This is a genomic window from Roseomonas populi, from assembly GCF_024594815.1.
In the GTDB taxonomy this organism is placed as follows: domain Bacteria; phylum Pseudomonadota; class Alphaproteobacteria; order Acetobacterales; family Acetobacteraceae; genus Roseomonas; species Roseomonas populi.
In genome coordinates this window covers 166871-277480 of record NZ_JANJOU010000002.1, presented here as the reverse complement: position 1 = coordinate 277480, position 110610 = coordinate 166871, and the positions used below count along the sequence as shown (strand labels likewise).

Genomic DNA, 110610 nt, shown 5'->3' with positions numbered 1-110610 from the left:
CGAGCCCTTCGACGCCCGCGCGCGGGATTTCGGCCTCGCCCTCGCCCTATCCGCCGCCCTGCCAGCGCGGCCGCGGCTGCTAGACCTTGGTGCGGGCACGGGCAGCCTGTTCCGCTGGCTCGCACCCGTCCTGAACCGGCCGCAGGCCTGGACGCTGGTGGACGCGGACGTCTCCCTCATCGAATTCGCCTTCGACACCATCGCCATGCGCGCCGTGGATGTCGGCTTCGAGGTCTCGGCGCCGAACAAGCGCACGCTGCTTGTTCATACGCCCTCCGGCGCGTGGCGGGTGGACGGTCTGGTGAGAGACCTGGCCGACGCGCCGGAAGGCCTGCCGCTTGGGAAGGCCGATGGCGTGGTCTGCTCCGCGCTTTGCGACCTCGTCTCCCGCCGGTGGGTGGAGCGGATGGCCGAAGGGCTGCGCCTGCCCTTCTACGCGGCGCTGAACGTGGCCGGCGACGCCCGCTTCCTGCCGCCGCACCCGGCGGACGGCATCGTGGCGCGCGGCTTCCGGCGCGACCAGAGGCGGGAGAAGGGATTCGACGGACCCGCGCTCGGGAACGAGGCCGTGCGCGCCATGGCGGCCGCTTTCCGCGCGCAGGGCTTCGATGTGGCGACCGCGCCCTCCCCCTGGCGGATCGGGCCGGCGGAGACACGCATGCTGAGCGCGCTTGCCAAGGGCCACACGGAGGCCGCGCGGCGCTGGACCCCGCGCGGCGGAGCGGCGATCGGCGCCTGGTCGGCCGCACGTGCGGCGCAGGCCCGGCGCGGCGCGCTTCGCGCCCTCGTCGGGCACACGGACCTGCTCGCCTTGCCGCCTGGCCGTTGATCCGCACAAAAAAAGGGGGCGCCGAAGCGCCCCCTTCCTCGTGAAGGCGACCTGATCAGGTCTCGTCGCCGGTGTTCATCGCCTCGTTCTCGGCCGCCGGGGTTTCGGCAGGGGCGGAGGCGGCCTCGGCCTTCTTGCGGGCGCGGGTGGCGGCGCCCTTCTTCGCGGCCTCGCTGCGCGAGCTGGTCGCGGCGCTCTTGCGGGCGCCCGTGCTGCGGCTGGCGGCGGCACGGGTGGCCGTGGTGCGGGACGCCGGGGCCTTGCGGGCCGTCGTCTTCGCAGCCGGCTTGGCGGCGGCGGTGCGCTTCGGCGCGGCCTTGCGGGTGGTCGTGGAGGCGGCGGCGGTGGTGCGCTTCGCGGCCGGGCGGCGCGCGGTGGCGGACTTGGCGGCGGTGCGGGCCGTGGTGGCGCGCTTCGCCGGGGTCGCGCGGCTGGTGGCGGTCTTGCGGGCCGGGGCGGCCTTCTTCGCGGCCGTGCTACGCGTGCTCGCGGTCTTGCGCGCGGTCGTCGTCTTGCTCGCCGCGGTCTTGCGGGCGGGCGCGGCCTTCTTCGCGGCCGTGCTGCGCGTGCTCGTGGTCTTGCGCGCGGTCGTCGTCTTGGCCGCCGCGGTCTTGCGGGCGGGCGCGGCCTTCTTGGCGGCCGGAGCCTTCTTCGCCGCCGGCTTCTTGGCGGCGGTGGTCTTGGTGGCCTTTGTGGCCTTGGTCGTGGACTTCGCGGCCGGCTTGGCGCGGCCGGCGGTGCTTGCCTTACGCGTGCCGGTGCTGCGGCGGGTCGTGCTCATCGCCATGGCGGCGGCGCGGGGGGTCTTCTCTTCGCTCACGTGCTGGATCTCCTGATCGTTCGTGCCTGGTGGGTTCGCGTCATGGATCGTTCTGGACCCGCGGACGCACCCACCGTTCGGGGGGAAGGCATCACAGGGCCTGGTTCCGCCGCGCGAGGTGATGGAGCGGCCGCGCCGTGCCGTCTCCGGCCTCGCGTTCCCAGGCAGCTCGGCCGGCGTCTCCGTCGCCGCCTCCGCCGCCGTTTCTCTCATCCGGCTTGAGACTTCCCGTTTGCGGAAATCCAAGAACCGTCCTTTCGCGTTGCGTCGCGCCGATCACCGTCCCGTTGTCTGCCGCGCCGCTGTCCCGCCGGGTGCATCGTGGCTGCACATGGTGCTTGACAGCATCGCGCGCGAATCGCGTGAGACGGTTCTTGCGCGTCTCACGCTATCTGCACCGTACTCCGGCTTGTCAACGAAAAGACTTCTCGCGCGCTCAGATTTTCGCGTGCATCCGACTCGCATCATCGCACGTTGCCCCGCGCCGCGTTCGGAGATGCTGGCGGCGCGCGCGTCGCGCCGCCAGCAGCGCTGTCGTCAGCTGTGTGCGGACGCCGCGGCGGAGCCGCGCGCGGACATGGCGAGAACCGCCCGCTGCGCCGCGCCGGTATAGTGCGAGAGAGGGCGGATGAGGCGGTTGTCCGCCGCCTGCTCGATCACGTGCGCCGCCCAGCCGGTGATGCGGGAGGCAACGAAGATCGGCGTGAAGAGCGGGATGTCGAAGCCCATCAGGTGGTAGGCGGGGCCGGCCGGGAAATCGAGGTTCGGGTGGATGTTCTTCTTCGCCAGCATCTCCCCGGCCAGCAGGCGGGACATCTCCATCCAGCGCCGGTCGCCGACGACCTCCGCCATCTTCTCGGCGTATTTGGTCATGGTGGGCACGCGGCTGTCGCCGTTCTTGTAGACGCGGTGGCCGAAGCCCATCACCAGCGCCTTGTGGTCGAAGCGGGACTGGAGCCACTCCACCGCCTTCGTGGGGTCGCCGATCTCGCTGAGCATGTGCATCACGGCCTCGTTGGCGCCGCCGTGCAGCGGGCCCTTCAGCGCGGCGATGCCGCCCGTGACCGCCCCGTGCAGGTCGCCGCCGGTGGAGGTGATCAGGCGGGCGGTGAAGGTGGAGGCGTTGAACCCGTGCTCCGCATAGAGGATGAGTGAGACGTCAAAGGCCTTCACCACCTCTGGCTGGGGAACTTTCCCGAATACGACGTGGAAGAAGTTCTCGGCGAAGGTCAGGGAAGGATCGGGCGCTACCGGGTCCAGCCCCTTGGAGGCGCGGTGTGCGGCCGCGATGGCGGTGGGGATCTTCGCCAGCAGCCGCATCGCCTTGCGGCGCGTGGCGGGCTCGGACACGTCAGCCGTGTCAGGGTCCTCCATGCCGAGGAAGGAGACGGCGGTGCGGATGGCGTCCATCGGGTGGGCTTCGCGCGGGAAGGCGCGGATCACCTCCAGCAGCGCCGGGGTCAGAGCGCGCTGCGAGGCTTCTTCCCGCCGGAAGTCGGCGAGTTGGGCCGCGTTCGGCAGCTCGCCGTTCCAGAGGAGGTAGGCGACCTCCTCGAAGGAACATTCCTCCGCCAGGTCCTGCACGGGGTAGCCGCGATAGGTGAGGCTGTTCGTCTCCGGCATCACCTTGGAGACGGCCGAGACGTCGGCGACGACGCCGACGAGGCCCTTGCGGATATCGGGCTGGGTTTCGCTCATGGTTCGTCCTCCTGCTAGTGGGGCTGTGCTGCCGCGCCGCCGGAAGGGCCGGCAGCGCGGACAGTGCTAAGAAGACTGGGCTCAGAAGATGCCGGGCTTGCCGACGGCGAGCTTGCCATCGGGCAGGCGCACGCTGAGCTGGTCCAGCTCCCCGGCCTTAAGGTTCGGCAGGTTCTCCGCCGCGGCGATGAAGCGGTCCGCCTCCGCGGCGTCGATCATCCCTTCCGTCAGGATGCGGAACTTGCGGATGTAGTCGGCGCGGCCGAAGGGCTTAGCCCCCAGCGGGTGGGCGTTCGCCACCGCCAGCTCGTCCGTCAGCACCGTGCCGTCTTTCAGGGTGATCTCCACCCGGCCGCCGAAGGCCAGCTCGTTCGGGTCGCGGGAGTGGTAGCGGCGCGTCCACTCCGGGTCCTCCCGCGTCTCCATCTTGTGCCAGAGGCGGACGGTATCGGGCCGGGCGGCGCGCTCGGGCGCGTAGCTGTCCACGTGGTGCCAGCGCCCGTCCTGCAGGGCGACGGTGAAGATGTACATAATGGAGTGGTCCAGCGTCTCGCGGCTGGCCGTGGGGTCCATCTTCTGCGGGTCGTTGGCCCCGGTGCCGATCACGTAGTGGGTGTGGTGGGAGGTGTGGAGGAGGATCTTCTCCACCTGCTCCAGGTCCTTGATCCTCTCCCGCATGCGGAAGGCGAGGTCGATCAGCGCCTGGGACTGGTACTCGGCCGAGTGCTCCTTCGTGTAGCTGTCGAGGATGGCGCGCTTCGCCTCGCCCGGGCCTGGCAGGGGCACGTTGTAGTACACCGGCTCGTAAACGTCGCCCTGGTAGCGGTGGGTGCGGCCGGAGAGGACCCAGGCAACCACGCTGTCCTCGCCCTCGTAGATCGGGCTCGGCGCCCCCTCCCCGCGCATGGCGCGGTCCACCGCTTCCACCGCCAGCTTGCCGGCATGGGCGGGAGCGAAGGCCTTCCAGGAGCTGATTTCGCCCTTGCGGCTCTGGCGGAAGGTTACCGAGACGTGCAGCGCCTGCTGTACGGCCTGGAAGATCGTCGCCTGGTCCAGCCCCAGCAGCGTGCCCAGGCCAGCGGCCTGTGCCGGGCAGAGATGGGCGATGTGGTCCACCTTGTGCTCATGCAGGCAGATGGCGCGCACCAGGTCGATGTGGATCTCGTAGCCGGTGGCGAGGCCGCGCAGCAGCTCGGCGCCGCTCTTCCCGGTGGTCTGGGCCACGGCGAGGATCGGCGGGATGTTGTCGCCGGGGTGGGAGTAGTCGGCGGCCAGGAAGGTGTCGTGCATGTCCAGCTCGCGCACCGCCGTGCCGTTCGCCCAGGCCGCCCATTCCGGCGAGACGCGCACCGTGGGATCGGCGCCGAACACCGTCGCGCCGCCCGGACGCGGGTGGCCGAGTGCCATCTGCCGCGCGGAGGTGGGGGCGGAGCGGTTGATCGCGGCGATGGCGACGGAGGCGTTGTCGATCACGCGATTGATGATCATGGCCGCCGTGTCTTCCGGCACCGCGACGGGATCGGCGGCCACCGCCGCGATCTTCCAGGCGAGCTGGTCCTCGCGCTTCAGCAGCGCCTTGGATGGGTAGACCTTCACGGGATGCATCTGCACCGGGCGTTCCTTCCTCTCCTTGGAACCGCGGTTCTGCACCCGCCGCAGATCATCGTCCAATCCGATTGACGGCGCCGCGCGATAGCGTTTCCGTATCGCGCATGGATTTCCGCCTCGTGCGACGCCTGGGCCATTTCCTCGCCGTCGCGGAGGAAGGGCATTTCGGCCGCGCCGCCGCCCGCCTCGGCCTCTCGCAGCCGCCGCTGACCGCGCAGATCCAGGCGCTGGAGAAGGAGCTGGGCGTGCGCCTGCTGGAACGCACCGGCCGAGGCACGCGCCCGACGCGCGCCGGGGAGGCGCTGCTGCCGCTGGCGCGCCGGCTGGCCGAGGATGCCGGCGCGCTGGAGGCGCTGGCGCGGGAGTTGCGCGCGGGGCGGCACGCGCCGGTCGCCATCGCTTGCGTCACCTCCGCCCTGTTCGACGAGCTTCCGCCGCTGGTGCGGGCCCTCTCCGCCGCGCGGCCGGAGGCGGCTGTCTCCGTGCGGGAGATGGACACGGCGGACGCGCTGGAGGCCCTGCGGCGCGGCGAGGTGGACATCGCCCTGCTGCGCGACGACCGCGCCCGCCCGCCCATTCGCATCCGCCCTCTGGGGGAGGACCACCTCCTCGTCGCGCTGCCGGAAGGCCACGCGCTGCTCCTGGCGCCGGACCCTCTGCCACTCGCCCTGCTGGCGGACGAGCCGATGCTGTTGCTGCCCCGGGCCATCTCCCCGGCCTATGCGGATGCGATGGTCGCCGCTTGCCGCGATGCCGGCTTCGCCCCGCGCGCGATGCGGGAGGTGGGATCGGCCATGGCGCAGCTCGGCTTCGTTGCGGCCGGGCTCGGCGTCGCCCTCGTCTCCTCTGGCATGGCGCGGCTGCGGCCGCCGGGTGTCGCCTTCCGGACGCTGGCCGGCCCGATCCGGGCCGTGGGCGTCGCCCTGGCCTGGAACGCGGAGCGGGAGAGCGAGGCGGCATGCCTCGCCCTCTCCCTCGCGGACGCGTTTTTCCCTGTACCGGGTGGGTTACGCGCTCCGGCCGATCTGCCTTAACCTTCGCTGCCCCGCAGCAAGTCCGGACACCGCATGAGCCAGCCCTATGACCGCGTGATCCTCGGTGACCTCGTCCTGCCGGACCGGGTGATGAAGGGCGGCTACGTCGCCGTGCGCGGGGAGACGATCGCGGCCATCGGCCAGGGCGAGCCGCCGCCGGCCGCCGAGACGGAGGACCAGTCCGGACGCCTGGTCTTCCCGGGCCTGGTGGATGGGCACATGCACACCGCCAGCTCCATTGGCTGGCCGGGGATCGAGGGCGCCACCCTCTCCGCCGCCGCCGGCGGGGTCACGACCTGCGTGGACATGCCCTACGATATCCCCCTGCCCGTGACGAGTGCGGCCATCCTGCGCGACAAGGTGGAGTGGCTGCATCGGCTGGCCCATGTGGACGTCGCCCTGTATGGCACCATCAAGAAGGATGGCGGCGTCGAGGAGATCGCGGGGCTGGCCGAGGCCGGCGCCTGCTCCTTCAAGTTCTCCACCTACGAGTACGACGCGGTGCGCTTCCCCCGGATCGAGCCGGGGCTGATGCGGGAGGCCTTCGCGGAGATCGCGAAGACCAACCTGATGGTCGCGGTCCACAACGAGGACCAGGAGCTGGTGATGAGGCTGACCGCCGAGGCGAAGGCGGCCGGCCACACCGACCCGATCTGGCATTGCCGCACCCGCCCGCCCCTGGCGGAGAACCTGGCGAACCTCGCCATCTTCGAGATCGGGCTGGAGACGGGCGCCCACGTCCACATCGCCCACTCCTCCCTCGCCCGCGGCTTCGAGATCGCGGAGGACTTCCGGTCCCACGGAGCCCGCTCTTCCGGCGAGGGTTGCCTGCACTACTTCTGCATGACGGAGGAGGACATCGTCCGGCTGGAGGGCTTCGGGAAGTGCAACCCGCCCTTCCGCACGAAGGACGAGGTGGAGCGCATGTGGGCCGCGCTGCTGGCTGGCAAGTGCGCCTATATTTCCACGGACCACGCGCCCTGGCAGCGGGACCGCAAGATCTACCAGGGCGACATCTTCGCCCTCGGCGCCGGGCTGACGGGGATGCAGTCCTTCGCCCCCGTCATGTTCACCCTGCTTGAGGAGCGCGGGCTGCCGCCCACCTTGATGGCGAAGTACTGCGCGGCGGAACCTGCGCGCTATCACGGGCTGGATCCCAAGAAGGGCTCCATCGCGGTGGGCAGCGATGCCGACCTCTGCGTGATCGAGCGCGGCGACTTCACCTTCGATCAGGCGAAGATCCTGGACCGGCCGGAGTTCCAGCACTCCGCCTATCACGGCCGCCCCCTGAAGGGCCGCGTGGCCGCCACATACCTGCGCGGCCGCCGCATCTGGGACGGGGAGGCGGTGCTGGCGAAGCCCGGCGAGGGCCGTTTCGTGCCGCGCCAGCACGGCCGGCCCGTGACCCTGCCATGAGGTATCCGCCACCGCCCGAGACTCCGGGCCTGCTGATCGCGATGGTCGCGCTGCTCGGCTTCGGCCTGTTCGTCGCGTTCGGGCTCGGCTTCGGCGGCTTCGGGATGGCGCATTTTCTCGGCGGCCTGATCATTGCCGTGGTCGTTGGCGCGATCGGGCTGCTGAAGGGGCGGAGATGACGCGTTCGCTGGGGATCGCGATCGTCGGGGCGCTGCTTGGCTTCGGCGGCTGGGTCTGGCTCACAGGGCCGGGCACCTCCGTGCCGAATGCTTTGATCGCGCTTGTCTGCGGCATCGCATGCGGGCGGGCAGCCTGGTGGATCGCGGCCCGCATCTTGCCTGAGGCGGAGCCGCCGCCGCCCGAGCCGCCGCCGCCGCCCGTGGGCCGCCGCGCCCCGCCGCCGGTGGACGCGGAGCCCTGGCGCAAGCCGGAAGGGCGGCACTAGGGCGCCTCACCTATTTAGATGTGCGGCGCGCATAACAGAGGAGTTGAACCATGACCCGCCGCCTTACCGTCGCCGCCGCGCAGCTCGGCCCCATTCAGAAGGCGGAGGGGCGCGACGTGTCCGTGGGCCGCATGGTCCGGCTGATGGAGCGCGCTCATCAGCGCGGCGTCGAGGTCGTGGTTTTTCCCGAGCTGGCGCTGACGACCTTCTTCCCGCGCTGGTACGAGGAGGACATCGCCGCCGCGGACGACTGGTACGAGACGGCCCTGCCCTCCAACCAGACAGCCCCGCTGTTCGAGGCGGCGCGCAAGTTCAACATCGCCTTCCACCTCGGCTATGCTGAGAAGACCCCGGACGGCCGCCGCTTCAACACGGCCGCCTTCTTCCATCCATCCGGCGAGATGGTGCTGAAGTACCGCAAGGTTCACCTGCCCGGGCACAAGGAATACGACCCGATCCGCACCGTGCAGCACCTGGAGAAGCGCTACTTCGAGGTAGGCGACCTCGGCTTCCCCGTGGCGCGCGCGCCCGTGGGCGGGGCCGGGCCGGTGAATGTCGGCATGCTGATCTGCAACGACCGCCGCTGGCCGGAAGCTTGGCGGGTGCTGGGGCTGCAGAGCGTGGAGCTGGTCATGCTCGGCTACAACACGCCGAGTCTGAACCAGGACAACCGCGGCTTTGAGGCGCACCACCTGCGCGTGCTGCACTCCCACCTCTCCATCCAGGCGGGCTGCTACCAGAACGCCACCTTTGCCGTCGCCACCGCCAAGGCGGGCGTGGAGGACGGGCACGAGCTGTTCGGCCACTCCATCATCGTCAACCCGCAGGGAGAGATCATGGCCCAGGCCACCTCCTGGGACGACGAGCTGATCACGGCGGACCTCGACCTCGGCATGTGCGAGTTGGGGCGGACGACGATCTTCAACTTCGCGGCCCATCGCCGCGTGGAAGCCTATGGTCGCATCACCGCGCAGACGGGCGCCGAGGCGCCGCAGGAATGGGCGCCAGCTGCCGGCTGAGACCCGCGGGCCGGATGCGCGGGCTTTCTTCTCCCGCTTCCGGCCCATGTTTCCCGGCCCGAACCTTTCGCCGCCGCCCCGCGTTGAAGGGGCGGAGGTATCCCATGCACCGCTCCCTGATCGCCCTCGCCGTCCTCTCCATGCCCCTCGCCGCCGGGCCTGCCCTCGCTGCGAGCCCTGCCCAGGCGGAAGCCCGGCGGCAGGTGGAGCAGGACCAGCGCCAGGACCGCGTGGCCGAGGTTGCCCGCGATCTGGAGCGCGGCGGCGCCGGCGCGCCCGGCCTCGTCGATGACATGAACCGCACGCGCCCCACGCTGGCGCCCGGCCGCATCGAAACCCGCAACGCCTCGCCCGAGCAGCCGGCCGGCACGAACCTGCCGCTGCTGAGCGACAACCCGCAGCGCTGACGCCCCGAAGCGGCCATGCCGACGCCGCAACGGGGACACCGGGCGGGCGTTCAATCCTCGCACGGTCCCGTTAAGGGCCGCACCATGGAGGATGCCATGCGCCGTCGCGCCCTGCTGACAGTCCCCCTCGCCCTCTCCGCCCTTGCTGCCGCACCTGCGGGTGCGCAGGACATCAACGGTCTCGTGGATCAGGCCCTGCGCCAGTTCGGCGGCAACCGGGACGATGCCGCCCGCCGTGCCGAGGACGAGGAGCGCCGCCGCCGCGACGAGGGCCGGCGCGACCGCGACGAGGATCGCCGCTGGGCCGGCGAGCGGGACCGCCGCCGCGCCGAGGACGAGCGGATGGACTTCGAGCGTCGCCGCGAGGCTTGGGAGCGGGACCGCGAGCGGCGCGAGAGCCGCGGCGAGCGCATCTCGCCCGAGGAGCGCGCGCGCTTCGATCGCGAGCGCCAGGCCTTCGAGCGCGACCGGCAATTCTCGGAGCGGCAGCGCCAGCTGAACGACCAGCAGCGCCGCCTCGACGAGGAGCGCCGCCGCATCTCGGAAGATCGCCGCCGCTGAGGAGCAACTCGCGCCGCCTCGGGCGCGTTTCGCCGGCAGGAGACCAACCTATGTCAAACCGTGCTCTTGCCGTCATCGCCCTAGCCGGCCTCGCATCCTTTGCCGCCCCTCAAGCGCGGGCGGAGGACAGCTTGTTCGGCAACCTCTTCGGTCGCCTGGGCGCCTCCGAGGAGGTAAAGGCGCAGGCCAGCCCAGAACTGCGCGACCGGGAGCGCGAGACCCGCAACCTGCGCCGGGAGTACTGGGAGCGCGAGCGGGCGCGGCTGGCCCAGAACGCCGGCGCGCCTCGTGGGTCGCTCGCGACCGAGGCGTCGAATCGCAGCTTGGCCGCCCGCTGAGCGGACGGCCACGTCCTCAGACCACGGCCAGGAGCGCCTGTGCGGCCACGGCCGCGCAGGGCTCGATCACAGGCACGCCCAGTTCCCCCTCCAGGTAGTCGCGATGTCCGGCCATGCCGGTGCATCCCAGGACGACGGCCTCGCTTCCCGCCGCGACGAGCTTCCGCCCGGCGGCCAGCAGCGCCGCACGCGGCGCCGCGGGATCCGTCAGCGCCGACATGGGGAGGTTCAGCGCCTCCGAAGCCGCGAGGCGCGCCTCTACGCCCAGTGAGAGAAGGACCCGTCGCTGCCTTTGCTTGCTGGCATCGACGAAGGCGATGACGCCGAACCGGTCCGCCCGCGCGAGAGCGGCGAGGATCGAGGCGCGGAACGGGCCGAGGACCGGCCTGTCCGTCACCTCCCGCACCGCCTCCACGCCGGGATCGGAGACGCAGGCGATGACGTAGGCGTCGGCCGGCTCCGCCCGCACCGCGTCGCAGAGGGGTAGGGCAACCCCGAACCAGTCCCGCCAGGAGGTAATGGCTGCGGGCCCATCCTTCAGGCAAATAGTGTCGAAGCGGGCATGGCCGGGCCGGGCATAAGGCGCGACTGCCTCGGCGATGCCGACGGTGCACGCCGCGTCGCTATTGGGATTGATGACGAGGATACGGCGTTCCATCCCGCAAGGGTGATCGGCCGGTCGGGCAACTGCAACCCTGTGAATCCTTGTGCCCCGGCGGGCCTCGCTCCATATTGCAATGCAACAAAGATCGGTGGGGTACGTTCGAAGCCCTGCCTGCTGGAGGACCGCGTCCATGCCAAGCCCGCAAGCCCCACCAGAGCCGACCACCGTCAGCTGGCGCCCAGCCCCGGTCCAGCCGGAGGCGGCGGAGCGCGGGACGACGATGCTCGGCGCGATCCGGCGCGGCATCGTCAACCGCTGCCCGAATTGCGGGGAAGGGCCGGTGTTCCAGGGCTTCCTCCGGGTGGCGCCGGAGTGCCGGGTCTGCCACGCGCCGCTCGGGAGCCTCCGGGCCGATGATGCGCCGCCCTACATCGTCATTTTCCTGGCCGGGCATCTCCTCATCCCGCCGATCTTCTGGATCGAGAAGGCCTATGAGCCTCCCATGTGGCTGCACATGGTGGTGTGGCTGCCCCTGTTCGCCGTGATCTGCACGCTGCTGCTGCGCCCGGTGAAGGGTGGGGTGGTAGGCTGGATGTGGAAGCTGGGCTTCGCCGATCCCGGCAGCCCGCACGGGGAATCCGCCCCAGGGCCGGGATCCTCGCGCGATGTCTGAGGCGTCGGTGACGGCGGAGACGACCGTGCGGGACATCGTGCGCATCGAGCTGGGCGACCACTCCCCTCTTCCCTCCCCATTTGTGGAGGCAGACCGGCAGCAGGCCGTGGCGGACCTGCTGGCAGGCAACCGCTTCCTGCCGGCGGGCCTGCCGCCCGGCCCCTACGCGCTGCATCTCTGCCTGCGCGACGGGCGGCTTGTGCTGGACGTGCGCGACCAGGCGGACCTGCCGCTGCACGCCTATGCCCTCGCCCTCGGCCCCTTCCGGCGGCTGATCAAGGACTACCACATGGTCATCGAGGGCCATGAGCAGGCGGTGATCGAGGGCGCTGCGGACGCCCGCATCCAGGCGATCGACATGGGCCGGCGCGGACTCCACAACGAGGCCGCCCAGCTGTTGCGCGAGCGGCTGGAGGGCCGGGTGGAGCTTGACTTCGAGACGGCGCGCCGCCTTTTCACCCTCGTCTGCGCCCTGCATCAACGGATCTGAAGCCTTGAAGATCAACGGCACGCCCTACCGCAGCGTCTGGCTGGATGCGGACGGCCACTCCATCCGCATCTTCGATCAGACGAAGCTGCCCTGGGCGGTCGAGGAGCTGGTGCTCTCGGACGAGGAGGCGGTCGCGCACGCCATCCGCTCCATGCAGGTGCGCGGCGCGCCGCTGATCGGCGCCGTGGGCGCCTACGGCCTGGCCATGGCGCTGCGGCGCGATCCCTCCATCGAGAACCTGGAGAGGATGGCGGCGATGCTGAACGAGACCCGCCCTACCGCCGTGAACCTGAAATGGGCGCTGGACCGCATCTGCGCCGCCGTTCGCAACCACCCGCCGGAGCGCCGCGCCGATGCCGCCTATGCCGAGGCGTCGGCGATCTGCGACGACGACGTGGAGACGAACCGGAAGATCGGCGAGCACGGGCTGGAACTGCTCAAGGAGATCGCCGCCCGCAAGAAGGCGGAGGGCCGGGAGGGCGAGCCCGTGCGGGTGCTGACGCACTGCAACGCCGGCTGGATCGCGACCGTGGACTACGGCACCGCCCTCTCGCCCATCTACCAGGCCCATGACGCGGGAATGGACGTCCATGTATGGGTGGACGAGACCCGCCCGCGGAACCAGGGCGCGCTGACGGCCTGGGAACTCGGCTCGCACGGGGTGCCGCACACCTTCGTCACGGACAATGCCGGCGGGCACCTGATGCAGCACGGGCTGGTGGACATCGTCATCGTCGGCACCGATCGCGTGACCCGGAACGGCGACGTCGCGAACAAGATCGGGACCTACCTGAAGGCGCTCGCGGCGAAGGACAACGACATTCCCTTCTGGGTCGCCCTGCCCCATTCCACCCTGGACATGTCGGTGCGCGACGGGCTTGCCGAGATCCCGATCGAGGAGCGCTCGGCCGCCGAGGTGACGGCGACCACGGGCCTGCTTCCTGAGGGAGGGGTGGGCGCCATCCGTGTGGCGCCCGAGTCGTCGCGGGCCGCCAACCCGGCCTTCGACGTGACGCCCGCGCGGCTGGTGACCGGGCTGATTACCGAGCGCGGGCGCTGCGAGGCGAGCGAGGAGGGTCTCGCCGCGCTCTACCCCGAGAGGGTCTAGTTCAGGCGGTCCGGGCGAAGGCCCGGCGCTCCAGCATCGCCAGCCCGACGACGATCCCGGTGCCGGAGAGCGCGGCACCGACCGCGGCATAGGCCGAGATCTCCATCGTCGCCCCGCCGAGCATGGCGCCGACGATACCGAGGATGAGCACGAGGCCCGAGGTGATCAGGGCGAGGGCAATGCGGTCCATAGTGCGGCCTCCCTGCCCGCCTGGGGGATTCGGCGGGCGACAGGTGAATCAAGCTCCTGCCGCGCGGCGAAGGCAGGTCCGGATCATGGCCAAAACGTGGCGAAGATCGGCACAGGCGCTGAGCCCCCATGCAGGATTCACAACGCCGGCTTCACGCATGTGAAGGAAACGCGGCCGATCCGGCCACCGACTCGGGGGCACGATGCGCTTGGCCTGTCGGGCAGATGTCCAGCAAGACGCACCGGCCACATGCCGGGCTGCGGAAATGGCAGACGCGCTGGCCGTGCAGCATCAGCACCTCGTGGTCGTCATACACCTGCTGCGCGTCCCATTCTGGGGGCAGCATCGCTTCCAGCACACGGTGAGAGGGGCCGACGGAGAGACTGGCGGGGATAAGCCCCAGGCGCTGCGCCACCCGGTGATGGTGGCTGTCCACCGGCAAGGCGCGCCGACGCAGGGACGAAAAGGAGAGGACGGCGGCGCTCGTCTTCGGCCCGATGCCCGGGAGGGATTCCAGCCACTCGCGCGCTTCCGGCACCGGCGTGTCCGCGAGGTGGTCGAGGTTAAGCGATCCCCGGCGCCCGGTGATGATTTGCAGGATGCGCTGGAGGGCGGGTGCCTTCGCCTCGGGCCAGGTGCAGGGGGCCAAGGCCTCCTGCACATCCCGGACCGGCGCGTCCCGAACCGCCTCCCAGTCCGCGAAGCGCTCCTGCAGGTTGCGGAAGGCGCGGGCGCTGTCGGCGTTGCGTGTGCGGTGGGAGAGCAGGGAGGAAACCAGCTCGTCCATCGGCCCGTGCTCGTGGAAATAGGCGATCGGGCAGCCATAGGCCTTGCAGAGCCGGGCGTGGACCTCGACGAGCTTTTCCCGCGGGCCGGAACCGACGGTGGCTGGCGCGGGCATGCATTCCTCCTCACCGACCTTGGCCGGAATACATTCGGAACGCCGCAGCCCTGCGCGGGTTCGCGGGAATGTGCTATGGCAGATTCGGCGGACTTGCTTGACCCCTTGGGGCCGCTCGCCCAGCCTCACGACGGAAACGGTGCGCCAACGCGCCCAGGAAAGGACTGGATTGCCCATGTTTGGCCCGATGCGTCGCGCCCTGATGGGGGCAGCCTGCGCGCTCGCCCTCGCTCCCCTGCCCTCCCTCGCTCAGGACAACTACCCGAACCGGCCCATCCGCATGCTCGTGCCCTTCGCGGCCGGCGGCACCACGGACCTGATCGGGCGGCTGGTGGGGGCCGAGATGTCCAAGCGGCTTGGCCAGCCGATCGTGGTGGACAACCGCGCGGGCGCGGGCGGCAACATCGGCGCGGAAGCCTGCGCCAAGGCCGCACCGGACGGCTACACGATCTGCATGGGCACGATCAGCAGCCACGCGATCAACGCCTCGATCTACCCGCGCATCCCCTTCGACAACCTGCGGGATTTCGCGCCGGTGGCGCTTCTGGGCAGCCAGCCGAATATGCTGGTGGTGGCCAACAACATCCCCGCCCGCACGGTGCCGGAACTGATCGCGCTGATGAAGCAGCGCCCCGGCCAGATCAACTACGGCTCCTCCGGTGTCGGCACCTCCATCCATCTGGCGGGCGAGCTCTTCACCCAGTTGACCGGGACCGAGGCGGTGCACGTGCCTTATCGCGGCAGCGGGCAGATCATGACGGACATGCTGGCCGGCACTCTGCCCATGGCCTTCGACAACTTCTCCTCGGGCTGGCCGCACGCGAGGGAGGGGCGCATCCGGGCCATCGGCGTGGGCAGCCTGCAGCGCCTCCCGCAGGCGCCGGACGTGCCGACGATCGCCGAGAGCCTGCCCGGCTTCGAGAGCCTGTCGTGGCACGGCATCTTCGCGCCGGCCGCCACGCCGCCCGCGATCGTTGCCCGCCTGAACCGCGAGGCCCTGGCCGCCCTGGCCAGCCCGGAGGTAAAGGCGCGCTACGAGGAGCTGGGGATCACTGCCGGTACCCTCTCGCCGGAGGCCTTCCGCGAGTTCGTGGCGGCTGAGACGAAGCGCTGGGGCGACGTGGCCCGGAAGGCTGACATCCGCGTCGAGTGAGGCACGCGCCAGGGCGGGGCAGGTCCTCCTGCCCCGCCCTGGCGGTTTACTGGATCAGCGCTGCCGCCAGGGCAGTTCGCTGGCTTTCCACCCCGCGACTCTGCCGCGGTGGCCTTCCTCGTCCACCGGCCCCTCGAAGCCGTCGGCGACATTATAGGCGTTCGGGAAGCCGGAGGCCTGGGCCGCCTGCGCCGCGGCGAGGGAGCGGGCGCCGGAGCGGCAGAGGAAATGCAGCTTCGTCAGCGGCGTGGCGCCGGCGCGGCGAAGCTGCTCCACGAAGGCACCATTCACCTGCATGGACGGGTAGAGCTGCCAGGGGATGAGAACAGGCTGCTTGCCGGTGGCCGAGAGGTCGGGGATCCCGACGAAGTTCCACTCGGCATCGGTACGAACATCCACGAGCATGGCGTCCGGGTCCGTCCGCAGCGCCTCGTAGCTGTCCTCAGGGGAGATATCCTCGACGGGCATGACGCATCCTCGGGTTGTACGGTCGGGGCAGATAGGCCTCGCGGCGGGCTCACGCCAGGGTTCCCGGCCCACCGTCCTGGCGCGAAGCTTGCATTGCACCTCTCACGATGCCGGGAATGGACGGCGGACAGGCCCCGCGAGGGGCCGGCTGGGAGAGTGCTACTGGGATGAGCGGGTTCGAAAGGCCCTTCGTGGAGATCGACGACGTCTCCATGCGCTATGGCGGCGCGGAAGGCACACTTGCCCTGCGGCACACCTCCATGCGGATCGCCAAGGGCGAGTTCGTCGCCGTGGTCGGGCCCTCGGGCTGCGGGAAATCCACGCTGATGCGGCTGGTCACCGGGCTCTGGCCCTGCTCGGCCGGCAGCGTGATCGTCGCGGGGAAGGAGGTGGCGGGGCCGCTCTCCATCGCGGGCATGGCCTTCCAGGCCCCCACCATGCTGCCCTGGCGCACGATCCTGCAGAACGTGATGCTTCCCCTGGAGGTGGTGGAGCCGCACCGGCGCCGCCTGCGGGGCGAGCGGTCCATGTACGAGGAGAAGGCGCGCAAGCTCCTCGCCCTCGTCGGGCTCGCGGGGTTCGAGGACAAGACGCCGCACCAGCTCTCCGGCGGGATGCAGCAGCGCGCCAGCCTGTGCCGCGCCCTGATCCACGATCCGCAGCTGCTGATGCTGGACGAGCCCTTTGGCGCGCTGGACGTCTTCACGCGCGAGGAGCTGTGGGAGCAGCTGGCCGAGGTCTGCCGGATCCTGAAGCCCACCGTCATCCTCGTCACCCACGACCTGAAGGAGGCGGTGTTCCTGGCGGACCGCGTGCTGATCATGTCCGCGCGCCCCGGCCGGATTATCGCGGAGCGGAAGGTGCCCTTCGAGCGCCCGCGCAACCTCGATATCACCTACACCCAGCCCTTCCAGGAGCTGGTCCACGAGCTGCGCGAGCACATCAGCGCCGCGCGGCGCGGCGAGGAGGTTCCCGCCTCCCCCGCGCAGGAGGCCCCCCATGCCGCTTGATTCCCCCGCCACGAAGCCGGCCGCCACGGCCGCCCAGCTCCGGGTAGAGGCCATGGCCGCCGCCGCCCGCCGCCGGCGCCGGCTCCAGGCCGCCCTGCCCTGGATCATCATCGTCGGCACCTTCGTGGTGTGGGAGGTGGTCTGCCAGGCCTTCCAGATCCCGCAGTTCATCCTGCCCGCGCCCTCCGCCATCGCGGCAAGCATGTGGAAGTGGTGGCTGCCGCTGCTGGACAATTCCTGGCAGACGCTGATGACAACGCTGATCGGCTTCGCGCTGGCCATCGTGTTCGGCCTGCTGCTGGGGGTCGCGATCGGCTCCTCCACCCTGCTCTACCACGGGCTCTACCCGCTGCTGATCGCCTTCAATTCCGTGCCGAAGGTGGCCGTGGTGCCCATCCTCGTCATCTGGTTCGGCATCGGCACCGTGCCGGCGGTCATCACCGCCTTCCTCATCTCCTTCTTCCCCATCGTCGTGAACGTGGCGACGGGAATCGCCACCGTGGAGCCGGAGCTGCGGGACGTGCTGCGGGCGCTGGGCGCCAAGCCGACCGACATCATTCGCAAGGTGGGCCTGCCCCGGGCCATGCCCTACTTCTTCGCCTCGCTGAAGATCGCCATCACGGTGGCCTTCGTCGGCTCCATCATCGCGGAGACGGTGGCGGCGAATAAGGGCATCGGGCACCTCATGATGCTGGCCTCCTCCCGGTTTGACGTGCCGCTGGTCTTCGCCGGCCTCATCATCACCGGCGTGATGGGCGTGATCATGTACGTCGTGGCCGTCGCGATCGAGAACCGCACCACCGGCTGGGCGATGCGCGGGCAGGATTCCGGGCAGGTCGCCGTGGCGGGGGTCTGACGGCCCTCCTCTCCTCGCGTCTTTTCCTCCTGGGGAACGCCGTGCTAGGCCTTCGAGCCGGCGTTCCCCCCAAGCGGACCTCTGGCGCGGGGAAGGCCGGGGAGAAAGACGGCCGGATGTTCATCGCGCTACGCGGAATGGCGGTGCATGTGCGGGTCGAAGGCCCGCCGGGTGCCCCGCCCCTTCTCATGCTCCACAGCCTCGGCACGAGCCTGCATGTCTGGGATCTCCAGGCGGAAGCCATGGCCAGGACCCATCGCGTCATCCGCGTCGATCTGCGCGGACATGGTTTGACATCCAACGATCTCGGACAGGCCTCCGCAACGGGCAGCATGGCCGCCCTCGCGGAGGACGCTTTCGCGGTGCTGGACGCGCTCAGCGTCGAAGCGGCCCATGTGGCGGGCATCTCCATCGGCGGCCGCATCGCGATGGAGATGGCGGCGGCGCGGCCGGACCGCGTGCTCTCCCTTTTCCTGCTGGATACGTCGCTGGAGTTTGCCCCGGCCTCCAACTGGGAAGCCCGCATCGAGGCGGTACGCGCGGGCGGCGTGGCCTCGGTCGCGGATGGGGTGATCGCGCGCTGGGTGGTGGACCCCGCCCTGCCCTCCTCCCGCGCGCTTCTCTCCATGCTGCTGGCAACGCCGGCCGAGGGCTACATCGCCGGCGCGGAGGCGCTGCGGGACGCCCGCGCGGAACCCCTGCTCGGCAGGCTGCGCGGCCCGGCGACGGTCGTGGTGGGGGAGCTGGACCAGGCTTCTCCCGTCTCCGCCGCGGAGGCGATCCGGGACGCCATCCCCGGCAGCACGCTGACCGTGCTGCCCGGCCTCGCCCATATCCCGACCTTCGAGGCGGCGGAGGCGGTGACGGCGGCCCTGCAGGCGCACCTCGCCCCTGTTCCCGCCGATGATCCCCTGGCCGCCGGCTTCGCCGTGCGCAAGGCGGTGCTGGGCGAGGCCCATGTCGCCCGCGCGCAGTCCGCCGTGACCGCGCTGGACGCGCCCTTCCAGGACTACATCACCCGCAATGTCTGGGGGCAGATCTGGACGCGACCGGGCCTGCCGCGCCACACGCGCTCCCTCCTCACCCTCGCCGTCACTGCCGCCCTGGCGCGGGAGGGCGAGTTCGGCCTGCATGTGCGGGCCACGAAGAACACCGGCGTGACGCCGGAGGAGATCGCGGAGGTCCTGCTGCAGGTCGGCGCCTATGCCGGCGTGCCCGTGGCCAACCACGCGTTGAAGATCGCCAAGACCATCCTGGCGGAAATGGAGAAGACGTCATGAGCGAGGTCGTCCACGGCTATCGCCGCCCGAACGCGGCCCATCAGCCACCGCTGAACTCCCCGGCCTACGGCAGCACGCGCGCGCGCCACCCGCAGCAGCCGCTGCTGGAGCTGCCGCACACGCTGACGGAGACGAGCAGCCCGATCTTCACCCCTGCCCGCTACCCGGAGGTGGCGGACCTGACGGTGCTGGAGAACGGCGCGGGCCACGCCATGGGCGAGCGCATCATCGTCGCCGGCCGGCTGACGGACGAGGATGGCCGCCCCGTGCGCCACGCCATGGTAGAGGTGTGGCAGGCCAATGCTGCCGGGCGCTACAACCACGAGGGCGACACCCACGATGCTCCCCTCGACCCGAACTTCCGGGGCATGGGCCGCGTCTTCACGGACGAGGACGGCTGGTACCGCTATGTCACCATCCGCCCCGGTGCCTATCCCTGGCGCAACCACCAGAATGCCTGGCGGCCGAACCACATCCACTACTCCCTGTTCGGCCGGGGCTTCGCGCAGCGCATGATCACCCAGATGTATTTTCCGGGCGACCCGCTGCTGCCGCTGGACCCGATCTTCAACACCGTGCCGGACGAGGCGGCGCGCAACCGCCTGGTCTCCACCTTCGACCTGGACATCACCCAGCCCGAGCACGCCCTGGGCTACCGCTTCGACATCGTGCTGCGCGGGCGCGACGCGACGCCGATGGAGGAGAACCACCATGACTGACGCCGTGACCCCGGAGCTGGCGCCGTCCGAGGCGACGATCGCCTCCGCCCACCAGACTGCCGGTCCCTACTGGCATCTGGTGGACTTCCCGGAATGGGCGGACACGACGCGCCACTTCGCCGACGCCCTGCCCGAGGGCGCGGAGCGCATCACCGTCACCGGCACGGTGAGGGACGGCACCGGCGCGCTGGTGACGGACGCGATGGTGGAGATCTGGCACGCCGATCCCGCCGGCCGCTACCCCGAGCAGAACGGCGACCCGATGGCCTTCCAGGGCTATGGCCGCTGCGCGACGGACAAGCAGGGGCGCTTCCGCTTCGTCACCCTCAAGCCCGGCCCCGTCCCGGTAGGGCCGCATGCCGGCGGCAACCTGATGCAGGCGCCGCACATCGCGCTGGCGGTCTTCGCGCGCGGGCTGCTGCAGCACGTCTCGACCCGCTTGTATTTCGAGGGGGAGGCGCTGAACGCCACCGACCCCGTGCTGAAGGCGGTGCCGGAGGCGCGGCGGGGCACGATCATCGCCAAGCCTGCCGGCGAGGGCGAGTGGACGCTGGACCTCCGCCTGCAAGGCGAGGGCGAGACCGTTTGGATGGCCGTCTAGCATGAGCGTCAATCCCGCGGACGCCACGGTCTGGGGCGTCCTCTACGGCACGGACGCCATGCGCAGCGCGGTGGGAGAGATGGCGCTCCTCCAGCGCATGCTGGACGTGGAGGCGGCGCTGGCCCGCGCCGAGGCCGGACTCGGCATCGTGCCGGCGGAGGCCGCGCGGGCCATCACGGAGGCCGCGCGGGCCGATCGGCTGGACCTGCCGAAGCTGGCGGCGGCCACGCGCAACACCGGCTATCCCGTGGTGGGCCTGGTGAAGCAGCTCGGCGCCCTGGCGGGCGAGGAGGCGGCACGCTGGACCCATTGGGGAGCCACCACGCAGGACATCCTGGACACGGCGCTGGTGCTGGCCCTGCGCGACGCCTTCGCCCTGATCCGCCGGGATCTGGATGCCACCATCGCGGCGCTTGCCGCGCGCGCGCGGGAGCACCGGGACACGGTGATGGCCGGGCGCACCCACTTGCAGCACGCGCTGCCCGTGACCTTCGGGTACAAGTGCGCGGTCTGGCTGGCCCCGCTGCTCAACGCACGGGAGACGCTGGACGCGCTGCTTCCGCGCCTGCTGCGCGTGCAGTTCGGCGGCGCCGTGGGCACGCTGGCCTCGCTCGGCGAACAGGGCCCGGCGGTGGCGGAGGCCCTGGCGAAGGAGCTGGAACTCGCCGTGCCGGAAATCCCCTGGCACGTCGCCCGGGACACGGTGACGGAGGCCGTGTGCTGGTGCGGCATCCTCTGCGGCGCGCTGTCCAAGATGGCGACGGACGTGATGCTGCTGATGCAGACCGAGGTGGCCGAGGTGTTCGAGCCGCACGAGGCGGGGCGCGGCGGTTCCTCCACCATGCCGCAGAAGCGCAACCCGATTGCCTGCGAATACGTGCTGGCCCAGGCGCGCGGGGTGCACGCGCTGGTGCCGCAGGTGATGTCCGCCATGGCGCTGGACCATGAGCGCGGCACCGGCCCCTGGCAGGCGGAGCCGCTGGCGATCCCGCAGGCGATGCTCCTCACCCACGGGGCGCTGGACCAGGCGCGGCAGATCGCGCAGGGCATGACGGTGGACGCCGCCCGGATGCGCCGCAACCTGGATGCCACCGGCGGCGCCATCATGGCGGAGGCCGTCATGATGGGGCTGGCCCCGAAGCTCGGCCGCGGCGCGGCGCACGATGCCGTGCACCACGCCTGCGATGTCGCGCTGGAGGAGCGGATCCCCCTCGCCGAGGCCCTTTCCCGCGACGGACGGGTCACGGGGGAGATGCCGGCTGGGGAGATCGCGCGGATCACTGATCCTTCCAGCTACCTCGGCAGTGCCGGCCTCTTCGTGGACCGGGTGCTGGCGCGGGCGGGAGTCTAGAAGATCCGCGCCACCGGTAGGCCGAGGGCCATTGCCCCGGCGTACCGGGCCTGGGGCAAGGGCTGGAGCGGATGGAAGCGGGCGCCCTGCACGTCTCGGAACAGCCGCTCGATCCCGGCCTTGCGCTGGAAGGCGGCACCACCCGCCAGCTCCATCGCCAGCTCCACAGTCCGGATCGCCGCCTCGGCGAGAAGGGCCCGACCGGTCATCACATCGTTCACGCTCTCCTCGCCGGGCGCGTTCCGCTCGGCCGCGCGCAGCATCCAGTCATGGGCCAGCCTCGCTGCCCGCAGCGAGTTTTCCATGCGCCCCGCGAGCAGCAGCGCGTCCTCCCCCGGCCGGCGCGCCTTCGCGGCGGCAATCGCCATATCCCGCGCCCGCTCCGCCACGCCGAGATACACCGCGTAGATCAGCGGGAAGGCGATGGTCGCGATGATCTGGAACACCGGGTGCCACTCGCCGGCCCGGCGCTTGAAGGAGACCTGCGCGTCGGCGACGAAAAGACCGTCGATCAACACGTCGTTCGATCCCGTGCCGCGCATCCCCAGGGCCCGCCATGTGTCCAGCACGCGCACCTCGGGCGCCTTCATCGGCGCGGCGAAGTGGATGACGGAATCGCCCTCCTCCTCCCGCAGCACCGCACCGGTCATCAGCAGGTCGCCGGCGGGGGAGCCGGAGGAGAAGGTCTTGGTCCCGTAGATGCGGTAGCCTCCCTCCACACGGCGGGCCTCGCCGGAGCCGGCGATCCAGTCGGCCCCGCCACTGGAGAGCAGGATGATCCGCTCCGCCGCCACGCGGCGCAGCAGCTGCTCCACGGGCTTCGCGCCCTGGTGCTCCCATCGCCAGGCCGGGACCGCCACCTGGTGCGTGTGCATGGAGAAGGCGAGCGCGGTGGAGCTGCACCCATGGGCGAGGATGCGGAGCATCTCGGCCAGTTCCCGGATCCCGGCCCCGCCGCCGCCAAGCCCGCGCGGAACGCCGGCCTCGACGAGCCCGGCCCCTTTCAGCAGGTCGTAGTTCTCCCCGACGAAGCTGTCCGCCTCGTCATGGCCGGAGGCCTGTGCCGAGAGCAGGGGCAGGAGTTCCCGGGCCCGCGCGGCAGGGGTTTCGGCCGTCCTCGGCAGGCTTTCGCTGGCCGGGGCCGGGGTGATCGTAGCACTCATGGACGTCCTCCTCCGTACTGGGTTGTCCGGAATGATTGCTCCGATATCGAAATTACCTCCAGTTCACGAACTGTACTGCGCTGGCCGCCGAAGGGCGCTAGGATCGGGGCAGGAACCCGCACCGGGAGGGCCCCATGCACGCCTCCGTGGATGATGTCGGTAGCTACGGCCAGTTCTGCCCGATCTCGATGGCGGCCGAGGTCCTGTGCCAGCGATGGACCGTCCTCATCGTGCGGGAGCTGCTCTGCGGCTCCACCCGGTTCAACGACCTGCGCCGCGGGCTGCCGCGCATGTCCCCCGCCCTGCTCTCCAAGCGCCTCAAGGAACTGGAGCGGGCCGGGGTGATCGAGCCGCGGCCGGGGCCCCGGGGCGTGGCGGAATACCACCTCTCCCGGGCCGGAGAGGACCTGCGCCCGATTGTGCTGGGGCTGGGCGCCTGGGGGCAGCGCTGGGTGGACTCACAGCTCTCCCTGCGCAAGCTCGATCCCTCCCTGCTGATGTGGGACATGCGCCGGAACCTGAGGCCGGATCCCCTGCCTCCCCGGCGCTGCACGATTCATTTCCAGTACCCCGAACTTCCGGAGAGCCGGCGGAACTGGTGGCTGGTCATCGACCGGGGCGAGGTGGACCTCTGCAAGGACGACCCGGGCTTCGACGTGGACCTGCTCGTTACCACGCCCCTGCGGAGCATGACGGCGATCTGGATGGGCATTACCACCGTGCAGCGGGAGATGGAGTCCGGCCAGCTGGAGCTGGAGGGCGACACGCGGATCCGGCGGAGTATGCAGCAATGGCTCGGCCTCAGCCCCTTCGCGGCCGAGGTCCGGCAGGTGTCCTGAGCCGCCAAATCGGCCGGCCGCGACTACCCCGTTCCCCACATCTCCCCGATACTGGAGGAAAGCAGCTTCGCACGACCGGAGGATAACGGCATGGCCGACGGCACCCCCATCCAACCCGCGGCCCCCGTCCCTCCCCCGGCCCAGAGCGTCTATCGGACAGTCTCGAAGAACACGCCGCGCGTGCTGCGGCCGATCCTGGCGCTGGACGACTTCGAGGAGGCGGCCCGGCGGCGCCTGCCGCGGCCGCTCTTCGGCTATATCGCCGGCGCGGTGGAGACCAATGCCTCCCGCACGGACAACCGGACCGTCTTCGGGGAATGGGCCTTCAAGCCCCGCTACCTGATCGACGTCTCCCGCCGCAGCATGAAGACCAGCCTCTTCGGCGAGGAGTTTGGCGCGCCCTTCGGCATCGCGCCGATGGGGATCAGCGCGATGATGGCCTATCGGGGCGACCTCGTCCTCGCGCGCGCGGCGCGGGAGGCGGGGATCCCGATGATCATGAGCGGATCCTCCCTCATCCGGATGGAAGAGGTGGCGAAGGAGTATCCCCGCGCCTGGTTCCAGGCCTATCTGCCCGGCGAGCCCGCCCGGATCGAGGCGCTGGTGGACCGGGTGCAGAAGGCGGGCTTCGGGACGCTGCTGCTGACGGTGGACACCACCACGCTCGGTAACCGGGAGAACAACGTCCGCACCGGCTTCTCCACGCCGCTCAAGCCGAACCTGCGCCTGGCCTGGGACGGGATCACCCACCCGCACTGGCTTCTCAACACCCTGCTCCGCACCTTGCGGCACCACGGCATGCCGCATTTCGAGAACTCATACGCCACGCGCGGCGCGCCCATCATCGCCAAGCACGTGGAGCGCGACTTCGGCGCGCGGGATCACCTGAACTGGACGCACCTCGCCCAGATCCGGCGCCAGTGGAAGGGCCGGCTGGTCGTGAAGGGCATCCTGACCGGGGAGGACGCCCGCCGCGCCGCCGAGGAGGGCGCGGACGGCGTCATCGTCTCCAACCATGGCGGGCGGCAGCTGGACGGCGCGATCTCCGCCTTCCGCGCCCTGCCGGAGGTGAAGGCGGCGGCCGGCGGGATGACCGTGATGATGGATGGCGGCGTTCGACGGGGGACGGACGTGCTGAAGGCGCTCGCCATGGGCGCGGACTTCGTCTTCGTCGGCCGCCCCTTCCTTTACGCCGCCGCGGTGGGCGGGGAGGCCGGGGTGCGGCACGGAATCGAGCTGCTCTCCTCGGAGGTGAACCGCAACGTTGCCTTCCTCGGCCTGCAATCGCCGGGGGAGATCGGGGTGGAGAACCTGATCCGCGTCGCGGGGGTGCCGACGAAGGCCGAGTTGGCGGCCGCGCTGAAGGACTGATCCTCCCCGGCCCTTTTCCTTGCAGTCCGGCGCGGCGGGATGACACGCTCCTCCCACAAGGTGCGGCAAGCACCGATGAGGGAGGAGAAACCATGCGCATCCGGCGCCGTGGCATCCTGGGCATCGCGGCCGGGCTGGCTGCGCCCCGCATCGTCCGCGCACAAGGGGCCTGGCCCAGGCAGCCCATCCGGCTGATCTGCCCCTTCGCCGCCGGTGGGCCCACGGACGTGGCCGCCCGCCTGATCGCGGACGGGCTCTCCAACGCCTTGCCGGAGCGCGTGGTGGTGGAGAACCGCACGGGTTCCGGCGTCGTGGTGGGCACGGAGATGGTGGCGAAGGCGCCGAAGGACGGTGCCACCTTCCTCTACAGCACCGTGGCGCACTCCGTGCTGCGGGTCCTCTTCAACAATCTCTCCTTCGACCCGGTGCGGGATTTCCAGCCGGTGGCGCTGCTGGGAACCATCCCCATGCTGCTGCAGGTCAACAACAAGGTTCCGGCGGATGACCTGCGGGCGCTGATCGCGATGGTCCGGGACAAGCCGGGGCGGATGGACTACGGCAGTTCCGGCGCCGGCGGGGCGGTGCACCTGGCAACCGAGCTTTTCCTGCACGCGGCGGGCGGGCTGAAGATGAACCACGTCCCCTACCGCGGCTCGGCCCCCGCCATGCCGGACCTGCTGAACGGGAACCTGACCATGATCCTCAACGTCGCCTCCGACGGGGTGGAGAGCGTGAGGCGCGGGCAGACGCGGGGGCTGGCCATCAGCTCGGCGAAGCGGGTGCCGCAGCTGCCCGATGTGCCGACCTTCTCCGAGGCCGGGCTGCCGGGCTACGAGGCCTATACCTGGCACATGCTCTTCGCCCCCGCCGGCACGCCGGACGACATCGTGCGGAAGCTGAACGAGGCGGCGAACGCCGTGGTGCGGGACGCGCGCGTGCAGCAGCGCTTCACGGAGATGACGATCCAGCCGCGCTCGGACACGACTCCCGAGACGGCCGCCGCCTGGCTCGGCGCGGAGATCGAGAAGTGGGAGCCGGTGGTGAAGGCGATCGGAATGACGCCCGCCTGAGACGGGCCGGGGGAGGATCACCCTCCCCCGCCCCGCAATCTCAGGCCGGCATGCCGCTGCCCGTGTAGTCCGCCACGATGTGCAGCATGGCGCGAAGCCCGGTGATCAGCCCGGCCTCGTCCACCCGGAAGCGCGGCGAGTGGTTGGGCGCGGCGCCCTGGGTGCCCGGCGCGTCGATGCCGACCATGAAGAACATGCCGGGCGAGACCTGGGCGAAGTAGGAGAAATCCTCCCCGGCCGAGCTGCGCTCGCCCTCCCTCGCCTTCTCCCCGGCCACACGGGCGAGGCTCGGCGCCATGCGCTCCACCAGCGCCGTATCGGCCTGGACGGGCGGGTAGCCGTTGGCCTCCCAGATCACCTCGGCCTTCGCGCCCATGCTGGCGGCCATGCCCTCCGCCATCTCCTTCAGGCGCCCCATGATGCGCTGGCGCGTCGCCTCGTCGAAGGTGCGGAGCGTGCCGGACATCTCCACCTTCTCGGGGATGATGTTGTAGCGCGTGCCGGCGTGGAACGTGCCCACACTGAGCACGGCGGCCTGGCGGGTGATGTCGGTCTCGCGGCTCACCAAGGTCTGCATCGCCGTCACGATCTGCGCGCCAGAAACCACCGGGTCCACCCCGGCCCAGGGCATGGCGCCGTGGGTCTGCTTGCCCGTGATCGTCATGCGGAAGCCGTCGGAGCTGGCCGTCACGGCGCCGGCGCGGTAGCGCAACTCCCCCACGGGCAGGCCGGCCACGACGTGCAGGCCGAAGACGGCGTCCGGCTTCGGGTCCGCCATGACGCCCTGCTGCACCATCAGCCGCGCGCCGCCGATCTCGCCCAGCGGCAGCTTCTCCTCGGCGGGTTGGAAGATCAGCTTCACCGTGCCGCGGATCTCGTTCCGGTGCGCGGCCAGCACCTCGGCCACGGCCATCTGGATGGCGACGTGGCAGTCATGCCCGCAGGCATGCATCACGCCCACCTCCTCCCCACCCCACTGCGTGCGGGCCCTGGAGGCAAAGGGAAGGTCTACCTGCTCGGCCACGGGCAGCGCGTCCATGTCCGCGCGCAGGGCCACCACCGGGCCATCCCCTGCGCCACCGCGCAGCACGCCCACCACGCCGGTCACGGCCACGCCCTCCCGCACCTCGTAGCCGAGACCGCGGAGATGGGCGGCCACAAGGGCCGCGGTGCGGCGCTCCTGGTTTCCCAGTTCCGGGTTCTGGTGGATGTCCCGGCGCCAGGCGATCATCCGCTCCTCGATCGCCTTCGCGGCCGCGTCCAGCTTCGCGTGGATCGGGCGCGCGGCGCCCGCCGTCACGGCAGGTGCCGCGGCCGCCAGGCGCGGCAGGGCGCAGCAGACGCAGGCGAGTGCCAGGAGGCCGCGCCGGGTGGGGCTGACGGCCTCGGCCCGGAGCGGCTGGGCGGGGCTCTTGCGGCTGAACATGGCGGGCACTCCCTGGGGCGATCCTCGGCCCCGTTCTAGACCCGCGCAGGGCGGAAGTCAGTCGGCCGCAGGCGCCAGCAGCCCGCCGGAGGAGGAGATGACGGGGGAGTCGCTCAGCTCCACCGCCTCGATCGCCACGCCCCGGCGCGCGATCTTGCCCGTGGTGATCTCGATCTGCTGCACATCCACCTGCATGTCCGCGAAGTGCTTCCGCAGCTTCGTCACGCGGTCGTCCAGCCGGCCCACATCCTTTACCAGCTCCGCGACCTGGGCCTTGATCTGCCCGGCCTCCGCCCGTATCCGCACGTCCTGCATCAGGGCGCGCATGGTGCCCAGCACGGCCCACATGGTGCTGGGCGAGACGATGTAGACGCCCATCCGCGCCGCCCGGTCCACCACCGGCGCGTGGGCCGCGTGCAGGTCGGCGTAGATCGCCTCGCTGGGCACGAAGATCAGCGCGCCCTCGGCTGTCTCGCCGGGGCAGATGTACTTGCCGGCCACGTCGTCCACGTGGCGGGTCACGTCGGCGGCGAAGCGCTTGGTCGCGGCGATGCGGGCGGCATCATCGGCCGCGTCGCGGGCGGCCAGCCAGGCCTCCAGCGGGAACTTGCTGTCCACGGCGATCGGGCCGGGCGGGTTGGGCAGGCGAATCAGCACGTCGCAGCGCGTGCGGTTCGCCAGGGTGTGCTGCCAGGAGAAGCCGTCCGGCGGCAGGCGGTCCTCCACGATCTGGCGCAGCTGCACCTCGCCGAAGGCGCCGCGGGACTGCTTGTTGCCGAGGATCTGGGCCAGGCTCCCCACCTGCGCGCCCAGCGCCTCCATGTTGGCGCGGGCCGCGTCGATCACCGCCAGCCGCTCGTGGATCTTGCCGGCCGTCTCCTCGGCTTTCAGGGCGTTCTCGTTCAGCACCCGCCCCAGGCGCTCGTTCTGGGCAGCCACAGCGGCGCCGAGCGCCTCCTGGGACGCGGCCAGCCGGTCCGCGAGCGTCTTCTCCTGCGCCGCCAGCCTCTCGTTCTGGGCGGAGAGGGCATTGGCCAGCGTCTCCGTCAGCGCGAGGGAGGAGGCGGCGAGGCGCTCGTTCTGGGCGGCGCTGGAATTTGCCACTGCCAGACCCTGGGCCGCGAGGGCATCAGCCATGGCGCGCGTGGCCTCCGAGAGGCGGTCGGCCAGGGCCTGCTCAGTGGCGCCCAGCCGCTCACGCTGGGCGGCCAGGGCCGCCTCGGTCGCAAGCCGCGATTCGGCCAGCCGGTCGGCCAGCACGCGCTCCGCGGCGGCGGCGCGCTCGGCCGCGGTGGCCGCCCCCCGTTCCTGCGCTGCCCCCAGCGCGTCCAGCTTGGCGGAGAGCACGGCGAGCGCCTCCCCGCTCCCGCCGCCCCGGCGCAGCAGAAGCGCCGCCACCCCGAGGAGCGCCAGGCCGGCCAGGATGATGGGCAGGATCGGGCTCAGTTCGGCCATCCGAAAAGCTTTCGACTCATTGGTTTGCGGGGCGGCTCTCGCGCTCCGTCAAATCCATGCCATATACCGGGGGCCCATGGGAACATTGCCGGAACCCTTCGCGGGATGGTTCGCCGCGCGCGGATGGACCCCACGCCCCCACCAGCTGGCCCTCTGGAAGGCCGCGCGAGCGGGGGAGAGCGCCCTGCTCATCGCCCCGACGGGCGGCGGCAAGACCCTGGCGGGCTTCCTGCCAAGCCTGCTGGAGTTGCACGAGGCGCCGCGGGAAGGGCTGCACACGCTCTATGTCTCGCCGCTGAAGGCGCTGGCGGTGGACATCGCGCGGAACCTGATGGACCCCGTGAGCGAGATGGGCCTGCCCATCCGCATCGAGACCCGGACAGGCGATACCCCCCAGAACCGCCGTGCCCGGCAGCGCGAGACCCCGCCGCACATCCTGCTGACCACGCCGGAGAGCCTCGCCGTCCTCCTGGCCAATCCCGAGGCGCCGGAGCTCTTCGCGGGGCTGCGGAGCGTGGTGGTGGACGAGGCCCACGCCATGGCCGGCACCAAGCGGGGTGACCAGCTCTCCCTCTGCATGGCCCGGCTGGACGTGCTGGCGCCGGGGCTGCGCCGGGTCGGCCTCTCCGCCACCGTGGCGCATCCCGAGGCGCTGCGCGCCTGGCTCTCTCCCACGGCCCGGGCGGAGGATGTGCGGCTGGTGGTCGGCCGGGGCGGGGCGGAGCCTGACATGAGCCTCATGCTGCCGGAAGGGCACCTGCCCTGGGGCGGGCACATGGGCATCGCCTCCGCCCCGGGCGTGCTGGCCCGCATCCGGGAGGCGGGGGTGACGATCGTATTCGTGAACACCCGCGCCCAGGCGGAGCTGATCTTCGCCGCCCTCTGGAAGATCAACGACGAGAACCTGCCCATCGCCCTCCATCACGGTTCGCTGGAAATCTCGCAGCGCCGGAAGGTGGAGGCGGCCATGGCGGCGGGGAAGCTGCGCGCCGTGGTGGCCACCGCCTCGCTGGACCTGGGCATCGACTGGGGCGCGGTGGACCAGATGATCCATGTCGGCGCGCCGAAGGGCGTTTCCCGCCTGCTCCAGCGCATCGGCCGCGCCAACCACCGGATGGACGAGCCATCCAAGGCCGTGCTGGTACCGGCGAACCGCTTCGAGGTGATCGAGTGTGTGGCCGCCACCGAGGCGGTGCGCGCCCACGAGCTGGACGGCGATCCGCCCCGGCCGGGTGGGCTGGACGTGCTGGCGCAGCACATCCTGGCCATGGCCTGCCAGGCACCCTTCCACCCGGACGACCTCTACGCCGAGGTGTCGCGGGCCGGGGCCTATTCCACCCTCTCCCGCCGCGACTTCGACGACGTGCTGCGCTTCGTGGAGGATGGCGGCTACGCCCTGCGCGCCTATGAGCGCTTCCGCCGCCTGTTCACGGATTCCGAGGGGCTGGTGCATGTGCGCGACCTGCGCGTGGCGCGGCAGGCCCGAATGAACCTCGGCACCATCGTCGATACGCCGATGATCAAGGTGCGCCTGCGCGGCGGGCCCGTACTGGGCGAGGTGGAGGAATGGTTCGCCTCCACGCTGGAACCGGGCAACAGCTTCATCTTCGCCGGGCAGACCCTGCGCTATGAGGGGATCGACGCCCTCACTATGGTCGTCTCCCGCGGGGGAGAGGGTGATCCGCGCGTGCCCGCCTATGCCGGGGCACGACTGCCGCTCTCCACCAACCTCTCCTTCCGCGTGCGCTCCATCCTGGCGGAGCCGCGCCGCTGGCGTGCCCTGCCGGATCCCGTGCGGGACTGGCTGCGCCTGCAGCAGCGCCGGTCCGAGATGCCGCAGCGGGACGGGATGCTGATCGAGGTTTTCCCCAAGGGCGGACGCTGGTTCATGGTCGCCTACTGCTTCGAGGGGCGGCTGGCGCACCAGACGCTCGGGATGCTCGTCACCAAGCGGATGGAACGGCTGGGCTTCGCGCCGATGGGCTACCTCGGCACGGATTACGTGCTGGCCACCTGGTCCGCCTTCGAGCCGACGGACCCGGAGCGGCTGTTCGAGGAGGATATCCTCGGCGAGGAGCTGGAGGAGTGGATCGCGGAGAGCTCCATGCTCCGCCGCACCTTCCGCAACATCGCGACGATCGCCGGGCTGATCGAGAAGAATCACCCCGGGCAGGAGAAGTCCGGCCGCCAGATGACCATGAATTCGGACCTGATCTACGACGTGCTGCGCAAACACGAGCCCGACCACATCCTCCTCCGCGCGACGAGGGCCGAGGCGGCCCACGGCCTGACCGACGTCTCCCGCATCGCCACCCTGCTGGCCCGCGTGCAGGGCGCCGTCCGCGTACGCCGGCTGGACCGCGTCTCCCCCCTCGCCGTCCCAGCCCTGATCGAGGAGGGGCGCGAATGGGTGGCGGGCGGCGCGGAGGACGCGCTGCTGGCCGAGGCCGCTGCCCTGGTGGAGCAGGCGACGGACGGCGCCGAGCACTTCGCGGACGTGCTGGCGGAGGTGACGGAGGGCGTCCGCGTGCGTTCAGGCGTGGTGGATCGCCCCCGACGACAGGACCGGAAGCGCCGCCCGCCGCCGCGCCGCTTCATCCGCAGCGCCAAGGGCCTGGCCTCTTGACCCCCGCCCCCCTTCATCTGGCGGGCGAGCGGCTGATGCTCGACCCCGCGGGCGTCGTGTCCTGGCCGGCGCGGCGCACGCTGATCGTTTCGGACCTTCACTTGGAGAAGGGCAGCCACTTCGCCGTGCGCGGGCGTTTCGTGCCGCCCTACGACACGCGGGAGACGCTCTCGAAACTCGCCCTGGCGGTCCGCCGCTACGGGCCGGCCCGGCTGGTGCTGCTGGGCGACAGCTTCCACGACCCCATGGGATGCGACCGCATGGCGCCGGCCGACTGCGCCACCCTGCAGCGCATCCTCGCCTCGGTGGAGGAGGTGGTCTGGGTGCTCGGCAACCATGATCCCGTGGCGCCGCGCGGCCTGCCCGGCACGGCGGTGGAGACGCTGGAGGACGGCCCCCTTACCTTTCGGCACGAGGCCGATCCGCGCGCGCAGGGCGAGATGAGCGGCCATTTCCACCCCAAGGCCACGCTGATGACGCGGGCCGGCGGGATATCCCGCCCGTGCTTCGCCACCGATGCCCGCCGGGTGATCCTGCCGGCCTTCGGCGCCTATACCGGCGGGCTGGACGTGCGGGACCCGGCTTTGGGCGGCCTGTTCCCTCGCGGCGGGCGGGTGTTCCTCCTCGGGCCAGACCGGCTTTTCAGCGTGCCGATGGCCCCGATGCGCCGGCGCCCGGAGCCCGTGGCATGACCGGCCCCGGGTGGACCGCGCGCGCCGCCCGCCCCCCTGCCACGGGGGAGGAGGGCACGGCTTGAGGGACATTCGCGCCCGCTTCCAGGGGATCCGCGTCGTCGGCGATGTCCATGGCGACGCCGAGGCCTTCCACGCCGCCGTGGAGGGTGCGGCCGAGGAGCGGCTCTTCGTCATCCAGCTCGGCGACCTGACGGATGGCGGGCCGGACGGGCCGGGGGTGCTGCGGCGCGCTTTCACCCTGCGGGCGGCGGGCCACGGCCTTTTCATGCTGGGCAACCACGACCACAAGCTGCGCCGCGCGCTGGAGGGCGCCTCGCTGCGGATCGAGCCGAACGGGCTGGGGCGCACGCTGGAGCAGATCGGCGCGGCGGCCGATGCGGAGACGCTCCGCCGCCGCGCCGTGGAGGAGATCGGCCGGGCCCCGGCCTGGCTGCGGATCGACCAGCGCCTCTTCGTCCATGGCGGCTTCCATCCGCGCATGCTGCACGCGCCGCCCCCGCCGGACGCCGGCGCGCGGAAGCCGGAAGGTCTGGTCCCCCGTGCGCTGTTTGGCCAGGTGACGAGCCGGATGCGCGAGGACGGCTTTCCCGAGCGGCTGCACGACTGGGTGGACCGCATTCCCCAGGGTTTCACCATCTACTGCGGGCACGAGGTGCGCAGCAGCGACGGCCGCCCCTACATGCAGCTCGGTGCCGGGGGCGGCGCGGCGGTGTTCATGGACACGGGCGCCGGCAAGGGCGGCCACCTCTCCTGGGTGGACCTGCCCTGGTAGGCCGCCTTCAGGCGAACCATATCCCCAGCGAGAGCAGCGCGAGGCCGGCAAGGATCCAGGCCAGCTCGTCCCCGATCAGCCCGCTATGCAGCCGCTCCAGCCCTGCGAAAACTGGCGCGGACACCGCCTCCACCCCCTCGGAGAGGAGCGTGGGCAGGCGGCTGCGCCCGAGGTGCCAACCCGCGATCAGCAGGGCGAGGCCGAGCCCGAGCAAGCCCAGCGGCAGGTGCTGCGGCACCTCCCCACCCGAGACGGAAGCCGGGGTGATGCCCGGCTGCATCATTCCCGTCGCGGCGTGCTGCGCCACCTCGGCCGCGAGATGGGCGGGCAGTAACGCCGCCAGCAGCAGCATCGCGACCACGGGCGCGAGCATGAGCGGCAGGGGCCGGTTCGCCTTCTCTGCCTCGTCCTCTGAAGGGGCGTGCTCCTCCTCTCCCTTCACCTCACCCCAGCCCAGGAAGATGCGGCCGGTCGCGCGCAGCACGGCAGCGCCCGTCAGCCCGGCACCGATCGGCACGGCCAGGATCACCCAAGGGTAGGGCTCCGAGCCCGCAGCCGCGTCCAGCAGCTTCGTGCCCTCCTCCATCAGGCCGACCGGAAGGCCGGCGAGGAGCAAGCCACCGGCGGCAAAGGCGAGGCCCGCGGGCCAGATCTCCCGCCCACGGCCGCGCAGCCCGATCTCATCGATGCCGCCAAGCCGGGCCATGAGCACGCCGGCCAGGGCGAAGAGCGCCCCCTTTACCAGCCCGTGCCCGACCAAGTAGGCCAGCGTCCCCGCGAGACCTTCTGCCGAGAGCAGCGCAACGCCCATCAGCAGGATGCCGGTATGGGAGACGGTGGAGAAGGCGAGCATCCGCTTCACGTGCCTCTGCCCCAGGCAGAGCATCCCGCCCAGCACGGCGGCGGCGGCGCCGAGCCATAGGATCACCGCGTGCAGGGCTGCCGTCACCTCTGCCACCGGCGCGAAGATCGTCCAGGTCAGGCGCGCCAGGCCGAAGACGCCCATCGCGACCATCGCGCCGGAGAACACCATCGAAACCGGTGAGGGCGCGACCGCGTGCGCGTCGGCGAGCCAGAGGTGGAAGGGCACGGTGGCGCCCTTGATCAGCAATGCAGCGGCCAGGAGGCAGAAGGCGCCGGGGATCACCGGATCCCCCGCCGCCCGCGCCGCTTCCTCGCCCAGCGCGAGCATGTCGAGGCGGCCAAGACGGGCATAGAGCAGCCCGATCCCCGCGAGCATCATGAGCGAGCCGAGCGAGTTGGTGACGGTGAAGTTCAGCGCGCCCTCTAGCGCCGAAGCCTCCAGCCGGTAGGCGGTGAGCGCGAAGGCCGCGACGCTCATCACCTCGAACCAGACGAAGAGGTTGAACAGGTCCCGCGTCAGGCAGAAGCCGCACATGGCCGCCATGAAGACGAGCATGAGGACGTGGAACTGCACCCCCACCTCCTCGAAGAAGCCCCAGGCGAAGACGAAGGAGGCGGCGAAGAGCAGACCGACAAGCGCCACCATGGCGGACCCCGCTAGGTCCGCCTGGAAGGCGATGCCGATGGGTAGGCCGTCGCGCGGTGACCAGCCGCCGAACCAGTGCAGAAGCGCCCCGTTACCGGTCCGCGTGGCCATCAGCACGCCAAGCCCGACGACTGCCAGCGCGGTCAGGACCGCCACGATGTCCGCGCTCCTCCGGGGCAGATGGTGCCCGAGGGCGAGCAGGATGGCGGCGACGAGGATGGGCCCGGCGGCGGCCAGCGGCGGGAGGGCGGAGCTCATCGCCGCATCGGCTTCAGTTCCTCGGGATCGAGCGTGCCACGCCGCTTATGGAGTTGCAGGGCGAGGGCGAGCAGCAGCGCCGTGACGGCGGCGCCCACCACGATGTCCGTCAGCACCAGGGCCTGCACCACCGGATCCACGGCGGGCGTGCCGGGCGGGTGGTCGGAGAAGATCGGCGGGCCGGCCCCCCAGCGGAAGCCCGCGGCCAGCAGCAGCACATAGGTGCCGGACTGCATTACGCTGAGGCATCCGATGAGGTGCACGTAGTGCCGGCTCGTCATCATGCCGTAGAAGCCGATGGCGAAGAGCCAGAGGGCGACCAACCAGGGCAGCGCGCTCACGGCTCTTCCCCATCCTTCGGCTCGCGGGTCTCCTCCAGAAATTCCAGGAAAAGCATCCCGAAGGCTCCGGACACCGCCAAGCCGACGCCGAAATTCACGACGGGGATGACACCGCCGGACAGGATCGAACCCCATTCGCCGAGCGGCAGAACATTGGTCAGGAAGGCCGCGCCCGTGAGCATCGCGCCGAACCCCATCAGCGCGTAGAGCCCGGCGCCGCCACCCTCCAGCGCGTGCAGCACCACGCCGGGAACCAGCCGCCGCCAAGCGTTGTAGCCCTCGCCCACCCAAACCAGGAGCAAACCGGAACCGATGATCGCCCCGCCCTGGAAGCCTCCCCCGGGCGTGAGCTGCGCGTGCAGCACGACATAGAGGCCGTAGAGAAGCGTCAGCGGCGCGATGATCCGGCAGAGCAGTACCACCGCTTCCGACCGCGGCGGGATCGGCCGGTCGCCGCAGGTGGCCGGGCGATCCCCCACCCCCTCCCCGCGCGAGCCGCGCAGCACGACCACCGTTCCCACCACGGCAGCGAGCAGCATGACCTCCTCGCCCAGCGTGTCGAAGCCGCGCAGGTCGAAGTTCACGGCAGTGACCATGTTGGAGACGATGCGCTCGGCGGGAGCGATGCGGTTCACGGCATCGCCGTAGGGCAGCGGGTGGTCGCCGAAGGCCGGCATGGCCCGCAGCACGGCTAGCGCGCCCGGCGCCAGCGCCAGGGCCGCCAAGGTGGCGAGGATGCCGCGCGCGCGCGGGCTCATTCCTTCTCCTCCGGCCGGTGGAGCCGGATGCTGGCGAGCACGGCGAGAAAGAGCAGCGGCACGGCCGCCGTTCCGACCACGAGCTGGGAGAAGGCGACATCCGGCGCCTGCAGCGCTGTGAAGAGCACCGTCAGCGCCAACCCGTTCGCGGCCATCGCCATCACTTGCCGGCGCGGCTGGCGGGTCAGCACCACCCCGGCACCGGTCGCCGCGACGAGAAGGAGGAGCCCGGCCAGCAGCGGCGTCATCGTGCTTCCTCCCGCTTGACCAGCGCGCGGCCGGTGGCGTGAGAGGTGGCGGCGCCGACAAGCCAGCTCAGCAGCACGATCGCGGCCACCTTCAGCGCGCGGGCGGAGGCGCCGTCCGTGACAAAGGCGGCAACGGCCAGGGGAAGCCCACAGGCGATGTTCACGAAGGCGACGGCGTGCAGCCTGTTCAACGGCCCCCGCAGCCGGGCGGCGCCCGCCGCGGCCAGCCAGGCCGCCGCTACCATCGCGGCGAGGAGGGCGCCTACCAAAGCTTCCGTCAAAGCCAGCGCTCCAGAAAAACAGCCATCAGCAGCGTGCCAGGCAGGGTGAGGAGCACGAGGGTGAGCGGCAGGTCCGCGATCGAGGGCTGGTCGAAGGCGTAGCTCATCGCGACTAGGAGCGGCACGGCGATGGAAGAGGCGAGCTGCGCCGCGACCAGCCTTGTGCCGGCCGAGCCGCGCAGGGCGAGAAGGGCCGCGAGCGCGAAGGGCGGGAGGAGTGCCGCCGTCGCCGCCAGCCAGAGCCCGGTCACAACGGCCACCGCCGGTCCGGCGCCGCCGGCTGGGGCGAGAGGCGGTGCAGCGGCAGCGCGCCGGGCGCCGCCTCGTCCAGCACGAAGCCGTTCGGTGCGAGGGAGAGGCCGAGCACGGAGAGCGCGCGCCGGGCGTTTTCCTCAGGCATATCGGCGCCCTGCTCGAAGGGTTGGCCACCGACCGAGCCCCGTGCCCTGCTTCCTGGTGACAAGGAGCCCAGTAGGGCGGCGGCGACCGATGCCGTTTCCCTGGCCAGCGTCGCGGGCAGCCCCGCGAAGGCGCGCCAGCGGACGGCGCGGAAGGAGAAGGCCTTCGGGGCACAGCGCCGGAGCGCCAGAGAGAACCATGCCGCCGCGCCGCCACCGACCACGGCGACGACGATTTCGGCCCCCTGCACCTGCCCGGCCATGAGCAGATAGGCCCCCGACAGCAAAGCCCAGCGCCACAGCATCATGGCATCCCCTTCCCGTGCCCCCAACTCGGCGGCACGGTCCGGGTTTCCGGCGAGGTTCAGCCGATGCCGACCTTCCGGTTCACGAACTCCAGCGAGTAGCCGCGCCGGATGTCCAGCCCCGCCGGGTACACGCCCGTCTCCCGCATGATGCCGTAGAAGCGGTCCCAGCGCTCATGCGTCATGGCGCCAACGCCGAGCGTCAGCGCCTCGTTGGAGCGGACGATGCCGCGCTCGTTCATCGCGCGCAGGCCATAGGCCAGCAGGTCGTCCGGCATCTCCGGGTTGTGCTTCTTGATCAGGGCGTTCGCGGCGGCGACGTCGGTGCCCTTCATGTACTCGGTCCAACCCTCCATCGTCGCGTCGATGAAGCGCTGCACCACGTCGCGCCGCTCAGCGACCATCCGCGCGGAGACGTCGATCGTCGTGTTGTAGGCCTCGTAGCCGGCATCGGCGAGGAGGTGGACGCGGGGCCGCGCGCCCTCCTTCATGGCGGAGAAGGGCTCGGAGGACACGAAGCCCTGCCAGATCGCCTCCTTGTTCGCCATGTAGCCCTGGAGCCCTGCGGTCTTGGGGCGGATCTGGCTGTCGTCGAACCCGAAGCGGCTGCGCAGGAAGGGCCAGTGCGTCACGCGCCCCGCGGCGCTGATGCTGATGGGCTTGCCCTTCATCTTCTCGAAGCTCTCGATCCCCGCCTCCTCGTGGGTCATGAGGATCACCGGGTCCTTCTGGAAGACCGCGCCGATGCAGAGGAAAGGCATGCCGTCCCGCGCGTAGTTCAGCGCCTGGAAGGGGTTGGACATGATCATGTCCGCGCGCCCGCCCACCAGCATCTGTGCGGGGTTCTGCTGCGGGCCGCCCTGGCGCAGGTCGCACTCGATCCCGTACTTGCGGTAGATGCCGGCAGCCACTGCCTGGTAGTACCCGCCGTGCTCGGCCTGGGCGCGCCAGTCCGTCTGGAACACCACCTTGTCCAGGGTCTGGGCCGAGGCCCTGCCCCCGGGGACGAGGACCAGGGCGGAGCCGCCTGCAAGGAGGCGGCGTCGGTCGATGCGGTACTTGGTGCCCATGGCGGGTCCCCTTCGAAGGCCGGTTCCGCGCGCGGGCCCCATGCCCGCGACGATGCGCGATCCGCGCTTGATGGCACGCCACCCCACCGGGCGGAAGCGCGGCCTTCCCGCGCCCCCTTAACCAAGGCTATTCCCCCGCGCGTCGGCCGCTATGCTGCGCGCCCTTCCCGCCCCGCTCCCACCTGAGAGGCCAATCCACCCGGCATGGACGTCGCCGCTTCACCCCCTCCTGACACGGCGGCCCCGCGCGGGACGGCACCGGACGAGATGGTCGACGGGCGCGGCCGTGTCCGCGCGCACTGGAGCGGCCTGCTCGGTGCGATCTGCAGCATGCCCGAGGGGGAGCTCGCCCAGCGGGCCCAGCGCCTGGACCGCGCCTTCGAGGAGGAAGGCTCGGCCGGGCTGCTGCCCGCCGCCGTCCCTGGCGACAGGGCACGGCGGCTGGATCCCGTGCCGCTGGTGCTGGACGCCGCGGGCTTCGAGGCGCTGTCGGCCGGGCTGGCCCAGCGCGCCCGCCTGCTGGAGAGGGTCCTGGCAGACCTGTACGGCCCCCAGCGCCTCCTCGCCGAGGGCCTGCTGCCGCCGGAGCTGGTCTTCCCCAATCCCGCCTTCCTCCGCCCCTGCCGCGACCCCCGGCCCGGCGCCGGCAAGCCCCGCTTCCTGCACGGCTACGCGGCGGACCTGCTGCGCGGGCCGGACGGCCAGTGGCATGTCACCGCGGACCGGCTGGTGGCGATGGAAGGGGTGGCCCAGGCGCTGACGAACCGCGCCCACATGGCCCGCACCCTTCCCGAGTGCACCCGGGCCGCCCGGATGCGCCCGCTGCACCCCTTCCTGGACGCCTGGCGCGACCTGTTGCACCGCGCGGCCGGCGCCGGCCCCTCCGGGCCCGCCACGGTAGCCTTGCTGACCCCCGGCGTCGGCCATCGCGCCTGGGCCGAGCACGTCACCCTGGCGCGCGACCTATCTTGCGCCCTGGCCGAGGCGGGCGACCTGACGGCGCGGGGCGGCGCCCTCTTTCTCAAGACCCTGCGCGGGCTGCAGCCCGTGCGCCTGCTGCTCTCCCGCGTCGAGGGGGCCCTGCTGGACCCGCTGGAACTGGGCGGGCGCACGGCGCTGGGCGTTCCGGGCCTGCTGGATGCCATGCGGGCCGGCACACTGGCCGTGCACAACCATCCCGGCGCCGGGCTGGCCGAGGCGCCGGGGCTGCGGGCCTTCCTGCCCGCGCTCTCGATGGCCTTGCTGGGCGAGGCCCTGTCCCTCTCCTCCCGCGAGACGCTCTGGTTGGGCGATCCGGGCGCCCGCGCCCGGGTGGCGGCCACGCCGGACGCCTTCGCGCTGCGCCCCGCCGTGAGGGGCGTGCCGGAAGGTGCCGGGCCGGAGGCGGATCCGCGCGCCTGGTGTGCCGTGCGGTGCATGTCGCCCTCCGTCGCGCCGTCCCTTTCCGGAGAAGGGCTGGCGCCCCGCCCGGTGGTGCTCCGCATGTTCCTGCTTCATGACGGCGAGGATTGGCGCTGCCTTCCCGGCGGGCTGGCACGGGTGGCGGATGGGGATGGCAGGCCCACGCCACTCTGCAAGGATGTCTGGGTCCTCTCGGAGGACCGGGCGGAGATCCGCGGGCCGGGGCCGTTGAGCCTTCCGGCCCTGGCGATCCGCCGCGCCTCCGGAGACCTTCCCTCGCGCGTCGCGGACAACCTTTTCTGGCTCGGCCGCTACGTGGAGCGGCTGGACGATTCCGCCCGGCTGATGCGCGCCACCCTGGCGCGGCTGGACCGCGCCCCCATGCTGCCGCACGACGCGGCGGAGGTCTCCGCCCTCGCCCGCTGCCTGCAGGACGCCCGGCTGATCACGGAGGAGGAGCGGCCGACCTCCGGCGAGGATGCCGCGCTGCGCCGCGCGCTGACGCGCGCCGGGCGGGAGGGCGGCAGGCTGCACCGGCTGACCGGGGAGGTGGCGCGGCTGGTGGAGGCGACCCGGGACCGGCTGACAGGCGACATGCACGCCGCCTTCACCGTGCCCCTGCGGGAATCCCGCGCCGCTCTCCTGGCCGCCGACAACCCGGCCGCGCTGGGTGCCGCGCTCGGCGGGCTGGTGCGCTACGCCTCCGGTGTCGCGGGGGTGGCGGCCGAGAATATGGTGCGCGGGGGCGCCCACAGCTTCCTCGACCTCGGGCGGCGGCTGGAGCGCGGCGTCAGCGTCTCCGCCCTGCTGGGCCACCTGCTGGCGGAGCCGCCGGCGCGGGTGGAGAGCGCCCTCGCCCTCGCGCTGGAGCTCTGCGATTCCGTCATCACCTATCGCACGCGCTACCTCCACGTGCTGCAGCCGGCACCGGCCCTGGACTTGGTGATGGCGGACCCTGCCAATCCCCGCGGCTTGGCGTTCCAGCTCTCCGCCGCCGAGATCCTGCTGACCGGGGTCGAGGGTGGCGGCGAGCCAAGCCTCTCCGCCGGCGCCCGCCGCCTGCGCCAGGACGCGGAGGCCATGGTGGCCGAGGTGACGCGGGCGGCCGAGCCGGCGCAGGCGGCGAACGGCCTCTCCGGCCGGCTGCTGGCGCTGAAGGACACGGTGGGCGACCTGTCGGACGCGATCGGCCGGCGCTACTTCACCCTGATTGCCGCGCCGCGCCTGCTGGGGGTGGACACGGCCGAGAGGGGGGCGGCGTGATCTACAAGGTCCGGCACGTCACCGCCTACAACTACGAATCCCCGGTGGAGATGGCGACGCACCTTCTCCACCTGCTGCCGCGGCCGCTGGAAGGGCGGCAGCGCGTGCTGCGCGCCGGCCTGTCCTGCGACCCCGCCCCGGCCCGGCGCGCGGAGGCGCCGGACCACTTCGGCAATGCCACTGCCTGGCTCTACCTGGACCGGCCGCACGCGCGCTTCACCGTGACGGCGGAGTTCGTGGTGGAGGTGACGCCGCCGCCTCCCCTGCCCGCCGCCACCCCTGCCTGGGACGGCCTGCGGGAGGCTGCGCTGCGCCGCCCGGACGTGGCCGAGTTCCTCTTCCCCAGCCCCGCCCTGCCGCCCGTGGAAGGGGCGCGCGCTTTCTTTGCCCCGCACTTCACCCCCGGGCGCCCGGCCGGGGAGGCAGTGATGGAGATGATCGCGGCCTTCCGCGGGAGCATGGCTTTCCGCTCAGGCGTCACCACCGTCTCCACGCCGGTGGAGGAGGTGCTGCGCCGCAAGGCGGGCGTCTGCCAGGACTTCGCGCACCTGATGATCACCGGGCTTCGGATGCTCGGCATCCCCGCGCGCTACGTCTCTGGCTACATCCGCACCCGTCCGCCGCCGGGGGGCGTGCGCCGCGTCGGCGCGGACCAGTCCCATGCCTGGGTCGCCGCCTGGCTCGGCGAGGGTATCGGCTGGGTGGAGATGGACCCGACCAACAGCCTTTTCGTGGCGGAGGAGCACGTGGTGCTCGGCTGGGGCCGCGATTTCGGCGACGTCTCGCCGCTGCTCGGGATCATCCTCGGGGGCGGGCAGCACTCCGTCTCGGTCGGCGTGGACATGGACGAGGCGGAGCCGGTTTCCGGCTGAAGGGCCCGGCGGGCCGGCGCGGCACCGTTCCTGCATGGGCGCGCGGACTGCGCCCGAGGACTGGCGCCACGACCATCGGAGAACGCCGAACATGACCCTTTCCCGCCGATCTCTCCTCGCGGCCGGTGCCGCCGGGCTCGCGCTGCCCGCCATTCGCCCGGCCATGGCCCAGGCGCCGCTGCGCTTCTGCCTGGACTGGGCGCTGCAGGGGAACCACGGCATGTTCTCCCTGGCGGATGACCGGGGCATCTTCCGGCAGAACGGCATCAACCTGCGGATGGACCGCGGCTTCGGCTCCGGCGACACCACGGTGAAGATCGCTTCCGGCGCCTACGACATTGGCTACACCGACGTCTCCACGATGGTGAAGTTCAACGCCGAGAATCCCGATAAGAAGATCGTCTCAATCTACCAGGTGCTGGACCGCACGGCGGCGGCACTGATCACCCTGAAGAAGAGCGGCATCTCCACGCCGAAAGGCGTGGCCGGCAAGCGCCTGGGCGCGCCCGAGGGCGAGGGCAGCCGCATGCTCTTCCCCGCCTTCGCCAACGTGGCGGGCATCGACGCCGCCTCGGTGAAGTGGACGAGCATGGCGCCGAACCTGCGCGACACCATGCTGGCCCAGGGCCAGGTGGATGCCGTCACGGGCTTCCTGTTCACCACCTACTTCAACCTCGTCGGCCTCGGCACGAAGGAGGACGACATCGTCGCCTGGCCCTATGCGGAGAACGGGCTGGACATCTACGGCTCGGCCGTCGTCGCCCGCGCGGACTGGCTGGAGAAGAACCCGCAGGTGGCGGCGAACTTCGTGAAGTCCTCCATCGCCGGGCTGAAGCTGCTGCTGGCGGAGCCGGACGCGGCCATGGCCTCCCTCAAGAAGCGCGAGTCCCTCTTCGACGAGGCGCTGGAGAAGCGCCGCTGGTTCATGACCCGCGACCGCTCCATCCTGACACCGAACGTGAAGGCGGGCGGCACGGGCGTGCTGGACCAGGCGCGCGGCGAGCTGCTGATCAAGGTGAATGCGGAGGCCTACGGCGTCTCCAACCCGCCGAAGTTCGCGGACCTGTTCACCGACCGCTTCCTGCCGCCCCAGGCGGAGCGGATGCTCGGCTGATCCCGAGCTGCCGGCCGGGAGAGTCCCCTCCCGGCCGGCGGCTTAGAGCAGTGACGTCTCGATGCGCGCGACGAGCGGCAGGTGGTCCGAGGCGCCGCGCGCCAGCTTCGTGTCATGCGCCCTCCGCTCCGCGACCAGCCCGTGCGGCAGGCCCATGATCCGGTCCAGCGGCAGCATCGGGCGGAAGGCCGGGAAGGTGTGGACCGGCGGCTGGTGGCCGAACACCGCCTCCAGCACGCCGAGCGCGGAAGCGCCGGGGCGCCATTCGTTCAGGTCGCCCATTACCAGCGTGGGCATGGGCCGCCCCTGGCCGATCGCCTCCAGCAGCGCCTCCGCCTGATGATGGCGCCGCGCCGCGCCGAGGCTGAGATGGGTCGCCACCACCCGGAAGGCGCCCCAGCCCAGGTCCAGCTCCGCGAGGATCGCGCCCCGCGGTTCCAACCCACCGATCCGCAGCCCGACCGGCGGCCGCAGCACTCTCGCGCCCGGCCGCACCAGCAGCACGTTTCCCCGCCAGCCCTGCTCTCCCGCCCGATCCGTCACGGTCAGCGGCCGCAGCCCGGCCTCGCGCTCCAGCCCGGCGGCGTCGAACATCGCGCGGCCAGGCCGCAGCCAGTGCTGCGCCTCCTGCAGCGCGACGAGGTCGGCGCCCGTCTCCGCGATCACCCTGGCGATGCGCGCGGGGCGGAAGATCCCGGCGGTGCTGCGGCCCCGATGGGCGTTGTAGGTGGCGACGATCACGGGTTCAGGCCCTGGGGCGCCGCAGCCCGGCCAGGGCGGCGCCCAGCGTCGTAAGGGCAACGTCCGTCCAGGTGTCCGTCCAGTCGCCGATCAGGTGGGTGGCGTACTCGAAGGCTTCCCAGACCGTGCCGAGGTTCAGTCCGAAGATTGCGGCGGCCAGCACCAGATGGGCCCGGCCGCGCGGGCGCCCGTCCGCCGCCAGGAGCGCCAAAAAGACCGCACCGGCCAGCCCGCCGCTGACGAGGTGGACGACCTCGTCATAGGGGTTCTCCCCGTAGAACCAGTTCAGCCCGTAGCCGGGGCTGGAGACGAGCGAGGCCAGGGCCGGCACCGCGTCCAGGCTTCGCGGCAGGGCGCGCAGGCGCCAGGGCAAGGCCGCCATCCGCTCCCGCGGCGGCAGGATCAGGCCGAGGCAGCCCAGCGCGGCCAGAGCCGTGCCCCCGGCGGCATTGCCCTTGTCCAGAGTCCAGAACCAGGCGGCCACGCCGAGAAGCGCGAGCAGTGAGGCCCAGGCCAGGGGTGACTGGCGCCTCAGGTCGTCCCCTGTCAGCAGTGGCACGCGCGGCGCCTCCCCGGGCGGGTTGGCCGCCGCCGAGCGCCCCATGTAAGTCTTGCCCGCCACACGGGAAGGGTAGGTTCATGAAGGTCGCCGTCTTCAGCGCCCGCCGGTACGACCGGGCGATGCTCTCCGAAAGTAACGCGACGCATGGGCATGAGCTGACCTTCCAGGAGGCACGTCTGGGACCGGAAACGGCGGCGCTGGCCGCGGGCTTCCCCGCCGTCTGCGTCTTCGTGAACGATGCGGTGGATGCCCCGGTGCTGGAGGCCCTGGCGCGGGGCGGCACGCGGCTGGTCTGCACGCGCTCCACCGGCTTCAACCAGATCGACCTGCGCGCGGCGGGGCGGCTGGGCATCCGCGTCGCCCGCGTGGCGGACTACTCGCCCTACTCGGTCGCGGAATTCGCGGTCGGCCTCCTGCTCTCGCTGAACCGCCACATCCACCGCGCCCACAACCGCACCCGCGACGGCAATTTCGAGCTGGACGGGCTGATGGGCTTCGACCTGCACGGGCGGACCGCCGGCGTGATCGGCACGGGGAAGATCGGGCGCGTCTTCGCCCGGATCATGGCCGGCTTCGGCTGCCGCATGCTCGGCCACGACCCCTTCCCCAGCCCTGAATTCGAGGCGCTGGGCGGGCGCTACGTGCCGCTGGAGGAGCTGGCGCGGGAGAGCGACGTGGTCTCCCTCCACTGCCCGCTGGCGGAAGGCACGCGCCATGTCGTCGGGGCCGGCTTCCTGGCCGCGGCAAAGCCCGGCCTGCTGCTGGTGAACACCAGCCGCGGTGGGCTGCTGGACACGCAGGCGGCGATCGAGGCGCTGAAGTCCCGCCGCCTCGGCGGGCTGGCGATGGACGTCTACGAGAACGAGGCCAGCCTGTTCTTCGAGGACCGGTCCAGCGAGATCATCCCGGACGACCTGATCCAGCGCCTGGTGTCCTTCCCCAACGTGCTGCTGACCGGCCACCAGGCCTTCTTCACGCGGGAGGCGATGGGGACGATCTGCGCCACCACGCTCGAGAGCATCACGGCCTTCGAGCGCGGCGAGGCGCTGGCGAACGAGGTTACTGCACGCTGATCCTCTGCTCTCGGATGATGCGGGCCCAGCGGTCGGACTCGGCCGCGATGCGCCGGGCGAAGCTTTCCTGCGTGTTAGGCAGGTAGATCAGGCCCTGGTCGTCCAGTAGCTTCTTCACCTCCGGCGTGGCGGCCGCCTCCGTATAGGCCTCGTAGAGCCGGTCGATCACCGGGCGGGGCGTGCCCGCGGGGGTGATCACGGCGTACCAAGTGACGACATCCGCGTCCGGGTAGCCGGATTCGACCATGGTCGGCACCTCCGGAAGCTGCGGGATGCGCTGGGGCGTGGTGACAGCCAGGGCCTTGATGGCACCGGCCTTCAGCTGCGGCAGCATCAGCGGCAAGGTGTCGAACATGGCGTGCACGTCGCCCTGCAGCATGGCGGGCAGGGATTCGTTCGTGCCCTTGTAGGGAACGTGCTCCATCTGGATGCCGTCCCGCTCCTTCAGCATCTCGAAGATCAGGTGCTGCGCGGTGCCGACGCCGACGGAGGCGGCGTTCATCCGCCCTGGCCGCTCCTTCACCATCGCGACCAGCTCCACCACGCTGTTCACGGGCAGGTCCTTGTTCACCACCAGCACGAGCGGCGAGGCGGCGAACATGGTCACGGGCACCAGGTCTCGCCGCGCGTCATAGGGCATGTCCCGGTAGAGATGCGGGAAGATGGTCAGCGGGCCGAGGTTGCCCATGCCGATCGTGTACCCATCCGGCGCCGACCGCGCGATCTCCGCCACCCCGATGCGCCCGCCCGCGCCCGCCTTGAAGTCGTTGACGATGGGCTGGCCGATGCGGCGGGAGACCTGGTCGTTGTAGCCGCGCGCGATCAGGTCGTTCAGCCCGCCCGGCGGCCAGGGGATGACGAAGCGCACGGGCTTCGCGGGCCAGGACTGGCTCAGGGATTGCGCTAGCGCCGGACGGGCCAGGGACTGCGCGCCGGGGATGGCGAGGAGTGCGGCGAGGTCGCGGCGGCGCAGGCTGGGCATGGGCGGTCTTTCCCTGGAATGGCGGGCGGGCGGATGATGCAGCGATCATGCCAGGATCGTCTTGACCCGCCAGGGGCGACCGCGCGAGGGTCCGTGCCATGCAGCCCGAACACCTCCTTCCCATCGGCGGCCGCGCCGCCTGGACCGGCGCGGACCTGGCGCGCGACGAGAGCTGGGTCTTCCGGCTGGACGACGCGGCCGTGGCGGAGATCGATGCCGCCCTGGCCGGTGTCCGCGCGCGCGGCCTGCCGCTGCAGCGCATCCGCGCCGCCGACTTCCACCTGCCCGTCCTGAGGCCGACGCTGGACGCCGTTTCGGAGGAGCTGGAGAGCGGCCGCGGCCTGGTCCGCATCGCCGGCCTTTCACCGGACCGCTATTCGGCCGAGGAGCTGAACACGGTCTTCTGGGGCATCTGCGCCCATCTCGGCACGCAGCTGCCTCAGAACACGAAGGGCGAGATCCTGGCCGAGGTGAAGGACGAGACGGGCACCGGCACGGCGGTAACGGGGGCCGATGCAAGCGGCGCCGTGCCCTCCGCCCGCGCGCGGTCGCGCTCCACCGGGCCGCTGCGCTTCCACACGGACAAGTGCGACTTGCTCTGCCTGCTCTGTGCCTCCAACGGCATCGCGGGCGGGGAGAGCCGGATCGTCTCGACGATCGCCCTGCACGATGCGCTGGCGGAGCGGCGGCCGGACCTGCTGCGCGTTCTCTACGAGCCTTTCTACCGCATGCGCCCGGCCGATGAGGAGGGCGACGAGGTTTCGGACCGCGTCTTCACGATGCCCGTCTTCTCGCGCGGGCCGACCGGCGCCTTCACCAGCCAGTACTCCCGCACCTACGTGGAGATGGCGCATGCCGAGCCCGGCGTGCCGCCGCTGCGGCCTGAGCAGGTGGAGGCGATGGACATGCTGGCCGCACTGGCGGACGAGCTGTGCCTGCAGATCCCCTTCGAGCCCGGTCAGATCCAGCTGATGAACCAGCACGTCACCTATCACGGCCGCACCGCCTACGCCGACGACGCGGCGCACGGCGCTTCCCGCGTGCTGCTGCGGATCTGGCTGGCGGCGCCGAACAGCCGGGCGCTGCCGGCCGGCCACGCCGTGCAATGGGGCAGCACGGCGCCGGGCGCGATCCGGGGCGGGGCGATGCCCGGGCGCTCGGCGCTGGCAGCCTAGGGCAGGCCTCGGCGGGGCGGCATCGCGCGGAAGCGCCAGTCCGCCCCTTGTCGCCTAGTCCGGCTGGATCTTCGCTTCCCGCACCACCCGGGTCCACTCGTCCAGCTCCCGGACCACGCGGGTCTGGATCTCGGCAGGCTGCATGATCCGGATGATCGCGCCCTGCTCCTCCGCGCGTCGGCGGAAATCGGGGGTGGCGACCACGGCGTTGCAGGCCTCGGTCAGGCGGCGCAGCGTCGCCTCCGGCGTCCCGGCGGGCGCGAAGACGGCGAACCAGCCGATCACCTCTAGGTCCGGGAGGCCCTGCTCCGCCAGGGTGGGCACGTCGGGCAGCGCCGGGTGGCGCTGCGGGGCCGTGATGGCGATCGCCTTCAGCCGCCCCTCCCGCACGAAAGGCATGAGAGGTGGCGGCGTCGTGATCATCATCTGTACGCGGCCCGCGACGAGATCCTGCGTGGCTGGGCCCGTGCCGCGATAGGGAACATGCGTCATCTGCGTGCCCGTCCGAAGCTTCAGCAATTCCGTGCCGAGGTGCTGGAGCGAACCGTTGCCGGAGGAGGCGTAGTTCAGTTCTCCCGGGTGCGCCTTCGCGTAGGCGACCAGCTCCCCCATCCCCGCCGCGGGGACGGATGGGTGCAGGAAGACCACCTGCGGCGCATCCAGCAGCAGCGCGACGGGGGCGAAGTCCTTCCGCACGTCGTAGCCGATGTTCGGCACCAGCGCGGGCGAGCCGACATGGTAGCCGGAGTACTGCACCAGCAACCGCGTGCCGTCCGGCCGCGCCCGGGCGACATCCTGCGTGCCCAGGGCGCCATTGGCGCCGCCCTTGTTCTCCACCACCACGGGCTGGCCGAGCTGACGCGAGAGCGGCTCGGCGAGGAGCCGCGCGGCGAAGTCGGTCGTGCCGGCCGGGGCGGTAGGCACGACGAGGGTGATGGCGTTGCTCTGGGCGGCCGCACTGCGAAAGGTGGCGGCGGAGGCCAGAGCGGCTACGGCCGTTCGTCTGGACAGTGGCATGGCTTCTTCTCTCCTGGACTTTGAGAGACAGCATAGCCCGGCCCGTCAGGCGCGGGAGCGTTGCCGAAATGCCACGCCGGGCAACATGAGCTCATGCTGTCGCACCCTGCGATTGCGAACCGTTTTCAGATCACATAGGTGCGAGGTTACCGCTGCCTCATCACGACAGCGGCACCGGAGACTGCCATGCGCCCCGCCCGAAACCGTCCCGCTCGCCTGCTGGCTGGGTTGATGAGCGCCACTGCCCTGACAACCGTGGCCCTGTCGGCTGCCATGGCCCAGGACGCCCCCGACACGCTGAACGTCCCGACCGTGGACGTTGCCGGCAGCGCCGAGAGGGCGCTGGATCCCGTGCGCGGCTTCGTGGCGCGGCAGGAGATCAGCGGCACGAAGACCGACACGCCATTGATCGAGAACCCGCAATCCGTCTCCGTCGTGCCGCGCGACCAGATCGACGCGCGCCAGGCGCAGACGCTCGGCGAGGCGCTGCGCTACACCGCGGGCGTGCGGGTGGAGAACTTCGGCACGGACAGCCGCACGGACTGGTTCCAGATCCGCGGCTTCAATGCGCAGGACAACGGCATCTTCCTGAACGGCCTGCGCTACAATACGGGATTCGCCGGCAACGTGTACGAGACCTACGGGCTGGAGCGGTACGAAATCCTGCGCGGCCCCACCTCGGTCCTCTACGGCCAGATCGCGCCCGGGGGCCTCGTCAACATGGTCTCCCGCCGCCCGACGGACACGGCCCAGGGCGAGGTGCGGCTGACGGCCGGCAGCTTCGGCCGCGCCCAGGCGCAGGCGACGACCAGCGGGCCGCTGACGGCGGACGGCGTTTGGTCCTACAGCCTCACGGCCCTGGGCCGTAAGAGCGAGACGGCCGTCGACTTCACGCGCGACGACCGCGCCTTCGTCGCCCCCGCCCTCACCTTCCGGCCGGACGCCAACACCTCCCTCACGGTGCTGGGCTACTACCAGCAGGACAGCACCTCCGGTAACCAGTTCCTGCCCTACACCGGCACGGTGCGGCCGACGCCCTTCGGCCGCATCAGCCGCGAGCGCTTCACCGGCGAGCAGGACTTCGACAAGTACGCGCGCACGCAGCTCGGCACCGGCTACGAGTTCAGCCACCGCTTCAACAACGTACTCTCCTTCCAGCAGAACGCGCGCTACTCGCACACGGACATCTCCTGGAACCAGGTCTTCGGCGGCGGCCTTCAGCCCGATCAGCGGACGCTGAACCGCTTCGCCTTCCAGGCCGACATCGGCGTCTCGACCTTCCAGGTGGACAACCAGCTGCGCGCCGACTTCACCACCGGCCCCCTGACCCACACCGTCCTCGGCGGGTTCGACTACAGCTACGTGACCTACCGCAACGGACAGGGCTCCACCGGCTTTGCCGGGCTCGACCTGTTCTCTCCCGTCTACGGCACCGCGCCGATCCCGAGCATCCCTCAATTCAGCAACGTTCGGCAGAACACCAGCCAGTACGGCATCTACGCGCAGGACCAGATCCGCTGGGGGCAGCTGGTGCTGCTGGGCGGCATTCGGCAGGACTTCACCTATGCGGACACGCGGAACCGCCTGACCGAGGGCAACAGCTACCAGTACGACGGCAAGTTCACCTGGCGCGTCGGCGCGATCTACCTCTTCGAGAGCGGTATCGCGCCCTACGTCTCCTACGCCCGCTCCTTCCAGCCGCAGATCGGCACGGATGCGCGAGGCGTCACCTTCGAGCCGCTCGAGGGCGAGCAGTACGAAGCGGGCATCAAGTTTCAGCCGAATGGAATGCGAAGCTTCGTGCAGGCCAGCGCCTTCCAGCTGACCCAGCGCAACACGCTGACCACGGATCCCGGCAACGTCGTCAACCAGATCGCCGTGGGCCAGGTGCGCGTACGCGGTCTGGAGCTTGAGGCGGTGGCCGAGCTGGGCAACGGAGTCACCCTCACGGGCTCCTATACCTATCTCGACCCGGAGATCACTCGCTCTGGCAATCCCGACGAGTTGGGCAACCGCCCGAACGGCGTGCCGCGCAACACGGCCGGGCTCTATGGCGAGTACACCTTCGTCAACGCCGCCGGCCCGCTCTCCGGCCTGACGCTCGGCGCGGGCGTGCGCTACCTCGGCAACACCACCAGCGCCAATACCAACTACTTTGTGGTGCCGGCCGCCACCCTGTTCGACGCCACCATGCGCTACGACCTGGAGAAGCTCTCCCCCCGCATGCGCGGCCTGACGCTGGCGGTGAACGCGAGCAACCTGGGCGACACGCGCTACGTCAGCCGCTGCTCGACGAACGATGCCTGCTTCTACGGCAACCGGCTGAACGTGCTGGGGAGCGTCTCCTACCGCTGGTGAGCGCGTAGCCGGCGCGAGGGAGCTTCCCCCGCGCCGCGCCGCACCGCCTCAGGCAGCGGCCGGATCGCCCGGCGCCGTCTCCCAGGCCAGCCCGACGAGTGCGACGACCCGCCGCCCGCCAGCGGCGGGTTTTTGCACGATGAGGCCCTGCTCCTCGATCCAGGTCAGCAGCCGCCGCGCCCGCCCGGCGGAGCGGCTGCCATAGGCGCGCGCGATCGCGGCGTCTGACGGACAGGGCAGGCCCTGGCGCGCGGCATGGGCCAGCAGCAGGAAGACGCCCTGCGTGTCCTCCGGCAGGGTGTCGGCGCGGGCCGCGGCCTCGGGCCAGCCGGGGTCGTTCGCGGCCTCGGGCGGCACCCCGGCGCGGGCCACGGCGAGCATGCGGCGGAAGGCGGGCAGCTCCGGCGGCTTCCCACCCACCGCGTGGATGCGCAGGCGCACCAGCAGGTCCTGGTAGAGGACACCGATCGGGCGGAAGGCCGCGTCCTCCTCGGCCAGCATCTCGTGCAGGATGGCGCGGGTCCGGGCCTCGCGCTCGGCCGCCTCCTCCGGGCTCGGCTCCGGCTCCGGCGCGCGGGCCGCCGCGGCCGGCCGCGCGCCGGATGCCTGGGCGAGTTGGATCAGGATGTCCTGTGGCGGCATGGCAGCCGGCCGGCGTTCCCGGCGCGGAGTGGCGACCGGATCTGGCGCGGCCAGGATCAACTCCCGCGCCTCCTCCGGCGCGGTCTGCGGCAGGGGCGTGAGGGATGGCCCGGAACCGCGACTCTCCGTCTCCACCTCGCCGACGCGGATCGCGAGGGGCCGCCGGGCGATCGCTGGGCCCAGCCCGATGAAGTGGCCGCGCTGCAGGTCGCGGAACTGCTCTGCCTGGCGGCGCTCCATGCCCAGAAGATCGGCAGCCCGGGCCATGTCGATGTCGAGGAAGGTGCGGCCCATGAGGAAATTGGAAGCCTCGGCCGCCACGTTCTTCGCCAGCTTCGCCAGGCGCTGGGTGGCGATGATTCCGGCCAGGCCGCGCTTGCGCCCCCGGCACATTAGGTCCGTCATGGCGGAGAGGGCGGCGCGGCGGGCATCGTCCGACACGTCGCCCCCGGCGGCGGGGGCGAAGAGCTGGGCCTCGTCCACCACCACCAGCATCGGCGTCCAGTGGTCGCGCTCTGCGTCGAACAGCCCGTTCAGGAAGGCCGCGGAGTGGCGGAGCTGCTTGTCCACCTCCAGCCCCTCCAGGTTCAGCACCACGGAGACACGGTGGCGGCGCACCCGGTCGCCCGCGGCGGCCATGGCCTCCTCCGGGTGGGCGGCGGCATCGATGACAAGGTGGCCGAACTTCTCCGCGAGCGAGGTGAAATCGCCTTCCGGGTCGATCACGGCCTGCTGCACCCAGGGGGCGGACTGCTCCATGAGGCGGCGCAGCAGGTGGGACTTGCCGCTGCCGGAATTGCCCTGAACCAGCAGGCGGGTGGCCAGAAGCTCCTCCAGGTCGAGCGTGCCCGCGGCGCCATTGGTCGTGCGCCCCATGTCGATGGAGATGGTCATGGGCGGGGATATAGGGCAGATCGCCGGGGCGCGGCATCGCCCGCAGGCGTGAATCTGTCCCCTCTCCGATGGATCGGGGCCGATGGGGTAGGCAGCGCGGCGCATCGCTTGCAGGGTGCGGCGCATGGAACGCCTGTTGATCACGGGGGCACGGGTGCTCGCGCCCGACGCCCTCTCCGCCCCCTTCGCCGACATACTTCTTGAGGGGGACCGGATCGCCGCCATGCTGCCGCCCGGCACGGCGGTGGAGGACGCGGCCCGGCACGACGCCGCCGGCCGCCTCGTCATGCCCGGCACGGTGAACGGGCATACCCACGGGCATGGTGGCCTGTCCAAGGGGATGGGGGACAAGTGGGACCTGGCCCTGCTTCTGACCCATGCCCCCTGGATCGGCGGCCATCGCGGGCTGGAGGACAAGCGGCTCGCCACCACCCTGACCGCGGTGGAGATGCTGCGGAAGGGCTGCACCGCCGGCTACGACCTGCCCTTCGAGTTCCCCGGCCCCACGGTGGACGGGTTGCAGGCCATGGCCGAGGCCTACGAGGCCGTCGGGCTGCGGGCCGTGCTGGCGCCGATGGTGGCGGACCTCACCTTCTTCCAGGCCACCCCCGGCCTGATCCAGGCCCTGCCGGAGGAGCACCAGGCCCGGGCCGTTGGCATGAGCATGGCGCGGGCGGACGACATCCTGGCCGCCATCCACGCCGCCGCGCGGGGCTGGCGCAGCGCGACGGTGCGGCTGGGCGTGGCGCCCACCATCCCCCTCCACTGCTCGGACGACTTCATGATGGGCTGCCGGGACCTTGCCGCGGAGCACGGCATGCCCATGCAGACCCATGTGGCCGAGGCCCGCTACCAGGCGGGCGGCGGAGAGATCCGCTACGGCTCCACCTTGCTGGCGCACATGGACAGCCTGGGGCTTGTGAACGAGCGGTTCAGCGTCGCCCACGGCGTCTGGCTGACCGGTGCCGACCTGGAGTTGCTGGCCCGGCGCGGCGCGGGGCTCTCGCACAATCCCGGTTCCAACATGCGGCTGGCCTCTGGAATCGCGCCGGCGCGGGCGGCGCTCCGGGCCGGGGTGACGGTCGGGCTGGGAACGGACGGTTCCGGCTCCTCCGACAACCAGAACATGTTCGAGGCGATGCGCCTCGCCGCCTTCGCGTCCCGCCTCTGGGAGGGCGCGGCTGAGGAGGACTGGCTCGGCACCGCGGAGACGGTGCGGCTGGCGACGGAGGGCTCCGCGCGGCTGCTGGGGCTGGATGCGGGGGTGGTCGCGCCGGGCAGGCTGGCCGACCTCGTCTTTCTCGACCTCGCCCATATCAACTGGGCGCCCTTCAACGACGCCGCTAATCAGCTCGTCTTCACCGAGGACGGCTCGGCGGTGCGGGAGGTGATGGTCGGCGGCGAATGGAGGCTGCGCGACGGCCGGGTGCTGGGCGTGGACGAGGCGAAGCTGGCGCGCGACGCCCAGGAGGCGGCCGATCGCCTTGCCGGCCTGAACCAGGGCACGCGCGCCTGGTGCGAGGCCATCGCCCCGCATGTCAGCTGCCATTGCCGCGCCCTGGCCGGCCGTTTCACCGGCGCGCGCCGCCTTCTGGCCGAGTGACGGGAAGCTGGCCCAACCGGGCCGGCCGCCACTTTCCCGACCCTGACGGCCTTGCCAGGGCCCGGCAGCGACCGCAGGCTCCCGCCCCGACGGAATCAGGGAGGGGACCATGGCCGATCGCTACGCGGTCGTGACCGGCGCGGGCCAGGGCATCGGGCGCGCCGCGGCGCAGGCGCTGCTGGCAGATGGGTGGCACGTGACGGTGCTCGGCCGGCGGTTGGAGCCGCTGCAGGAGACCGTGGCGGGCTGGGAGAGCGGCAATGCGATCACCTGCGACGTGGGTGACCGCGAGCAGGTCGAGGCCGCCTTCACCGAGGTGAAGTCCCGCTTCGGTCGGCTGGACCTGCTGTTCAACAATGCCGGGCGCGGCGCCCCTGCCGTGGACTTCGACGAGCTGTCCCTGGAGAACTGGCGCGGCGTGGTGGCGGCCAACCTGGACGGCACCTTCTTCTGCGCCCAGGCCGCCTACCGCATCATGAAGAACCAGTCGCCCAAGGGCGGGCGGATCATCAACAACGGCTCCATCAGCGCCCACGCGCCACGCCCCGGGGCGGCCGCCTACACGGCCACCAAGCACGCGGTGACCGGGCTGACGAAGCAGATCGCGCTGGACGGCCGCAAGCACGACATCACCGCCAGCCAGATCGATATCGGCAACGCCGCCACCCCCATGACGGAGCGGATGACCAAGGGGGTGCTGCAGCCGGACGGGTCCATGATGGTGGAGCCGCGCATGGACGTGGCGCTGGTGGGCAAAACGGTCGCCCACATGGCCTCCATGCCGCTGGAAGCGAACATTCCCTTCCTGACGATCATGGCCACGAAGATGCCCTGGCTGGGGCGGGGCTGAGCCCCGACCCTACCGCGCGCGGGCTATGCAGAACTCCACGATTCCCGCGAGCGCCCGGCGCTCCGGGCCATCGGGGAAGATGGAGAGGGAGTTCAGCGCCCGCGCCCCGTACTCCCGGGCGCGGCGGATGGTGGCTTCCAGCGTGCCACGGGACTGCATGAGGGAGATCGCCTTCTCCAGGTCGCCCTCCGCCTGCTCCCGCTCCTCCAGCACGCGGCGCCAGAAGACCTTCTCCTCCTCCGCCGCCGCGTTGAAGGCGAGCAGCACGGGAAGGGTGATCTTCCCCTCGCGGAAGTCGTCGCCCACGGTCTTGCCGAGCGCGGCCTGGCTTGCGGAGTAGTCCAGCGCGTCGTCCACCAGCTGGAAGGCCACGCCGAGGCTGTGGCCGTACTCGCGCAGCGCCTCCGCCTCCGCCTGCGGCCGGTCCGCCACCACGGCGCCCACCTCGGTCGCGGCGGCAAAGAGGGCGGCGGTCTTGCCCTCGATCACCCGCAGGTACTGCTCCTCCGTGGTGGAGGTGTCGTTCTGGGTGACGAGCTGGAGGACCTCCCCCTCCGCGATGGTCGCGGAGGCGGTGGCGAGGATGTCCAGCACCCGCAGCGAGCCATCGGCCACCATGATCTGGAAGGCGCGGGCGAAGAGGAAGTCGCCCACCAGCACGCTCGGCTTGTTGCCGAACACTGCGTTGGCGCTCGGCGCGCCGCGGCGCAGCGCGCTCTCGTCCACCACGTCGTCGTGCAGCAGGGTGGCGGTGTGGATGAACTCCACGCAAGCGGCGAGCGCGACGTGCCGATCCCCGCTGTGCCCGCAGAGCCGGGCGCTGGCGAGGGTCAGGAGCGGGCGGATGCGCTTGCCCCCGGCCGCCACGAGATGCGCGGCGAGTTGCGGGATCAGGGCCACGGGGCTCTGCATCCGCTCCACGATCAGCCGGTTGCACGCCTCCAGGTCCGCCCGGACGAGGTCGGTCAGCGCCTCCAGCGCCTGTTCGGGATCGCGCGCAGAGGTCACGCTGGAGGTGACGGGCGCGGTAAGAACGCTCACGCGGGCATTGACCTGTCCATAGCGGGCGGCACCATAACGGCGGGGCGTGGGGGCAGCAACGGGCGCCTCTCACGAGAGGGGATCCCTGCCCTGCCCCCGGCCCGGAGGATGCCGGCCCCATGATCCGCGTGCTGCTCGCCGAGGCCGATCCTGTGCGACTGGGCTTCCTGCAAGCCCTGCTGCGGGATGCGGGGTTGCGGCCCCTACTGCTGGACAGTCACGTCAGCGCGGTCGAGGGCCGGATCGGTGCCTTCCCCCAGCGGTTGGCCGTGCCGGAGAATGAGGCCGCGGCGGCAGAGGCGCTGCTGCGCGAGGCGGGCGAGTGGCCGGGCTGACGCCGCCAGCCGCCGGGCCCGTCCACACCCTTCTCGGCGGCAAGGTCCGGCTGCGGCAGCCGGCGGAAGGGCTGCGAGCCGGGATGGACGCCGTCATGCTCGCCGCCTCCGTGGAGCTCCCGCCGGGCGGGGTGCTCCTGGATGCCGGCTGCGGACCGGGCGGAGTTTTCCTCTGCGTCCTCGCCCGCCTTCCGGGCGTGCGCGCCATCGCGGTGGAGCGCGACCCGGTGCTCGCCGCCCTGGCGCGGGAGAATGCAGCGCTGAACGGATGGGCGGCGCGGGTCGAGGTGCTGGTAGGCGACGTGGCCGACCCCGCCCTCCGGGCCCGCCTGCCCCGCTGCGATGTGGCGGTGTCCAACCCGCCATACTGGCCGGAAGGATCGGTGCCGCCCGCTGCGCTGCGCGCTGGCGCCACTCATGCGGGCGGAGTCGGGCTCGGCGTCTGGGGCTCGCTGATCGCCTCGTCCCTGGCGCGGGGCGGGCGGGGTACGTTCATCCTTCCGGCCGAGCGCCTGGAGGACGGCCTGGCGGCGCTGCGGGGAGCGGGGCTGGGCGGGACCGAGATCATGCCGCTCTGGCCCCGTGCGGGAAAGGCGGCCGGGCGGGTGCTGTTGCGGGCGCGCCGTGCGCCACGCGCGCCCGCCGTCCTCAGGCCGGGATTGGTGCTGCACGCGGGGGCGGGCTGGACGCCGGCGGCCGATGCGGTGCTGCGCGGCGCGCCGCTGCCCTGGGGCGCGGCCGAGGTGAGCTAGACGTCTTTCTCGGGGTGCCGCAGGAGCCAGAGCCGCTCATGCGCTGCCACCAGGCTCTCCATGTTCTTGCGCCGGTTCACGTCGGGGGAGATGGTCCGGCGCCGGATCATCATCTCGAGGATGCGGAGCATCTCCTCCGCCACCTCGTAGTCTCCCTGGTCGCAGGCGTGATGGAAGGCGATGAGGATCTTGTCGGTCAGGCGGCGAGTATGACGAGGCGCCGACGGGGCCCGCCCCGTCGGTCTTGGTCCATCTGGCTCATCCGCAGCCATACCTGTTGCCGCCTCCCACTCCGCGAACCGGCACCCGGACGGGTAGCCGAATCCTGCAAGGGCATGTCTCAGCATAGCTGCCCGGAGCAGGATCGGAAACGGGCCAGGGCCATAAAGGCTTCCTGTATACGATGAATCCGCGGCGGCCCGCCCCTCTCAGTGCCGCGCGGGCTCGCCGAACGCGATCTCGCCGGTCGGCTGGGGGGAGCCGTTGAAGGCATGATCAGCGAAGGCCTCCTCCCACGTGCCCTGGGTGGAGGCGCGGGAGTACTCCGTCGCCCGATTCTCGAAGAAGTTGGTGTGCTCCACCGCGTTCAGCATCTCGTCGAGCCAGGGCAGCGGGTTCTTCTCGATGTGGTAGAGCGGCTCCAGGCCCAGCTGCTGCAGGCGGCGGTCGGCGATGAAGCGGATGTAGGTCTTGGTCTCCTCCGCGTTCAGCCCTTCCACCGCGCCCATGTTGAAGGCCAGGTCGATGAAGGCGTCCTCGTGGTCCACGATGGTCGCGCAGATCAGGTAGAGGTCGCGGCGCAGCTCCTCCGTCCAGATCTCCGGGTTCTCCTGCACGAAGGTGCGGAAGAGGCGGATCACGGAGAGGCAGTGCAGCGTCTCGTCGCGCACGGACCAGGAGACGATCTGGCCCATCCCCTTCATCTTGTTGTGGCGCGGGAAGTTCATGAGGATGGCGAAGGAGGCGAAGAGCTGCAGCCCCTCGGTGAAGGCGCCGAAGGCGGCCAGCGTCTTCGCGATCTCGGTCTTATTCTCGACCGAGAAGTTCTGCATGTAGTCGTACTTGTCCTTCATCTCCTTGTACTTGAGGAAGGCCGAGTACTCGAGCTCCGGCATGCCGATGGTGTCGAGCAGGTGGCTGTAGGCCGCGATGTGGATCGTCTCGATGTTCGAGAAGGCCGAGAGCATCATCAGCACCTCGGTCGGCTTAAAGACCTGGCTGTAATGCTTCATGTAGCAGTTGTTCACCTCGACATCCGCCTGCGTGAAGAAGCGGAAAATCTGGGTGAGCAGGTTGCGCTCGCCGGGCGTGAGGGTCTTCTGCCAATCCTTCACGTCGTCCGCCATCGGCACCTCTTCCGGCAGCCAGTGCACGCGCTGCTGGGTCAGCCACGCCTCGTAGGCCCACGGATAGCGGAAGGGCTTGTAGACGGGGTTGGCCGTCAGCAGGTCGAACTGCACGGGCAGCTCGTCGGGAGTGATGGCGCCGTCGGGCATGGCAGGCTTCCTGATGGGCGATGGGCGTTCGAAAGGGTTCCCCGGCGGGGCAGGCACCCGCCGGGATGGCAAGAGCGTGCGACCGCCGGCGGCCGGCGGTCGAATCACACCTCGTTACGTCAGATCACGATAAGGCAAGGAAGGGAGCCTCACTGGCAGGCGAGGCATTCCTCGTAGTTCGTGCTCTCGGCGGGCGCTGCAGCCACCAGCGGCAGCGGCGCCTCCGCGTCGTTCGCGGCGAAGCCGAGCTTCGGCTGCACGGCCACCTTCTCGCTGATCGTGTCCGCGCGCTGGATGGAGAGGGAGCGGCAGTAGTAGAGCGACTTCACGCCCTTCTTCCAGGCCTGGAAGTGGATCTGGTGCAGGTCACGCTTGTGGATGTTGGCGGGCAGGAAGAGGTTCAGCGACTGGCTCTGGCAGATATAGGCCGCGCGGTCCGCCCCGTGCTCCACCACCCAGCGCTGGTCCAGCTCGAAGGCCGTCTTGAACACGTCCTTCTCCTGCTGGGTCAGGAAGTCCAGGTGCTGCACGGAGCCCTTGGTGACGGTGACAGAGGTCCAGGTCTCGTCGTCATCGCGCCCGTGCTTCGCCAACACCTTCTGCAGGTACGGGTTCCGCACGATGAAGGAGCCGGAGAGCGTCTTGTGGTTATAGACGTTCGCCGCGATCGGCTCGATGCCAGGGGACGCCCCGCCGCAGATGATGCTGATGCTGGCCGTCGGCGCGATGGCGATCTTGTTCGAGAACCGCTCCATGATGCCGTACTCGGCGGCGTCCGGGCAGGGCCCGCGCTCGGCGGCCAGCTCGCGGCTCGCGACATCCGCCTGGGCGCGGATGTGCTTGAACATCCGGATGTTCCAGACCTTCGCCACCACGCTCTCGAACGGCACGTTCTGGGACTGCAGGAAGGAGTGGAAACCCATCACGCCGAGCCCGACGGAGCGCTCGCGCATGGCGCTGTACTTCGCCTTCGCCATGCTGTCCGGCGCCGTCTCGATGAAGGACTGCAGCACGTTGTCCAGGAAGCGCATCACGTCCGGGATGAAGCGCGGCTCGTCCTTCCACTCGAACCAAGTCTCGAGGTTCAGGGAGGAGAGGCAGCACACGGCGGTGCGGGCGCGGCCGTGGTGGTCGCGGCCGGTGGGCAGCGTGATCTCGGAGCAGAGGTTGGAGGTCTTCACCTCCAGGCCGGCGAGCTTGTGGTGCTCCGGCATCGCCCGGTTCACGTGGTCCGAGTAGATGATGTAGGGCTCGCCCTGCTCCATGCGAGCGGTGAGCAGGCGGATCCAGAGGCCGCGAGCGGAGATCTTGCGGATCACCGAGCCGTCCTTGGGCGATGTCAGCGCCCACTCCTCGTCGGCCTCCACGGCGCGCATGAAGGCGTCGGGGATCAGGATGCCGTGGTGGAGGTTCAGCGCCTTGCGATTCGGGTCGCCGCCGGTCGGGCGGCGGATGTCGATGAACTCCTCGATCTCCGGGTGGGAGATCGGCAGGTAAACGGCGGCCGAGCCGCGGCGCAGCGAGCCCTGAGAGATGGCGAGGGTCAGGCTGTCCATCACCCGGATGAAGGGGATGATGCCGGAGGTCTTCCCGTTCTGCCCGACCTTCTCACCGATGGAGCGGAGGTTGCCCCAGTAGGAGCCGATGCCGCCGCCCTTGGAGGCGAGCGCCACGTTCTCGTTCCAGAGGCCGACGATGTCGTCGAGGCTGTCATCCGCCTCGTTCAGGAAGCAGGAAATCGGCAGGCCGCGCTTTGTGCCGCCGTTGGACAGCACGGGGGTGGCGGGCATGAACCAGAGCTTCGAGATGTAATCGTAAATTCGCTGGGCATGCGCCGCGTCGTCGCCATACGCACTGGCAACACGGGCGAAGAGGTCCTGATACGATTCGCCGGGCATGAGGTAGCGGTCGCTCAGCGTGTCCTTGCCGAACGCGGTCAGCAGGGCGTCGCGCGAGCGGTCGACCTGAACCTGGCCATGGCCCTCAAGCTGGATGGCATCAAACATCTCGAAACCCCTGAATTCCCCCGCGGCGGAGGATGCCTCTGGGACGCTGGCCGCACAAGATATCGCGTGGCCCAGGGAGAACGAACGCTAGATGTGGGAGGTTGCCGTGGCGAAAACGCCACGGCCGGATGGGTTGCGCACGACGACTCGCACATTTTCAGCGAGTCGCCGGACCTCCTTCAGAGTGTCATCAAAGGTGAACATTTTTGTGAGGCCGAAGCCTCCCCGTGATCCCCGTAATCCACAGCCCGGGGGCGCCCTCAGCGCAGCGGCGGCGCGTATTGCAGCCCGCCCTTGGTCCACAGCGCATTGATGCCGCGCTGGATGCCCAGCGGCGTCATGTTGCGGTCCCACACCTCCGCGAAGTTGCCGACCTGCCGCACGATCTGCGCCGCCCAGTCGTTGCTCATGCCCATCCCCTGCCCGAGATCGCCCGAGCGGCCGAGGAAGCGCTGAATGTCCGGGTTCGTGCTGTTGGCGAAGCTGTCGATGTTGCGGCTGTCGATGCCCAGCTCCTCCGCGGTGATCATGGCGAAGTGGGCCCAGCGCGCCATGTCGAAGAACCGCCAGTCCCCCTTGCGAACGGCGACGCCGAGCGGCTCCTTCGAGATGATGTCGGGCAGCACGACGAAGCGGCTCGCATTCGCCCCGTGGCTGGCACGGTAGGAGGCGAGCGCGGAGGCATCGGTGGAGTAGCTGTCGCAGCGGCCGGAGAGGAAGGCGGCGCGCAGTTCCTCGATGCTGTCCATCACCACGGGGGTGAAGCGCATGTTGTGGGTGCGGAAGTAGTCCGCGACGTTCAGCTCGTTCGTCGTGCCGGGCAGCAGGCAAATCGTCGCGCCGTCAAGCTGGCGGGCACTCGTGATGCCCGCATCGGACTTCACCAGGAAGCCCTGGCCGTCGAAGACGTTGATGCTCGCGAAGGCCAGGCCCAGGGCGCCCTCGCGCGCCATGCTCCAGGTCGTCACGCGGGCGAGGACGTCGATCTCGCCGGATTGCAGCATGGTGAAGCGCTGCGCCGTGCTGGCGGGCACGAAGCGCACCTTCTTCGCGTCGCCCAGAACCGCCACGGCTATGGCGCGGCAAGAATCCACGTCGATGCCGTGCCACTCGCCCCGGCTGTCCGGCGTGCCGAACCCGGCCGAGTTGGGCGTCACGCCGCAGATGAGGGAACCCCGCGCGCGGATGGCGGCCACCGTGTCCGGCGCGGGCTGCGCCAGGGCCGGAACGGCGAGAAGCGCCGCCAGTCCAGCGGCCAGGATGGTCTTGAGCATGGGCGTGTCCTCCGATGCGCCCGAAGCTGCCGGGCGAACGCCCATCCTCGCCTGCCGAGGGCCGTTCTCCCAGCCCTGCCGGAGGCCTGCCTCAGTCCTCCTGCAGTTCCAGCCGCTTCGCCACGCCCTCGTAGAAGGCGGCGGAGCCCGGATTCCCGGCGGCGGCGAAGCGGGCCGCCACGGCGCGGGCCGCGCGCGCGGCGGCCCGGAAGCTGTCGGTCCGCTCCTGGAAGTCCATGCTGTTGGAACCCAGCGCGCCCGCGCGGTAGCGGCCGACCTCGTAGCCGCCCTCCACCTCCACGACGCCGATCACCGGCACCCCCTCCCGCATCTCACCGAAGAAGGCGGCGCCGGCGCCGGCGGCATCCCGGCGCCGCAGCATGCCGTGGCCGGTGGCCTGGCCGTTCACGCAGTCGCCCGTCCAGAACACCCGCCCCGAGGCGAGGGAAGCGGGCGCCTGGAAGCGGCACCCCGTCCCGGGGTCGCGCGCCCAGTCGGCCCGCCCCGGTTCCTCGGCGGAAAGGGGCGCCGCGAGGAGCAGGGCCAGGAAGGAGGCAAGGGCTGGGGCGCGCGACATCACCGTTTCCTCCTGGGGGCCGGGATGGTGTAGCGCGTCCCCATCCTCCCGCAATCTTCCAGGCGCGACTCCACCCAGGCGCGCGTGACGAGATAGGTGCTGCCCGCCACCTCGGCCTCGGTCGCGATCACATCCTCGTCGAGGCCGAGGTTCCGGTTGGAGAGCAGGAGGGCGTCCTCGCCGGCGTCCCGGCCCTGCCAGAGGATCAGGGGCCGCGCGGGGTCGGCGCCGCCCTGGCCAGAAGCAGCGCGAGGGTCGGGCGCGCATCGCCGAAGCCGGGATCCCGGCGCGTGTCGAAGGGAGTGCCGGGTGCGTCCTGCGCTGCCCCCACGGACGGGACGGCGAGGACGAGCGGAAGCAGCGCCGTACCAGTGCGAAGAAAACGCCCGGTCGGAAGGGCCGGGCGGCGGATCACGCGGCGCCCTGCCCTGCCCCGGTCATTCCCACTCGATCGTGCCGGGGGGCTTGCTCGTCACGTCGTAGGCCACGCGGTTGATGCCCCTGACCTCGTTGACGATGCGGTTGCAGACGCGGGTGAGGAAGGCGATCTCGAAGGGATAGACGTCGGCGGTCATCCCGTCCGTGCTCGTCACGGCCCGCAGGGCGCAGGCCTGGTCATAGGTGCGGCCGTCGCCCATCACGCCCACGGTCCGCACGGGCAGCAGCACGGCGAAGGCCTGCCAGATGGCGTCGTAGAGGCCCGCGGCGCGGATCTCCTCCAGGAAGATCGCGTCGGCCTTCTGGAGGATCTGCACCTTCTCCCGCGTCACCTCGCCGGGGATGCGGATGGCCAGGCCCGGCCCCGGGAAGGGGTGGCGGCCGACGATGGCCTCAGGCATGCCGAGCTCACGGCCCAGCGCCCGCACCTCGTCCTTGAACAGCTCGCGCAGCGGCTCCACCAGCCGCATCCGCATGCCCTCCGGCAGGCCGCCGACATTGTGGTGGGACTTGATCGTCACGGAGGGGCCGCCGGTGGCGGAGACGCTCTCGATCACGTCCGGGTAGAGCGTGCCCTGGGCCAGGAAGTCGGCGCCGCCGATCTTCGCCTGCTCCTCCTCGAACACCTCGATGAACAGGCGCCCGATCGTCTTGCGCTTCACCTCGGGGTCGGTCACGCCGGCAAGTGCGCCGAGAAAGAGGTCGCTGGCGTCCCGGTGGACGAGCTTGATGTTGAAGCGGTCCCGGAAGGTCGAGAGCACCTGCTCCGTCTCCCCGCCCCGCATCAGCCCGTGATCGACGTAGATGCAGGTGAGCTGGTCACCGATCGCCTCGTGCAGCAGCACCGCTGCCACGGAGGAGTCGACGCCACCGGACAGCCCGCAGATCACGCGCCCCTTGCCGACCTTGGCGCGGATCCGCTCGATCTCCTCGGCTCGGAAGGCGCCCATGGTCCAGTCGCCGGTCGCGCCGCAGATCCTGCGCACGAAGTTCTTCAGCAGGGCGTGGCCGTGCGGGGTGTGCACGACCTCCGGGTGGAACTGCACGCCGTAGAAGTGGCGCTTGTCGTCGGCGATGGCCGCGAAGGGCGCGCCCTCCGACACCGCCACGGCCCGGAAGCCGGGCGGCAGGGCCGTGACGCGGTCGCCGTGGCTCATCCAGACCTGCTCGCGCGAGCCCTTGTCCCAGACGCCGTGGAACAGGTCGCAGTCATCGGCCACCTCGACATGGGCGCGGCCGAACTCGCGGTGGTCGCTGCCCTCCACCTGCCCGCCGAGCTGGGCGCACATGGTCTGCTGGCCGTAGCAGATGCCGAGGATCGGCAGGCCCATCTCGAACACGGCCTGCGGCGCCCGGGGGCTGGCGCCCTCCGTCACGCTCGCCGGGCCGCCCGAGAGGACGATACCCATGGGGTCGAAGCCGCGGATGCGGGCCTCGTCGGCGGTGAAGGGCCAGACCTCGCAGTAAACGCCCTCCTCGCGCAGGCGGCGCGCGATGAGCTGGGTCACCTGGCTGCCGAAGTCGAGGATCAGGATGCGCTGGTGGCGCTCGCTGCCTGGCTGGTTGGCGTAAGGAGCGGGATTCGTGTCGGCCATGGCGGCCATCACCACAAAAACAGGGCGGCTTCAACCCTCGCCGCGCGCATCCCGCTCCCGCGTCGCCGCCGTAGCCTCCAGCAGAAGGCCGATCGGGTTCCAGAGCACGGCCGTCTGCTCCACGGGACGACCACCGACGCGGATCATCTCCCGCCCCACCGGCCGCCCGCCGAGATGCCGGTAGAACCAGCCCGCCGCATTGCCGGAGAGCACCCAGAGCATGGCGGAGCCGCAGCCGATGGCTGAGAGATGGGCCGCGGAGGCCCGCATCAGCCGCCGCCCGATGCCCAGGTCCCGCCAGTCCGGCAGGATGTAGAGGGTCTCAATCTCGCCCTCCGCAATGCCTTCTCGCCGTGCCCGGGCGGCGGATGCGAAGCCCACCGGCGAGCCGTCCTCGGCGCAGGCGACGAAGACAGCCTCCCCTCCCCGCCGCGCCAGCATGGCGCGCAGGTAGCCGGCGGCGATCCGCCGCTCATCCAGGCCGATGAGATAGGAATCGGGCAGGATCCCCGGATAGGCGTCCTGCCAGGCCGCGCGATGGATCGCTCCTATGGCGGGCGCATCCTCCGGACGGGCCCGCCTGACCTGCAACATCGCGCCGCCGGCCGTCAGGTGCGGCGTCGCAGCACGGCGGCGAAGAAGCCGTCCGTGCCGTGGCTGTGCGGGGCGAGCGCCATGTGCGGTCCTTCCCCGGGCGCCGGGCCCTTCATGCCCGCATCGGCCCAGGCCTCGGCCAGGGGCAGGGCGTCGAAGTCCGAATGCTGGTCGAGGAAGTCGCGCACCTGCTCTTCGTCCTCTCCGGGAAGCACAGAGCAGGTAGCGTAGATCAGCTTTCCGCCAGGGCGCACCAAGGACGCGGCCCGATCGAGGATTGCGCGCTGTTTCGTGATGAGTTCCGCGTAATCTTCTTGCGTGGTCCGCAGCCGCGCGTCCGGGTTGCGGCGCCAGGTTCCGGTTCCCGTGCAGGGCGCGTCCACCAGCACCCGGTCGAAGGTCGCGGCGCGCCGCTTCACCCAGCGGTCGCCACTCTCCAGCAGGTGGGTCTCGGCATTGTCCACCCCGGCGCGGCGCAGGCGCTTGGTCGCGCCGGTGAGGCGGGGGACGGAGACGTCCAGCGCCGCGATCCGCCCGCGGTTCCCCATCGTGGCGGCCATGGCGAGCGTCTTGCCGGCGGCGCCGGCGCAGTAATCCGCCACCTTCATCCCCGGCCGGGCATCGGCCAGCAGGGCGATCAGCTGGCTGCCCTCGTCCTGGATCTCCACCAGCCCGTCCTGGAAGGCGCGCGTGTTCAGGATCGGGCGCCGGTCCGGCACGCGAAGGCCCCAGGGGGAGTAGCGGGTCGGCTCGGTCGGGATGCCCTCGGCCGCCAGGGTCGCGGCGGCGGCCTCCCGGGAGGTGCGGAGGAGGTTCACGCGCAGGTCCAGCGGCGCGGAGCCCTCCAGCCCCGCCGCGGCCTCCGGCAACGCCTCCCCGAACCGCGCCTTCAGCCCGGGCAGGGCCCATTCCGGCAGGTTGAGGCGCGTTGCCTCGTCCATCTTCGGGTGCAGCAGCGGCTGGCCGTCCAGCTTGGCGAGGACGCGGCGCTCCTCCGGGGTCAGCGGCCTTTCCGCGTACTGGGAGCCGTTGAAGGCCGCCTCCACCCCGGCCAGCCCGCCGCGTTCCACCAGCAGGAGATAGGCGGCCATGAGGAGGCGCCCGGTCGGCGCGGCGCCGGTGCGGTCGATGTGCCAGTCCAGCCGCGCCCGTTCCCGCACCACGCCCCAGGCGCGGTCGGCGATGGCGCGGCGGTCCCCGCCGCCGATGAAGCGGCGGGCGCGGAAGAAGTCGTTGGCCACCGCGTCGGCGGGGCGGCGAGGGGCGGATTCCAGCGCGTCCAGCAGGGCGATGGCGGCGGAGATGCGGGCGAGCGGGGTCATGTCTGCACAGATAGGGGCGCGCCGCCGGATTTGCGGCGCGCCGTGACCGTGATGCGTGCCGTCAGCCTTCCTGGCGGTAGTTCGGGGCCTCGCGCGTGATCGCCACGTCGTGCACGTGGCTCTCCCGCAGGCCGGCGCCGGTGATGCGGCGGAAGCGGCAGTTGGACTGCATCTCGCCGATCGTGGCGTTGCCCGTATAGCCCATGGCGGACTTCAGCCCGCCCACCAGCTGGTGGATCACCGCGCCGACCGGGCCCTTGTAGCCGATGCGGCCCTCGATCCCCTCGGGCACGAGCTTCAGGCTGTCCTGGACATCCGCCTGGAAGTAGCGATCGGCCGATCCGCGGGCCATGGCGCCGAGGCTGCCCATGCCGCGATAGGATTTGTAGGAGCGGCCCTGGTAGAGGAACACCTCGCCCGGCGCTTCGTCTGTCCCGGCAAACAGGCTGCCCATCATCACGCAGTCCGCGCCCGCCGCGATCGCCTTGGCGATGTCGCCGGAGGTGCGGATGCCGCCATCGGCGATGGCCGGCACGCCCCGCTCCTTCGCCGCCGCGGCGCACTCCATCACGGCGGTCAGCTGCGGCACGCCGACGCCGGCCACGATGCGGGTGGTGCAGATCGAGCCCGGCCCGATGCCGATCTTCACCCCGTCCGCGCCGGCCTCGATCAGCGCCTCCACGGCCTCCGGGGTGGCGACGTTGCCGGCGATGATCTGCACGGAGTTGGAGAGGCGCTTGATCACCTCCACGGACTTCAGCACGCCCGCGGAGTGGCCGTGGGCGGTGTCCACCACAATGATGTCGGCCTCGGCGGCCACCAGCGCCTCGGCGCGGCGGCGCCCGTCCTCGCCGGTCCCGGTGGCGGCGGCCACGCGCAGGCGGCCCATGGCGTCCTTTACCGCGCTCGGGTTGGCCTGGGCCTTGTCCATGTCCTTCACGGTGATCAGGCCGACGCAGCGGCCCTTCTCGTCCACGACCAGCAGCTTCTCAATGCGGTGCTTGTGCAGCAGGGCGCGGGCGCGGTCCGGCGTGACCTCGGTGGGAACGGTGACGAGGTTCTCCCGCGTCATCAGCTCGTAGACGCGCTGGTTCGGGTCCGTCGCGAAGCGCACGTCACGGGAGGTGACGATGCCCACCAGGCGCCCGGTCTCCGGCTCCACCACCGGGATGCCGGAAATGCGGTGCTGCTCCTGCAGGGCACGGACATCGGCCAGGGTCTGGTCGGGGTGGATGGTGACGGGGTTCACCACCATCCCGCTCTCGAACTTCTTCACCCGGCGGACCTGGGCCGCCTGCTCCTCGATCGTCAGGTTCTTGTGGATCACGCCGATGCCGCCCGCCTGGGCCATGGCGATGGCCATGGGCCCTTCGGTGACCGTGTCCATCGCCGCGGCGACGAGGGGGATGTTCAGCGCGATCTCCCGCGTGATGCGGGTGCGCGTATCGGCCTGGCCGGGAAGGACGGAGGAGTAGCCAGGGACGAGGAGGACGTCGTCGAAGGCGTAGGCTTCCTCGAACCGGGCGAGGAAGCGGGGCGTTGTAGAATCGGGTGCCATGGGCGGGGGCCTCTCGGGACGGGGCGGCGCTGCCTTGGCGATCCCCCCTACGCCTTCCCGCCCCCGCGCCGCAAGGCTGGGGTCATGACGATGACGAGACGCTGCCCCCTTCCCGCCGGGGGAAGTCAGCCCCCCTGCCCTGCCGTATCTGCTTTGGGGTTTGCCCGGAAGCCCTGCGCGACAACGTACATCTCCGCGCTGTCCTTCCGGCTCGCGGGGGGCTTGGCGTGGCGCACCGTCGCGTAGTCCCGCTTCAGCGCCGCCAGCAGTTCCCGCTCCGTCCCGCCCTGGAACACCTTGGCCACGAAGGCTCCGCCGGGGGTGAGGACCTTCCGCGCGAAGTCCGCCGCCAACTCCACCAGGGCGAGGATGCGAAGGTGGTCGGTGGCGTTGTGGCCGGTGGTGTTCGGCGCGATGTCCGAGATCACCAGGTCCGCCGGGCCATCCATGGCCTCCAGCACCGCCTGCTCGGCTGCCTCCTCGTTGAAGTCGCCCTGCAGGGTGGTGGCGCCGGGGATCGGGTCCATGGGCAGGATGTCGAGCGCGACCACCTTGCCGCGGTCCCCCACCCGCTTCACCGCCACCTGTGTCCAGCCGCCCGGGGCGGCGCCGAGATCGACCACCCGCTGCCCGGGGCGGAACAGCTTGAAGCGCTCGTCCAGCTCGATGATCTTGAAGGCGGCGCGGGACCGCCAGCCAGCGGCCTTCGCGGCCTTCACATAGGGATCGTTCAGCTGGCGCTGCAGCCAGAGCTGGCTCGCGGTACTGCGGCCCTTGGCAGTGCGCAGACGGGTGGAGAGGTTGCGCTCGCCCGTCCCACGGGATTCAGTCACGGATCAGTCCTCGGATAGGCGTTCAGGCGCCGCGGCGGGGCTTGCGGCGGTCCCGCATCGCCCGCAGCAGCAGCCCTTCGCGCAGGCCCCGGTCGCAGACGGTGATGCCGGCCGCCGGCCAGACCTGGCGGATGGCGGCATAGATGGCGCATCCCGGAAGAACGAAATCAACCCGCTCCGGCCCGATGCAGGGATGGGCGGCCAGCCCCTCCCGGCCCATGGTCCGCAGCGCGTCCAGCGCGCGGTCGGCGCAGCCCATGGCCAGCTCGTGCCCATCCACGGCGGCCCGGCTGTAGCGCGGAAGGTCCAGCGCGATGCCGGCAAGCGTGGTGACGGTGCCGGAGGTGCCCATCAGCCGCACCCCGCCGGCCCGCATCTCCTGGCGGATGCGATGGACGGAGTCGAAGGTTTCGAAGCGGCTCGCCACCTCGTCCACCACCCGCTGGAACCCTTCCTCACCGAAGCAGGCGGCCCCATCGCGCTCCACCAGCGTCACGACGCCGAATGGGACGGAGATGGTGCCGATGAGCTGGGGGCGGCCCGGCTCGTCCGTGCGGATCCAGGCGATCTCGGTAGAGCCGCCGCCGATGTCGAACAGCAGGGCCCGCCGGTCCTCCGGCCGGAAGAGGGGAGCGCAGGATTCCATCGCCAGCTCCGCCTCCTCCCGCGCGGGGATGACGCGGATGGGGGCACCCAGAGCCCGCTCCGCCCGGCGCATGAAGCCCGGGCCGTTTGTGGCGCGTCGGCAGGCCTCGGTCGCCACGGCGTGCACGGCCTGTACCGGGCGGCGGGACAGCTTCTGGCCGCAGGCTTCCAGAGCCGCCTCCGCCCGGTCCATGGCGGCGGCGGACAGCGCGCCGGTGGAGCTCAGCCCCTCGCCCAGCCGGATGATGCGGCTGAAGCTGTCCAGCACGCGAAAGCCGCCCGGGCCGGACGGGCTGGCCACGAGAAGGCGGCAGTTGTTCGTGCCGAGGTCCAGCGCGGCGAAGAGCGGCGCCCCGCTGGCGGGGCGAACGGCCCCGTCCGGGGCGGTGATGGGCGGCACCGGGGGGCCCTCCCCCCGCCTGCCACCCGGCGGCTGGGAGGCGTTCCGGGTCTGCATGGCACTGATAATTCGATGATCCGCCTGGAGATGGGGTGGGGCAAGCCCTTATTCCACCATGCGGCGCGATGGCCCGCTTGCGGACCCGGACGCACCGGGCTATAGGGCCGCCGCGCCTGCCGTTGGGGAATAGTTTAACGGTAGAACTCCCGACTCTGACTCGGGCAGTCTTGGTTCGAATCCAGGTTCCCCAGCCAACCCTCCCGAGGGGTCTGGCAGATTGGCGGCATAGCCTCAGACATCCAGCATCATCGGCGCCAACTGGGCTTTTTGGCCGGGTGTCGCACATGGATGTCACGCAAACCTGTCACACGACGGGGCCTCCAGATATCCGGTCCTGACTGGGGAACCGATGAGGCACGCCGCCTACCTCCGGCGGAGGGGCGACCTGTGGTACTGGCATCGGCGCCTGCCGGGGGCAGCCCGCGGACGCTGGATCGACCTCTCACTAGACGTCGAAGGCCGCGTCCCCGCCCGACGGATGGGGCCCCTCATGGACGCCGCGTTCGGGCAGTTGGTCGATCGAGAGACAGGGGGACAGCATCCCCGGTCAGCGAGGCGGCCGTGATGTGAGCCGCGCGGGACGAGGTGGTCCGCCGAGCGGCAGATGCCCAGCGGCCCCGCGGTCCCGACCCGGTTCAGGCAGCCCGTGGCCCGAGAGCCAAAGCACCCCTTCCCGATGAAGTTGCCGCCACGCTAGCCGCCCTCCTGGCAGGAACCGGTGACACGGACGAATAGGTGGCCGTCCCAAACGATTTGGCCGCTGGCATGCTCGCGGCCTTGCCTTCCCTCCCCGCCCCCACCGGCCTGCCTTCGCGCACGGCGGCCGCCAAGGAGCGGGCCCTTGCCGCGATGGGGCGTGCGCGTACATGGCTGGATTGGTCCACGGCACTCAAACTGCCTGGACACCGATCCCTGCGGCGGGTGACTTGCCCGCGTGGAGTGGGCGGGGCTCACTGTCTGTTAGACAAGGAGGATGGGCCGGAGTGGACGTTCTCGCACTCAGCCGTGCCAATCTTCCCCGCCTCCGGCCCGGTGTCCGTGTGCCTCGCTACGACCCCGCGCAGGTTAGCGCGGGGATCGTGCATCTGGGCCCGGGCGCGTTCCACCGCGCCCACATGGCCCGCTACACCCATGAACTGATGCAGGACGACCCGGCGGCGCTGCGCTGGGGCATCCTCGGTGCAGGCCTGATGCCGGGCGACCGCCGGGTGCGGGACAGCCTGGCGCCCCAGGACGGGCTCTACACCCTGGTAGAGCGGGATGGCGGGCAGGAGACGGTCTCCGTCATCGGCTCCCTGGCGGCTCTGCTCTTCGCAGGTGACTGCACGGCGCCGCTGCTGGCGCGGATCGACGATCCGGCCGTCCGCATCCTCAGCTTGACCGTCAGCGAGAACGGCTACTGCCTGCACCCGGCGACGCGCCAGCTGGACCCTGAGCACCCGCTCATCCGGGCGGACCTGGAGAACCCGGCACGGCCGCGGAGCGCGATCGGGGTGATCGTGGAGGCGTACCGGCGCCGGATGGTGGCGGGACACGCCCCCTTCACCGCGCTGTGCTGCGACAACATCCAGAACAACGGTGACGTGCTCCGCCGTGTCGTGCTGGCGCTGGCGGAGATGCGGGACGCGCGGCTCGCCGACTGGATCGAGGCGAAGGGCGCCTTCCCCAACACCATGGTGGACCGTATCACGCCTGCGACGCGGCCAGACCATGTGGCGCATCTGGAGAAGGCCTACGGTCTGAGGGACCGCTGGCCGGTCTTCTGCGAGGGCTTCACCCAGTGGGTGATCGAGGACGATTTCGTTTCCGGCCGCCCGCAATGGGAACGGGTGGGCGCGCAGTTCGTGCCGGATGTGGCGCCCTATGAGATGATGAAGCTGCGGCTGCTGAACGGTAGCCACCTGGCGATCGCAGCCCTAGGCCGGTTGATCGGCTACACCTACGTGCACGAGACCGTGGCGGACCCGAGGCTACGCGCGTACATGGCCGCGCTGATGGACCGCGAGACCGGGCCCACCCTGCCCCCGGTGCCGGGGATCGACCTGGGTGACTACAAGCGCACCCTGATCGCGCGCTTCGCTAATCCCGCCATTGAGGACACGGTGGAGCGGATCAACACGGATGCGCCGATCAATCTCCTGCTCATGCCGATTGAGGCGAGCCTAGCCATGGGCGGGAGGGTGGAGTTGCTGGCCCTGGCGCTCGCGGCCTGGATGAGGCGTCTGCGCGGCCGGGACGATGCCGGCGTGCCGATCGACATCCGTCACCCCATGGCGGCGCTGCTGACGGCGAAGGCGGCGGAGGGCGGGCCCGATCCGGCGCCACTGCTGTCGATCGAGCCGCTCTTCGGGCGCCTGGGCGAGGAAGGCCGCCTGGTCACCCCGCTTCGGCGCTGGCTTGGGCTTCTCTACGAAGTCGGCACCGCGAGGACACTGGACGGGGCGGTGCGAGAGATGGGCTTAGGGGTCTAGGCGCCACTGCCGGAACCAGCACATCCGGACGAGGCACTGAGAGGGACGGCCGGGAGAGTGCAGTCCGGCTACGCTACACAACACTTACCCGGGCTATAAGAACGCCGAACAGAACCGCCTAAACTGTCCGAGGCAAACCGGGGCGCAGGCGAGTGTCGTGAAGGCCAGGTGGATGTCAGCACGGCGCTCGTCTCGGATGCTCAGGCGGCGGTCAGGCGCTCCCGTGCACATCCTAGCAGACGCGTGCCCATAGCGATCATAGGGCCGCCCTCACCACCATCCCGGGAGCGGAGATCAGCAAGCTTGTGCGGCCTGCTCAGCGCAGCGCGGCGCAGTCGTTCGGCGCCGCGAGCCCCGCGAAGCGGTCCGCCATCCAGGCAACAGCCACGCTAGCCGTGTTGTAGGCCGCGAAACCATGCCCCACGCCGGGGAGTGACAGCATCCGCACCGGCAGGCCGGCGGCGCAGGACTCCGCCATGTAGGCACGGGTCACCTCTGGCCGCACGATGGCGTCCGCCTCGCCCTGGGCCAGCAGCAGGGGCAGGCCGGAGGGAAGCGTCCCCGGCGTATTGGCCCGCAGCAGCGATCGCCAGGGCTCCGCCGCCGAGAGGTTCGGAACCCGCAGGAAGCCCTGCTCCAGCGGCTTCTCGGTCTCTTTCCGGGCAATCAGGTCGTAGATGGACTCGATGCACTCGCTCGCCAGCCGCTCCATGGCGGGGACGGCCCCGGGCACCACGGCCTCCCCGGTGGGCGCGCCGAAGACCCGCTGCCAGGACCAGAGCGTCATGGCGGTGAGGTTCTTCCCGGCCGGGGTGTCCAGGTCGTCTCCCAGCAGGGCAGCCAGATCGGTTGCCGGGGCGGCCGCCGCCACGCCGGCCAGCTGTAGTTCCGGCCCGTAGGTCCTCGCCAGGAGCCCTGTGAACAGCGCGGCCTGTCCGCCCTGGGAGTGGCCCCAAACCGCGAAGCTGGATCCCGCCTGCGCCCCGGGCAGGGCGCGTGCGGCCCGGACGCTGTCGATCACCGCCCGCGCCTCGCTCACGCCGACAAGGTAGGGGTGGGGACCTGCCGTGCCGAGGCCGGGGTAGTCCGTAGCAGTGACAACGAAGCCGCGGTCCAGCATCTCCCGCAAGCCCTGGATGCTCCAGAACCGGATGAAGGCCAGAGAGGGGGCGCAGCGCGGAACCACGCCGGAGGTGGGGTGAGCCCAGGCGATGACGGGGCGCCCGCCCTCAGGTGCCGGGCCGCTCGGCACCACGACAACGCCGGAGACGAGGATCGGCTCGTCCCGCAGTCCCGTCGAGCGGTAGAGGACGTGGTAGGCCGACGCGCCCTCCGGCGCGCCCGCGATGGGCTCGCTCCGGACCAGGGAGCCGGGTAGTCCCTGGACGAGATCCGGGGCGGCGTAGAAGGGCGTCTCGGCGCCGAGGTCGGGCGCGCTGATGAAGGGCGCGCAGGCGGTCGCCAAGCCAACGGCGGCCAGCAGGAGGGCAGCCGCGCCGGTGCGCAGCCACTGAAGGATGGATCGGATCACAGCGGGAGCCCTCAGGTTCCCCCTACTTGTCCGCGACGCCTTCAAGACCGCTCGGCGGATTGCAGGGCGTCGAGTGCGGTGGCCAGACCGCGAAGCGAGACCGCGAAGGCTACGGCGCCCCCCTCGGCGTTACGGAACTCCAGCCGGGCCGTCTCCGCGGCCCTGGCCAGGCCCGGCAGCGCCGCCTCGGGCAGCGCGACCTCGGCGAAACAGCCGCGCGGCAGGCAGCGCGCGAAGGGCAGCGTTAGTCCGGGCTGTCCCTCGGGCGTCAGCCTCGCTGCCTCGGACACGGTCACGTTGACGCCGACCTGGGCGGAGAAGGTGACCGAGCCGGCCGCGGCGTCGCGCCGGGCGACGAGCTGAACCAGGGGCTGGCCCTGCGGGTTCACCAGCGTCTGGCTCACCTCGCAGCGCCGCTCGATCCCGCCGGATCGCCCGCAATTCAGCGTCCAGTTGTCATAGGTGGCCGAGGTGCGGTCGGGCTGGGGTACGGTGCTGCCCTCCTGGGGGTTCTCCTCGGAGACATCGTCCTCGATGCAGCCGGGGAGCAGCGTCTCCTGGCCCCGCTCCTCGCCTTCCACGAAGCGCCTCGTCCCAGCCTCCTCGCCGAAGGACATAGGATAACCCCACCCTGCGTTCCCACACGGCCTCAGCTCATGATGGACAATCGCTTGTGCTGGGGGGACACTCTGAGGCAGGATGGCCGTCGCCGCAGGAGGAACTATGCCGCCTGGCAAAGGGGCCAAGGAGGCATCATCCCAGTCCGGGAATGATACCGGGAGCCGCGCCGCTCAATCCAAGGAGCTGGACGCGCTGGCAGCCGAGAACCGGGCACTCCGGGCCGAAGCCACTGCCCAGGTCGCGTCACATCGCCAGCAAATCGAGGATCTGCGCCGGGGGAACGCCGATGCTGAGGCGCAATCCGCCGTCCGTGAGGAAGCGCTGAAGGCGACCGGCGACGAACTGCGTCTGTCGCTCGCCGAGGCGCGTCTGCTGGCCGAGAGCCTGGAGGTGGCCAACACGGCGCTCTCTGGCCGGAACAGCGCGCTTGAGGGCAGCCTCACGGAACGCACTGCCGAGCTGGCCACCGCCAACGAGGCGCGACGCCAGGATCAGCAGCACCTGCAACTCATCTTCGAGAGCGCGACCGAGTACGCGATCTTCACCCTCGATACCCAGGGGCGCGTGACGACCTGGAACCCCGGCGCGCAGCGCATCTTCGGCTACGAGGATGCCGAGATCCTCGGGCAGCCCGGGGCCGTCATCTTCACGCCGGAGGAGCGCGCCGCGAGGCAGCCCGAGGTCGAGATGAGCCGGGCGGTGGAGGACGGCCGCGCCAGGGACGAGCGCTGGCACATGCGGGCCGACGGATCCCGCTTCTGGGCCGCCGGGGTCCTGATGCCGCTGCTGGACCGGGATGGCAGCCTGCAGGGCTTCCTGAAGATCCTGCGCGACCACACGGAGCGTCGCCGCGAGGATGAGCGCCGGGTGCTGCTCACCGACGAGCTCACCCACCGGGTCAAGAACACGCTCGCCTCGGTGCAGTCGGTCGCAGCGCAGACCCTGCGGGAGGCAGACATCTCTCCCGTGCTGCAGGCCACCCTCGTCGAGCGGCTCAAGGCGCTGGGGCGTGCGCACGACATGCTGGTACGGACCGGATGGGAGGGAGCCCTGCTGCGCGATGTGCTCGAGAAGACCCTCGAGCCTCACGCCGGGAGCGCCGGGGGGGTGCGCTACTCGGCGGAGGGGCCGCCGGTCCGGCTTTCCTCGGATAAGACGGTCATCCTCAACCTGGCCCTGCACGAACTGGCGACGAACGCCGCGAAATACGGCGCGCTCTCGGTGCCGGCGGGCCTTGTCGAGGTGACGTGGGAGCTGGAACGGCGGGCTGAGGGAGAGTCACCTGCCGTCGCGATCTCCTGGCGCGAGCGCGGCGGGCCGCCGGTACGGCCGCCTGAGCGCCGCGGCTTCGGCTCGCGGATGCTGGAACGCGCCCTGCCTTACCAGTCCGGCGCCGAGGTCACCCTCGGCTTCCTGCCTGATGGTGTGGAGTGCCTCATCCGGTTGCCGCTGGCGCGGGCGGCATCCCTGCGGGACAGCGCCCGGTAGGAGGGCGCCTTCTCAGGCAGCCAGCCTAATCCCCGAGCCCCCCCGCGCCCAGGGCCCGCCGCGTCAGTCGAAGGCCAGGGGCGGGCCGTTGGCGGCGGCAGGTGCCACGGAAAGATTGGGCAGGCCGAGCCAGGACGCCATGCGGCGCAACTCGCCAACGAGTTGGTCCACCGTGTGTGGCGGCGCGCCTCTCTCGATGTGCAGACGCTGGACAACCAGGGTGCAGGCCTTGCGATCCGCCTTGAGGTCCACGCGCGCGACGAGCGCTCCATCCAGCAGGAAGGGCAGCACGTAGTAGCCGTGCTCGCGCTTGTGGGCGGGCGTGTAGATCTCGAGGCGATAGCGGAACCCGAACAGCCTCTCGGTGCGCGGGCGGTGCCAGACAAGCGGGTCGAAGGGCGACAGCAGCGCCGCGCCCCTGGGCTTGCGGCCGGCCCGTGCATCCTTGTGGAGATAGGCTTGCGGCTGCCATCCCTCTACGCGGACGGGGATGAGGGTTCCCTCCTCCACGAGCTGCTCGAGGGGGGGCTGCGCGTCGGCGGGGGAGAGGCGGTAGTAGTCGCGCAGGTCGTGCGCCGTGGCGATCCCGAGCGCCTGCGCCGCGCGCCAGGAGTTCCCGCCGGGCATCCACGCCGGATGGTGTCGGGAGCTGGAGGGCAGCGCGGGGCAGGACCCGTTCGGGCAAGTCGTAGACGCGCTCGAAGCTGCCGCGCCGATGCGTCGAGGTGACCAGCCCTGCCCAGAACAGCCACTCAAGCGCGTGCTTGGCGTCGCTCCACACCCACATGCCCCGAGAGGCCCTGCTGTCCGCTAGGTCGGACGCCGCCAGCGGTCCCTCGGCAACGATACGGGCGAGCAGGGCATCAGCCTCGCCCCGCCTCTCCCCCGCGAAGGGCTGGAGTTGCCGCCACACGCCATCGCCCCGCAGCGCGCGATCCATGCGCCAGCGCAGCAAGGGATAAGCATCGATGGGGAGGAGCGAGGCCTCATGCCCCCAGTACTCAAAGTAGCGCCTCGGCCTGGCCGTCGCGACCGCATCGAGGAGCGCGCGGTCGTAGGAGCCCAGGCGCGAGAAGAGCGGCATATAGTGGGCACGCACGAGGACGTTGACACTGTCAATCTGAAGCAGGCCGAGCCGGGCGATGGTCCTGCGGAGCCGTGCCGCCCCCACCTCGTCATGCTGCTGCCCTTTGTCGAGACCCTGCGCGTTGAAGCCCTGCGCCGTAAGGGCGATGCGGCGGGCCTCGATGGCCGAGAGTTCCATCGTCAGCGTCGCGTTCCCGTCAGGTGATGCTACTGGTCGGCCCGCCAGACGAGGCCGTACAGAAGGTCGCCGAAGCTTGCCGCTGGGATGTGGCAGCCGGCCGGAGTGATCGGCTGTCCTTCGGCCTGCTTCTCGGCATAGGCGTTGCCAGGGGAGAGGGTACGGCCGCGCCCGACGCCGGCGGCCAGGAAGACCGCCCGTGCCGCGCTAAGGTACAGCAGCTGCACCGCGGGCTTCGGTCCCGTCCAGCTGCGGCTGTCGATTGGCGGCCTCTGCCCCGTGCTCACGTCCCCATCCGGCCTCCCGCCCCGGCCGAGCTTAGGAGATGGGCGGACAAGGTTATAGACTGACATGCCCCCGAAGGCCCGGACCATGCCCACCCGCCTGCTGCGCGCCGCGCTCCTGCTTCTCCTGCCCTTCGCGGCCGTCCTGGCCATGTGCGCCCTCGCCGTCGCCGCCGTTCACGGGTTCCACGGCTTTCGCCTCGACCGGCCGGGGCTCATGCTGATGTGGCTCGGCCTCGTACTCCTCCCCGCATGGATCGTCTTCGGCCTGCGGGAAAGCCGGGGCTCCCTGCCGCGCCTGCTCTTCGTGCACGCCATCCTCTGGTCGGTGCTCGGCACCTACGCCCTGACCGTGGTCCGCTGAGCACAGCCGCCGGGGTTGCCGGGCCACTCCCCCCGGTCCACCATGCCCGGGCATGGCCGAGATCACCTGGTTCTTCGCGTACCGTCACCTCCGCAGCGAGGCGTCGAGCCACGTCATCACCTTCCGCCGCGGCCAACGCGTCCGCTCCGGCCGCGGCCTCGCCTTCTGGTTCCGGCCGGATCGGACGAGCATCGCGGAGGTCCCAGCGGATGACCGGGACACCGACTTCGTCTTCCAGGCGCGTTCGCGCGACTACCAGGTCGTCACGGTGCAAGGCACGATCACCTGGCGCGCGGCGGAGCCGGAGGCGCTGGCCTCCCGCGTGGACTTCACGATCGACCTCCGCACCGGGCGGCTCCGCACGGACCCGCTGGACCGCATCGCGAGCCTTCTCATCGGCCTAGCCCAGTACCAGGCAGCGCGTTACGTCGAGCACCGCCCCGTGCACGACCTCCTGGCTGAGGGCGCGGCGCCGCTGCAGGACGGGATCGCCGCGTCGCTCGCCGCCGATCCCCGGCTGCGCGAGATGGGCCTCTCCGTCGTCACCGTCCGCATCGCCGGGCTGAGCCCGAGCGCGGAGCTGGCCCGCGCCCTCGAGACACCGACTTTCGAGCGCGCGCAGGGCCTCGCCGACGAGGCCGCCTTCGCCCGCCGTGCCCAGGCCGTGGAGAAGGAGCGCGCCATCGCCGAGAACGAGCTCTCCACCAAGGTGGAGCTCGCGCGCCGGCAGGCCGCTCTCATCGCGCAGGAGGACGAGAACGCCCGCCGCCAGGCGGAGGGCCGGGCCGAGGCCGGACGGATTGCCTCCGAGGCCGAGGCGTCGCGGATCCGCGTGGTGGAGGCGGCCCGCAACGCGGCCGAGGGCGAGCGCCTGGCCCTGCTGCGCGACACCGATCCCGCCGTGCTGCAATCCCTGGTGCTGCGCGCCTTCGCGGAGAAGCTGACGAAGATCGAAACGCTCAACATCACGCCCGACCTCACCGCCGCCCTGAACGGCGTGCTGCGCGGGCGCGACGCCGCGAATCCCGCGCCGCCGGCTGCCCCGCGGGGCAACGCGCCCGGCGGCGTAACAACAGGGCTGTGAGCGGCGCACTCGCCCCAAGGCTCGTCCTTGTCACGCGCGAGACCGAGTACGAGGGGCTGCTGGCCCGCCATGCCACGCGCGGCCAGGCCGATGCCTTCTTGCGCCGGAGGTCGCAGAGCCTCGAAGGACTGGACGCCCAGCGCGAGCACGTGGCGGCCCTGCTGGCCGAGATCCGCGGCGCCGTACCGAAAGGCTGGCGCATCGCCTCCGTCCGCCGTGCAGAGCTGGACCGCTTCCTCTTCGGGCCGGAGGACGTGGTGGTCGCCGTCGGCCAGGACGGGCTCGTTGCGAACGTCGCCAAGTACCTCTCCGGCCAGCCGGTGATCGGCGTGAATGCCGATCCTGCCCGCAACGCCGGCGTCCTCGTCCCCCACACCGCCGCCGCAGCCGCTGCCATGCTGCCGCTGGCCGCGGCCGGCACGCTGCGCACCGAGCCGCGCACGATGATCCGCGCCGAGCTCGACGACGGCCAAGCCCTCCTGGCGCTGAACGAGGTCTTCGTGGGCCACGCCAGCCACCAGTCCGCCCGCTACAGCCTGAGCCACGCCGGGCGAGAGGAAGTGCAGTCCTCATCCGGCCTCATCGTGGCCAGCGGCACCGGCGCGACGGGCTGGGCGCTGTCCATCAGCCGCGCGACGGGCGTGACCGTCGATCTTGCCCCGGACGAGCGCGCCGCGATGTTCCTGGTGCGCGAGCCCTGGCCGAGCCGCGCCACCGGAGCCAGCCTCGTGAGCGGACGTCTGGAGGGCGAGGACTCCCTCCTCGTCGTCTCGCGCATGAACGAGGGTGGGGTGGTCTTCGCCGACGGCATCGAGGGGGACCGGCTGGACTTCGCCTGGGGCCGGACCCTCCGCATCACGGTCGCCCGGCAGCACCTCCGCTTCGTGCCCGGGGAGGTCCCGGCCTCCCGCCCCCCCGCCGTTGCGCGCCGGCCCTCCCCTGCTCCGGGCCGTGCGCCGGCCGCGCCACGCCGCACCGCGCCGGCGGCCGCGCCTGCCGCGGCGATCCGCAACGCGCGGCAGGCCTCCCCCGGCGCGAGGACGGGGCGTCGGTGGCTTCGCGTGCTGATCGCGGCCGCAATCGTCGGCGCGCTCGCCTATGCCTGCGCCGTGATCCCTGTCGCTCCCTCAAACAAGCCGGCCGCGCTCGACCGGCTGGACGCGATCCGCTCGTGGCGGGGAGGAAGTCCGGTGCTTGAGAAGGCCCGCGATTGAGGGGTGCCGGGAGAACGCGTTTAGCCAGCCACTGCGGGCCGGACGACGTAGAGAAAGGCGGTCCCCTCCCCTGGCCGGTCCTGGAAAGGCCAGGACAGGCCGACCAGCACATCTCCCCCTGGTCCGGCCGCACGCCACCGCTCGGAGCCGCCGTAGAAGAACTCCGTGCCCCGCTCCACGCTTCCTTCCCGAGGCGGGTAGCGCCGCCGCAGTTCGGCCATCGCCGCCGCGGCGCTCTCCCCGGGTCTGCTGACATGCCAGCAGACCGCGAAGGGGCGGCCGGCGGATGGCGGGGCGTAGCCGGTGAAGGCGTCGCCGCGCCCGGCGAGGCGCGGGTCCGACCACAGCCGACGGCCTGGCGCGTCGGCGGCGATGGCTGGCCCTTGGGGACCGTTGCCGGGGTCGATCTCGATCAGACCCGCCCCTTGCAGCACGGCGGGCAGGCGGGCGGGATCGGCGATGCCGGCCATGCAGCCGCCCATGAACTCCGCGACGCCCGCCTGCACCGAGGCCGGAAGGAGTGCGCCCACCAGCGCCAGCGCTGCCAACGGCGTTCGTTCACTCCTCGCCATGCCTTTCCTCCCGCTGCCATGTCCTGCCGCACCCCACGCGCGTGGCCGCGCCGGCAGCCGGTTGCAGCTTGTCGCTGGATGAGCCGTACGGGGAAAGGAGTGTCCAGCCCCTTGCCCCCTGTTTCTCCCGGACCTCACGATGAGATCAGCCCGCGGCGTCCCCGCCCTGTTCCTCGCCAACGCAGCGGCGTGAGCCCAGGATCCCGGGCCAACCTCGCCGCCCATCACCTACCCAGACCTGCTTGCGCGGGCGGATGGTGCCGAGGCCTTAGTGCCGCCGGGATGGGCGCTGGAGGATCAGGCGGTGGCTGACCTGGACGGGGATGGCAGGCCCGACCTGCAGATGGTGCTGCGCGCGGGACCCCGCCAATGTGTTGGACAATCCCGGCCTGGTAGAGCGCCGCTTCGACAGGCAGCGCGGGCGGTTCGAGCTAATCGGCTTTGATGTGGTGGAAACGAACCGAGCCTCCAGCGCGGTGCGGGGGACGAGCGAGAACTTCAGCACCGGCCAGGCGATCGTCGCACTCGGCCGGGTAGAGGATGGCCGCAAGAGCGAGCGCCGCGTCGTCCTGCCCCGGCGGCCTCTTCGACCCCGGCCTGCCGCGGTGAGCAGGAGGGAGCGCCGGCCGAACTGGGATCGCCTCACGGGCAGGCCTCCGGCGCACCGTGGTGGTAACGGGCACCGGGAAAGCGGCGGCCGGGATCGATGCGGCAGCGCTCGTAGCCCTGGTCGGAGAGAAGCATGTGCGCCAGCGGCGTGACGGCCAGCGGCAACAGCACGACCAGCGGCACGCAGGCGAAGGACAGTCTCATGATCCGCCGCTCCGTCCGGTCCGTCATCCGCCAGCCCAGCAGCACAGCGGACCAGCAGCCGATCGCGATGGCGGCGGGCACGGCGCCGGCCGCGCCGGTGTTCATGTCGATCCAGGAGGCGCCGGAGGTCAGCCCGCCGAGAAGCACCCACAGCGCGTGGACGGCGACCCCGGCCAGGAACGCGCAGAGGGCGAGGAGAAGAAGCCCGACCAACGACGGGCGGAGGCCGCTCACGGGCGCGGCGTGGCGGAACAAGACCACTGCCGGCGCATCCGGGCCCGGCGCCGCGCGGCCGGTGCCAGGCTGCGCGGCCACGCGCACGGCATCGCCGCGCACCCAGCCCGTGGCGGCGGAGAGACGGCAGGGCACGCCAGATCCAGGGCCGGGACCGCGGCGCCGCGCAGGGTCGCCCGCCCATACGCGAGCACGCCTACAAGTGGGCTTGTGGTGCGGGGATCGGGACCGACGAGCATGGGGGCGGTGGAGTCCTGCGGAAGGCCCCTCAAAGATAAAGCACCCTGGCTAAGAAGGGAGGATGAGGGGAGCGTCGGCGGCCGGGCTTCCGGGTCCCTATCTCTGGGCAACGCATCCATGAGGCGAACGAAACGCCCGCCCTCGATCGTCGGATAGTGAATGCCGAGTACACCCGCGCGCTCGTCCCGTATTCCGTTCAGGACCACTAGGCGGCCATCGAGGCAACAGCGGGCCGGTCCAGTGTCCCCCGCCTGTCCTGCCCCTCCCGGCACGTGGGTTCCCTCTTGGCCCGGCAAACACGCTGTTCATGCCAGTTCCGAGCCCAGATGTACCCGGGCCGCCACATGGGCGGCCCAGGAAGGATCACGCCCCCGTCGCGCTCGCCGAGGGCGGCTCGCCGAGCGGGTTCGGCGGCGCGGGCTGCGCCTTCACGAAAGGAGGGTTCCGCAGCCGCATCAGGTGCCAGGGGCTCGGCATCCCGCCCACCCGCGCCTCGATCAGCGTCGGCCCAGCGGTGTCGAGTGCCTCGCGCAGGGCCCGCTCCAGCGCCTCGCCGTCGTCGGCCCGACTGTAAGGCACCTCGAAGGCATCAGCGAGCTTGCCGAAATCGGGGTTCTTCAGCCCGGTGCCGAAGGCCGTGCCGAACTGGTCCTCCTGCATCCGGTGGACGTTGCCGAAGTGCCCATCGTTGAAGACGATCGTGGCGACGCGCAGGTCATACTTCCGGGCCGTGGCCAGCTCCTGCATGCCCCAGCCGAAGCCGCCATCGCCGGTGATGCCGACGACCGGCCGCCCCCCGGCGCCCGCAGCCACCCCGAGCGAGGTGGGGAAGCCGTAGCCGAGCGTCCCTTGGTAGCCCGGACCGATGAAGGTTCCAGGCCGGTACACCGGATAGGCAAAGCGGGCGTAGTAGCCGACCTGCGTCAGCTCATTGACTAGGATGCCGTCGTCGGGAAGCACGTTCCGGATGGCCCGCACGAAGTCGCGCTGCGGCCGGATCGCGTCGGACTGGGCGGCCGCCCACGCGCGAACGCGGTCCAGCTCGTCGCCGCGGGCGGGGCGGCGGGAGACGGCGGCCTCCAGCGCCCTCATGCCGAGCGCCGCATCCGCCTCGATCGCCACCTCGGCCCTGCGCGGCGGTGCCCAGGCGGAGGGGTCGATGTTGAGGTAGACGTAGCGCACCGCGTCGGATGGCCAGGCCGGGTTGCCAACCGCCGTGTCCACGAAGCGGCTGCCCACCACGAGAACCACGTCCGCGTGGGGGAAGACGGCCCGCCCGCCCAGGGCGTTGAGGGCGAGCGGGTGACGGTCCGAGAGGGCGCCGCGGCCATTCTCGCCTATCACCACCGGCGCCTGCAGCCGCTCGGCCAAGGCCCGGAGTGCCTCCGGCGCCTCGCCCGCCAGGGCCCCGCCGCCGACGAAGATCACGGGGAAGCGCGCGCCGCCCAGGAGAGCGGCGGCCCGCTCGACCGCGGCGGCATCGGGCTTCTGCCGCAGGTCCTCGGCATCGGGGGTGATCAGCTCCACCTCGCCGCTCGCGCTCAGCACGTCGTGCGCGATCTCGATGCCCACGGGAGCCGGGCGCCCGGTGCGGAGCTGGCGGACCGCTTCCCGCACGAGGTTCGGGACGTCCGCCGGGGTGGACGCGCTGCCCTGCCACTTGGTGACCGAGGCGAGCACGCCCGTCTGGTCCTTGATCTCGTGCAGGAGGCCGAGGTTCCTGCCCACCGCCGAGCCGTAGATGTTGCCGGCGATGCAGAGCACGGGCGAGTTGCAGGCGTAGGCGGTGGAAAGGCCGGCCATGGCGTTCAGCATGCCGGGTCCCGGCACCACCATGCAGGTGCCGAAGCGGCCGCTCGCGCGCGCGTAGCCGTCGGCCATGTAAGAGGTGGTCTGCTCGTGCCGCGGCACGGTGAAGCGGATCCGGTCGGCGACCTGCCGCAGCCCGTCCACCGCCCAGTCGAGCTGGACGCCCGGGATGCCGAACACGTCGGTCACCCCTTCCAGCACCAGCTGGTGCGCCAGGGCCTGGCCGCCCGTCATCGTCGCCATCCGTCTGTCCTCTCTGAAAGATTCAGTCCGGCAGAAGCTGGCCGGGGTTCAGGATGCCCTTGGGATCCAGCATGCCCTTCACGGCGCGCATCAGGGCCAGCTCCTCGGCCGGCTTCTGCAGCGCGATCTCCTCGCGGTGCAGCTGGCCGATGCCGTGCTCCGCGCTGATGGTGCCGCCCATCCGCCAGACCATCTCGTGCACCAAGCTCTCGATCGCCGGGCGCAGCGCGGCGAAGGATGCGGCATCGGCGCCTTCGGGCTGGGCGATGGAGACGTGCAGGTTCCCGTCGCCGAGATGCCCGAAGACGAAGAAGCGGGCGCCGGGCGCGAGGCGCAGGACGGGCGGCATCAGCGCCTCGGCGAGCTCCGTGATCCTCCCGACCGGCACGGCGAGGTCGAAGCGGAAGGAGAGGCCAAGCAGCCGGTGGGCCTCGGAGAAGGCGTCCCGGAGGGCCCAGAGCCGCGCTTCCTGGGCACCGGACTGCGCGAGCACCCCGTCCACCGCCGCGCCCCCTTCCAGCGCGGCCGAGGCGATGGCCTCCGCGAGCCCCTCCACCGGCTCCTCGCCCGCGAGGTGCAGCAGCACGTTCCAGGCGTGGTTCTCCGGCATCGGAAGGGGCCCGCCCAGGACCTGGGCGGCGAGGGCGAGCCCCAGGCCCGGCACCAGCTCCAGGGCGCTCAGGGCGCGCCCGCCCCGGCGCAGCGCGATCTCGGCCACCCGGTTCGCCGCGGCAAGGTCTGGCAGGGCGAGCAGGAGGCTTGCGGCACTGGTTTCCGGTGGATGGAGCCGTAGGCAGGCGGCCGTGACGACGCCGTGCGTCCCCTCCGTGCCGATGAAGAGCTGCTTCAGGTCGAATCCTGAATTGTCCTTCCGCAGCGCGCGAAGCCCGTTCCAGAGCGTGCCGTCGGCCAGCACCACCTCCAGCCCCAGCACCTGGTCGCGCATGGCGCCGTAGCGCAGCACGCCCATTCCGCCGGCGTTGGTGGAGACGAGCCCGCCGATGCGGGCCGTGTCCCGGGCGCCGAGGTCGAGGCCGAAGTGGCGCCCTGCAGCGCGGGCCGCCGCCTGCACGGCGCCCAGCGTGCAGCCCGCCTCGGCGACGAGGTTCCATCCCGGGGCGTCCACGTGCCGGATCCGGTCCAGGGCGGAAAGGCTCAGCACCACCGCCGGGGGTCGCCCGGATGCGGGCACGCTGGCGCCGCACATGCTGGAATTGCCGCCCTGCGGCACGACGGGCAGGCCGAGGTCGTGGCAGGCGCTCAGAATGGCCTGCACGTCCGGCACGCTCCTGGGGCGGGCGAGCGCGAGCCCCTCCCCCCGGTGCCACCCGCGCCAGTCCCGCAGGTGCGGTTCCAGGATGTCCGCATCGGTGACGAGGACGGATGGAGCAACGCCCGCCGCCGCCAGCCGGGCCCGGAGCACCGCGACAGCCGCGTCCGGCTCCGCGACCGGGGGATCGGCGATCGGGCTCACTCCACCTTGCCCATGGTGCCCAGCACCCGCTTCCAGCGTGCGGACTCGTCCGCCAGGAAGCGGGCGAAGTCGGCGTGGTCCAGGAAAGAGGGCTCGGCCGAGACGCTGAGAAGCGCGCGCTCGGTCTCCGGGTCGGCGACGACCTCCGAGGTAGCGCGGGAGATCTGCTCACGCATAGCCTCCGGCAGCCCCGCCGGCCCGAAGAGGCCCATCCAGGCCGTGACGGAGTAGCCCGGCACCGCCGCCTCCGCGACCGTGGGAACGGAAGGGGCGAGCTTCGAGCGCTGCGGGCCGGTCACCGCGAGGGGCACAACAGTTCCCGCCTGGATATGGGCCTGGGCGGAGGTCAGGTCCACGCTCGCCAGAGGTAGGGTGCCGGCCAACACGTCCGTGACCGCCGGTGCGCTGCCCCGGTAGGGGACGTGGATAAGATTTGCCCCGGTCGCCTGCGCCAGCGTCACCATCGCCAGGTGTTGCGCGCTGTTGGTGCCGGTGGTGCCGTAGCTCAGCCCAGCCCGGTCGGACTTCGACCGCGCGACCACGTCCTGCAGCGTCTTCAGGCCCGTGCCGCTGCCGGCGATGATGACGAGCGGGATGTCGGCGATGCGCGCGACCGGCGCGAGCTGGCGCAGGGGCTCGAAGGACTGCCCGTCGGGGGTGTGGGGATTGATGACGACGGCCCCCGTCGCGCCCGTGCCGAGCACGCTGCCATCCGCCGGGGAACGGGCCAGGACCGACAGGCCGAGCGTGCCGCCGGCGCCGGGGCGGTTGTCCGCGACGAAGTTGCGGTCCAGCCGGGGGCCGAGACCCGCGGCGACCACGCGTGCCACCCCGTCCGCCGAGGCGCCGGCCGCGAAGGGGATGATCATCTGCCCGGGCCGGCGACTACCCTGCACCTGGGCCTGAGCCCGCGCCGCCAGGGTCAGCGTGGCGAGCGCCACGACGGCCTCACGTCTCCTCATCTCGGACGCTTTCCTCTCGTGTTGCGGCGCCTGTCTCGCTTCGCGCCTTCTTGTTTTCGGGGAGAAGCAGCTCAGTCCACGAAGAAGGGGGTTTCCTCCTCCGGTGAGCCGTGCAGGACGAGGTCGAAACGGAAGCGCCGGATGCTGTCGGCGGCGCCTTCCTCCGCCGCGACGAGGCGGCGCCGCAGCCCGTCCTCCGGCAGGGCGAGCAGGATGGGATCCTGGCCATTCACAAGTGCAAATTCGGGGAAGAACACGGTGGTGACGAGACGCCGCATGATGCCCGAGCCGAGGACTGACAGGTTCACATGCGGGGCGCGCATGCCGGCGGCATCGGCATAGCCGCCCGGCATCACCGTTTGGAACTCATAGCGGCCCGCCTCGTCGGTCCAAGCGCGGCCCCAGCCCAGGAAGCACGGGTCCGCATCGGCGTGGCGCGGATCGAGCGGGTGGCGGAAGCGGCCGCCCGCATCGGCCTGCCACGCCTCCAGTACTGCGTTGACGCAAGGCCCGCCGCCCTCCTCCAGCACGCGCCCGTGCAGGATGATGCGCTCGCCCCGCGCGGTCGGCGGGGCATCCGGCGACAGGCGCGTCAGGTCGTTGTCGCCCTCCTTGAAGAAGGTGCGCGGGAAGAAGGGGCCGATCGTGTGCCAGCCCGTGGGCGGGAGAGGCGCATTGGTGCTCATCGCGGCGCTCACGGCAAAGGCGGGGTAGCGTGGCGGCCCCGCAGGACCAGGCGGTGGCGGTAGGCGAGCCACTCGCCGTCCACCTCCTCGGTGGAGACCTCGCGCGCCACGAGGAGTTCCCGCGCCGCCGGGTCGGGCAGCGAGTTCAGCAGACGGTCATGGACGTTCAGCGGATCGCCCGGGAAGTACATCTGCGTGACGAGGCGCGAGAGGCTGCCGGGGCCGAGGATGGAGAAGTGGACGTGCGGCGGGCGCCACCAGCGGCCGGAGTTCGGGACGGGGTAGGCGCCGGGGCGGATCGTGAAAAAGGCGTAGTCCCCGTTCGCGTCCGTCAGCGCGCGGCCGTTGCCGATGAAGTTCGGGTCCAGCGGTGCGTCGCGCTGGTCCAGCGGGTTGAAGTAGCGCCCGGCGGCATTGGCCTGCCATATCTCGACGACGGCGTTCCGGACCGGCCGCCCGTCCTCGTCCAACACGCGGCCGGAGATGTGGATGAGTTGCCCGATTGCCGGCCTTCCCTCCGGCGAGACGGCGAGGTTGCTGTCGCCCGGCTGGAGCTTGGGGGTGAGGTCGAGCGGGCCGGTCAATTCCGTCCGGGTGACCGGGCGCCGGAACAGCGGCAGCGAGCAGGGATGGCGGCGCACCGTGTTCGGGTAGCCGGCAATCGGGACCTGCGGCTGGCCGGCCTCGTCGTAAGGAGCGAACCGGTCAGGGGGATCGGTCAGCATCGGGCGATCCCCCGGCCAGCGGCCCCGCAGCGACGTTGCATGTTTCCGCCCCCTTGGTTCGTGAACGCGCCCGGCCCCATATGCGCGTACATCGTTGACGTAATCAACTATAATCCTGGCTTCGCCCAGCCATCAGTACGGGCAGATGACGTCGAGCAGGGCCTGCCGCCCCTCCTCGACGGCGCGGCGCGCGCGTGCCAGGGCGGCAGGAAGCTCCGCCGCGTCCTCCACCCGCTCTCCGTAGCCGCCATGGGCTTCCACGACTTTGTCCCAGCGGCTCCCGGAGGCGAGGTCGGCCAGGAACCGGCCATCATCGGCCCCGGCAGCCCCCTTGGCGTACATCGACATGGTGGCGCCGCGAACGGCGCCGTAGCGCTCGTTGTTGAAGACGATGGTGAGCACGGGCAGGTCGTGAACCTGCGCGGTCCAGTGGCTCGCGGAAGGGTTGGCGAACATGTAGGCGCCGTCCCCGATGGTGCAGACCACCAGGCGCCCGGGATCCGCCAGCTTGATGCCCAGGGCGGCCCCGAGGCTCCAGCCGAGGCCGCCGGCCGGGCCGAGCTGGAAGTAGCTGCCGGGGCGCGTGCGGGAGCAGTGGTCCAGGCGCAGCGGGTACTCGTTGACGATCGTCGCGTCGCCCAGAGCCTCCCCGATCGCGTGGCTGAGGTATTCGGGCGTGATCACGCTTCCCTTCGGCCGGGCCTTCGCCGCGGCGGCGGCCAGGCGCGCGGCCCGGGTCTCCGCCATCGCGAAGCGCCGGGCCTCCAGGTCGCCCTCCGCGATCTGTTCCTCCGCCGCGCGGTGAAGGCGCGCCAGCGTTACCGCCGCGTCGGCGGTGATGGAGAGGTCGCTGGGAAAGCTCCGCATGGGATAGCGCTGCCACGCCGGGTCCTCGCCGACATGGACAATCCGTGTCCCGGGCGCTGGCCTGACGAGGCTGGGCGTCCAGGGGACGTCCGACTCGATCGCAAGGATCAGGTCGGCCTTCGGGACCAGGGGGCCGGGATCGAAGCCGGCGTGCATCGGGTGGTCTGTCGGCAGGCAGAGCTGGCGCGGGTTATAGGTGACGATCGGGACCGCGAAGCGCTCAGCGAAGGCGGCGAGGGTAGCGACATCCTCGGCGGTGCGGCCCATGCCCGCCGTCACGATCAGCGGGCTGGAGGCGTCGGCGAGCCAGCCTGCCAGCGTCTCGATGTCGGCCGGATCGGGATGCGGCTTCCGCGGCGGTCCGCGGCGCGCGTTCACGGCGGTCCCCTCCGACACGCTTGCTGCCAGCGGCTCCCGCGGCAGGGTGAGGTAGACGGGGCGGCGCGGCGCGGCGTCCATCACCTCGAAGGCGCGGTCCACGACGTCCGCGACCTGGGAGGGATTGCGCAGCTCGTAGTCCCACTTCACCCATTCCCGCAGCATGCCCGCCTGGTCGAACATCTCCTGCGCCCAGTGGATGTGCCGGTTGCGGGTGCCCACGGCGCCGACCTCGGTGACAGGGGACCGGCCGGCGCAGAGCAGCACGGGCACGTTGTCGCGGCTGGCGTCGGCGATGGCGTTGATCGTGTTGGCCGTCCCGACGCTCACATGCACCATCACCGCCTGCGCCCGGCCGGTGGCCAGGAAGTAGCCGTGCGCCATGGTCACGGCCGTGTTCTCGTGCGTCACCAGCACCGGGTCCGGCATGCGCGGGTTCTTCCTGCCGGCGGCGCTGTAGGCCTCGACGATCGGCGCGAAGTCGGTGCCGGGGTTCAGGAAGAACTTGTCGACGCCGTGCTCGGCCAGCGCGGCCAGGAACACCTCTGCGGCCATGGGGCGGATGGGTGCGACGGCATCCCCGGCCGAGGCCGGACCGGGGTGCGAAGCGTGCTCGCGATCCATCAGCGCGTTCCCCCTCCACTTTCGTGGAATCTTCTGTCCGTCTGGCGGACGTCGTTTTCAGGAAGGCTGAGCCAATCCGTGGATAGTGTCAACTAAGCGCGGTCGCTCAGGTAATCATCCGCTCTTCGGTGGTCGCGGCGGCCATCGCGGCCTCGTCGAGCGAGACGCCGAGGCCAGGGCCATCCGGCACCGCCATCGCACCGTTCCTTATGGGGCCAAGCCCCGTCACCACATCGGAGGAGAGCCAGGCGGCGCCGCAGTCGGTCGCGCGCCTCACCGCGGGGTGGGCGGCCGCCAGGTGCAGGTTCGCGGCGGTGGCGATCCCGGTCTCGAACAACGAGTGCAGGGCCACCTCCACGCCGAACAGCGCGGCGGTCGCGGCCATGTCGCGCCAGCCCTCGATGCCGCCCCACATGAAGACATCGCCGAGCCAGACATCGGCTCCGGGCAGGCGAAGGGCGGCGGGGATGTGGTCCGGCTGGATCACCGCCATGTTGGTGGCGACCGTCATGCCGGTGGCGCCGCGCAGGCGCGCCAGACCCTCCCGGTCGTCGCAGGGATCCTCCAGCCACTCGGGCGCGTGCGGGCGCAGCCGCTCCGCAAGCCGGACGGCGGCGGCGGTGGGCCAGCCGGCATTGGGGTCGATGCGGATGGCAGCATCCGGCCCCAGCGCACCGCGGAGCGCGCCCATGGCTGCCACGTCCCAGTCCGCGCTCGCCGCCGCCGACTTGTACTTGAAGGCGCCGAAGCCGTGCCGCGCGGCGAGTTCCGCCGCCAGTTCCCCCAGCGCGGCCGTGCGGGACAGGTCGCGGTACTCCGCGGCGATCTCGGCGCGGCTGGCGGGCCGGGAGAGCGCGACGGCGGGCAGCGGGCAGCAGAGCGGCACGTGCGGCACCGGCCCCGGCGCGCCCATCAGGGCCCGCAGCGGCAGGCCAAGCCGCTTCCCGGCTGCGTCCCAGAGCGCCAGTTCCAGCCCCGCGAAGGCCGACCAGCCAATCCGTCCCTGCCGATTGTCGAAAACGGAACGGGAGAAGCTGCGGCGGAAGCCCGCGCGGTCCATCGCGTCCCGCCCGATAAGGGAGGGAGCGAGGCGAGCTGTGGCGGCGTAGCAGTCGGGATAGCCGAGCGTCTCGCCTAGCCCCACGGTGCCGTCCGCCAGGGTGACCTCGATCACCGTCCGCTCCGTCGTCGCCATGACGTACATGGAGGAGACGTAGACCATCCCGAGCTGGAGCCGTACGCGGCGCAGCCGGACCGAGCGGACCGTCGCGGCCCCGCTCACGCGCCGAGTTCCTGGCAGTGCAGCGCAAGGTCATCCATCGCCCGGGGATCCGGCGGGGGTCCGAAGCCGGGCCCCGGCGGCGCGGTGAAGGTCCCCTCCCCGTCCGGGGCCGTCCGGCCCAGCCAGGGGTGCATGGTGCGCAGGTGCAGCAGCATCGCCGCCGCGAACGGAGCCCTCGTTGCGGGGCGCAGTGCCACCTCGACGTTGAAGATTCGCGCGGCGCCGGCAAGGCGGCGGAGACCACTCGGGCCGAGCGCCCCGGGGTCCGCGGATAGGATGAGGGTCTCGGGGTTCAGCAGCACCTCCCGCAACGCTCGCGCCCCCCACGGTGCGGCACGCGCCCCTGCCGCGATACCCTCCACCGCGGCCGGCGGGGCGGCGCCGAGCAGGGCGGCGGCCGTGATCCCCCTCTCCCGCGCGGCGAGATCAAGCGCCGCCGTGGAGAGGAGACCAGCGCCCGGAGTGGCCGGAACCATCGGGTCCAGCGCCATGGACAGGGATGGGGCGGAGAGGTCGATGGTTCCGCTGAGCGGCTCGTCAGCGGGAACGGCTCCGACAGCCCAGCCCTCGTTCGATCCGTCCGAGAGGCGAAGTGCGCGGATACCGCCCGGCAGGTTCCAGATCATGGCCCGCATCGTCCATCTCCCCAGCGGCTGGACCGCACTCTGACAGGCTACCCACTGTCCGTATTGGCGCCTGCATTCTCATTATCCTGGTGTCTCGCCCCGCAGCGGAGGTCCGTCAAGCCGGCAAACTCCCCCACTTCGAGACGCGAACCCCTTCATTCGAGACGTCACCGGGCTGCATTTCAGTTGACCACGTCAACATACGAACCTAGCGTCCGCCCCGTGAAACGGTCGGCGGTGGATCAAGCCCGAACAGGGATGCCGATCGCGCAAGGGAGAGATCGGCATGAAGCTAGGTCGTCGGGAATTGCTGGGCTGCTTGGCTGGGGCGACCCTGGCGCCGGCGCTGGGACAAGCCCAGAGTTCCGAGTATCCGGACCGCCCGGTGCGGGTCATCGTTCCCTATACGCCCGGCGGCACAAACGATCTGGTCGGCCGCATCCTGTCCCAGAAGCTCAGCGAGGCACTGGGCCAGCCCTTCGTGGTGGAGAACCGGCCCGGCGCCCAGGCGATCGTTGGAACCGAGGCCGTCGCGCGCGCCCGGCCTGATGGCTACACGCTGCTGATCGGCGCGAGCGGCCCGATCGTGTTCAACCCGGCGACGTCCGAGCGGCTCAGCTACGACTCCCTGTCCGACTTCATCCCCGTCACGAACCTGGTGACCTTCCCGCTCGTCCTGCTCGTCTCCGCGAACTCGCCCTTTCGCAGCCTGGCCGACCTTATCGCCTTCGCAAAGTCCAACCCCAGCCGCGCGAATTACGGCACGCCCGCGACCAGCTTCCAGCTCGCGACCGAGCTGTTCAACCAGCGGGCCGGCACCCGGTTCCAGCACATCACCTACCGGGGATCCTCCGACTGCGTCACCGCCCTCATCCGTGACGAGGTCACGATGACGATGATCGACACCGCTCCCGCCGTGGCGGGCCTCTCGGGCGGGCAGGTCCGCGCCCTGGCGGTCACCTCGGCGGACAGGATCGCCGCCCTGCCCGATGTCCCGACGATGAAGGAGCTTGGCCTCCCGGACGTGGAGGCTGTCCTGTGGGCAGGCCTGTTCGCCCCGGCGCGCACGCCGCCCGAGGTGGTGCGACGCCTGAACACCGCGACGGCAGAGGTCCTCCAGACGGCGGACGTGAAGGAGCGGCTGTCGAAGCTCGTTCTCGATCCCGCGGGAACCACGCCGGAAGCCTTCCGCGCCACCATCGCCCGCGAGATCGACCTTTGGCGGGGCGTTGCCAAGGCGGCCAATATCCAGATGGACCGCTAGCGCTTCCCGAGTGCAGGCGTGATTCGCCGAGAGCCTGGCCGGCGCGGAGGGGCAGGCACGCCCTGCCCGCCCCCGCTCGCACGAGGTCCTGACGAGCCCACAGGGCCGGAAGCGGGATACGCTCGCGCCCGGCTGAACGCCGGGGCGACGCACGTTCCTGCCGCCGATCGAAGGTCACCGCCAGAGGAGCACGAGTTACTCCGCCCCTGGCACTGACAACCCAGCAAGCGAGGATCCCATGCTGCGCTACAGCTATCTGCCCAGCGACTTCAACCCGATAGTCCTGATGCTCGGGGATGCCGAGGACCTGCGTCGCCTCGGCGCCGCGCTCCGGTTCTTCGCCGCGGAGCCCGGCGAGAAATCCTTCGACGAGTTCGACTTCGCACAATCCGATGCCGGCACCCGGATCGTCATTCGTCCCGCGATGAAGCAGGTGGGAATGCGCCGACCCGCGGAGGACTCGCCGCTGGAGTGGCTCCTCTCCCCGGACCAGGCTCGCGAGTTCGCCGACCAGCTCGACGGCCTGGCCGCACCCGATTGCAGGTCGGGCTCGGAGATGCTCGGCCCTGACGCGGTGAACGTGCGGGAGGGCATTCCCGTGAAGGTGTCCCGGGGCGAGTTCCACGACAGATTTCTCGTGACGGAGCGCTGACACCCGCCGTTCCGCCGGGAGCAAGGTCCTTGACAGCCCCGGATCAGGTGCCTTAATCCACATTTTACGAGAATGATGTCCATCTGTCGGACACGACCAAGGGCTACAGCAAGGCTGGCCACTCCTCGCGCAGTTGCGCCCTCCCCTCCCAGCTCCGGCCCAGGGGAGAGCACGGATCCGGCAGACGCCAGCAGGGGAAAGGGAGAGACAGGGATGAGTGAAGCCGCCGCCTCCAACCAGTGGGTCGACACCCAGCGCGGCTTCATCAGCCGCGACATCTTCGTGGACCCGAGGGTCTATCAGCTCGAGTTGGAGAAGCTCTTCGCGCGCGCCTGGCTCTTCGTCGGGCACGAGAGCCAGATCCCGAACCCAGGCGACTTCTTCACCTCGCGGATGGGCGAGGAATCTGTGATCCTCTGCCGCGACAAGAAGGGCGAGGTCCACGTCTTCCTGAACTCCTGCCGGCATCGCGGCATGAAGGTGTGCCGGTACGAGCAGGGCAACACCTCCCTGTTCACCTGTCCCTATCACAGCTGGACCTATGCCACCGATGGCAAGCTGCAGGGCGTCCCGCTCTACAAGTCGCTCTATGACGGCGTGCTGGACCGCTCCGAGCACTCGCTGATCGAGGTGCCGCGGCTGGTCAAGTACAAGGGCACCGTCTGGGCCTCCTGGGACGCGAAGGCGCCCGACTTCTTCGACTATCTCGGCGATGCCAAGCAGCACCTCGACCAGGCGCTGGATTGCCGCGACGGCCGCGAGGGCGGCTCCGAGGTGATCGGCGTCCACAAGTGGATCATCCCCGCGAACTGGAAGCTCGCGGCGGAGAACTTCCTTGGCGACACCTACCACAATCCCAGCCACCGTTCGGTGGACCTGATCGGCATCGGCCCGAGCGCGGCCGCCGGCGTGAAGGGGCGCCGCGACGACGAGCTGGCGAAGGCCAAGCACATCTGGGTCAGCTTCTTCCAGGGCCACGGCGTGCATAGCGCCATCGCCCCCGAGCAGAACGAGTACGTGAACTCCTTCCTCAGCGATCCGGAGATCGAGGAGTATTTCCGCCACTGCTTCGAGGAGCGGAAGCGCCGCCTGGGCGAGCAGGCCCGCCTACTTCCCTTCACCGGCACGATCTTCCCCAACACCTCCTACCACGGCCGCCAGCCGCGCGGGCTCTGCGCCTGGCACCCGCACAGCCCCACCGAGACGGAGGCCTGGCGCTTCTTCCTGGTGGATGCCGACGCGCCCGCCCAGGTGAAGGAGTACCTGCGCCACTACTACATGCGCTACTCCGGCCCGGCCGGCATGACAGAACAGGACGACATGGAGAACTGGCTCTACGCGACGCGGGCCAGCATGGGCACGATCGCGCGGCGGTACCCGTTCAACTACCAGCAGTCCATGAACACCTCGAAGATGAACGACCTCGTGCCGGGCAATGTCAGCACGCAGATGACCGAGGAGATGGCGCGCGGCTACTACCGGGCCTGGAGCCGCTACCTGAACGACAGCGACTGGGACATCATCATGGGCCGCGACGGCACCCAACACGCCGTCGCTGCCGAGTAGACGCGACCATGGTTGTCATCGTGACCGGCGGAACCTTCGGGATCGGCCGGTCCATCACCCTGGAGCTGGCCGGGCGCGGGCACGCGGTGGTGGCCTTCGGCGTGGAGGCCCGGCAGGTCTCCAGCATGGCGGAGAACGCCATACCCGGGCTCCGGGCGGAGCTGGCGGGACGCGGCCTCGATGCCGAGGTGCTGGAAGCCGACGTCTCGCGGGCGGATGAGGTGCAGCGCGTAGTGGACGTGGCGCTGCAGCGCTTCGGCCGGATAGACGCGCTGGTGAACAACGCCGCCATCGGCCCCCTGGGCACCGTGCTGGACACGGACGAGGCCCTTTGGGACCGGATCATGGCGGTGAATGTGAAGGGGCCCTACCTCTGCGCCCGCGCGGTGCTGCCGCACATGATCCGGCAGGGTGGCGGATCCATCGTCAACGTCGGTTCCGGCGCCGGCTACGGCAAGCCCAACATGGCGGCCTACGCGGCCAGCAAGGGCGCGGTCCATACGCTCACCATGGCGCTGGCCTACGACCACTTTCACGACAAGGTCCGGGTGAACACGGTGATCCCGGGCGGCGGCGGCATCGTGAGCGGGATGAGCCTCGGCCGCGTCGGCGGCGATGAGAGCAAGTTCGGGCGGGGCGCTCCCGGCACGGCCGCCGGGCGGGTCGCGACCGGCGAGGACCTTGCCCGCGCGGTCGCCTTCCTCCTCTCGGAGGACGCCGCGGCGATCTCGGGGACGGTGATCGACGTGGGCTGCTTCGCCCACCAGGGCGGACCCATTCCACGCAAACCACAGGCTTGAGCAGAGGGAGCGGAAGCGCATGAGCGAGGTATTGGCGGCCAGCCGTCCCAAGCGGAGCCTAGCCTGGTACGAGCTGAAGCAGGAAGTGGAGGAGTTCCTCTACGCCGAGGTGGACCTGCTGGATGAGCGGCGGTTCGAGGAGTGGCTGGATCTCCTCGCGGAGGACATCGTCTACTTCATGCCGATGCGCCGCAACGTGAAGTTTGGCCAGCACGCCGAGCGGGAGAACACGAAGCTCGGCTCCGGCATCAGCTGGTTCGACGAGGACAAGTGGACGCTGACCAAGCGGGTAGAGCAGATCCTGACCGGCGTGCACTACGCCGAGGAGCCGCTCTCCCGCGTCTGCCACATGCTCACCAACGTCCAGCTCCTCCAGGCCGATCCCTCCCCCGAGGAGGCGAAGGAGGTGACGGTGAAGAGCCGGTTCCTTGTCTACCAGAACCGGGTCGAGCACGAGACCTACACCCTCGTCGGCAAGCGCACGGACGTGCTCCGCCGGCACGGGGATAGCTGGCAGGTCGCGAAGCGGGAGATCATCCTCGATCAGAACGTCCTGCTCGCGAAAAACCTGACGGTCTTCTTCTGATCGGCCGGCGATAGAGGGCAATCGACATGGTGAACATCTTCGACCTGAAGCCGGGCGACACCATCCGCCTCAAGAACGGCAGCCTGTGCGAAGTGGTGGAGAACATGGAGGACGGCATGTGGGTCATGGTCCGCTACGTCTCCTCCCCGAGTGACCCTTCCATGGAGGGCGAGGAGGAACTCTGCCACGCGGAGCAGGTCGTGGAGACCGTCTCCCAGTAGCTCCGGGCGGCTGCGCACCTTACCAGGGTCGCCCGTCCATCGCGGCAGCCGAGGGCGCCGCACCTGATTCGTCCGGCCCTGCCGCGCGGTCATACGCGCGGCAGGGCCGAGCTATTCCTGGTCCTTGTTCCGCCCGCCGCCAGCGGGGCAGCCCAGCCTTGCCACAACCCCTTCGCGCATCACGCGACGTTCTTCAGCGGAGTTCGGCTGTCGCCCGCTCTTGATGGTTGACTGTATCCACGGCTTGTCTTTTTCTACTTCCCGGAATGCTGTCCGCTTGATGGACACATCGAGCACCCGTCAGCAGATGGACCCGAAGACGCAGCCCGGATTGCCAGGGCGCATCGGTGACAGATCCCGGAAAGCCGGCGCCTGAGTCCGGCAGGTGAGCGCAGCGAGGAAACGATGAATACGACCAGACGGACAATGATGCGGCGGCTAGCGCTTGCCCTGGGGCTGATCCTGCCGCTCTCGGCCCAGGCAGCGGATCCCTGGCCGCAACGCACGATCCGGGTCGTCGTTCCCTATCCGCCTGGCGGCCCGGCCGACATCATGGGGCGCCTCGCGGCCCAGAAGCTCGGTGAGCGGCTGGGCGTGAACACAGTCGTCGAGAACCGCTCGGGCGCGAGCGGGACCGTCGGCGCCGAGGCGGTCCGGGCGGCCGCACCTGACGGCTACACCTTGCTCGCCGCGCCGAGCGTGCACGTCATGGGGCGCCAGGTGCTCCGGAGCGTGCCCTACGACCCGGTGGGTGACTTCACCCCGATTGCCCGGCTCGGCCAGGGCCCGTTGCTCGTGCTGGCGAACCCCTCGGTGCCGGGCCGGACCATCGCGGAGATGCTGCCGGCCCTTCGGGCGCAGCCCTCAAACTTCTCCTTCGGCCTCTCCGCCTTTGGTGCCGCCAATCATCTCGCCGTACTCGACTTCAATCGTCGCGCCGGGCTGGACCTCCTCATCGTGCCCTACCGCGGATCCGGCCCCGCGCTGACCGACCTCATCGCCGGCCAGTTGCAGCTGATGATCGACCCGATGAGCGCCGCCCTGCCGCATGTGCAGGATGGCCGCCTGAAGGCGCTGGCCGTGACGAGTGCGCGCCGGAGCCCCATCGCCCCCGAGATCCCCACGGTGGCCGAGAGCGGCATGCCCGGGCTGGAATTCGCCTCATGGTACGGCGTGTGGGGACCGCGGGGCCTACCCGCGGAGATCGTGCAGCGGGTGAACGCGGCGCTGGTTGCCGGCATGCGGGACCCGAACGTGGTGGAGCGGCTGGCGGCGCTGGGCAATGAACCGGTGACGGAGACCCCGGAGGAGTTCGCCGCCTTCATCGAGGCCGACGTGAGGCGGAACACGGAGATCCTGCGCACCGCACGGTACCAGCCGGAGTGACGCTCGCCATAGGCCGGGCGGCACCCCGCCCGGCCATCATGGATGCCGCGCGCTGCGCCAGGCGCGGTGGCCTCGTTATTTCGGCTCTCTTCGAAGTTGCCGAACGGCAGACTGCGGCCCTCATGCGCCGACGCCACCTCGCTGCGTAGCAACGAAGCCGCAGGAGCTGATCACTCAGCGTAGGTCTCGCCAAATGATACGATCAACATGTCCTCCGACAAGGAGGACGGAGGAAGCCTCAACAATGCGCCCATCCTCATCCCGGCGCCTGCTGGTGGCATGTGCTGCCGCGCTCGGCCTTTCCTTTCATGCAGACAATGCCCGGGCCGAATTCCCCGACCACCCCATCCGGCTGGTTGTTCCCTTCGCGGCGGGCGGCGGCACTGACATCGTCGCGCGCCTCGTCGCCTCCCGCATGGGGGATCGGCTCGGTCAGCCGGTGGTGGTGGATAACAGGGGCGGTGCCGGCGGCAGCGTCGGCTCCGACCTCGTCGCGAAGGCGCGGCCGGACGGGTACACGATGCTGATGGCAACGGTATCCACCCATGGCATCAACCCGGCGCTGTACCGGACCCTGCCCTTCGACCCGATCCGCGACTTCGCTCCCGTCTCCCTTCTCGTCACCGTGCCCGGGGTCGCGGTGGTGGGCACGGGCCAGCCCTTCCGCACTGCGGGCGACCTCGCGTCCACGATCCGTACGCGGCCCGGCACGATCACCTACGGGTCGCAGGGCGTCGGCGGCATCGGCCACCTCATGGGGGAGATGTTCGCCCGCCAGGCTGGCGGACAGGCCGTCCATGTTCCCTATCGCGGTGCCGCGCCCGCTATGCAGGATCTCGTCGCAGGCCGGATCGCGGTGGTCTTCGACACGCTGCCCGGTGTGATCTCCCAGATCCGCGCCGGCAGCGTCCGACCACTGCTCGTCGCATCGTCCACCCGCCTACCCGCCCTGCCGGACGTACCGAGCGCGCCGGAGTCCGGCCTGCCCGGCTTCGCCGCGGCTACCTGGAACGCTCTCCTTGCCCCTGCGGGCACCCCGCCGGAGGCTGTTCGGGCCCTGAACGAGGCGGCCGTCGCCGCACTGCGTGCCCCAGGAATGACGGAACAGCTAGCGGAGATGAGCGCGGAGGTAGTCGGTTCCAGCCCGGACGAGCTGAACCGCTTCATGCGGGCGGAGCTGGCCCGCTGGGCTCCTGTCGTGGAGGCCAGCGGCGCCCGGGTGGAATAGGGCTGCGGGCGCAGCCGCGCAGCCCAGGCCCGGCCCTACGGCCCCTTCCGGGCCGGGGGCGTTCCGCCGAGTGCCGCCGTGATCTCGTTCGCCGCCTCGATCGCCAACTGGCCGAAATGCTGGGCCTGGGCCGGGTCGATGCGCGCCTCTGGCCCGAACAGCCCGACGGAGCCGGCCACCTGCTGTCCCGCACCGAAGAAGGGGGCCGCGATGGCGACGGCACCCCGGAAGACCTCGCCCAGGCTGATCGCCATCCCCTCCTCGCGGCAGCGCTGCAGATCCGCCGACAGCTTGGCGCGGTTCACCTCTGACGGGAGTGACCGCCAGATCGACTGGGCCAGGGCATCGTCCTCCATGACATGCGCTAGGATCGCCTTGCCGCTCGCCCCGCGGCTGATGTGCTCCGTCTCGCCGACGCCGCGCGTGATGTTGAGGACGTGCCGGCTCGGCATCTCCAGGATGCAGAGCCGCTTGTCGCCCCTCAGGATGAAGAGCGCGGCCGTCTCTCCGGTCACGTCGCGTAGGCGCTCCAGCACGGGGCGGGCGATCGCCGAGACGTCGATCTCCGAGGTCCAGACATGGGCGAGCGACATCACGGCCGGTCCCAGCCCGAAGCGCTGCGGCTCGCCGGAGGCCTGGACCAGGCCGCTGGCGATGAGGGTCTGCAGGAGCCGGTACAGGGTGGGGCGGCTGATACCGGTCAGGCGCTGAAGCTCCACGACGGTGAGGCGCGGGCGCTCGCTCGTGAACGCCTTGAGGATGGCGACGGCGCGCTGCACCGCGCGGACGCTCTCGCCTTCCCCGGCCTCCGTGGCGTTGGTGGACATACTCAACTTGATTGCTCCCCCAGAGCTTCCCTATAGTGCTATTGAGATTGCTGTCCACCCTACGGACATCAACCCTCCCCGCCTGGGGTCGTCATGATGCCACCGATCGGTTCGCCGCCGAAGGGGCCAAGCCCGCGTCCAGCCGGCCGAGTTCGGGCGCAACGGAACGTGAAAGGGAGCAGGAATGCCTGAAGTGACCTACGTCGCCGCCGATGGGACCGAGCGGAAGGTCCAGGTGCCGGAGGGCCGCTCCGTCATGCAGGGAGCCATCCAGAACGGCGTCCGCGGGATCGATGCCGATTGTGGCGGCGTGCTCTCCTGCGCGACCTGCCATGTCTACGTGGACCCGGACTGGGTGGACCGGCTGGAGCCGCCGAGCGAGGACGAGGAGGACATGCTCTCCAACACGGCCGCCGAGCGCCGGGACGGGAGCCGCCTGAGCTGCCAGATCGAGATGACCGAAGACCTGGATGGCCTGCGGGTGCAGATCCCCGAGACGCAGTCGTGAGCGACGGCCTCGTCGTCCTCGGCGCATCCTACGCCGGGGTCCAGATCGCGGTGAGCGCCCGGGAGAGCGGCTATGACGGCCCGATCGCCATCATCGGCGACGAGGCAGAGCTGCCGTACCAGCGCCCGCCCCTCTCCAAGGGATATCTTTCCGGCAAGGTGGACGATGCTGCGCTGCCCCTGCGGAGCGCCGGGTACTATGAGGAGCATCGGATCAGGCTCCACCTCGGTACCGCTGCCACGGCGGTGGACCGGCGCGGCCGGGCGGTGGTGATGGCGGACGGGACCGAGCACCGCTTCGATCGCCTGGCCTTCGCCACGGGCAGCCGGGCCCGCACCCTTCCCCTCCCCGGTAGCGATCTGGACGGGGTCTACACGCTGCGCTCGCTGGCCGACGCGCGCCGACTGCTTGCCGCGATGGGATCGGCGGAGCGGGCGGTCGTGGTGGGCGGTGGCTATATCGGGCTGGAGGTCGCCTCCACCCTCGTCACGGCCGGGTGCCAGGTGACCGTCCTCGAGGCCTCGGACCGTCTCCTCTCCCGCGCCGCGGCACCGCCGCTCGCGGCTTTTGTCACCGAGGTGCACCGCGGCCGGGGCGTGGAGATCGTGACGGGGGTGCAGGCGACCCGTCTCATCGGCGAAGAAGGGCGGGTCACGGCGGTGGAGAGCACTGACCACGTCTCACGCCCGGCGGACCTCGTCCTCGTCGCGGCCGGCGCCATCCCGAACGGGGAACTGGCCGTGGCGGCCGGGCTCGCCTGCGACCAGACGGCGATCATCACCGATGCCTGCGGCCGCACCAACGAGCCGGAGGTGCTGGCGGCCGGCGACTGCGCGGCCACACGCCAGGGAGCGGCGGTGCTGCGCCTCGAGTCCATCCAGAACGCGACGGATCAGGGCCGCGCGGCCGGGAAGGTCGTAGCCGGCCGGGCGGAGGAGCACCCGGTGGTGCCCTGGTTCTGGTCCGACCAGTACGAGCTGAAGCTGCAGATGGCCGGCCTCGTCGCCGGATACGATCGGCACGTCATCCGCGGCAGGGCCGATTCAGGCCGCTTCGGCATCTACTACTTCCGGGACGGCCGCCTGATCGCAGTGGACACGGTGAACAAGCCGGGAGATCACCTCACCGCCCGCAAGCTCGTTGCTTCGCCGGCGGGCATCACGCCCGAGGCCGCGGGGGACGAGAGCGTGGACCTACGCTCCTTCCTGAAGGCGCAACAGGCCGCGATCTGATGTCGCGTCGGTGCGCGGGCATCCTCCTCGGCTCCTTTGAGGAGGACCGCGCACCGCGAAATTCCCGGTTCAGACGGGAACCTTGATGCCCAGCACCTCGATCGCGTGCTTCGCGAGCTGCTTCTTCTGGATCTTGGAGCTGGCGGTCATGCCAATGCTCTCGAAGTCCTCCACCACCCGCACGTAGCGCGGCACCTTGAAGCCGGCCATGTTCTCCTTGCTCCAGGCAATGAGCGCCTCCGGCTCACAGGATTGGCCCTCGTTGAGGATGACGAAGGCGCAGGGAACCTCCATCAGCCGGGAGTCGGGCACGCCGACCACCACGGCCTGCCGGATGGCGGGGTGGCGGTTGAGGATGTCCTCGACCTCGGCGGGGGAGACGTTCTCCCCGCCGACCCGCACCAGGTCCTTCGCGCGGCCGGCGAACTCAAGCCGCCCCGCCTCGTCCAGCCGGCCGAGATCGCCGGTGAGGAGCCAGCCCTCGGACGTCAGCGTCTCCGCGGTCTCCTTGGGCTTGTCGAAGTAGCCCTGCATCACGTTCCAGCCGCGCACCAGGATCTCGCCCGTGCCGCCGGGGGGCAGGTCCTCCCCGCTGTCCAGGTCGCGGATGCGGACCTCCACGCCGGGCTGCGGGCGCATGTGGCCGCTGATCCGGACCTCCTCAGGCTCCCACCAGCAGGACTGCGAGATGTTGGGAGACGCCTCGGACATGCCGTAGCCCACCACGCAGTCCCGCGCGCCCATCTCCTCGATGATCCGCCGGACGATGCTGGGGGAGGCCGCGGCCCAGGCGCCGCGCAGCGCCAGGCTGCGCCGCGCCCGGTCCGGGTGGTTCAGCAGCATCAGCGCCATGGTATCGTTGCCGGAGAAGTGCGTGCAGCGCTCCTCCTCCATGATCCGCAGGGCCTCGGCCGGCTCGAAACGATCCATCGTCACCAGGGTGGTGACGTGCTGGATGCAGGAGAGGATGGAGAGCGTTGAGCCCGCGACGTGGAAGAAGGGCCGCGCGCTGTGAAAGCGGTCCGCGACGCGCAGGCCCATCCGGCCGCCCGAGAAGAAGGCGTTGGCGCACATGGAGCGGTGCGTCAGCATCACGCCCTTGGGGAAGGAGGTGGTGCCAGAGGTGTACTGCATCAGCAGCACGTCCTCCGGCACGCAGCGGGGCGGCGCCTCGTTCCCCCTCCCGGCCGAGAAGAAGTCCTCCCAGGACCGTGCCCCTGCCGGCACGTCGGTACCCACCACCACGACTTGTTGCAGATCGGGCAGGCTCGCATCGGGTAGCGCGCCGTCCAGGCCGGGGATGATGCCGCGCAGCATCGCCACGAAGTCGATCTTCAGGAAGCGGTCGACCACGAAGAGCCGCCGCACCCGGGACTGACGCAGCGCATAGGCCATCTCCTCCGCCTGGAAGCGCGTGTTCACCGGCACGGTAACAGCGCCGATCGAACCGAGGGCGAGGAAGATCGAGACCCAGCGCGGCCCGTTGCCCATCAGCAGCCCGACATGCTCGCCACGCCCGACACCCTCGGCAAGAAGGGCGGCGCGGATCGCCGCGACCTCCTCCTCAAGGGCCGCGAAGGTGATCCGGCCAGACGGGGCGACCACCGCCTCCACCTCCGGCGCGATCGTCACCGCGCGACGCAGCGCCTCGGCGACCGTAAGTGGGCAGAGACCCTCCAGGGCCAGCCCGGTCACGACGAGGCTTTCCCGAAGGTGCCCATCGTCTTGCGCCACTCGCCGCCGGCCAGGCTCTCCTCGATCGCCATCAGCTCGGTGGCCAGCGCACCGCGCGGGTCCCGCTCCAGCCCCTCGTCCACGCAGCGCTTGGCCAGGCGCATGGCGGCGGGCGGGGCGCCCGTGATCGTCGATGCGATCTCGGCCAGGGTCGCCTCCAGCGCCTCGGGCTCGACCACGCGCGTCACGAGCCCGCCCTCACGTGCCTCCTCGGCGGACAGTGTGCGGCCGGTGAACATCATGTCCTTCGCGAGCCGCTTGCCGAGCACGCGCGAGAGGCGCTGCGTCGCGCCCACCGTGCCCCACAGCGCCTCCGGCGTGCGAAAGCCCGCCTTCGGTGTGGCGACGACGAAGTCGCAGGCGGCGGCGATCTCGACGCCCGAGCCGACCGCCTGCCCTTCCACGACGGCGATGCTCGGCATCGGCAGGCGCTCGATCGCATCATAGGCGGCGAAGCCTTTCAGGCGGCGGGCGCGGACCTGGTCCTCGGTCATGCCCTTGCGCTCCTTCAAGTCCGCCCCGGCGCAGAAGACCGGCCCCGCGGCGCGTATCACGACGAGCCGCGCATCCTCGGCCACCGCCCGGCGGGTGGAGGCGAGCAGGGCCTCGGCAAGGCCGGTGTTCAGCGCGTTGCGCGCCTCTGGCCGGTTCAGGGTGAGGGTGGCGACCCCATTCTCCGAGAGATCCCACAGCACCTCGTCACGCACAGCGATCTCGCTCACAGCGCGCCATCCTCCCGCAATGCGGCGACCCGCGCCGCGTCCATCCCGAGGTGCTCGCGCAGCACCTCCTCCGTGTGTTCGCCCAGGAGGGGTGGGCGACCGAAGCGCGGGTCCTCCCACCCGTCGAAGCGCAGCGGCGAGCGCAGCCCCGGGAACTCGCCCAGCGTCGGGTGCTCGAAGCGCTGAACCAGGCCGCGTGCTCTGACGTGCTCGTCCGCCATCACCTCGTCCAGCGAGAGAAGCGGTCCCGCGGGAACGCCTGCTCCGTCCAGCACGGCGAAAGCCTGCGCGCGCGTCAGCTTCTCCATGGCGGAGGTGATGCCCTGCATCACCTCCTCCCGCCGCGCCACGCGGCCGGAATTGGTGCCCAGCTCCGGGTCTGCCAGCATCTCGTCCAACCCTAGCGAGCGGCAGAGCGGCTCCCAGTGCTGGTCGGAGACGGTGATGTGCAGCCACTTCTCGTCGCTGCATCGGAAGCTGGCGGAAGGGACGCGCCCCGGATGCTCGGTGCCCAGGCGCGGCGGAACCTCGCCGAGAGCGAAGAAGCGCGCGGCGGCAATGGTGAGCTGGGACACCTGCGCGTCGAACATCGAGACGTCGATGTGCCCGCCCTTCCCTGTCCTCACGCGCCCTTGCAGCGCGGAGAGGATGGCGATGGCGACCCAGAGGCCGGAGGTCAGGTCGGCCACGGGCAGGCCGGGCTTCACCGGCCCGCCGCCGCGCTCGCCCGTCAGGCTCATCAGGCCGCTCATGGCCTGGAAGACGGTGTCGTAGCCCTTGCGGCGCGCGTAGGGGCCGGATTGACCGAACCCGGTGCAGGAAACGTAGATCAGCCCGGGGTTGAGGGGCGCAAGGTCCGCGTAGGCCAACCCTCGGCGCTTCAGCGTGCCGACCGGGAAGTTCTCTACCAGCACGTCGGCCTTCGCCGCGAGGTCGCGGATGATCGCCCGGCCCTCCTCGCTGCGGAGGTTTACGGTGATGGAGCGCTTGGAGCGGTTGAGGGCCATGTAGTAGCCGCTGACCTCCTCGCCCCCTTCTGCCTGCGCGAAGGGCTCGAAGCTCCGGGTCTCGTCGCCGCTTCCGGGCTGCTCCACCTTGATGACCTCGGCGCCCATCTCGGCCAGGATCATCGTGGCGAAGGGGCAGGCGAGCACACGCGACAGGTCGAGGATGGTGATCCCTTCGAGGGGCCTCATGCGGTGGCGGCCTTTCCGTCCGAGAGAAGTTCCTTGAGGCGCAGGAGCGCGGGCGGCGGCAGCAGCGCCGCCGCCTCGGCGAGCGCGGACGCCTCCTCCAGCACCCTCTCCGCCGGCACCACCCGATCCACCAGCCCGAGCGAGAGCGCCTCGCCGGGCGGGATGTCGCGGCCGGTCGCCAGGAGGTCGAAGACGCGCCGCGGCGGCAGATGGCGCAGGAGCACCGGGGCCATCAGCGCCGGCAACATGCCGTGCCGTGCCTCGGGAAAGCCGAAGCCGGCCGTCTCCGCCAGCACGGCCATGTCGCAGGCCAGCGCGAGCGCCGCCCCGGCCCCGAGGGCCGCGCCGTGTACGGCCGCCACCACCGGCTTGCCGATGCGGGACGGCGCCGCCAGCAGCGCCGGCGTCAGGGCGCGCCGCGCGGCCTGCGCCTCCGGATCGTCTCGCAGCGCCTTCATCTCGCCCAGGTCGGCGCCGGCACAGAAGCCCGGGCCGTTCGCGGCCAGCACCACGGTGGCCACGCCCTCGTCAGCGCCCGCGCGCTCCAGCGCGGCCAACAGCGCCTCGATCAGCGGGCGGTTCAGCGCGTTGCGCTTTTCCGGCCGGTTCAGGCGGAGGATGCGGACGCGTCCGCGATCCTCCTCCGCCAGCAGGGCCTCCGCCCCGCTCATGCCGCCCCGCCCGCCAGGCGCAGGCGCGCCGCCTCGGCCTCGGCCACCAGCTTCGCCACCACCTCGGCGGCGGGCGGGATGTCGTCGATGAGCCCGGCAGTCTGCCCCGCCTCCACCTTGCCGCGCTCCACGTCGCCCTCCAGCGCCGCGTGCTTCAGCGTGCGGCTCATATACAGCTCGGCCAGCAGCTCCTTCGCGTGGCCCGCCCGCTCGGCGGCGTCCACCTCGGCGGTGAAGAGGTTGCGGAGCTGGCGCACCGGCAGCCCGCCACGGCCGACGAGAGTGGTGTCGGACAGGCCCGCGCGCCGCACCGCCTCCTTGTAGGCAGGGTGCACGCTCGCCTCCTCTGTCATCAGGAAGCGCGTGCCGAGCTGCGCGCCCTCGGCACCCAGGGCGAACATCGCCGCGATCCCGGCGCCATCGGCCACGCCGCCCGCACCGATCACGGGCGCCTTCACGCCCGCCTTCACGACCGCGCGCACGAGTACCATGGCGGAGACCTCGTCCGGCGCCGGGTGGCCGCCCGCGTCGCCGCCGACCACGATTAGCCCGTCCACCCCCGCCGCGTCCGCCTTCTGGGCGTGCAGCGGCGAGGCGACGACGTGCAGCCATTTCGCGCCATAGGCCCGAAAGCGCGGCAGCGCCTTCGGCCCGCCCTGGGAGGCGATGATGACCGGCACGCGCTCCGCCTCCGCGATGTCCAGGAACTCCGCGGAGCGCTTGTTGTAGAGCGGTACGTTCAGCGCGAAGGGCGCGTCCGTGCCCGCCTTCACCGCGCGGATCGCCTCCACCAAGTCGTCGGGTCGCATCGGCCCGGCGGCGATCACCCCGAGCGCGCCGGCGCGCGAGACCGCGAGCGCGAGGGGCGCGGAGGAGGACGCCCAGCTCATCCCGCCCTGCACGATGGGGTGGCGGATGCCGAGCAGGCCGGGCAGGCGTGAGGGGAAGTTCATTGTCGCGGTCAAAGCGATTCTGCTCCCGATTGCTTCACGAGCGGTCCCCACTTCGCCGCCTCGGACCGCAGGAATTCCAGGTACTCCTCACCCGTGACCGGCGACGCGACGCCGCCCTGGGCGGCGAAACCCTGGACCAGGGCCGGATCGCGCAGCGCGGCCCCCGCCGCTGCCTCCAGCCGCGCGCGGATCGGCGCAGGCAGGCGGGGCGGCGCGGCGAAGCCGTACCAGTTGTCGGAGTTCACGCGCGGGAAGCCGAGCTCGGCCGTGGTGGGCACCGCCGCCAGGGCGGGCACGCGCCCGCCGGTGGTCACCGCCAGGGGGCGGAGATCGCCAGTATCGATGTGCGGCTTCAGCACTGGCACGTCGGCGGTCATGAAGGTGAAGCGGTTCGCGAGGAGGTCCGTCGCCGCCGGGGCCGCGCCGCGATAGGGGATGTGGGTTGCCTCCATACCGGTCTCGGAGGCGAGCAGCGCGCTGGCGAGGTGCGTGATGGAACCGACCCCGGCCGAGCCGTAGGTGACCGGGCTTCCCTTCGCCAGCGCGATGAGGGCGGCCAGGTCGCGCGGCCCGCTGCGTGCGTTGACCACGACCACCTCCGGCACGCGCACCACGAGGGAGAGGTGCGTGAGGTCCCTGTAGACGTCGAAGGGCATCCGCTGGCGTGGGAGGGCCGGCGCGATGGAGAGCGCGCCCGGCCCGCTGATGCCGATCGTAATGCCATCGGGCGCCGCCTTCGCCACGGCCTCGTGCCCCACCACGCCACCCGCGCCCGTCCGGTTCTCGACCACCACGGGCTGGCCCAGGTCGCGCGCCAGCGCCTCGGCGAAGAGGCGCCCGAAAATGTCGGCGGGGCCGCCCGCCGCGAAGGGCACGATGAGGCGGAAGGGACGGTCCGGCGCCCAGGAGGCGCCCTGCGCGGCGGCCCGGTGGGGCGTGGCGAGGGGCCACCCGAGGAAGCCCCCGGCCGCAAAGCTTAGCACGCGACGCCTGATCACGACCCCGCTCCTTCACAGGGGCAGCCCGCACGAGTGCCGGCCGCCATTGTTCTCCGGCAGGAGCTACCGGCCTTAGTTGACCTTGTCAACGATAACCGGCCGGTTGTGGCGCACTTGCCTCGATTGATCTGGCGGCTTACTTGTTGATGATATCAACATTATGCGCCAGCCGCCATGCGGCTGCGCAGGTGGGGTGGTGCCACCCTCCTTGTTCCTGCCTTCAGCATCGCGCGACGCGGAGTATGCCCATGGCTCCCTGCAGATCACCCCGGCGGTTCATCCTTCGTGCCGGCGGCAGCCTGGCGTTGTCCGGACTGGCCCGGCACGCCCTAGCCCAGATTCCCGCACAGACCCGGGCAGCCAGCGTCCCATGGCCCACCCGCACCGTCCGCTTCGTCGTGCCGTTCGCGCCGGGAGGGCCGGTGGAGGTGCCTGCGCGCCTCATCGCCGATCACCTCGCGCGGCGCCTCGGCCAGCCCTTCATCGTGGAGCCGCGCCCGGGGGCCGGCGGCGCGCTGGGCGTGCAAGCGGTGCTGCAGGCCGGGGACGGTCACAGCCTTGTCTTCACCACCTCCTCGGTCGCTACCCTGCCGGCCCTCCAGCGCAACCCCGGCTTCGATCCGCTACACGACCTGCTGCCCGTGACCCTCGTCTCCGAAGTCCCGCTCGCGCTGCTCTCCCGCCCAGACTGGCCGGTCCGGGACTTCGGGACCTTCCTCCAGCGAGCCCACGGCGGGGCGCCGGCCTTCTCCTTCGCCTCCTCCGGCGCCGGCTCCACCACGCACCTCGCGGGAGAGCTGCTGAAGGCGCGCGCGGGGATCGAGCTGCTGCACGTTCCCTATCGCGGCGCAGGGCAGGCCGTGGGCGCCCTGCTGGCCGGCGACACGGACCTGCTGATCACCGGCCTGATCGAGGCCCTGCCGCACGTGAAGGAGGGGCGGATGCGGGCGATCGCCGTCACCTCCGCCGCCCGCAGCCCTGCCCTTCCCGACACCCCCGCCGTCGCGGAGGCGGTGCCGGGCTACGAGGTGCCGATCTGGTACGCCGTGCTCGCGCCGCGCGGCACGCCTCCGGAGGTGGTGGATCTCCTGGCAGCCGAGATGGCGCCTTTGCGCGCGGGGACACCGCTTGCCGTGCGGATGGAAGCGTCGGGCGCTACCCTCCTCCTCGACGGGCCCGCGCCGCTGGCCCGGCGATTGGAGCGGGAAGTCGCCCTCTGGAAGCAGATCCTCCCCTCCGCCGGCATCAGGCCGGAATAGGCTCGGCGGGTGTTACGAACCGGACCAATGGTTGTGCAGTGAGGAGGACGCGGCCCGGCTAAGTCTCGAATTCGGCCCTTCTCGGTTCTGCGTACCCGCAATCTTTGAGTCCGGCCTTTGTAGGCGACCGGACCTCACTGGCCGATGGTCGAGAACGGCAGCTTCGCGCCCAAAGCGGCTGTCCGCGTACCACCGTCGCCTTCCGGAAAACGAACATCGCCGTTCATCCGGCATTAGCCGCGGCGGGCGGCAAGCAGACATCAGGAACAGGATCTGAAGCGGCGCGATGCCTCAGTCCACTCAGTGCGACCTAGTGCCCAATCCACCTCTTGCCATCCCCGTACTTGCATCCACGCCGGACCAGGGCGCTGCGCGACGACCCGAGCGCCGAACCAGCGGGCGAGCTTCTCCACGCGTTTATTCCCGCTTGCAGTATCACCGACGATTGCAGTGAGTTGAAGCGTTCCAAACCCGTAGTCCAGTAAGGCTGCCACTACGTCCAAAGCGAGCCGAAAGCGGCCCCATTCGGACGGAGCCAGCTCAATACCGAGAACAGCAACGTCAGAGTCTGACTTACGCAGGCCAGCACTTCCGCACAGCCTTCCACTTCGCCGATCGAATATGCCGAGCTGGATGTTGGTCCGGGGATCCTCATCCTGCCACGTCATGAACAGATCAAAGAGCCTACTGGCCCTCTCGGAGTCCTGTGGATTGAAATCATACAGCCGTAGATAACGTGGGTCATTCTGGTAACCGATAAATGCATCTCGATCGTCATGGTGAAAGTCACGGAGCAGGAAGCGGGGCAGGTCGATAAGCACAGGTTGCATGCTGCGAAGCTTGTAAGAGCGGCGGAATGCCCGCAACCGGCCAGCTTCGCCCGTCAGCCCAGCGCCCGTCTCGATCCTCCGGGTGCCGTGGTCGCTTTCCGGAAAGCGGGCACAGCTGCTCAAGGGGCATATAGCCGCTTGGGATGGAAACCGGCCCCGTCCTCTTCTGGATCGATGAGGCCTGGACCTAGTTCCCGAGGGCGAACTGGACGGCGACGGAAATCTGGAGCGCGGGGGTATCGCGGTTCAGTCCGGCGCCGCCGGCCACCCCGACCACGGCGCCGTTCGGCAGGCGGTAGCGGAACCCTGCCTGGAGCAGGCTGAAGTCGCGGTCCCCGCGCTCCTGCTGCGAGTGGGCGTAGGTGAGGACGAGGGCGACGTCGCTTGTGACGGCTTGGCCGATGGAGGCGTTGAAGAGGTAGCGGTTGGTCCGATCCCCGGGTTGGGGATCGATGCGCGTGGTCCAGCCGAAGTTGGCATGGA

109 protein-coding genes, 1 tRNA gene and 2 pseudogenes (2 of these 112 only partly in view) are annotated in these 110610 nt (G+C 71.0%); 52 read left to right on the top strand and 60 right to left on the bottom strand.

Annotated features, from left to right (window positions below; genetic code table 11):
* Nucleotides 1-829, top strand: the 3' portion of a protein-coding gene (locus NRP21_RS04325; protein ID WP_257714950.1) for a class I SAM-dependent methyltransferase. It extends 38 nt beyond the left edge of the window; 829 of the gene's 867 nt are visible here — the last part of the coding sequence; the start codon falls outside the window, past its left edge; its stop codon occupies nucleotides 827-829.
* A gap of 55 nt (nucleotides 830-884) precedes the next feature.
* Here the strand turns inward: NRP21_RS04325 and NRP21_RS04320 are convergent, their stop codons facing one another.
* From NRP21_RS04320 to NRP21_RS04310, 3 genes are all read right to left on the bottom strand, one after another.
* Nucleotides 885-1649, bottom strand: a complete 765-nt coding sequence (locus NRP21_RS04320; protein WP_257714949.1) for a hypothetical protein — start codon at nucleotides 1647-1649, stop codon at nucleotides 885-887.
* 537 nt (nucleotides 1650-2186) lie between these two features.
* Nucleotides 2187-3347 (bottom strand): bifunctional 2-methylcitrate synthase/citrate synthase, encoded by a 1161-nt coding sequence (locus NRP21_RS04315; RefSeq protein ID WP_257714948.1) that lies wholly within the window; start codon nucleotides 3345-3347, stop codon nucleotides 2187-2189.
* Between the two features lie 81 nt (nucleotides 3348-3428).
* Complete coding sequence (locus NRP21_RS04310; RefSeq protein WP_257714947.1) at nucleotides 3429-4958, bottom strand: MmgE/PrpD family protein; 1530 nt, start codon at nucleotides 4956-4958, stop codon at nucleotides 3429-3431.
* Nucleotides 4959-5074: 116 nt separating this feature from the next.
* Here NRP21_RS04310 and NRP21_RS04305 point away from each other — a divergent pair, with 116 nt between their 5' ends.
* The 8 genes from NRP21_RS04305 (at nucleotide 5075) to NRP21_RS04270 (ending at nucleotide 10175) form a co-directional block, all read left to right on the top strand.
* Entirely contained in the window at nucleotides 5075-5989 is a 915-nt protein-coding gene (locus NRP21_RS04305; RefSeq protein ID WP_257714946.1) for a LysR family transcriptional regulator, read from the top strand.
* Between the two features lie 33 nt (nucleotides 5990-6022).
* Nucleotides 6023-7405, top strand: coding sequence for a dihydroorotase (locus NRP21_RS04300; RefSeq protein WP_257714945.1), 1383 nt, complete (start codon nucleotides 6023-6025; stop codon nucleotides 7403-7405).
* A complete protein-coding gene (locus NRP21_RS04295; RefSeq protein ID WP_257714944.1) occupies nucleotides 7402-7584 on the top strand; it encodes a hypothetical protein in 183 nt (60 codons plus the stop codon). Before NRP21_RS04300 ends, NRP21_RS04295 begins: the two co-directional genes overlap by 4 nt.
* Nucleotides 7581-7850 carry a hypothetical protein gene (locus tag NRP21_RS04290; RefSeq protein WP_257714943.1) on the top strand — a complete coding sequence of 90 codons (270 nt, stop codon included), beginning with the start codon at nucleotides 7581-7583 and terminating at the stop codon, nucleotides 7848-7850. Before NRP21_RS04295 ends, NRP21_RS04290 begins: the two co-directional genes overlap by 4 nt.
* Nucleotides 7851-7900: 50 nt before the next feature.
* A complete protein-coding gene (locus tag NRP21_RS04285; protein WP_257714942.1) occupies nucleotides 7901-8869 on the top strand; it encodes an N-carbamoyl-D-amino-acid hydrolase in 969 nt (322 codons plus the stop codon).
* A 104-nt stretch (nucleotides 8870-8973) separates the two neighbouring features.
* Nucleotides 8974-9276: a hypothetical protein gene (locus NRP21_RS04280; RefSeq protein ID WP_257714941.1), complete on the top strand. Its 303-nt coding sequence runs from the start codon at nucleotides 8974-8976 to the stop codon at nucleotides 9274-9276.
* Nucleotides 9277-9372: 96 nt separating this feature from the next.
* Nucleotides 9373-9837 (top strand): hypothetical protein, encoded by a 465-nt coding sequence (locus NRP21_RS04275; protein WP_257714940.1) that lies wholly within the window; start codon nucleotides 9373-9375, stop codon nucleotides 9835-9837.
* A gap of 50 nt (nucleotides 9838-9887) precedes the next feature.
* Entirely contained in the window at nucleotides 9888-10175 is a 288-nt protein-coding gene (locus tag NRP21_RS04270; RefSeq protein WP_257714939.1) for a hypothetical protein, read from the top strand.
* A gap of 16 nt (nucleotides 10176-10191) precedes the next feature.
* On the opposite strand, the gene NRP21_RS04265 is transcribed toward NRP21_RS04270, so the two are convergent.
* Entirely contained in the window at nucleotides 10192-10833 is a 642-nt protein-coding gene (locus NRP21_RS04265; RefSeq protein ID WP_257714938.1) for an aspartate/glutamate racemase family protein, read from the bottom strand.
* 136 nt (nucleotides 10834-10969) lie between these two features.
* Between NRP21_RS04265 and NRP21_RS04260 the strand changes: the two genes are divergently transcribed.
* Genes NRP21_RS04260 through mtnA form a run of 3 tightly spaced genes read left to right on the top strand, consistent with a single transcriptional unit; the run spans nucleotide 10970 to nucleotide 13050 of the window.
* Nucleotides 10970-11452 (top strand): DUF983 domain-containing protein, encoded by a 483-nt coding sequence (locus tag NRP21_RS04260; RefSeq protein ID WP_257714937.1) that lies wholly within the window; start codon nucleotides 10970-10972, stop codon nucleotides 11450-11452.
* Nucleotides 11445-11942 (top strand): UPF0262 family protein, encoded by a 498-nt coding sequence (locus NRP21_RS04255; RefSeq protein WP_257714936.1) that lies wholly within the window; start codon nucleotides 11445-11447, stop codon nucleotides 11940-11942. Before NRP21_RS04260 ends, NRP21_RS04255 begins: the two co-directional genes overlap by 8 nt.
* A gap of 4 nt (nucleotides 11943-11946) precedes the next feature.
* The gene (gene mtnA / locus NRP21_RS04250; protein ID WP_257714935.1) at nucleotides 11947-13050 is read left to right on the top strand and encodes an S-methyl-5-thioribose-1-phosphate isomerase; all 1104 of its coding nucleotides are present in this window, start codon (nucleotides 11947-11949) and stop codon (nucleotides 13048-13050) included.
* Nucleotide 13051: 1 nt separating this feature from the next.
* Here the strand turns inward: mtnA and NRP21_RS04245 are convergent, their stop codons facing one another.
* The gene (locus NRP21_RS04245; protein WP_257714934.1) at nucleotides 13052-13240 is read right to left on the bottom strand and encodes a hypothetical protein; all 189 of its coding nucleotides are present in this window, start codon (nucleotides 13238-13240) and stop codon (nucleotides 13052-13054) included.
* Between the two features lie 151 nt (nucleotides 13241-13391).
* Nucleotides 13392-14141 (bottom strand): endonuclease III domain-containing protein, encoded by a 750-nt coding sequence (locus tag NRP21_RS04240; RefSeq protein WP_257714933.1) that lies wholly within the window; start codon nucleotides 14139-14141, stop codon nucleotides 13392-13394.
* A gap of 175 nt (nucleotides 14142-14316) precedes the next feature.
* On the opposite strand from NRP21_RS04240, the gene NRP21_RS04235 reads away from it, so the two are divergent.
* Nucleotides 14317-15294 carry a tripartite tricarboxylate transporter substrate binding protein gene (locus NRP21_RS04235; protein WP_257714932.1) on the top strand — a complete coding sequence of 326 codons (978 nt, stop codon included), beginning with the start codon at nucleotides 14317-14319 and terminating at the stop codon, nucleotides 15292-15294.
* Nucleotides 15295-15348: 54 nt separating this feature from the next.
* Here NRP21_RS04235 and NRP21_RS04230 read toward each other — a convergent pair whose 3' ends face one another.
* Nucleotides 15349-15762: a rhodanese-like domain-containing protein gene (locus NRP21_RS04230; protein WP_257714931.1), complete on the bottom strand. Its 414-nt coding sequence runs from the start codon at nucleotides 15760-15762 to the stop codon at nucleotides 15349-15351.
* A 167-nt stretch (nucleotides 15763-15929) separates the two neighbouring features.
* On the opposite strand from NRP21_RS04230, the gene NRP21_RS04225 reads away from it, so the two are divergent.
* The 6 genes from NRP21_RS04225 to pcaB all read left to right on the top strand — a co-directional run bounded on the left by NRP21_RS04225 (nucleotide 15930) and on the right by pcaB (nucleotide 21579).
* Nucleotides 15930-16772, top strand: coding sequence for an ABC transporter ATP-binding protein (locus NRP21_RS04225; RefSeq protein ID WP_257714930.1), 843 nt, complete (start codon nucleotides 15930-15932; stop codon nucleotides 16770-16772).
* Nucleotides 16762-17628: an ABC transporter permease gene (locus tag NRP21_RS04220; RefSeq protein ID WP_257714929.1), complete on the top strand. Its 867-nt coding sequence runs from the start codon at nucleotides 16762-16764 to the stop codon at nucleotides 17626-17628. Before NRP21_RS04225 ends, NRP21_RS04220 begins: the two co-directional genes overlap by 11 nt.
* Nucleotides 17629-17744: 116 nt before the next feature.
* Nucleotides 17745-18908, top strand: coding sequence for a bifunctional 3-oxoadipate enol-lactonase/4-carboxymuconolactone decarboxylase PcaDC (gene pcaDC, locus NRP21_RS04215; protein WP_257714928.1), 1164 nt, complete (start codon nucleotides 17745-17747; stop codon nucleotides 18906-18908).
* Nucleotides 18905-19627 (top strand): protocatechuate 3,4-dioxygenase subunit beta, encoded by a 723-nt coding sequence (pcaH, locus tag NRP21_RS04210; RefSeq protein ID WP_257714927.1) that lies wholly within the window; start codon nucleotides 18905-18907, stop codon nucleotides 19625-19627. The genes pcaDC and pcaH overlap by 4 nt, the downstream gene beginning before the upstream one ends.
* Nucleotides 19620-20228, top strand: coding sequence for a protocatechuate 3,4-dioxygenase subunit alpha (gene pcaG, locus NRP21_RS04205; RefSeq protein ID WP_257714926.1), 609 nt, complete (start codon nucleotides 19620-19622; stop codon nucleotides 20226-20228). The genes pcaH and pcaG (NRP21_RS04205) overlap by 8 nt, the downstream gene beginning before the upstream one ends.
* A gap of 1 nt (nucleotide 20229) precedes the next feature.
* The gene (gene pcaB, locus NRP21_RS04200) at nucleotides 20230-21579 is read left to right on the top strand and encodes a 3-carboxy-cis,cis-muconate cycloisomerase (protein WP_257714925.1); all 1350 of its coding nucleotides are present in this window, start codon (nucleotides 20230-20232) and stop codon (nucleotides 21577-21579) included.
* On the opposite strand, the gene NRP21_RS04195 is transcribed toward pcaB, so the two are convergent.
* Entirely contained in the window at nucleotides 21576-22742 is a 1167-nt protein-coding gene (locus tag NRP21_RS04195) for an acyl-CoA dehydrogenase family protein (protein ID WP_257714924.1), read from the bottom strand. The two genes, pcaB and NRP21_RS04195, sit on opposite strands and share 4 nt — an antisense overlap.
* A 134-nt stretch (nucleotides 22743-22876) precedes the next feature.
* On the opposite strand from NRP21_RS04195, the gene NRP21_RS04190 reads away from it, so the two are divergent.
* The 3 genes from NRP21_RS04190 to NRP21_RS04180 all read left to right on the top strand — a co-directional run bounded on the left by NRP21_RS04190 (nucleotide 22877) and on the right by NRP21_RS04180 (nucleotide 26022).
* The gene (locus NRP21_RS04190) at nucleotides 22877-23581 is read left to right on the top strand and encodes a winged helix-turn-helix transcriptional regulator (protein ID WP_257714923.1); all 705 of its coding nucleotides are present in this window, start codon (nucleotides 22877-22879) and stop codon (nucleotides 23579-23581) included.
* Between the two features lie 90 nt (nucleotides 23582-23671).
* On the top strand, nucleotides 23672-24952 hold the full coding sequence (locus NRP21_RS04185) for an alpha-hydroxy acid oxidase (RefSeq protein ID WP_257714922.1): 1281 nt from the start codon (nucleotides 23672-23674) through the stop codon (nucleotides 24950-24952).
* A gap of 92 nt (nucleotides 24953-25044) precedes the next feature.
* Nucleotides 25045-26022 carry a Bug family tripartite tricarboxylate transporter substrate binding protein gene (locus tag NRP21_RS04180; RefSeq protein ID WP_257714921.1) on the top strand — a complete coding sequence of 326 codons (978 nt, stop codon included), beginning with the start codon at nucleotides 25045-25047 and terminating at the stop codon, nucleotides 26020-26022.
* Between the two features lie 40 nt (nucleotides 26023-26062).
* Here the strand turns inward: NRP21_RS04180 and NRP21_RS04175 are convergent, their stop codons facing one another.
* Together NRP21_RS04175 and rmuC are read right to left on the bottom strand one after the other, a co-directional pair.
* Nucleotides 26063-27448, bottom strand: a complete 1386-nt coding sequence (locus NRP21_RS04175) for an amidohydrolase (protein ID WP_257714920.1) — start codon at nucleotides 27446-27448, stop codon at nucleotides 26063-26065.
* 57 nt (nucleotides 27449-27505) lie between these two features.
* Nucleotides 27506-28903, bottom strand: a complete 1398-nt coding sequence (gene rmuC / locus NRP21_RS04170; protein ID WP_257714919.1) for a DNA recombination protein RmuC — start codon at nucleotides 28901-28903, stop codon at nucleotides 27506-27508.
* 76 nt (nucleotides 28904-28979) lie between these two features.
* Here rmuC and NRP21_RS04165 point away from each other — a divergent pair, with 76 nt between their 5' ends.
* The 3 genes from NRP21_RS04165 to NRP21_RS04155 all read left to right on the top strand — a co-directional run bounded on the left by NRP21_RS04165 (nucleotide 28980) and on the right by NRP21_RS04155 (nucleotide 32996).
* A complete protein-coding gene (locus NRP21_RS04165) occupies nucleotides 28980-31529 on the top strand; it encodes a ligase-associated DNA damage response DEXH box helicase (RefSeq protein ID WP_257714918.1) in 2550 nt (849 codons plus the stop codon).
* The gene (gene pdeM, locus NRP21_RS04160) at nucleotides 31526-32221 is read left to right on the top strand and encodes a ligase-associated DNA damage response endonuclease PdeM (protein ID WP_257714917.1); all 696 of its coding nucleotides are present in this window, start codon (nucleotides 31526-31528) and stop codon (nucleotides 32219-32221) included. Before NRP21_RS04165 ends, pdeM begins: the two co-directional genes overlap by 4 nt.
* A 61-nt stretch (nucleotides 32222-32282) precedes the next feature.
* On the top strand, nucleotides 32283-32996 hold the full coding sequence (locus NRP21_RS04155) for a metallophosphoesterase (protein WP_257714916.1): 714 nt from the start codon (nucleotides 32283-32285) through the stop codon (nucleotides 32994-32996).
* A 7-nt stretch (nucleotides 32997-33003) separates the two neighbouring features.
* Here the strand turns inward: NRP21_RS04155 and NRP21_RS04150 are convergent, their stop codons facing one another.
* Genes NRP21_RS04150 through NRP21_RS04115 form a run of 8 tightly spaced genes read right to left on the bottom strand, consistent with a single transcriptional unit; the run spans nucleotide 33004 to nucleotide 38165 of the window.
* On the bottom strand, nucleotides 33004-34764 hold the full coding sequence (locus tag NRP21_RS04150) for a complex I subunit 5 family protein (protein ID WP_257714915.1): 1761 nt from the start codon (nucleotides 34762-34764) through the stop codon (nucleotides 33004-33006).
* The gene (locus NRP21_RS04145; protein ID WP_257714914.1) at nucleotides 34761-35105 is read right to left on the bottom strand and encodes a sodium:proton antiporter; all 345 of its coding nucleotides are present in this window, start codon (nucleotides 35103-35105) and stop codon (nucleotides 34761-34763) included. The genes NRP21_RS04150 and NRP21_RS04145 overlap by 4 nt, the downstream gene beginning before the upstream one ends.
* Nucleotides 35102-35863 carry an MnhB domain-containing protein gene (locus tag NRP21_RS04140; protein WP_257714913.1) on the bottom strand — a complete coding sequence of 254 codons (762 nt, stop codon included), beginning with the start codon at nucleotides 35861-35863 and terminating at the stop codon, nucleotides 35102-35104. Before NRP21_RS04140 ends, NRP21_RS04145 begins: the two co-directional genes overlap by 4 nt.
* Complete coding sequence (locus NRP21_RS04135; RefSeq protein ID WP_257714912.1) at nucleotides 35860-36111, bottom strand: Na(+)/H(+) antiporter subunit B; 252 nt, start codon at nucleotides 36109-36111, stop codon at nucleotides 35860-35862. Before NRP21_RS04135 ends, NRP21_RS04140 begins: the two co-directional genes overlap by 4 nt.
* Entirely contained in the window at nucleotides 36108-36392 is a 285-nt protein-coding gene (locus tag NRP21_RS04130) for a monovalent cation/H(+) antiporter subunit G (protein WP_257714911.1), read from the bottom strand. The genes NRP21_RS04135 and NRP21_RS04130 overlap by 4 nt, the downstream gene beginning before the upstream one ends.
* On the bottom strand, nucleotides 36389-36652 hold the full coding sequence (locus NRP21_RS04125) for a monovalent cation/H+ antiporter complex subunit F (RefSeq protein WP_257714910.1): 264 nt from the start codon (nucleotides 36650-36652) through the stop codon (nucleotides 36389-36391). The genes NRP21_RS04130 and NRP21_RS04125 overlap by 4 nt, the downstream gene beginning before the upstream one ends.
* The gene (locus tag NRP21_RS04120) at nucleotides 36640-37098 is read right to left on the bottom strand and encodes a hypothetical protein (protein ID WP_257714909.1); all 459 of its coding nucleotides are present in this window, start codon (nucleotides 37096-37098) and stop codon (nucleotides 36640-36642) included. Before NRP21_RS04120 ends, NRP21_RS04125 begins: the two co-directional genes overlap by 13 nt.
* A gap of 56 nt (nucleotides 37099-37154) precedes the next feature.
* Nucleotides 37155-38165, bottom strand: a complete 1011-nt coding sequence (locus NRP21_RS04115; RefSeq protein ID WP_257714908.1) for an ABC transporter substrate-binding protein — start codon at nucleotides 38163-38165, stop codon at nucleotides 37155-37157.
* 204 nt (nucleotides 38166-38369) lie between these two features.
* Between NRP21_RS04115 and NRP21_RS04110 the strand changes: the two genes are divergently transcribed.
* The 3 genes from NRP21_RS04110 (at nucleotide 38370) to NRP21_RS04100 (ending at nucleotide 42815) form a co-directional block, all read left to right on the top strand.
* Entirely contained in the window at nucleotides 38370-40829 is a 2460-nt protein-coding gene (locus NRP21_RS04110) for a circularly permuted type 2 ATP-grasp protein (protein WP_257714907.1), read from the top strand.
* The gene (locus NRP21_RS04105) at nucleotides 40826-41701 is read left to right on the top strand and encodes a transglutaminase family protein (RefSeq protein ID WP_257714906.1); all 876 of its coding nucleotides are present in this window, start codon (nucleotides 40826-40828) and stop codon (nucleotides 41699-41701) included. The genes NRP21_RS04110 and NRP21_RS04105 overlap by 4 nt, the downstream gene beginning before the upstream one ends.
* A gap of 91 nt (nucleotides 41702-41792) precedes the next feature.
* Nucleotides 41793-42815, top strand: coding sequence for an ABC transporter substrate-binding protein (locus NRP21_RS04100; RefSeq protein ID WP_257714905.1), 1023 nt, complete (start codon nucleotides 41793-41795; stop codon nucleotides 42813-42815).
* A gap of 42 nt (nucleotides 42816-42857) precedes the next feature.
* On the opposite strand, the gene NRP21_RS04095 is transcribed toward NRP21_RS04100, so the two are convergent.
* Complete coding sequence (locus tag NRP21_RS04095; protein ID WP_257714904.1) at nucleotides 42858-43556, bottom strand: endonuclease/exonuclease/phosphatase family protein; 699 nt, start codon at nucleotides 43554-43556, stop codon at nucleotides 42858-42860.
* Nucleotides 43557-43560: 4 nt separating this feature from the next.
* Nucleotides 43561-44160, bottom strand: a complete 600-nt coding sequence (locus tag NRP21_RS04090) for a hypothetical protein (RefSeq protein WP_257714903.1) — start codon at nucleotides 44158-44160, stop codon at nucleotides 43561-43563.
* A 35-nt stretch (nucleotides 44161-44195) separates the two neighbouring features.
* Between NRP21_RS04090 and NRP21_RS04085 the strand changes: the two genes are divergently transcribed.
* Nucleotides 44196-45191 carry a 2-hydroxyacid dehydrogenase gene (locus NRP21_RS04085; protein WP_257714902.1) on the top strand — a complete coding sequence of 332 codons (996 nt, stop codon included), beginning with the start codon at nucleotides 44196-44198 and terminating at the stop codon, nucleotides 45189-45191.
* Here the strand turns inward: NRP21_RS04085 and NRP21_RS04080 are convergent.
* Nucleotides 45178-46173 carry a Bug family tripartite tricarboxylate transporter substrate binding protein gene (locus tag NRP21_RS04080; RefSeq protein WP_257714901.1) on the bottom strand — a complete coding sequence of 332 codons (996 nt, stop codon included), beginning with the start codon at nucleotides 46171-46173 and terminating at the stop codon, nucleotides 45178-45180. The two genes, NRP21_RS04085 and NRP21_RS04080, sit on opposite strands and share 14 nt — an antisense overlap.
* 98 nt (nucleotides 46174-46271) lie before the next feature.
* Between NRP21_RS04080 and NRP21_RS04075 the strand changes: the two genes are divergently transcribed.
* Nucleotides 46272-47348, top strand: a complete 1077-nt coding sequence (locus NRP21_RS04075; RefSeq protein ID WP_257714900.1) for a TauD/TfdA family dioxygenase — start codon at nucleotides 46272-46274, stop codon at nucleotides 47346-47348.
* 54 nt (nucleotides 47349-47402) lie between these two features.
* Here NRP21_RS04075 and NRP21_RS04070 read toward each other — a convergent pair whose 3' ends face one another.
* On the bottom strand, nucleotides 47403-48365 hold the full coding sequence (locus NRP21_RS04070) for a Bug family tripartite tricarboxylate transporter substrate binding protein (RefSeq protein WP_257714899.1): 963 nt from the start codon (nucleotides 48363-48365) through the stop codon (nucleotides 47403-47405).
* A 231-nt stretch (nucleotides 48366-48596) separates the two neighbouring features.
* Between NRP21_RS04070 and NRP21_RS04065 the strand changes: the two genes are divergently transcribed.
* Nucleotides 48597-50723, top strand: coding sequence for a TonB-dependent siderophore receptor (locus NRP21_RS04065; RefSeq protein WP_257714898.1), 2127 nt, complete (start codon nucleotides 48597-48599; stop codon nucleotides 50721-50723).
* Nucleotides 50724-50771: 48 nt separating this feature from the next.
* Here the strand turns inward: NRP21_RS04065 and NRP21_RS04060 are convergent, their stop codons facing one another.
* Nucleotides 50772-52259: an AAA family ATPase gene (locus NRP21_RS04060; RefSeq protein WP_257714897.1), complete on the bottom strand. Its 1488-nt coding sequence runs from the start codon at nucleotides 52257-52259 to the stop codon at nucleotides 50772-50774.
* Nucleotides 52260-52383: 124 nt separating this feature from the next.
* On the opposite strand from NRP21_RS04060, the gene NRP21_RS04055 reads away from it, so the two are divergent.
* Both NRP21_RS04055 and NRP21_RS04050 read left to right on the top strand, forming a co-directional pair.
* A complete protein-coding gene (locus tag NRP21_RS04055; protein ID WP_257714896.1) occupies nucleotides 52384-53862 on the top strand; it encodes an amidohydrolase family protein in 1479 nt (492 codons plus the stop codon).
* A 109-nt stretch (nucleotides 53863-53971) separates the two neighbouring features.
* The gene (locus tag NRP21_RS04050; protein WP_257714895.1) at nucleotides 53972-54712 is read left to right on the top strand and encodes an SDR family oxidoreductase; all 741 of its coding nucleotides are present in this window, start codon (nucleotides 53972-53974) and stop codon (nucleotides 54710-54712) included.
* A 9-nt stretch (nucleotides 54713-54721) separates the two neighbouring features.
* Here NRP21_RS04050 and NRP21_RS04045 read toward each other — a convergent pair whose 3' ends face one another.
* Nucleotides 54722-55753 carry a polyprenyl synthetase family protein gene (locus tag NRP21_RS04045; RefSeq protein ID WP_257714894.1) on the bottom strand — a complete coding sequence of 344 codons (1032 nt, stop codon included), beginning with the start codon at nucleotides 55751-55753 and terminating at the stop codon, nucleotides 54722-54724.
* Nucleotides 55754-55872: 119 nt separating this feature from the next.
* Between NRP21_RS04045 and NRP21_RS04040 the strand changes: the two genes are divergently transcribed.
* Together NRP21_RS04040 and NRP21_RS04035 are read left to right on the top strand one after the other, a co-directional pair.
* Nucleotides 55873-56088 carry a DUF2007 domain-containing protein gene (locus NRP21_RS04040; RefSeq protein ID WP_257714893.1) on the top strand — a complete coding sequence of 72 codons (216 nt, stop codon included), beginning with the start codon at nucleotides 55873-55875 and terminating at the stop codon, nucleotides 56086-56088.
* Entirely contained in the window at nucleotides 56076-56840 is a 765-nt protein-coding gene (locus NRP21_RS04035) for a tRNA1(Val) (adenine(37)-N6)-methyltransferase (RefSeq protein ID WP_257714892.1), read from the top strand. The genes NRP21_RS04040 and NRP21_RS04035 overlap by 13 nt, the downstream gene beginning before the upstream one ends.
* Here NRP21_RS04035 and NRP21_RS04030 read toward each other — a convergent pair.
* From NRP21_RS04030 to NRP21_RS03975, 12 genes are all read right to left on the bottom strand, one after another.
* A complete protein-coding gene (locus NRP21_RS04030) occupies nucleotides 56837-57112 on the bottom strand; it encodes a hypothetical protein (protein ID WP_257714891.1) in 276 nt (91 codons plus the stop codon). The two genes, NRP21_RS04035 and NRP21_RS04030, sit on opposite strands and share 4 nt — an antisense overlap.
* 156 nt (nucleotides 57113-57268) lie before the next feature.
* Complete coding sequence (locus NRP21_RS04025; RefSeq protein ID WP_257714890.1) at nucleotides 57269-58336, bottom strand: ribonucleotide-diphosphate reductase subunit beta; 1068 nt, start codon at nucleotides 58334-58336, stop codon at nucleotides 57269-57271.
* 149 nt (nucleotides 58337-58485) lie between these two features.
* A complete protein-coding gene (locus NRP21_RS04020) occupies nucleotides 58486-60342 on the bottom strand; it encodes a ribonucleoside-diphosphate reductase subunit alpha (RefSeq protein ID WP_257714889.1) in 1857 nt (618 codons plus the stop codon).
* A gap of 260 nt (nucleotides 60343-60602) precedes the next feature.
* The gene (locus NRP21_RS04015) at nucleotides 60603-61616 is read right to left on the bottom strand and encodes an amino acid ABC transporter substrate-binding protein (protein WP_257714888.1); all 1014 of its coding nucleotides are present in this window, start codon (nucleotides 61614-61616) and stop codon (nucleotides 60603-60605) included.
* Between the two features lie 91 nt (nucleotides 61617-61707).
* The gene (locus NRP21_RS04010; protein ID WP_257714887.1) at nucleotides 61708-62193 is read right to left on the bottom strand and encodes a hypothetical protein; all 486 of its coding nucleotides are present in this window, start codon (nucleotides 62191-62193) and stop codon (nucleotides 61708-61710) included.
* 205 nt (nucleotides 62194-62398) lie between these two features.
* The gene (locus tag NRP21_RS04005; protein WP_257714886.1) at nucleotides 62399-62608 is read right to left on the bottom strand and encodes a hypothetical protein; all 210 of its coding nucleotides are present in this window, start codon (nucleotides 62606-62608) and stop codon (nucleotides 62399-62401) included.
* Between the two features lie 22 nt (nucleotides 62609-62630).
* Nucleotides 62631-64226, bottom strand: a complete 1596-nt coding sequence (guaA, locus tag NRP21_RS04000; RefSeq protein WP_257714885.1) for a glutamine-hydrolyzing GMP synthase — start codon at nucleotides 64224-64226, stop codon at nucleotides 62631-62633.
* A 30-nt stretch (nucleotides 64227-64256) separates the two neighbouring features.
* Nucleotides 64257-64820, bottom strand: a complete 564-nt coding sequence (locus tag NRP21_RS03995; RefSeq protein WP_257714884.1) for a GNAT family N-acetyltransferase — start codon at nucleotides 64818-64820, stop codon at nucleotides 64257-64259.
* 14 nt (nucleotides 64821-64834) lie between these two features.
* Nucleotides 64835-66142, bottom strand: a complete 1308-nt coding sequence (locus NRP21_RS03990) for an RsmB/NOP family class I SAM-dependent RNA methyltransferase (protein WP_257714883.1) — start codon at nucleotides 66140-66142, stop codon at nucleotides 64835-64837.
* A 61-nt stretch (nucleotides 66143-66203) separates the two neighbouring features.
* Complete coding sequence (gene guaB / locus NRP21_RS03985) at nucleotides 66204-67700, bottom strand: IMP dehydrogenase (RefSeq protein WP_257714882.1); 1497 nt, start codon at nucleotides 67698-67700, stop codon at nucleotides 66204-66206.
* A 125-nt stretch (nucleotides 67701-67825) separates the two neighbouring features.
* Nucleotides 67826-68533 (bottom strand): RlmE family RNA methyltransferase, encoded by a 708-nt coding sequence (locus NRP21_RS03980; RefSeq protein ID WP_257714881.1) that lies wholly within the window; start codon nucleotides 68531-68533, stop codon nucleotides 67826-67828.
* Between the two features lie 22 nt (nucleotides 68534-68555).
* On the bottom strand, nucleotides 68556-69578 hold the full coding sequence (locus tag NRP21_RS03975; protein ID WP_257714880.1) for a Ppx/GppA phosphatase family protein: 1023 nt from the start codon (nucleotides 69576-69578) through the stop codon (nucleotides 68556-68558).
* A 180-nt stretch (nucleotides 69579-69758) separates the two neighbouring features.
* Here NRP21_RS03975 and NRP21_RS03970 point away from each other — a divergent pair.
* Nucleotides 69759-69832: transfer RNA gene (locus NRP21_RS03970), tRNA-Gln, on the top strand.
* Nucleotides 69833-70621: 789 nt separating this feature from the next.
* Nucleotides 70622-72109, top strand: a complete 1488-nt coding sequence (locus tag NRP21_RS03965) for a mannitol dehydrogenase family protein (RefSeq protein WP_257714879.1) — start codon at nucleotides 70622-70624, stop codon at nucleotides 72107-72109.
* 93 nt (nucleotides 72110-72202) lie between these two features.
* On the opposite strand, the pseudogene NRP21_RS28000 reads toward NRP21_RS03965, so the two are convergent.
* The 3 genes and pseudogenes from NRP21_RS28000 to NRP21_RS03955 all read right to left on the bottom strand — a co-directional run.
* A pseudogene (locus NRP21_RS28000) lies at nucleotides 72203-72319 on the bottom strand (IS5/IS1182 family transposase); the annotation flags it as partial.
* Nucleotides 72320-72425: 106 nt separating this feature from the next.
* Nucleotides 72426-73640: an alpha/beta hydrolase family protein gene (locus tag NRP21_RS03960; RefSeq protein WP_257714878.1), complete on the bottom strand. Its 1215-nt coding sequence runs from the start codon at nucleotides 73638-73640 to the stop codon at nucleotides 72426-72428.
* 41 nt (nucleotides 73641-73681) lie between these two features.
* Complete coding sequence (locus NRP21_RS03955; RefSeq protein ID WP_257714877.1) at nucleotides 73682-74257, bottom strand: invasion associated locus B family protein; 576 nt, start codon at nucleotides 74255-74257, stop codon at nucleotides 73682-73684.
* Nucleotides 74258-74339: 82 nt separating this feature from the next.
* Here NRP21_RS03955 and NRP21_RS03950 point away from each other — a divergent pair, with 82 nt between their 5' ends.
* On the top strand, nucleotides 74340-75749 hold the full coding sequence (locus tag NRP21_RS03950; RefSeq protein ID WP_257714876.1) for a sensor histidine kinase: 1410 nt from the start codon (nucleotides 74340-74342) through the stop codon (nucleotides 75747-75749).
* Nucleotides 75750-75812: 63 nt separating this feature from the next.
* Here the strand turns inward: NRP21_RS03950 and NRP21_RS03945 are convergent.
* Together NRP21_RS03945 and NRP21_RS03940 are read right to left on the bottom strand one after the other, a co-directional pair.
* A pseudogene (locus NRP21_RS03945) lies at nucleotides 75813-76833 on the bottom strand (winged helix-turn-helix domain-containing protein).
* A gap of 209 nt (nucleotides 76834-77042) precedes the next feature.
* Nucleotides 77043-77300 (bottom strand): hypothetical protein, encoded by a 258-nt coding sequence (locus tag NRP21_RS03940; protein WP_257714875.1) that lies wholly within the window; start codon nucleotides 77298-77300, stop codon nucleotides 77043-77045.
* A gap of 64 nt (nucleotides 77301-77364) precedes the next feature.
* Here NRP21_RS03940 and NRP21_RS03935 point away from each other — a divergent pair, with 64 nt between their 5' ends.
* Genes NRP21_RS03935 through NRP21_RS03925 form a run of 3 tightly spaced genes read left to right on the top strand, consistent with a single transcriptional unit; the run spans nucleotide 77365 to nucleotide 79959 of the window.
* Nucleotides 77365-77661: a hypothetical protein gene (locus NRP21_RS03935; RefSeq protein WP_257714874.1), complete on the top strand. Its 297-nt coding sequence runs from the start codon at nucleotides 77365-77367 to the stop codon at nucleotides 77659-77661.
* A 52-nt stretch (nucleotides 77662-77713) separates the two neighbouring features.
* Nucleotides 77714-78745: an SPFH domain-containing protein gene (locus NRP21_RS03930; protein WP_257714873.1), complete on the top strand. Its 1032-nt coding sequence runs from the start codon at nucleotides 77714-77716 to the stop codon at nucleotides 78743-78745.
* Nucleotides 78742-79959, top strand: a complete 1218-nt coding sequence (locus tag NRP21_RS03925) for a diacylglycerol kinase catalytic domain-containing protein (protein ID WP_257714872.1) — start codon at nucleotides 78742-78744, stop codon at nucleotides 79957-79959. Before NRP21_RS03930 ends, NRP21_RS03925 begins: the two co-directional genes overlap by 4 nt.
* A 20-nt stretch (nucleotides 79960-79979) precedes the next feature.
* Here NRP21_RS03925 and NRP21_RS03920 read toward each other — a convergent pair whose 3' ends face one another.
* The 10 genes from NRP21_RS03920 to NRP21_RS03875 all read right to left on the bottom strand — a co-directional run bounded on the left by NRP21_RS03920 (nucleotide 79980) and on the right by NRP21_RS03875 (nucleotide 91503).
* Nucleotides 79980-80531 (bottom strand): hypothetical protein, encoded by a 552-nt coding sequence (locus NRP21_RS03920; protein WP_257714871.1) that lies wholly within the window; start codon nucleotides 80529-80531, stop codon nucleotides 79980-79982.
* Between the two features lie 642 nt (nucleotides 80532-81173).
* Nucleotides 81174-81713 (bottom strand): hypothetical protein, encoded by a 540-nt coding sequence (locus NRP21_RS03915; protein ID WP_257714870.1) that lies wholly within the window; start codon nucleotides 81711-81713, stop codon nucleotides 81174-81176.
* Nucleotides 81714-82181: 468 nt separating this feature from the next.
* Nucleotides 82182-83870, bottom strand: a complete 1689-nt coding sequence (locus NRP21_RS03910) for a thiamine pyrophosphate-dependent enzyme (RefSeq protein ID WP_257714869.1) — start codon at nucleotides 83868-83870, stop codon at nucleotides 82182-82184.
* 22 nt (nucleotides 83871-83892) lie between these two features.
* Complete coding sequence (locus tag NRP21_RS03905) at nucleotides 83893-85344, bottom strand: FAD-binding oxidoreductase (RefSeq protein WP_257714868.1); 1452 nt, start codon at nucleotides 85342-85344, stop codon at nucleotides 83893-83895.
* A complete protein-coding gene (locus NRP21_RS03900; RefSeq protein WP_257714867.1) occupies nucleotides 85341-86306 on the bottom strand; it encodes a Bug family tripartite tricarboxylate transporter substrate binding protein in 966 nt (321 codons plus the stop codon). Before NRP21_RS03900 ends, NRP21_RS03905 begins: the two co-directional genes overlap by 4 nt.
* Nucleotides 86307-86377: 71 nt before the next feature.
* Entirely contained in the window at nucleotides 86378-86992 is a 615-nt protein-coding gene (pcaG, locus tag NRP21_RS03895; RefSeq protein ID WP_257714866.1) for a protocatechuate 3,4-dioxygenase subunit alpha, read from the bottom strand.
* 8 nt (nucleotides 86993-87000) lie between these two features.
* Nucleotides 87001-87717 (bottom strand): dioxygenase family protein, encoded by a 717-nt coding sequence (locus NRP21_RS03890; RefSeq protein WP_257714865.1) that lies wholly within the window; start codon nucleotides 87715-87717, stop codon nucleotides 87001-87003.
* A gap of 132 nt (nucleotides 87718-87849) precedes the next feature.
* On the bottom strand, nucleotides 87850-89586 hold the full coding sequence (locus NRP21_RS03885; protein WP_257714864.1) for a thiamine pyrophosphate-requiring protein: 1737 nt from the start codon (nucleotides 89584-89586) through the stop codon (nucleotides 87850-87852).
* A gap of 106 nt (nucleotides 89587-89692) precedes the next feature.
* Nucleotides 89693-90868, bottom strand: a complete 1176-nt coding sequence (locus tag NRP21_RS03880) for a mandelate racemase/muconate lactonizing enzyme family protein (protein WP_257714863.1) — start codon at nucleotides 90866-90868, stop codon at nucleotides 89693-89695.
* A complete protein-coding gene (locus NRP21_RS03875; RefSeq protein ID WP_257714862.1) occupies nucleotides 90865-91503 on the bottom strand; it encodes a hypothetical protein in 639 nt (212 codons plus the stop codon). The genes NRP21_RS03880 and NRP21_RS03875 overlap by 4 nt, the downstream gene beginning before the upstream one ends.
* A 277-nt stretch (nucleotides 91504-91780) precedes the next feature.
* On the opposite strand from NRP21_RS03875, the gene NRP21_RS03870 reads away from it, so the two are divergent.
* The 8 genes from NRP21_RS03870 (at nucleotide 91781) to NRP21_RS03835 (ending at nucleotide 99197) form a co-directional block, all read left to right on the top strand.
* Entirely contained in the window at nucleotides 91781-92758 is a 978-nt protein-coding gene (locus NRP21_RS03870; RefSeq protein WP_257714861.1) for a Bug family tripartite tricarboxylate transporter substrate binding protein, read from the top strand.
* A gap of 238 nt (nucleotides 92759-92996) precedes the next feature.
* On the top strand, nucleotides 92997-93410 hold the full coding sequence (locus NRP21_RS03865) for a hypothetical protein (protein ID WP_257714860.1): 414 nt from the start codon (nucleotides 92997-92999) through the stop codon (nucleotides 93408-93410).
* Between the two features lie 213 nt (nucleotides 93411-93623).
* Entirely contained in the window at nucleotides 93624-94976 is a 1353-nt protein-coding gene (locus NRP21_RS03860) for an aromatic ring-hydroxylating oxygenase subunit alpha (RefSeq protein ID WP_257714859.1), read from the top strand.
* An 8-nt stretch (nucleotides 94977-94984) separates the two neighbouring features.
* The gene (locus NRP21_RS03855) at nucleotides 94985-95776 is read left to right on the top strand and encodes an SDR family NAD(P)-dependent oxidoreductase (protein ID WP_257714858.1); all 792 of its coding nucleotides are present in this window, start codon (nucleotides 94985-94987) and stop codon (nucleotides 95774-95776) included.
* 19 nt (nucleotides 95777-95795) lie between these two features.
* On the top strand, nucleotides 95796-96362 hold the full coding sequence (locus NRP21_RS03850; RefSeq protein ID WP_257714857.1) for a 3-phenylpropionate/cinnamic acid dioxygenase subunit beta: 567 nt from the start codon (nucleotides 95796-95798) through the stop codon (nucleotides 96360-96362).
* Nucleotides 96363-96388: 26 nt separating this feature from the next.
* Nucleotides 96389-96583, top strand: a complete 195-nt coding sequence (locus tag NRP21_RS03845) for a hypothetical protein (RefSeq protein WP_198384160.1) — start codon at nucleotides 96389-96391, stop codon at nucleotides 96581-96583.
* Nucleotides 96584-96988: 405 nt separating this feature from the next.
* Entirely contained in the window at nucleotides 96989-97969 is a 981-nt protein-coding gene (locus NRP21_RS03840) for a Bug family tripartite tricarboxylate transporter substrate binding protein (RefSeq protein WP_257714856.1), read from the top strand.
* Between the two features lie 244 nt (nucleotides 97970-98213).
* Nucleotides 98214-99197, top strand: a complete 984-nt coding sequence (locus tag NRP21_RS03835; RefSeq protein ID WP_257714855.1) for a Bug family tripartite tricarboxylate transporter substrate binding protein — start codon at nucleotides 98214-98216, stop codon at nucleotides 99195-99197.
* 35 nt (nucleotides 99198-99232) lie between these two features.
* Here the strand turns inward: NRP21_RS03835 and NRP21_RS03830 are convergent, their stop codons facing one another.
* Nucleotides 99233-100024, bottom strand: coding sequence for an IclR family transcriptional regulator (locus NRP21_RS03830; RefSeq protein WP_257715098.1), 792 nt, complete (start codon nucleotides 100022-100024; stop codon nucleotides 99233-99235).
* 184 nt (nucleotides 100025-100208) lie between these two features.
* Here NRP21_RS03830 and NRP21_RS03825 point away from each other — a divergent pair, with 184 nt between their 5' ends.
* Nucleotides 100209-100532: a 2Fe-2S iron-sulfur cluster-binding protein gene (locus NRP21_RS03825; RefSeq protein WP_257714854.1), complete on the top strand. Its 324-nt coding sequence runs from the start codon at nucleotides 100209-100211 to the stop codon at nucleotides 100530-100532.
* Nucleotides 100529-101764 (top strand): NAD(P)/FAD-dependent oxidoreductase, encoded by a 1236-nt coding sequence (locus tag NRP21_RS03820; protein WP_257714853.1) that lies wholly within the window; start codon nucleotides 100529-100531, stop codon nucleotides 101762-101764. Before NRP21_RS03825 ends, NRP21_RS03820 begins: the two co-directional genes overlap by 4 nt.
* 69 nt (nucleotides 101765-101833) lie before the next feature.
* Here the strand turns inward: NRP21_RS03820 and NRP21_RS03815 are convergent, their stop codons facing one another.
* From NRP21_RS03815 to NRP21_RS03790, 6 genes are read right to left on the bottom strand one after another with little or no spacing between them, the layout of a single operon-like run.
* The gene (locus tag NRP21_RS03815; protein ID WP_257714852.1) at nucleotides 101834-103459 is read right to left on the bottom strand and encodes an AMP-binding protein; all 1626 of its coding nucleotides are present in this window, start codon (nucleotides 103457-103459) and stop codon (nucleotides 101834-101836) included.
* Nucleotides 103456-104220, bottom strand: a complete 765-nt coding sequence (locus NRP21_RS03810) for an enoyl-CoA hydratase/isomerase family protein (RefSeq protein WP_257714851.1) — start codon at nucleotides 104218-104220, stop codon at nucleotides 103456-103458. The genes NRP21_RS03815 and NRP21_RS03810 overlap by 4 nt, the downstream gene beginning before the upstream one ends.
* Nucleotides 104217-105416 carry a CaiB/BaiF CoA transferase family protein gene (locus NRP21_RS03805; RefSeq protein ID WP_257714850.1) on the bottom strand — a complete coding sequence of 400 codons (1200 nt, stop codon included), beginning with the start codon at nucleotides 105414-105416 and terminating at the stop codon, nucleotides 104217-104219. The genes NRP21_RS03810 and NRP21_RS03805 overlap by 4 nt, the downstream gene beginning before the upstream one ends.
* The gene (locus tag NRP21_RS03800) at nucleotides 105413-106087 is read right to left on the bottom strand and encodes an enoyl-CoA hydratase/isomerase family protein (protein ID WP_257714849.1); all 675 of its coding nucleotides are present in this window, start codon (nucleotides 106085-106087) and stop codon (nucleotides 105413-105415) included. Before NRP21_RS03800 ends, NRP21_RS03805 begins: the two co-directional genes overlap by 4 nt.
* Nucleotides 106084-107052: an NAD(P)H-dependent flavin oxidoreductase gene (locus NRP21_RS03795; RefSeq protein ID WP_257714848.1), complete on the bottom strand. Its 969-nt coding sequence runs from the start codon at nucleotides 107050-107052 to the stop codon at nucleotides 106084-106086. The genes NRP21_RS03800 and NRP21_RS03795 overlap by 4 nt, the downstream gene beginning before the upstream one ends.
* Complete coding sequence (locus NRP21_RS03790) at nucleotides 107049-108038, bottom strand: Bug family tripartite tricarboxylate transporter substrate binding protein (RefSeq protein WP_257714847.1); 990 nt, start codon at nucleotides 108036-108038, stop codon at nucleotides 107049-107051. Before NRP21_RS03790 ends, NRP21_RS03795 begins: the two co-directional genes overlap by 4 nt.
* A 428-nt stretch (nucleotides 108039-108466) precedes the next feature.
* Between NRP21_RS03790 and NRP21_RS03785 the strand changes: the two genes are divergently transcribed.
* Nucleotides 108467-109297, top strand: coding sequence for a tripartite tricarboxylate transporter substrate-binding protein (locus NRP21_RS03785; RefSeq protein WP_257714846.1), 831 nt, complete (start codon nucleotides 108467-108469; stop codon nucleotides 109295-109297).
* A 260-nt stretch (nucleotides 109298-109557) separates the two neighbouring features.
* Here the strand turns inward: NRP21_RS03785 and NRP21_RS27995 are convergent, their stop codons facing one another.
* Both NRP21_RS27995 and NRP21_RS03780 read right to left on the bottom strand, forming a co-directional pair.
* Nucleotides 109558-110127 carry a GNAT family N-acetyltransferase gene (locus tag NRP21_RS27995; protein WP_408639598.1) on the bottom strand — a complete coding sequence of 190 codons (570 nt, stop codon included), beginning with the start codon at nucleotides 110125-110127 and terminating at the stop codon, nucleotides 109558-109560.
* A gap of 187 nt (nucleotides 110128-110314) precedes the next feature.
* A protein-coding gene (locus tag NRP21_RS03780; protein WP_257714845.1) for a hypothetical protein crosses the window boundary here: on the bottom strand, nucleotides 110315-110610 show its 3' portion. The gene runs 538 nt beyond the window's last position; only the last 296 of its 834 coding nucleotides appear in the window; its start codon lies beyond the right edge, outside the window — the gene reads right to left on this strand; the stop codon is at nucleotides 110315-110317.

Coding starts and splice junctions, on each gene's coding strand:
- NRP21_RS04275 (WP_257714940.1), top strand. CDS start 9,373: ATGCGCCGTCGCGCCCTGCTGACAGTCCCCCTCGCCCTCTCCGCCCTT.
- NRP21_RS04230 (WP_257714931.1), bottom strand. CDS start 15,762: ATGCCCGTCGAGGATATCTCCCCTGAGGACAGCTACGAGGCGCTGCGG.
- NRP21_RS04055 (WP_257714896.1), top strand. CDS start 52,384: ATGGAACGCCTGTTGATCACGGGGGCACGGGTGCTCGCGCCCGACGCC.
- pcaH (WP_257714927.1), top strand. CDS start 18,905: ATGAGCGAGGTCGTCCACGGCTATCGCCGCCCGAACGCGGCCCATCAG.
- NRP21_RS04240 (WP_257714933.1), bottom strand. CDS start 14,141: ATGCCCGCGCCAGCCACCGTCGGTTCCGGCCCGCGGGAAAAGCTCGTC.
- NRP21_RS04085 (WP_257714902.1), top strand. CDS start 44,196: ATGAAGGTCGCCGTCTTCAGCGCCCGCCGGTACGACCGGGCGATGCTC.
- NRP21_RS04100 (WP_257714905.1), top strand. CDS start 41,793: ATGACCCTTTCCCGCCGATCTCTCCTCGCGGCCGGTGCCGCCGGGCTC.
- NRP21_RS04090 (WP_257714903.1), bottom strand. CDS start 44,160: ATGGGGCGCTCGGCGGCGGCCAACCCGCCCGGGGAGGCGCCGCGCGTG.
- pcaB (WP_257714925.1), top strand. CDS start 20,230: ATGAGCGTCAATCCCGCGGACGCCACGGTCTGGGGCGTCCTCTACGGC.
- NRP21_RS03875 (WP_257714862.1), bottom strand. CDS start 91,503: ATGCGGGCCATGATCTGGAACCTGCCGGGCGGTATCCGCGCACTTCGC.
- guaB (WP_257714882.1), bottom strand. CDS start 67,700: ATGGCACCCGATTCTACAACGCCCCGCTTCCTCGCCCGGTTCGAGGAA.
- NRP21_RS03955 (WP_257714877.1), bottom strand. CDS start 74,257: ATGTCCTTCGGCGAGGAGGCTGGGACGAGGCGCTTCGTGGAAGGCGAG.
- NRP21_RS04050 (WP_257714895.1), top strand. CDS start 53,972: ATGGCCGATCGCTACGCGGTCGTGACCGGCGCGGGCCAGGGCATCGGG.
- NRP21_RS04080 (WP_257714901.1), bottom strand. CDS start 46,173: ATGCCCAGCCTGCGCCGCCGCGACCTCGCCGCACTCCTCGCCATCCCC.
- NRP21_RS03845 (WP_198384160.1), top strand. CDS start 96,389: ATGGTGAACATCTTCGACCTGAAGCCGGGCGACACCATCCGCCTCAAG.
- NRP21_RS04175 (WP_257714920.1), bottom strand. CDS start 27,448: ATGTTCAGCCGCAAGAGCCCCGCCCAGCCGCTCCGGGCCGAGGCCGTC.
- NRP21_RS04280 (WP_257714941.1), top strand. CDS start 8,974: ATGCACCGCTCCCTGATCGCCCTCGCCGTCCTCTCCATGCCCCTCGCC.
- NRP21_RS03995 (WP_257714884.1), bottom strand. CDS start 64,820: ATGTTGCAGGTCAGGCGGGCCCGTCCGGAGGATGCGCCCGCCATAGGA.
- NRP21_RS03910 (WP_257714869.1), bottom strand. CDS start 83,870: ATGGCGACGATGACGGGCGGCCAGGCCCTGGCGCACCAGCTGGTGCTG.
- NRP21_RS03920 (WP_257714871.1), bottom strand. CDS start 80,531: ATGGCGAGGAGTGAACGAACGCCGTTGGCAGCGCTGGCGCTGGTGGGC.
- NRP21_RS04185 (WP_257714922.1), top strand. CDS start 23,672: ATGGCCGACGGCACCCCCATCCAACCCGCGGCCCCCGTCCCTCCCCCG.
- NRP21_RS04285 (WP_257714942.1), top strand. CDS start 7,901: ATGACCCGCCGCCTTACCGTCGCCGCCGCGCAGCTCGGCCCCATTCAG.
- NRP21_RS03835 (WP_257714855.1), top strand. CDS start 98,214: ATGCGCCCATCCTCATCCCGGCGCCTGCTGGTGGCATGTGCTGCCGCG.
- NRP21_RS03885 (WP_257714864.1), bottom strand. CDS start 89,586: ATGGATCGCGAGCACGCTTCGCACCCCGGTCCGGCCTCGGCCGGGGAT.
- NRP21_RS04065 (WP_257714898.1), top strand. CDS start 48,597: ATGAGCGCCACTGCCCTGACAACCGTGGCCCTGTCGGCTGCCATGGCC.
- NRP21_RS04135 (WP_257714912.1), bottom strand. CDS start 36,111: ATGACGCCGCTGCTGGCCGGGCTCCTCCTTCTCGTCGCGGCGACCGGT.
- NRP21_RS04300 (WP_257714945.1), top strand. CDS start 6,023: ATGAGCCAGCCCTATGACCGCGTGATCCTCGGTGACCTCGTCCTGCCG.
- NRP21_RS04140 (WP_257714913.1), bottom strand. CDS start 35,863: ATGAGCCCGCGCGCGCGCGGCATCCTCGCCACCTTGGCGGCCCTGGCG.
- NRP21_RS04075 (WP_257714900.1), top strand. CDS start 46,272: ATGCAGCCCGAACACCTCCTTCCCATCGGCGGCCGCGCCGCCTGGACC.
- NRP21_RS03805 (WP_257714850.1), bottom strand. CDS start 105,416: ATGAGGCCCCTCGAAGGGATCACCATCCTCGACCTGTCGCGTGTGCTC.
- pcaG (WP_257714866.1), bottom strand. CDS start 86,992: ATGAGCACCAATGCGCCTCTCCCGCCCACGGGCTGGCACACGATCGGC.
- guaA (WP_257714885.1), bottom strand. CDS start 64,226: ATGGCCGACACGAATCCCGCTCCTTACGCCAACCAGCCAGGCAGCGAG.
- rmuC (WP_257714919.1), bottom strand. CDS start 28,903: ATGGCCGAACTGAGCCCGATCCTGCCCATCATCCTGGCCGGCCTGGCG.
- NRP21_RS04295 (WP_257714944.1), top strand. CDS start 7,402: ATGAGGTATCCGCCACCGCCCGAGACTCCGGGCCTGCTGATCGCGATG.
- NRP21_RS04265 (WP_257714938.1), bottom strand. CDS start 10,833: ATGGAACGCCGTATCCTCGTCATCAATCCCAATAGCGACGCGGCGTGC.
- NRP21_RS04120 (WP_257714909.1), bottom strand. CDS start 37,098: ATGATGCTGTGGCGCTGGGCTTTGCTGTCGGGGGCCTATCTGCTCATG.
- NRP21_RS03800 (WP_257714849.1), bottom strand. CDS start 106,087: ATGAGCGGGGCGGAGGCCCTGCTGGCGGAGGAGGATCGCGGACGCGTC.
- NRP21_RS03900 (WP_257714867.1), bottom strand. CDS start 86,306: ATGAGGAGACGTGAGGCCGTCGTGGCGCTCGCCACGCTGACCCTGGCG.
- NRP21_RS03840 (WP_257714856.1), top strand. CDS start 96,989: ATGAATACGACCAGACGGACAATGATGCGGCGGCTAGCGCTTGCCCTG.
- NRP21_RS04030 (WP_257714891.1), bottom strand. CDS start 57,112: ATGGCTGCGGATGAGCCAGATGGACCAAGACCGACGGGGCGGGCCCCG.
- NRP21_RS04195 (WP_257714924.1), bottom strand. CDS start 22,742: ATGAGTGCTACGATCACCCCGGCCCCGGCCAGCGAAAGCCTGCCGAGG.
- NRP21_RS03950 (WP_257714876.1), top strand. CDS start 74,340: ATGGCCGTCGCCGCAGGAGGAACTATGCCGCCTGGCAAAGGGGCCAAG.
- NRP21_RS04020 (WP_257714889.1), bottom strand. CDS start 60,342: ATGTTTGATGCCATCCAGCTTGAGGGCCATGGCCAGGTTCAGGTCGAC.
- NRP21_RS04040 (WP_257714893.1), top strand. CDS start 55,873: ATGATCCGCGTGCTGCTCGCCGAGGCCGATCCTGTGCGACTGGGCTTC.
- NRP21_RS04165 (WP_257714918.1), top strand. CDS start 28,980: ATGGGAACATTGCCGGAACCCTTCGCGGGATGGTTCGCCGCGCGCGGA.
- NRP21_RS04270 (WP_257714939.1), top strand. CDS start 9,888: ATGTCAAACCGTGCTCTTGCCGTCATCGCCCTAGCCGGCCTCGCATCC.
- NRP21_RS04255 (WP_257714936.1), top strand. CDS start 11,445: ATGTCTGAGGCGTCGGTGACGGCGGAGACGACCGTGCGGGACATCGTG.
- NRP21_RS03850 (WP_257714857.1), top strand. CDS start 95,796: ATGAGCGAGGTATTGGCGGCCAGCCGTCCCAAGCGGAGCCTAGCCTGG.
- NRP21_RS04245 (WP_257714934.1), bottom strand. CDS start 13,240: ATGGACCGCATTGCCCTCGCCCTGATCACCTCGGGCCTCGTGCTCATC.
- pcaDC (WP_257714928.1), top strand. CDS start 17,745: ATGTTCATCGCGCTACGCGGAATGGCGGTGCATGTGCGGGTCGAAGGC.
- NRP21_RS03890 (WP_257714865.1), bottom strand. CDS start 87,717: ATGCTGACCGATCCCCCTGACCGGTTCGCTCCTTACGACGAGGCCGGC.
- NRP21_RS03990 (WP_257714883.1), bottom strand. CDS start 66,142: ATGACCCCGCTCGCCCGCATCTCCGCCGCCATCGCCCTGCTGGACGCG.
- NRP21_RS04260 (WP_257714937.1), top strand. CDS start 10,970: ATGCCAAGCCCGCAAGCCCCACCAGAGCCGACCACCGTCAGCTGGCGC.
- NRP21_RS03860 (WP_257714859.1), top strand. CDS start 93,624: ATGAGTGAAGCCGCCGCCTCCAACCAGTGGGTCGACACCCAGCGCGGC.
- NRP21_RS04180 (WP_257714921.1), top strand. CDS start 25,045: ATGCGCATCCGGCGCCGTGGCATCCTGGGCATCGCGGCCGGGCTGGCT.
- NRP21_RS04060 (WP_257714897.1), bottom strand. CDS start 52,259: ATGACCATCTCCATCGACATGGGGCGCACGACCAATGGCGCCGCGGGC.
- NRP21_RS04225 (WP_257714930.1), top strand. CDS start 15,930: ATGAGCGGGTTCGAAAGGCCCTTCGTGGAGATCGACGACGTCTCCATG.
- NRP21_RS04070 (WP_257714899.1), bottom strand. CDS start 48,365: ATGCCACTGTCCAGACGAACGGCCGTAGCCGCTCTGGCCTCCGCCGCC.
- NRP21_RS04235 (WP_257714932.1), top strand. CDS start 14,317: ATGTTTGGCCCGATGCGTCGCGCCCTGATGGGGGCAGCCTGCGCGCTC.
- NRP21_RS04015 (WP_257714888.1), bottom strand. CDS start 61,616: ATGCTCAAGACCATCCTGGCCGCTGGACTGGCGGCGCTTCTCGCCGTT.
- NRP21_RS03870 (WP_257714861.1), top strand. CDS start 91,781: ATGAAGCTAGGTCGTCGGGAATTGCTGGGCTGCTTGGCTGGGGCGACC.
- NRP21_RS03830 (WP_257715098.1), bottom strand. CDS start 100,024: ATGTCCACCAACGCCACGGAGGCCGGGGAAGGCGAGAGCGTCCGCGCG.
- NRP21_RS04110 (WP_257714907.1), top strand. CDS start 38,370: ATGGACGTCGCCGCTTCACCCCCTCCTGACACGGCGGCCCCGCGCGGG.
- NRP21_RS04315 (WP_257714948.1), bottom strand. CDS start 3,347: ATGAGCGAAACCCAGCCCGATATCCGCAAGGGCCTCGTCGGCGTCGTC.
- NRP21_RS03865 (WP_257714860.1), top strand. CDS start 92,997: ATGCTGCGCTACAGCTATCTGCCCAGCGACTTCAACCCGATAGTCCTG.
- NRP21_RS03930 (WP_257714873.1), top strand. CDS start 77,714: ATGGCCGAGATCACCTGGTTCTTCGCGTACCGTCACCTCCGCAGCGAG.
- NRP21_RS03855 (WP_257714858.1), top strand. CDS start 94,985: ATGGTTGTCATCGTGACCGGCGGAACCTTCGGGATCGGCCGGTCCATC.
- NRP21_RS03935 (WP_257714874.1), top strand. CDS start 77,365: ATGCCCCCGAAGGCCCGGACCATGCCCACCCGCCTGCTGCGCGCCGCG.
- pcaG (WP_257714926.1), top strand. CDS start 19,620: ATGACTGACGCCGTGACCCCGGAGCTGGCGCCGTCCGAGGCGACGATC.
- NRP21_RS03825 (WP_257714854.1), top strand. CDS start 100,209: ATGCCTGAAGTGACCTACGTCGCCGCCGATGGGACCGAGCGGAAGGTC.
- NRP21_RS04190 (WP_257714923.1), top strand. CDS start 22,877: ATGCACGCCTCCGTGGATGATGTCGGTAGCTACGGCCAGTTCTGCCCG.
- NRP21_RS04115 (WP_257714908.1), bottom strand. CDS start 38,165: ATGGGCACCAAGTACCGCATCGACCGACGCCGCCTCCTTGCAGGCGGC.
- NRP21_RS04010 (WP_257714887.1), bottom strand. CDS start 62,193: ATGTCGCGCGCCCCAGCCCTTGCCTCCTTCCTGGCCCTGCTCCTCGCG.
- NRP21_RS27995 (WP_408639598.1), bottom strand. CDS start 110,127: ATGCAACCTGTGCTTATCGACCTGCCCCGCTTCCTGCTCCGTGACTTT.
- NRP21_RS04150 (WP_257714915.1), bottom strand. CDS start 34,764: ATGAGCTCCGCCCTCCCGCCGCTGGCCGCCGCCGGGCCCATCCTCGTC.
- NRP21_RS04220 (WP_257714929.1), top strand. CDS start 16,762: ATGCCGCTTGATTCCCCCGCCACGAAGCCGGCCGCCACGGCCGCCCAG.
- NRP21_RS04025 (WP_257714890.1), bottom strand. CDS start 58,336: ATGCCCGACGGCGCCATCACTCCCGACGAGCTGCCCGTGCAGTTCGAC.
- NRP21_RS04290 (WP_257714943.1), top strand. CDS start 7,581: ATGACGCGTTCGCTGGGGATCGCGATCGTCGGGGCGCTGCTTGGCTTC.